Origin of the sequence: Mesorhizobium sp. WSM4312, assembly GCF_002294875.1 — a bacterium.
Lineage (GTDB): Bacteria > Pseudomonadota > Alphaproteobacteria > Rhizobiales > Rhizobiaceae > Mesorhizobium.
Map to the genome: position 1 here is coordinate 1 of NZ_NSFU01000015.1, position 113,741 is coordinate 113,741.

Below are 113,741 nucleotides of genomic sequence, written 5' to 3' on the forward strand. Positions count from 1 at the left end.
AGCAAGCCGCACTGTCGAAACCGTTTGCGACGCAATCGGGCAGACCCTCAATCGCGTCACACCGACAGAATGCTCAAACTATTTCGAAAACTCAGGATATGACCGACACTAATCCCATCCCGCTCTAGACCTTGCATCTTCGCCGCGATCGCCGGTCCGACACCGTGGAATTTCCTGACCGGCAAGGCTTCGAGAAAGCGGGCCCCAGGCGAGGCGTGATCCGATGCCATTTTGCATGGAATTTGTTGTAGGAGTTACCGGCGGACGCGGTCAGCCCGATCACTACAGGGATCTTCGCCCTGATTATTTCAGCGCCGGTCGTCGCCCGGCAATGCCGTGCCGGTTCTCAGTCACATCGAGATAGGCTTCATCGAGCGAGCGCGGCTTAATCCGATAGGTATGCTCGGCGAAAAATCCCCGAATCTGAGCCGAGACCGCTGCGGGCATTGCCGCTTTACGGTGACCGGAGGATCGCCGATCGGACGCCAAACACGCGCGCCTCGCAGCTCGGCAGCCACCACGGCGGAGGGGACGAGTTTCACCACAGCTCGCCAACGCTCGACCCACGCGGTTTGCCGAGGCGCCTCGTCCATGCGACATCATCGACCCGCTGAGCGGCTTATGCCGCTTGCTCTGCAAGCACCGACGGGCCGATATCACGTTTTCCATTGATGAGGTTGAGAAGGTGAGCTGCGGCGCGTGCGTCGCAGAGTGCCCGGTGATGATCTTTGAGGTTGATGTCGTACGCCTCGCAGAGGCTGCCGAGGCCGTAAGACTTGTGACCCGGGAACTGCCTTCGCATCGTCGCGCAGGTACAGAGTTTTGGGAACCGGAAGCGACGTTCGAGCCGCTCGTATTCGCTGGAGAGGAAGCCGTAGTCAAAATTCACATTGTGGGCGACAAAAATTCCCTCACCCATGAACTGCATGAACTCGTCAGCGACTTCCGCAAACGGGGGCGCGTTTCTTACCATGTCGTTCGTGATGCCCGTGAGCCGAGTGATCATAGCCGGGATCAACCGCTGCGGATTGATCAGCGAACTCCATTCGTCGACAATTTCATGATTGCGGATTTTTACCGCGCCAATCTCCGTGACGCGGTCGCCGTTCGACCAGCTTCCCGTGGTTTCGATGTCGACGACGACATACTCCTGCTCGGGATCGAACCGAAAATCGACACGCGCGATATCCGCCTTGATGCCTGCGCCGCCAAGCTGTCGCAGCCGCGTCAGCTGACTGCGGCGGACAGCATCCCCTTCTGCCTTCACCTCAAGGAACGCGACTTCGCCATTAAGCTCGGTCATGAGGTCCGGAAAACCGTCGCGCATGGCGCGAAAATCTTCGCACATGAGCCGCAACATGGTGCTTACGCCGCCTGGATGGGCGGCGAGCAGCGGCCGTATCGCGTCCATGTCGACATAGTCCCAAGCGAAGATCCCGTTCGGCGTCCCCCACTTTCCGGCAATGGTGCGCAGAACAAGTGTGAGCGCGGATTGTGATGCAACTGCTGCCAGTTTTTCGCCGATCTCTTTTGCGAACAGGCGCGCGAAGGTCTTGTCCTTCAGACAATGAGGCATCCAGTCGAAGCTCGAGTGCAGCTGGCCTGACTCGAAGAGCTCATCCCAAAACAGCAAACCGAAAAGGCAGTGCCAGAGGGTATTCTCCGCGTAGAAGACCTTGCAGCCCTGCCGGCGCATCACACCGGCGACGCCGGCCTCCGGGTTGCCCCGCCAGCTATCGTCGACTGTGATCGTGCGGCCGGCCCGCAGCAGCTCGGTGCAAAGCCCAGTCCTTCGGCCGTTGAACTTGCGGGCATAGAAATCATTCGCAAACACGAACTCGTCGTCACTGGCGGGATCATCGATCATCCGCCGCAGGAGCTCTTCCGACCCCTTCTTGTCGCCGGTCGAATAGAGCAGACGCGCGAGGCGCTCATTGCAGTCGAAGGAGCTACCGGCGCGATAGAGCTGTATCGCCAACTCCTTCTCGTCGCTCTTTTCGAAGTACTGGCCGGCTTTGTGCGCTGCCTTGCTTTTCAGGTCCGCGGCATAGTCAGTTGTGCATTGAGGACCGCCGAGGATTGCGGATATGGCGGCCCGGTAGGTGGGCTCGGATTTGACCTCAAGGCCATCAAGAAGGCGGCTGAAATGGAAGCTCGCATGGGCCTCATCGGCGTCCGTGAAGCGAGCGCTCAGATTTGCATTCTTGTTGGTGCGCAGGATGCCGAGGTCCCGCAAGGCAAAGTTCTTCAGATCCTGCTCGGTCTTGCCGAAATAAAGGTAGAGCAGGAATTCAATCGGTGCCGTGTCGCCAAGGGCGATAAAGTCATCTCCACCACAATATTGATAGGCTGTCTCGAAGGTGACGTTCGCAAGATAGTAGTCAACGAGCTTGCCCTTCGCCCAGGATGTGCGCAGCTCGGCCAGGCCCGCATTCTTTGCGCCTTGGATGAGCGCATCTTTGGGATGGCAAACGATGAAATGGGCGTAGTCGCTCTCTGCGAGCGAGCGCACATATCCAAGAGTGCGGAGTTCCGCAACAGCGCGTTTCGCGTTCGAAATCTCGGCATAGCGGAAAGCAGACTGACGAAAAATGACACCGCGCCGGTTTATCATCCGGATCAAAAGGCACTGGGCGTCTTTCGAGATGGTCGCAAAAGTCTCGATGAAGGCCCGGTGACGATGCGTCAACACAGCACCATAGGTCTCGCTGACGAAGCCGAGCATTTCTGTGAAATGGTCGTGATAATAATAAACCGGGAGAACAGGCAGCTTCATTTGCTCCACTCGTTCAGGTCACTCTGCGGCCCTGTGAAGCGCCGTTCCGCCACGTCGTTCCCCGTTGGCATCAAAAGGCCTGAGCGGTCTCTCTCGCGGGAGACAGTCGTGTTGATTCGAGAATTTCCATGTTCTATATTTGTTCCGACGCCAGGCAAAATGTCAACTGCATGGGTAGCGCCGGCTTAGGTTCCTGGGCTGGGATTGCGCACTGCGGTCCTCGTGAAGCTCGGACTCCAGCTCGTCGCCGATCGGGTTAATTTGACTGGCGCCGCCGAGAGGCACGCCGTCGAAGTCTTGCAGCCAGGTGTCAGTATAATCGAGCCAAAACGGAACTCCTCGCCGGGGGTCGTCGGCCCCGCGTCCCGCCTGCGGCGGCGCTATGCTGACGCTCCTTCGGCTACCCTCTTGACGCGGTCTCGTCATTGCAGTCGGTCCCGCGTCGCGCCTTCAGCGCCGCTATGCTGACGCTCCTACGGCTGCGTTTTTTCCTAAAGGGAGCCCGGCACTCCGCCATCTCCGCACAAACTCAATTGCATACGGCAAAGGCCAGGCAACAGAAGGGCGACAGCCTCACACGAGGGAAGAAATGGTCTTGGCCATCCCCCCACGCGAATGCCGTCTGCGCAGAGCGGGGCCGCTTGCTCGCAAGGCGGCGCCGACCTGTGTCTGCCGGGAAGCCTCCGAGCCAATGCGCTCGACTACCGCATTGATCTACTCGGTCTTGCCAGTGCGACCGCTGGATCTTTGCGCGTAGCCAATTGCTAAAGCTCCGGGGCGCTGGTCGCTGGTCGCCTTCGCGGATCAGGGCGAAGTACCAGTCAGGCCCCTTCAAAACAGTGGGTAGAGGCGCAACAAGTTGTCCATCCTCCATGAGCGGGCGAAAGAGCGTCGGCGAAAGCTCCGAGACCCCTGACCTGCTGGTGGACGATATCCGCAAATTCTTCGGGAAGCTGATTGCCGCCTAAAGCAATCTGACGACAAGTGCTAGCTGTTTTCCATCCGGAAAATCTAACAAAAAGGTAAAGCGTTTCGCCGTTCATGAAACGATGCTGCTTTCGCCATTTTCTTTTCCTCGTTTGCGATGATCCGCGAAAAGAGGACATTGTTCCTGTGCCCGGGTTACGAAAATGGCTTCCGTTCTCCCAGGCCACGTGCCTTTCGCAAATTGACGTCGAGACGCGCTTTCAACGTGCTCCAGCGCTTCTCCTCGTCGTCCGCGCGGCGCTGGACGGCCGCCTGATCGTTGTCGATTTCGGTGATTATTTCCGCGTGCTCGCGCTCCGCGTCGGCCAGCGCTAGCTCCGCCTTTTCCACTGCCGCCCTGCGCCGCTCCTTAGCCTTCGCCGCGGACGCCTCCTCCTTTTGGCGCTCGCTGTCACGCCGCTGCCGCTCCTTTTCGTATTCGGCTGCCGCACGGCGCTCGGCCTTCTCGTCCGCGGCCTTGGTCTTGCCAGTGCTGGGTTTTTTCGCGTGTGGCTTTCTGCTTTGCTCCGGCGCATCGTCGAGGGTGGCTGGCAGGTCAGCGTGCTCACTGAACGGCCCGTTCGTCCCCAGCGTCCGCCGCAAGACGACGCCCGGCTTCTTCATCGCCGCCGCGATGACTTTGGGATCGTCGGACACGGTCGCGAATCCCAGGTGGAATAGGTTGATGCCAGACCCCCAGGCTTCGAGCGCCGCCTTCATGGAGGGCGCCGCGATGGCGAGATCGTAGAAGCCCTGAGAGGTCTGAAAGACTTTGAGCTTGCGCGGCATGCAGCTTCGGTACCTCTTTCGTTCAAGCTGAAGCGCCGGTTAGTCCATTTCCTTTTCCGCCTTTGGCAGCCAGCGCCAGACTCCAAGCACGTTGACAACCAGGAGGATAACATTCTGGACAATCAGCGAGGCCTTGCTTTCCAGCCATCCGTCCGCTGACCAGGCAATGGCAGCGACGATGAATATCACAAACCCCGCGAAAGTGATGCGCGCGTTCCAATTCACGGCGACGAGCGCCGCAGCCAGGATCGTCGTCGCGGCTGCAAATGCTCTCAGCACCATCATCGGGTCCATCGCTATCCCTTCTGCCGAAAGACCGCCCGCTAGAGCGGACGGCCCATTCTTTCGTCGCGGCCTCAGGCCGCCTTCTGGTTCATGCTGTCCAGCGCCATCTTGTTCAGCTTCTGGTCCGTCGCCTTTTCCTCGTCGAGGTTCTGCTCGAGCACGGAAGCGCAATCGTTGCGGCCTAGCTTCTTCGCCCATGCAATCAGCGTGCCGTAACGTGTGACCTCATTGTGCTCGACGGCCTGTGCGGCGGCGGTGGGCGCTGCGTCAAGGATCTGGTTGTCGTCGACGTCGCCGGCGACCTCGCTTGCTTCCTTGCGAATGCCGTCGATCGCAGGACAATCGACGCCCTTGGCCTGGACGCCATTCATCTTAAAGATCTTCTCCAGGCGCACGACCTGGTTCTTTGTCTCGGCAAGGTGAGTTTCGAAACCGTTTTTCAGGGACGGCTCGGTTGCCTTCTCGATCATGTCCGGCAGTTTCTTCGCGATCTGCCGTTCTGCGTAGCAGATATCCTGCAGGGTGTGTACGAAGAGGTCGTTCAGCGTTTTGATGTCTTTAGTGAAAAAGCCCAAGATGTCCTCCGAGGTGTCTTTGACACCAAACTAGCAGGCAGGCGGTGAGTTCCTTCGTGAGGAATTTCCCGATGTAGCCGGCCACCCATCTGGCAATCCGCCGCCGCGAACGCTCAGGACGCCCTGCGCTCCAGCTTTGTGCCGGGCCATGCTTCCAGCAAGGCGTCCACTCCACCTGCTCGCCGAACCTGTTGAGGTAGGCGCCCATCATGGCATCATGAGTTTCCTCGGCGGAGCTGCAGAGAGCATCTGTCAGGAGGATGACCCGAAAGCCCCAGTCGATCGCACAAAGGATCGGTGCCAGACACAACTAGAACGGCCCAAGTCTCTCCCGACTATGCAGCGCGATTTGAGAGGTGCCGCCTGCTCGACAGATAGCGGAGCAGTGCTGGCAGCTTCATGGCATTCAAAACACTCTTTGCCGGCACGCCGCCCTTCCGGGCCGTCTCCACGCCCCAATGCATATGATCGAGTTCGCCGATTGAATGGGCGTCGGGATTGATGCTGAAGATGCAGCCATGGGCGAGGGCTTTCTCATGCCAGCGCCAATCGAGATCCAGCCGCCAGGGATGAGCGTTGATTTCAACAGCGACGCCGAATTTTGCGCAAGCCCTCAGTAATTTGTCGATGTCGATCTCGTAACCTGGTCGACGAGTGAGTTGCCGGCCCGTCATGTGGCCTAGAATGGTCGTGTAAGGGTTCTGAACCGCCCGTATGATACGATCGGTCTGGTCCTTCTTCGTCATCCTGAAGCGGCTGTGGACACTGGCGACAACGAAATCAAAGGTCGCAAGAATCTCATCGGGATAATCGAGAGAACCGTCCGCCAAGATATCGGCCTCAATGCCTTTGAGAATCCGAAATTCTTTCCCGTAGGACCTGTTCAACCGGTCCGCCTCACGGTGCTGCTCTTCGATCTCCTCGATGGACAGGCCGCCGGCGTAGTGCGCGGACCGCGAGTGGTCGGCCACCCCGAAATACTCGAAGCCACGTTCCCGCGTAGCGTTCGCCATGGCCGCCAAAGTCGCGGTGCCATCCGAGGCATCCGTGTGGCAGTGAACGATTCCGTGCAGATCAGCATCGCTGACAAGCTTCGGAAGCTTGTTCCTCTCTGCTTTCTCAATCTCATTGCGGCCCTCGCGCAGTTCCGGCTCGATGAATTGCAGGCGCAGCGACTCGTAGATGTCCGCTTCGGTTGCCGACGCGATCAGCTTCTTTCCACGATAGAGACCGTCCGGCCGCAGCTCCATTCCCAGCTCTTTTGCGCGTTCGTGCAGCAACCTGACATGCTCAGCCGAGCCCGTCGCATTGAGCAACTGTGCGCCAAAATGCCTTTTGTCGGTAATGACGAGGTTCAAGCCGCCGCTTGGCTTGTTCTCGGCTGGTTGCTTGGCTTCCGCGACAACCGCCAGATCGGAGACAAGTTCGCTGCCGCGGCGGAAATCGCCGGCGACCTGAAGCTTTACAAATTCAGGATGCCGCCGCCTGAGGATCTCCACGGCATGCTCAAGCAGGGCAGCTGCCTTGTGCAGATGCAGCTGCGTTTCGGCGGATCGTGCAATCGCAAGATTTTGCAGCACCTTTGTCTGCAGCGAGGCGCCGAGACCCTTTGTCTTGGCGATCAGGCCGTCCTTGGCCGCGGCCTCCAAGTCCTCAAGCGATGAAACGCCGAGCGACTGGTGAAGCTTGAGGATCTTGTCAGGACGCAGTCCTGGAATCGAGAACAGTTCGAGCACACCTTCAGGCACATCCTTGCGGAGCTTTTCGAGGCTTGGATGCGAACCGGTCTGGTGAAGCGTCGTAATAATATCGGCGATCGCATCGCCGATCCCTCGCAGCTCCGTCAGCCCGCCCTCCGCGATGATTCGCTCCAGGGGTTCCGACAACGCGCGGAGGCTGTCGGCCGCACGCAGATACGCCTTCGCCCGGTAAGGATTTCCACCCCGCAGGGAGGAACGCTGAGCATACTCCCGGAGCAAACGGGCTACGGACTGGGTATCGGGCCTTGCCATGACACGAAAACGATCTGGCTACGATCGCGTTCCAGCCGTGTGGCTAGCGGGCCGATGATTATCACACCCGAAGTCATTCATCCGCTCGGATACTTTCATGGCGCGCCTACGAAGGCCGCGTGGGGCGCGATCGCCGACGAAGGTAGCTACCGATGACGCGCGAAAACGCATGGCGGACCTTTCTCGGTTTTCTTGGTGAGTTTGATGCTCTGCCTGGCCTTGGCCGGACATTCCGCCGTCTCTACACAATCGAAATTCCATATGGCAGGGGCCATTGGCAACTGAGGGCGACAACCTCAAAGGAGGGAGAGATGGTCTTGGCCATCTCTCCCCCGCGATTGGCGCCTGCGACAGAGCGAGGCCGCCCGCTCGCAAGGCGGCGCTGACCAGTCATCCGCCGAATTGACCCGATCCGTCCCGCTCGACGCGCAGCCCAGCTCCGCTCGCCGGCATTCAACCCCCCTCTCTGCCGCGCGCTCACGCGCCCCCGGAAGGCATGCCGAGGGGCATGCCTTCGGCATTTTACGGGAAAGGACCAGAACCATGACCATCCATGCAAGGAGTGCGGAAACCACGATTGCCGGCGTAAGCGGCTCGGAGGTTTTCATTCCGCTGAACAGGTTGAAGAAGTCCCCGCGCAATGCGCGCAAGACCCCGCATAGCGAGGCGATCATCGAAGCCTATGCGGCAAGCATCGCCGCCAAAGGCATCCTACAAAACCTCGTGATTGAGCCCGAACTTGACGGCGAGGGGACGGAAACCGGCTTCTATTTCGTCACCATCGGCGAGGGCCGCAGGCTGGCGCAGCTTTTGCGCGTGAAGCGCAAGCAGATCAAGAAGACCGAACCGATCCGCTGCGTCATCGATATCAAGAACGACCCGCATGAGATCAGCCTGGACGAGAATATCACGCGTGAAGACATGCACCCCGCTGACCAGTTTGAGGCGTTCCGGCGTCTTAACGAGGAACGCGGATGGGGTGCGGAGGAAATCGCCGCCCGCTTTGGCGTCACCGCTCATGTCGTGCGGCAGCGTCTGCGGCTTGGTGCCGTCAGCCCCAGGCTGATGCAGGTCTATCGAGATGGCGATCTGACGCTCGACCAACTGATGGCGTTCGCCATCACCGACGATCACGCCCGGCAGGAGCAGGTGTTCGAAAACCTGACCTACAACCGCGAGCCCTACATCATCCGCCGCGAGCTGACGCGGACGCATGTGGCGGCTGGCGATCGCCGTGCCGCCTTCATCGGCGCGGAAGCCTATATCGACGCGGGCGGTATGATCGTCCGCGATCTGTTCACCGATGATCGCGGTGGCTTCTACGATGATGCAGCTTTGCTCGACAGAATGGTCGTCGAGAAGCTGCAAGGCATCGCCGAAACTGTCAGAGACGCCGAGGGCTGGAAATGGGCCGATGTCCACACCGACTATCCGCACGCGCACGGCCTGCGCCGTACCTACCCGCAGCCGGTTGATTTGTCGGAGGAAGACGAAGCGGCCTATCAGTCGGCACTTGGCACGTTCAACGAACTGACGGAAGAATGGAAGAGCGCCGATGAGCTTCCCGATGATGTCGATCAGCGTTTCGGCGAGCTTGAAACCGAGATGGAGCGCGTCGATGCACTGCGCCACGCCTACGACCCGGAGGTCGTCGAGCGCGGCGGTGTGTTCGTTGTGCTCTCCCATGACGGAACGGCGCGCATCGAACGCGGCTTCATTCGTGCCGAAGACGAATTGCCCGCACCGGAAGCAGGCGGCGAAGGCTACACCATCAATGGTGATGGCGAGATCATCGAGGCGGATGCCACTTCGGACCCCAATCATGGAAATGATGAAGACGCGGAGGAGGACGGCAAGCCGCTTTCCGATCTTCTCGTCCGCGACCTGACTGCCCACCGCACGCTCGGCCTTCGCCTTGCGCTCGGCGAGCAGCCGGACATTGCCCTCATCGCTGTAACGCATACGCTTGCCGCGCAGGCCTTCTATCAGGGCATGGAAGCCCATTGCCTGGAAATCCGGCCGACGAGCACGTATCTCGGCGGCCATGCCGATGGCATCGAAGACACCGCAGCGGCCAAGGCGCTGGCGGATCGTCATGCCGGCTGGGCAGCGGACATCCCGGCCAATGTGGCAGACCTGTGGGGCTTCATCGGCGCGCTTGATCCTGCCAGCGTCATGGCCCTGTTTGCGTACTGCGCCTCGCTCACCGTCAATGCCGTCAAGCAGCCCTGGGATCGCCGGCCGCGCGCCCACGAGACAGCGGATAGGCTGGCGGCAGCGCTTGGGCTCGACATGACGGCACATTGGACGCCGACGGTGCGCACCTATCTCGGGCGGATCACCAAGGCGAACATCCTCACGGCAGTCGAGGAGGGTGCGGGCAGTGAAGCGGCGGAAAGGCTTGCGGCGTTGAAGAAGCAGCCGATGGCCGAAGCTGGCGAGCAGTTGCTGGCCGGGACCGGCTGGCTGCCCGTGCTGCTGCGGACCGTGGAGCCCGCGACGGTTGCTGACCCGCTAGATATCGAAGCAGGGGACACTATCGCGGGCGAGGCTTCCGCAGCCGACCAAGTATCCTTGGACGATGCACATGCGGCTTATTCCGAGCGCGACGACGCGAGCGAGGCAGGTGAGGGCTTCGACGTCGCTGCCGAATGAATGACAGAATCCGGAGCCGCAAAAGCGGCTCTGGTCACCCGTTAGAATTCTCCGGCCACGCTGTTCAGCGTGGCCGGGGACCTCGAGCGCACAACATCGAGGACAAGGCAAGGCGGTGCAACGGGGCCGACTAGGTCTTGGCAGGACGTTTGCGCGGTTTCTTGACGGGCGACTTCGCGATCGCCGGCTTGGTCGCCGCAGTCACCGCGCGCGCAGCCCGTTTCAGCTTGGGGGTCCCGGCCGGTGTGGGCTCCGCCGGCTTGCGCCCGAGCCCGGCAGCCTTTGCCAGCGCCGAGCGGGCGGCAGCGTAGTTCGGCGCCACCATCGGATAATCGACGGGCAGGCTCCACTTCGCCCGGTATTCGTCAGGGCTGAGATTGTAGTGCGTGCTGATGTGTCGCTTGAGGGATTTGAATTTTTTCCCGTCCTCCAGGCAGATGATGTAGTCCGGCGTCACCGACTTCCTGATCGATACGGCAGGCTCCAGTTTCACCACGGGCTCGGCCGCAGGCGCACCGATCCCCTGCAATGCAGCATGAATGTCGCCGATCAGCTTTGGCAGTTCAGCAACCGGCAGCGGGTTGTTCGCCACGTACGCGGCGACGATATCAGCAGCGATCGCTACGAAATCAGCTTTGTCCTGCTGCTCGTTTGAAATGGTCATGGATATTTTTCCTCTGGTCATCGGATCGGCAAACGTGTTGGCGAAAAGTCTTTTTCAGCAAACAAGAAAACAAATCGTTAGTCTCCCAACACTGCTCGCCGCATTGTGAAATTTCAAGACACCAAGCTTAGCTTCCTTCGTGCTGATCGGCAGTGGAGAAATCTTGCCCATAGCCTTCAGGGAAGCGAGGGGACTTTCCCTCGCTTCCCCGCCATTGCCGTCTGTTGCAGAGCAGGGCCGCCGGCTCGCAAAGCGGCTGACTGATCAAACCGATCCAACCATCCAAATGAGTTGCATCCGCCTCGCTCGACCGCGCAGCCCGGCTCCGCGCGACCGCATTGGCCCCCATCACTCCCGCGCGCTCACGCGCCCCCGGAAGGCATGCCGGGGACATGCCTTAGGCTTTGACGAAAAAGGAGCGAGCAAAATGAACATCATCACGAACACCAGCGGCACCAACAACGGCCAGCAGCAGTCTGTTACCAGCGGCTTTCGCGTGGACATCTCGCGCGGCGAGCGCGTTGGACGCGTTTCGTCGGAATGGTTTTCGCGCCCCGACGATGAGCGGTATCTGTCGCTGACCGAGCTTTACGACGCCGTGCGCGCCCGTGCGGACCGCGCCACCGCCCGGACCGTCGAGAGCCGGGCAGTAAGGGTTGAGGCAAGCCGCGAAAATGCGGAAAGACTTTCGCTGATTGTTCCCGGACAGGACCAGCCGATCGCACCCACGCATTGGAGCTTCGGCCAGTTGTGCAGCCTTATCGGTGCACCCGCGACCTACATGCGCCGGCTACCGGCGCCGCTCGCTGGCATCAACCTGCAGCACGGCCTGCTTTCCCATCGAGCCGAGCTTGTGAAAACCTTGGAGGCGGAAGACGGACGTATCGAGCTTCGCGCCGTCACCGGCCCGGACTATGGCCGCATCTGGGACCATGAACTTGTCGCAGCGGTCATGAAGATCGCGGGAAACGGCACAGGCGACACCATGTGGAAGGTGCCGGGCGTGCTGGACTGGGCGACCATGACGCATAACCCCTTGGTCGACATCACCAAGGACAACACCACGCTTTACGCCAGCGACCGCGACGTGTTCCTGTTTCTGGTGGATGACACCCATCCCATCGAGGCGGGACGCCTGCCGAACGGAGAACCAGATTTATATTTCCGTGGCTTCTATTGCTGGAATAGCGAAGTGGGATCAAAGACGCTCGGCATAGCGTCATTCTATCTCCGCGCGGTCTGCATGAACCGCAACCTTTGGGGTGTCGAAGGTTTCGAAGAAATCAGCATCCGGCATTCGAAATTTGCTGCGCAGCGTTTTGCCCACGAGGCGGCGCCGGCCTTGACCAGTTTCGCGAACTCTTCGCCCAAGCCGTTCATCGCCGGCATCAAGGCCGCACGCGAGAAGATCGTCGCCCGTAGCGATGACGACCGCGAAACGTTTCTGCGCAAGCGTGGTTTCTCCAAGGTGGAAACGGGCAAGATCATCGAAGCAGTTTTGCAGGAGGAAGGCAGGCCACCGGAAAGCATCTTTGATTTCGTGCAAGGGATGACCGCGCACGCTCGCACCAAATCCCATCAGGACAGCCGGCTCGAGCTTGAAGGAAAGGCGAAGGCGTTGCTGGAAAAGGCGATCTGACCGTCCGACATTGCGCGGCCGAAATTCGGCCGCGCAGGCTTCATGCCGGAATTTTCAGCCCATCCGCCGTCTTGTTCGACGGCGGCGGCCGCACGTGGTTGGCGGCCGCCGCTCGCCGGGCTCCGCCCGGCTCGCGACGCGACTGCGGTCACATCAACCTCAGAGAAAACGTGCAATCCACTCGATCGTCAACAACGCCAAAGTCCAATACCCCGGTAAGAGCAGCTTTCCAGTCTTCCTGGGCAACTTTGTGATCACGGCGTCTGCCCGCCCGTCACGGCTGCGTTGTGACGGAAAAGGCAGCGCCCAACCTGTTCTGTTGGCGATGCCGACACAGCATCGCGTGATGCTTGCTGACCCTCCTTCGCGGGGTCCCCCCTGGTGGATCCAGCCGTGCTGACCCTCACGCCTTCGCCAGATTTCCTGCCAGTCGAACCTTCTGCGGTGCTCGTCGAACTCGGCACGCATCGTCCTAGCCCGCAAGGATCCCATGCCGTCCATGACAATCGGATCGCCACACAGCTTCTCCTCCTTCCTGGCAGCGAGGCAAACCGGTCGCTTGCAGCCCTGATCCCGCTGGATTCGCAAACGCTCGGGCGCGTCGAAGCGCTCGTCTGTTTCTGGCGTGGCTATGACAAGAGGCCGGTGCCGCCGGATACGCGAATGACAATCCCGCAGCGACACGAACGGCGCCAGCTACCGTGAAATCGCCACCGCCTTTTATGGCAAAGAGCGTGTCGCCTCCAATCCATGGAAAACCTCGTCACTGCGCGAAGCCGTGATGGGTCTCGTGAGGGCGGCCGCCATGATTGGCGGCGGCTTGCGCTCCAACGAAGGTCGCGACTATCTCGGCCTCAAGCTTGACGATCCGAGCTTCACCGCTCCGATCTTCGCCGACGAGGAAGGCGACGATCACAGCCTCATCTGGTCCCGCCCTAACCGCCGCATCGGCGAGTAAATTGGTAGACGCCTCGCTCGCTTGCGGGCGGGGCGTCTTCAGATCCCGCAAACTGAAACGTTTCCTCCAAAGCTAATCGGACCGGTTGGTCAGGCGAACGCCGGCACCCCCGCCGTTCTCTGGGATAAACTGGATACCCGCCAATTCGAATGCGCGGCGCAATGCCTCAACAGTAACTTTGTTTGCCCTTATCGGTCCGGTCAACGGCTCTAATCGTTTAATTGTAGCGAGTGAAACCTTCGACCGTTCTGCAAGCGTTTTCTGATCCCATTGAAGCAAAGCACGCGCAGCTCGCACTTGGCCACTTGTAATTGCCTCTATACCAAAAGTATCATTTGATGCCATGGGGCTTGATTTTTCGCTCGAGTTCATCTAAATCGTCACTGCTACCGCTGCGTGCGCCCGAGGAGGGATACCTCTAAAGCACACGACGCAGGGGCTAACGGTCGAGCAGGGTGGTGGAACACCCTTGCCCGACCTGACCAGCGCCAAGCTGTGTGGAGCTCGGATCATGGCTGATTCCGACAATACCACGACTTTGTCTTCCGTCATGCAGGGACGGGAGTTAGTCAGTTCGTTGACCGCCGTCGACACACAAGGTTTGGCGGACTGCCTGGTCGTTGGTCAGCCTCTAGCCGATCCTGCGCTCACCCTGTCCCTTGCTTGGTTGGATGCGCACACTGCGACGCTGGCGTCCTGCGTCCGCCAGCAGCGTGCAGAGGGCGGGCTCTGGGAAAGAGGGGTGTTTTCGACCGCAGGCGAAGTCGTCGAGTGCGCGGAGAGGACCGACGCCGAACGCGTCTATCTCGACACCCGGCAGGTGGAGCAGGACGATGCTGAAAAGGCGGACGCCTTGCTGGCTGAGATTGCGGCGACGGCTGCCCAATCATTGGCGGGTGTGATCGCCAAGCTTGCGGTCGTCGTTCGTGAAGCAAACGACAACAGCGACCTTTGCGAATTTCCGCTTCCGCACATCCGCTCGGCATTGGCCGACCTGCGACGGCTTACGAATGATGCGGCGGGCGACCCGCCGGCCGGCTGGCCCGGTGGTGAGCCGATCGGCTCGCTGTTCGAGCAGTCCGCATCATCTTTTGCCGCCTGGCGCGCTTTCGGTGCGTGGTGCCAGGGCGATGACGAAACCTACCGGGGCTGGACTCAGACATTCAAGACACTGCACGGCGCAAACCAATAGGCCTCTCGACAATCATCGCCTGATCACGCAGCCTCGCCGCGCTCCCCCGTCGGCTTCGTCAATGACGGAATCCAAGGATTTCGCTTAACTCCGCGACACCCTATCAAATCTTTGACTAGGGAAAGACGCGGATGAAACCGGATACATCGCAGTGGCGTGATCCACAGGCATACGCATTCGTCAAAGGCGCTGCCGCCGATGTGATCGCCTGGGAGTTCCTGCGGCGCAATCCGCAGTATCAGCAAGACTTCGCAGCCTCCCGGTCAGCCAAGGCTCTGCGCGCATTGCGCAAGCGCTGGGGTTTGCAGTTTCGCCGCCAGGCCTGACCAGTCCGCCGTCGAACAATCCGTCTACTGGGCGCCTCAAATTGACCCTGGCGTCATCAATCTGATCGAGGTTCCGCCGAGCCTGCACGCCGCGCAGAACATCCCTTCCGTCGTTGCGCTTGCCGAGGGCCAGCGCGACGAGATCGGCCTTCACATGCGTGCTGAGCACAGCGGCACGCATGTGGTGCTTCTCAGTGACCCGCGGCCAGGCAAGCCTTTGGCGGCCATCATCCCGCTCGACGATATGGCACCCGACCGGCTCCTGGCGATCGAGCGCTTCATTCGCTCGATCGCCAATCGCCATTTTCCCGACGCCCGATTGACCACGGCGCAGCGCCGCCGCCTTGGTCATATGCTGCGATGCCTGGACGGCCGGGAGGAGCACGCATCCCATTTTGAAGTCGCGGCCGCCTTGTTCGGTAGGCGGCTGGTCAGCGCGGCTGATTGGCACGACTCCGCCTTCCGCTACCAGACGCACCGCCTGATGCGCGACGGTCTGAAGATGGTCGAGCACGGCTATCGGCAACTGCTGCGCGCGCGGCGGCGGCTCTCCTGAAACCTGGTGGCTCACGGTGCAAAAAAGCGCCTGTCAATTGCGCACCTGATCACCGGCCCCTTGCTCCTCCATCCTGGCCATGGATCGCCGTTCAACCGCGACGGCCGGAAGGAGACGCCCCATGAACGCCAACACCGCGGCAATGCCGCCGCGCTACCTGCGCACCGCGGAGGCCGCGCATTTCCTCAGCCTCTCTGCGCGCACCCTGGAGAAGCACCGCACCTACGGGACCGGGCCTGCCTATCGCAAGCTTGGCGGCCGCGTCGTCTACGCCGTCGACGATCTTCAAGCCTGGGTGCAGCGCGGGGCAATGACCTCGACGTCCGATCCGCATGGCTCGGTGCTGCCCGCCAAGCCTCATGCAGCCCGGTTGATCCCCTATGCCGGGCGCGAAACCCGCTAAGCCGCCGCCAACCCGATGTCGGGACGAACACGCCAACCCTCCGAGCGCGGACAGCTCGACCTGTTCCACGCGCTGCCCGGTGATTTCGCACCACGCGATGCGCAGGACCTCATGGCCTATCCTTTCTTTTCCCTCGCCAAATCCAGACGCATCGCGCCGATCGACTTTCGCGCTGGCGATGTGACCATCAGGGTGGAGGCCGTGCCTGACCACGGGATGGCGACAATCTGGGATGCCGATATCCTGATCTGGGCCGCAAGCCAGATCGTCAACGCACGCGACGCCGGGCTGCGCACGTCGCGCCTGATGGCTGCGACGCCATACGAAATGCTGACCTTCATCGGCCGCGGCGTCTCGAAGCGAGACTACCAGCGCCTCAAGGCAGCGCTCGATCGCCTGCAATCGACGAGCGTCGTCACCTCGATCCGCCAACCCGCCGAAGGCAGGCGCCATCGCTTCTCGTGGATCAATGAGTGGCAGGAATGCACCGGCCGAAACGGCCGCCCGCTCGGCCTCGAGTTAATTTTGCCGGACTGGTTCTACCGCGCGGTTGTGGACTCAGCGCTTATTCTGACGATTGATCGTGCCTATTTCGGGCTGACGGGTGGCCTCGATCGCTGGCTCTACCGGCTGGTGCGCAAGCATGGCGGGCGCCAGCGTGCCGGCTGGCGTTTCGACATCCGGCATTTGCATCAGAAGTCCGGCAGCCTCTCCCCGCTCAAGCGCTTTGCCTTCGAGCTGCGCGACATCGTGCGCCGCCAACCGCTGCCCGGGTACCTTCTGTTCACGGAAGTCGAAGCCAGCGGCCGCGTTCTTTTGGCGTTCGAACCGGCGCCAGCCCTTGTTGACAGGCTCGTGCTATCGGGAACCCGAACCGTCGTGCCATCGGGAACCGCACTATCGGGCTATCGGGAACCGCCAGCGGCCCTAAGCCGTGGCACCGGCGAGGAAAATCGCGCTCCTAACTTGGAGTCTAACAGTCAATCTAACAGTCTTGCGCGGCACCCGGCGAACCAGCGCGAGGAACAGTCGCGGCTGGCTGCTGGCCGACCGACACGCGATGGCCAACGCGCCGGTCGCCGCACGGGCGATGACACATGACGTCGTTTCCACAAGCCATGCCGCGTAGCGCGCTCACGACCGTCGAGTTGATCTGGGTCGAGAAGCGGATTGAACATCGGATCCGCTTCGGGCGAACCGTCCATGAGACAATCATCGACAGGCGCCGCCGCGTTCTCGCATTTGCGCCGGACGTTGTTTTTGCCTTTGTGCGCTGGGCGGCCAACGACTTCGGCACCGTCATGTCGCGCATCGATATCGTGCGTGCCGTCCGACCCTCGCAAGCTTATCAGACGCTGCCTCACATCCGGCCTGGCGGTGAGATCCTGCTCACGATCACGGGCTGGAACAAGGTCGAGCGCGTCCTCCAGCTGATCGACGCGATTGAGGCGATCGGCATTCATCCCGCCGATGCCGCGCCCGACTATTGGCGCCAAACCCACAACCGCCTGGTCGCCGGCGGAACCCCGCGCGCCTATTCGCTCGAACAGCACCAGGGCTTCCTGTTGCGCAAGCGAGCCACATCATGAGCCGCCTTGCCTGCTCAATCACGGCGCTTGCCGCGGTCGCCGCGATCGTTACGCCGGCTGTCGTGAAGATGCCGCCGCTGTTGATGTGGAACGCATCGGCCAGCGCGCCCATCGGCCTCTACGCGGTGAGCCGAGGCACGCACGCTGCGGCCGGCGAGCTCGCAGTCGTTGAACCGCCCGAACCGATCGCCCGGTTCGCAGCGCAGCGCGGCTATCTTCCGATTGGCGTACCGATGTTGAAGACCATCGTGGCACTCCCCGGGCAAAAGGTCTGCCGTATCGGGCGCATTGTCACTGCCGACGGCGTCGCGTTGGGCGCAGCACTTGCGCGCGACCACAAGGGGCGTTCTCTGCCTGACTGGCAGGGCTGCCGCATCATCGCCGCCGACGAAATCTTCGTCATGAACCGGAAGGTCGGGGAAAGCCTCGACGGCCGTTATTTCGGGCCTTTCCCGGCGACCTCGATCTTCGGACGCGCGCTGCCGCTCTGGACCGACGAGAGGGGCGACGGACGCTACGTCTGGCTCGCTCCGGAGAACTGAAACCCAGCCAAACCAAAACAGGAAGGAGACATTTCCATGCCCGAGATCGGTGTTTTCGAGCAAACCCAATCTGGTTTCAGCGGTCGCATTCGAACGCTGCTTCTGGATGCCGAATTGGTGCTCGTCCCGACAAGGACATCCGAGGGCAATGCACCGGATTTTCGCATCCATATCGGCGACGACAGCGGCCCGGAAATCGGCGCGGCCTGGAGGGAGACCGGGCCGGCCGCGGGCGACTATTTGTCCTGCCGGTTGGAGGATCCGATGTTTGGCCGGCGTTTCCGCGCCAACCTTTTCCGTCCCAGCGCGGATGGGAGCTCCTGGTCGCTGCGCTGGAGCCGGCCGAAATCGCGTCACGATCGCTCACGATGACCTTGCGAGCGGCAAAGATGCGTGCCGCCGGACGGCGTTTCCTTGGTCGCATGCGGGTGAGGCCTGGAACTCTTTTGTTTGCTGCCGGCATGGCGATCTTCTGTCACGGATTGACGGGCGCCGACGCACAACCAGCACCGGTCTCACGCCAGTCCACGGACGATCCCTATGCAGCGCACATTGCCGAGGCGTCACATCGCTTCCGCATCCCGGAACGCTGGATACGGGCGATCATGCGCCTGGAAAGCGCTCGCGACCCGGTCGCCGTCTCGCGCAAAGGCGCGGTAGGGTTGATGCAGGTCATGCCCGCGACCTGGGCTGAGCTGCGCCTTCGCCATCATTTGGGCCACAATCCTTTTGATCCGCGCGACAACATTCTCGCCGGAACGGCCTATCTGCGCGAGCTGTATGATCGATACGGCTCGCCTGGTTTCCTGGCGGCCTACAATGCGGGGCCGGCCCGTTACGAAGCCTCTTTGAAGGGCCGTCTCCTACCGGCCGAGACCCGGTCCTACGTTGCAAGACTGCGCCCTTTCTGGGACGGCGGTGATGGTCCCGGCGCGCTGACCGCCGCTCAGCGCAACGCCGTTGCATGGACCGTCGCGCCGCTGTTCACAAACCGATCCGGCTCGACCGCCACCGCCGATCGCTCGTTGGGCGAGGGCGCATCGGCCGACATGCAAGCATCGTCTCGGGCGGGCGATCTTTTTTCAGCCGGTCCGCGGTCGCGCGAGCTGTTCAGCAGCCCCGATGTCTGGACGTCGGAGCCATGAAGGATTTGTTCTCAATTCGCGCCCTGGCGCCTTGTTGGGCGTTATGGCGTGCGCGATGGATAGGTCGCGAGGCAACGACCGAGGGATGGCGAGATAAAAGGGCGCACATTGTGCGCCGGCCGGTCGGCTGTCTTTGTTGGGTTTTTCGCCGCCTCCGGCACATTGCCGCGCTTCGGCGCAATGTGCCGGAGGCAGACAACATGTCGTATCTGCTGCGTTCATCGCACGTTGCGGGCCGGCGTCATGGCCGATGAGCGCGAATTCCTCATCCGTCCGGGCCGCGTTCGCTCGACGCGTTCCCAGTCCTCCCGGCCCTTCATCGCCCAGGCGCTTGCCGCAACGCAAAAGGCCGGCGGCAGCGTGTCGCGCTCCGGCCGGATCTGGCTCTCCAGTCATTCGCAGTTTGGCCGGGGCAGGGTGGCCAGCATTCAGGCCAATCGCTTCCTGACCAGCCGTTCCCGCGTCGCCGTCATCAAGACCCGCGTGGTTCGCCATTCGAAACGCGCCGCGCCGCTGGCGACCCACCTCACCTATCTGCAGCGCGCAGGTGTGACGCTCGACGGCGCCAAAGCCCGCATGTTTGGCCCCGAGGTCGAGGATGCTTCGGTCACGGATTTCGTCGAGCGCTGCAGGGATGACCGGCATCATTTCCGCTTCATCGTCTCGCCGCAGGACGCCGCCGAAATGGCGGATCTGAAATCCTTTACGCGCGACTTGATGGGCCGGATGGAAAAGGATCTCGGCACGTCGCTCGATTGGGTTGCGGTCGATCACTGGAACACCGACAACCCGCATCTCCACGTCATCTTGCGCGGCCGGGGCGATGATGGCCGGGACCTCGTGATCTCTCGCGATTACATCAGCCGCGGCATGCGCGATCGCGCCAGCGCCCTCATCACGCGGGAGCTCGGCCTCCGCTCCGATCTCGAAGTCCGCCGGGACGTCGAGCGGCAGGTCGATGCGGATGGCTGGACTGGACTCGACCGCCAGCTGATGCGCGATGCTGGTCCAGACGGCATCATCGACCTTGCGCCTCACGCCGATCGCCGGCCTGACGAATTCAGCACCTTCAAGGTCGGGCGCCTGCGCAGACTCGAGGGGCTCGGCCTTGCCGATGAGATCGGTCCTGGCCAATGGGTCGTCAGCGACAAAGCCGAGGCGACGCTGCGTGAGCTCGGCGAACGCGGCGATATCATCAAACGCCTGCATCGGGCGCTTTGCGGGCGCGACATCGAGCGCGCCAGTGCCAGCTATGTGCTGGCGGCGGAGACGCTTGACGAAACCATCCTGGGCCGCCTGGTCGAGCGCGGGCTGGATGACGAGCTCAAGGGCACGGCCTATGCGGTCATCGACGGCGTCGACGGCCGTTGCCATCATGTCCGACTTCCCGATCTCGACGCAGCGGGTGATGGCGCACCGGGCTCGATCGTCGAGCTGCGCAAGTTCGACGACGCCCAAGGACGCCGGCGCCTCGCGCTCGCCGTTCGCAGCGACCTCGACATCGAACGCCAGGTCGTCGCCGATGGCGCGACCTGGCTCGACAGGCAGGCGCTCGCGCGCAAGCCGGCACCGCTGTCCGATGGCGGATTCGGTGCTGAGGTGCGGCATGCGATGAATCGGCGTGCCAAACATCTGGTCGGCCTGGATCTGGCTGAGCGGCAGGCACGCGGCATCGTCTTTGCCAACGGCTTGATCGACACTTTGCGCCGAAGGGAGATCGACGCACTGGGCAGCAAGCTCGCGGCGACGTCCGGCCAGCCCTTCAACCGTGCCGGCAGTGGCGAATTCGTGTCCGGTATTTACCGCCAGCGCTTTGCGCTTGCCTCCGGCCGTTTTGCGATGATCGATGACGGGCTCGGCTTTCAACTGGTGCCGTGGACGCCGTCGTTGGAGCGGCATCTCGGCAACCATATCGCCGGCATCGCCCGCGGCGACGGCGGCATTGACTGGAGTTTCGGGCGCAAGCAAGGACTGGGGTTGTGATCTCATCGGCAAAGCTTCGGCCGGTGGCGATCGGCACGCATCCAGAGTTTCGTAGGGAACGTGAGATTGCCAACGCCTGCAATCGCATGACCTACGCCGGATCCCGTCTTTTGCGGGCTGCTCGAGCGCGGGTCCATGGCTGCCGATCGCCTGTCTTCCTTGCCGACAGCTCGACACCGCGCGATCGGGTCGGATGGGCCGTTGAATTCAAATGCACTTTGCCGGACCTCTTCGCAGCGAGGAGAAACGCATGTCGGGAACAAAAGTCCTCTGGGGCCAGATTGTCGTTGTCTTCCTGATCGTGCTGCTCACCACCTGGGGGGCGACGCAGTGGTCGGCGTGGCAGTTGGGGTACCAGACACAGCTGGGCCCGCCTTGGGTCGTCATCGCCGGCATGCCCATCTACTATCCGCCAGCCATCTTCTGGTGGTGGTATTTCTACGACGCCTATGCGCCCGGCATCTTCATGCGCGGCGGCCTCATCGCTGCCTCGGGCGGCTTCATCGCAATCGCCGTGGCGATCGGCATGTCCCTGTGGCGTGCCCGCGAAGCGACGAAGGTCGAGACCTACGGCTCCGCCCGCTGGGCCGAAAGGAGCGAGGTCAAGGCCGCCGGCCTGCTTGTTCCGGACGGTGTGGTGCTCGGGCGATATGGGCCGAATTATCTGCGCCATGACGGGCCAGAGCATGTGCTCTGCTTTGCGCCGACGCGTTCGGGCAAGGGTGTTGGCCTGGTCGTGCCGTCGCTGCTGACCTGGCCCGGCTCGGCGATCGTCCATGACATCAAGGGCGAGAACTGGCGCCTTACCGCCGGTTTCCGCGCTCGGCACGGCCGGGTACTGCTGTTTGATCCGACCAATGCCAGGTCGAACGCCTACAACCCCTTGCTGGAGGTCCGGCGGGGTGAATGGGAGGTGCGCGACGTTCAAAACATCGCCGATATTCTGGTCGATCCCGAAGGCTCGCTTGAACGACGCAACCACTGGGAAAAGACCAGTCACGCGCTTCTGGTCGGCGCGATCCTGCATGTGCTCTACGCCGGACCCGACAAGACACTGGCCGGCGTTGCGGCATTTCTGTCCGATCCCAAGCGACCGATCGAGGCGACACTGGCCGCCATGATGACGACGGCGCATCTGGGGGAGGGCGGTCCGCACCCGGTCATTGCAAGTGCTGCACGAGAGTTGCTGAACAAGTCCGACAACGAACGTTCAGGCGTGCTTTCGACCTCGATGTCCTTCCTCGGCCTCTACCGCGATCCGGTCGTCGCCGCGGTCACCCGCGCCTGTGACTGGCGCATCGCCGACATCGTCGCGGATGCCGCTCCGGCGACGCTCTACCTCGTCGTTCCGCCCTCCGACATCAGTCGCACCAAACCGCTGATCCGTCTCATTCTCAACCAGATCGGCCGGCGTCTGACCGAGGACTTGCACGAGAGAATGGATCGTCATCGGTTGCTGCTCATGCTGGACGAGTTCCCGGCGCTCGGACGGCTCGACTTCTTCGAGTCAGCGCTTGCTTTCATGGCCGGCTATGGCCTGAAAAGCTTTCTGATCGCGCAGTCTCTCAATCAGATCGAGAAGGCCTACGGACCGAACAACTCGATCCTCGACAACTGCCACGTGCGCGTCAGCTTCGCGACGAATGACGAGCGCACCGCCAAGCGCGTGTCGGATGCGCTGGGCACGGCAACCGAAATGAAGGCGATGAAGAACTATGCCGGTCACCGGCTTTCGCCATGGCTCGGTCATCTCATGGTTTCGCGCTCCGAGACGGCGCGGCCGTTGCTGACACCCGGCGAGATCATGCAACTGCCGGCTGGCGACGAAATCGTCATGCTGGCCGGTACGCCGCCGATCCGGGCGAAGAAGGCGCGCTACTTCGAAGACCCGCGGTTGAAGGACCGCGTCCTGCCACCGCCGGCGCTCACGGTGCGAAGCGAGGTCACGCCTGACGACTGGACAAGCCTTCCGTCGCCGCTGCCGTCGCAGAGTCCAGCAGCCCAGGCCGCTGGCGTGAAAGGCCAGGACGATGCGACCGACTCCGGCTGGCGGCGTCAGCCCGAGCTCGACAACGTTGTCGCGACTTCAGCGCCTGCGGCGCCCGCCAACGAATTCGAGATCGATACGGCTGACGAGGCCGATGATCTCGCCGCAAGCAGCAGCCGGATGGCCCGCGTCGCGCGGACTGTCGCGCGGCAAATCGCGCTCGATCCGGACGATGGCATGGAGCTATGACGGCCATGAAGGCGATGAAGAAGAAGGTGCAGATCTCCGTCTATCTCGACCCTGCGGTGATGGCGTTGCTTGTCGACTATGCCGTCAGGCGCGACCGGTCGCAGTCGCTGATCGCCGAAGCGGCGATCGCTTCCTTCCTCTCCCCCGATGCCGACGCACAGCGCGAGGCGGCGATGGCCAAGCGTCTCGATCAGATCGACCGCCGGATCATGCGGCTGGAGCGTGATGTCGGGATCTCAATTGAAACCCTGGCGGTGTTCATCCGCTTCTGGTTGGCGACGACACCTGCCTTGCCTGAACCGATGGCGCAGGCGGCACGCGCCAGGGCGAGCGAGCGCTACAACGCCTTCGTGTCCGCGCTTGGCAGGCGCTTGGCCAAGGGGCCGAACTTGCGCCAGGAAATCCCTGAAGACGTCGCTTCATCCGGTGATCCGGACTGACAGTCAGCCAAGGCAGCCGATGGACAGCGGCGCCGCCTGTTCGTGCGGCGCCACGCGATCCGATGGCTGGCAGCGATGCTGCCCGGGTACGATCCGCAATGCAGATCAGTTGGCTGAACCGCACAGCTGCGCCGTTGTCAGTCCTGTCGGCACGGCTTCGGCCGGGCCAAACCCGTATTTCGCCATGATGGTGGCGATCGCGCCGCTGGACATGACTTTGGCCAAGCCCTTGTCATAGAGGTCGCGCAGATCGCCATCGTCCTTCCTGAACGCGATGGCGATGTAACTGATTGAACTGTCGCCTGTGGTGAATGGATTGGCGCGCTCGAGGTCGGGGCTTTTGCTCCCGGCAAGCAGCCCGATGACGGTCGGCGACGAGAACACCGCCGCATCGATGCGCCCGGCGCGCAATGCGGCGATGTTGGTTTCAATGTCGGGAAACTGCAGGATCCGATCGTCCGGGACGCCTTGCGTGATTGCATTCTTGATGACATTGCTGCCCCGGCCGCCCCCCATGATAAGGTCGGATTTGGCCGCCAGGTCCGCATAACTGTGGATCGCTTTGGGGTTGCCGGCTAGCACGACCGCCGCGTCGTCCGACTTCAGGTCGGGACCGCCGAAGGCGACCTGCTTGCATCGCTCCGGCGTTATCGACAGGCCCGACGCCACGGCGTCGAAACGCCCGGCCATGAGGCCTGGAATCAAGGCTCCGAACTCGGTTACCTCGAAATCGATTTGCTTGACGCCGAGATCGGCGAATGCGGCTCTCAGCAGGTCTGGATGCCATCCGACCAGTTCGCCTGTTCCCTCCTTCTTGTAGCCCCATGGCGCGCGGTTATGAATGCCGATGACGATGCGCCCGTCCTTCAGGACGCGCTCTTTCGTGGTTTCTGCCGCGGCTGGCAGCAGGCTTCCAATGATCGCGGCGTAGGCTATGCAGGCCAGGCCAAGGGCGGCCGATCGGGCTCGGAAATTCATCGTGCAGTCCTCCCATGAGATTGATTGCGTGCGCCTCCCCGATCCGGTTCAGCCGCAGCCACTCAAAGTATGGTCGAGGCCACTATTTCGTCAATATAGATTGACAAAGTATGTACAAATTATTGCAATGCGCCTGCATGCGAGCCCCAGCGCCAGGCGCTCTCTGGCCAGGGCGCGCCCTGTCGTTCTAGGTTTCGGGAAACAGCTTGGGGAACAGCTCATCCAGCGTATCGGCCGGGAAGCGCAGCGACACCGGGCCTTTCGGCGTGTCCGATGCAAGCAGGCCAAGGCCCAGTATATCGGCAAACACGCGCCGCGCGGTACGTTCCGGCAGGCCGGTGATGCGCGAGGCTTCGCCGCGATCGAACTCGCCACGCAACAGCGCCTCCTCGAGCAGCCGGAACGCCTCCGGCTTGACGTCGTGGCGCTGCACAAAGCGCTGCAGCCGCCGTGCGAGCTGATTGAGATCGAACAGGCTGGACATGAAGCCGACCTGGTCGACGCACACGCGCAAGAACCACAAGATGAAATCGCCAAGCGCGCGTTCCGAGAGATTGCCGCGGCCGTCGCGATCGCCCTGGCGCGGCATGTCGGCGTGATCCATCATGCGCTTGTAGTCGCCCCGGCTGTTCAAGCCCCGGGCCAAGCCACGCGAAATCGACCACAGCCCATGCGCAGCGACACCGGCCTCATGGGCCATGGCATGGCTCATCAAGCGGCTGACGCGGCCGTTGCCATCGGGAAAGGGATGGATGTAGTTGAACCGGTGGTGGGCTGCCGGGATGGCCAGGATGCGCGCGGCTTTGCCCATGCGGGCGAAACGGTAGCGCGTCGCGAAATACTCCATGAACGCCTCGACGCGGTCACTCGATGGCGGCTGGTGTCGTCCGACCGCGACATCATGCTCCGACGCCGATCTCCACTTGCCGGGGGTCATGACGAATTCGCGGCCTGCATCCCGGATGCGCAACATCGCTTCATCGGCATCGCGGTAAAATTCGGCATGCAGCCAGCGCAAGAATTCGGGCGAGGCCGGCTCGGGTACACGTTCCTGCGCCGCCATCTGGTCAATCTCGACCTGCAGCCGCACATGGGCCGCGGCTTCGATCTGCAGATTGCGCCGCTCCTTGTCCTTGTCGAACTCACCGGCTAGGGCGCGTTCGATGTCGCGGGGGCGTGTGTTGTGGCCCTCGATGAGGTTGCTGTAGTAGGTGTTCATGATGCGCACGAGATCGGCGAGATTGGCTGCGGTGCGCGGATGCAGGCTTTTGCCCAGAACGGCCGATGCCGCCGCCAGCTCCGCCAGCGCATCCGATATCGGCTCGGATATGTCTTCCAGTCGTGTTGGTTCGATACGCTGGACGGTTTCTTCCATGGCTGGCCGATCTTGGTTTCAGTTAAATATGTAATTATAAAGATTTATTTTTGTTTTTCCAGCGTAATTGGCCGATCTGGTGGCCGATCATAGGCTCGGCATAGGCATTGGCCGATTGGAGGCCTGACCACGGCGCCACGATGATTATGATCGTCGTACTGGCCGATGCTAGAGCACCTCAATGCCCTGAAATCCATGAATAAAACCCGTGTCGCCGAGATTATTGGCCGGTCTGTTGGCCGATGTTTGCGAAACAGCCGGATCGAGCCGGCTCAGCCAGCCTCGGAGAGGCCAGGAACAAGGCTCTCGCTTGTTGTCGATGAGGATGAGCGACCTGGCGGAAGTCGATCTTGGGAGAGGGCAGATCATAGCCAGGCTGCGGGCTCCGGCTTTGATGTCCATGGATGCAACTGAGCCTGTTGCGCAGACTTGCGCGACGACAGTGCTGACAGGCCTCCATCCGCTAGGCGCATGCGCGATTTAAGCGCAGTCAATACCGGAATCCATTGAGGGCGGCTGTCATTCACTTCCGCCATTTCTCTCCATGGCCCGTGAATGCGGTGGAGATGGCTATGGCAATCGATGGCGATTTGGCGATCCGTGACGCATCGCAGCCCTTGGTCGGAACGGCAACCGCAATCGCGCATCACGGAGAACTTGTCCAGGGCGTCTTCCAAGGGGACGACGGGCATCTTCAACGCGGCCTGGTGACACTGCCGATTGCCGGGTTGAAATCGGAGGCGACCTTTGTCTTGGGCGTTGGCAAGGGGATCATTGTCCATCCCGATCACAAGGTCAAAGCGGCGGCGGCCGCGCGGCTGACGCTTGATCTTTTGAGTGTCAGCAGCGGCGGCGAGCTGACACTTCACAGCTCGATCCCGGTCGGGCACGGCTATGGCTCATCGACAGCCGACGTTGTCGCCTCGATCCGCGCTGTGGCTGCTGCTCTCAAGGCTCTGCTGCGGCCATCGAGCGTCGGCCGTCTCGCCGTGGCAGCCGAGCGTGCAAGCGATGCTATCGCCTATGATGATCACGCTGTCCTGTTTGCGCAGCGTGAAGGCGCCGTGATCGAGAACTTCGGCGGCTCCTTGCCGCCGTTGCTGCTGGTGGGGTTCAAGGCCAACGGCGGCGCCCCGGTCGACACGTTGCAGCTGTCGCCCGCGCGCTATGACAGTTTCGAAATTCAGCAATTCGGCGTGCTTCGGGCACTGGTGGCAAGGGCCGTTCGTTTCCAGGACCCCTATCTCCTGGGACGTGCCGCCTCGGCCAGTGCCCTGATCAGTCAACGGCATCTGCCGAAACAGGGTTTCAACGAGGTCGTCCAGATCGCCGAGGAAGCCGGAGCGTGCGGTGTGCAGGTCGCCCATAGCGGCTCTCTGTTCGGTGTCATTTTTGACCTCTCCGAAACCGACCTGAGACGAAAGGCAGGCTTGGTTGCGCAGAGGGCGGAGTCGGCTGGTTTCACGGATGTCGAGTTTCATCTGGTCAATGGGGAGGGGTGGCAATGGTAGCCGTCGATGCCGACTATTTCAGGGACCTGGAGACGCCCCGTCTGGCTCACCTGTCGCGAAATCTTGTCGCTGCCGCCTTTCCGCTGATGAAACTGATGCCGGCCCGTTACATTCTGGATCGCGCCGCTGCGGACGGCGAGTTGAAGGCAGGCGCGCATATTGTCGAGACGACGTCGGGCACGTTCGGAATGGCGGTGGCGCTGCTCGCCGCGGCGCGCGGCTATCGGCTTACGCTCGTCACCGCCTCGACGCTGATTGACGCCAGATACAAGGCGCGCCTCGAGCGCATCGGCGCCTCGGTCATCGCGTTGGACGATCCCCGTGGTGATGGCAACCAGCCCGGCAGGCTTGAGTGTCTTCATGACATCCTGGCCAGGGAGCCGGACGGCTTCTGGACGCGTCAATACGATAGTCCGGGAAATTGGCTCGCCTATGCGCGGCTGGCCGAGCTTCTGATCCGCGCGATGGGTCGGATTGACTGCCTTGTCGGTTGTATCGGCACAGGCGGCTCGCTTTGTGGCACTGCCTGGTTTTTGCGAACCATCTTTCCCCATCTCACTGTTTTCGCCGTCGATACCCACCACAGCATCCTGTTTGGTCAACCCGTTGGCAAACGCATGCTGCGCGGGCTGGGCAACAGCGTGTTGCCGAAGAATGTTCGCCACGAACTGGTCGACGAGATCCATTGGGTCGGTGCCTACCCAGCCTATATGGCGGCTCATCGTTTGCTGCGCGATCACGGCATCTTCATGGGGCCGACCAGTGGCGCCGCCGCGCTGGTGGCACAATGGGTTGCAACCAAACACCCGGATGCCCAGGTCGCCGCCATCATGCCGGACGAAGGTCACCGACATATCGAGACTGTCTACAATGACGACTGGCTCTCGAGCTTGCCTGGCTGGCCATGCGCGCAAGTCAGCGAACCGAACACACTTTCAATCATCGCGCCAAGGGCAGAAACACAATGGACGCGCTTTGTCTGGAACCGCCGCAGCCTGGCCGAGGTGCTGGAAACACAGGCAGCCGTGAAGGCCCAGACGAGCGACTAACTTGCCCGGCGTTCTAGGAGGCGAGCCGGGGCTCATTGGCATCCAGCCAGCGCCAGGCATCCTGGGTTGTCTGGAAAATCCGATCATTCCTGTCCGGCGTGACGGACCGGTCGAGATCCTTCAGTCCGCTGGCAGTCACAACCGCAACCACGCGGTCTGTCGGCGCGATGATGCGTTGGCGCCTCAATGTAGAGATCGCAATAAGCGGCGTGACCGATGCGAGCTCGGCAAAGATGCCTTCGTCGCGGGCAAGCTGCTCCTGCATTGCGACAAGCCCCTGGTTGCCAACGGGTACGGCATGGCCGCACGAGTCCCGAAGTGCCTTCAGTGCCTGGAAGGTGCTGCGCGGCGTGCCGATCGAAACGGCAAGGCTCTCGAAGGCCATCGGGCGCTCCGGCAGTGCATCGGCGCCGCTGGCAAGCGCCGCCGCCAGTGACCCGTGCACTTCCGCCGCAACGAGTCGCGGCAGACGGGCGATCGCGCCTTGCGCGAACAGCTCGCAAAATCCTGCCCAGACGCCGGACAAGGCATCGCCATAGCAGACCGGCAGCACGCACCAGTCCGGCGCGGTGCCTCCCGATTGCTCGACGATCTCGTAGGCAATCGTTTTATAGCCCTCTATGCCGAGTGGATGGCTTCCAACGACCGGTCCGTGATAGGGCGAGGCTATGAACCAGTCATAGCGGTCAGCCGCCTGCGCAAGCAGCGACCATCGGTCCATTTTGCTGACCAGCGGCACAACCGTCGCGCCGTATTTGCGGATTTGCGAGAGCATCGCGCCGGCTGATCCCGCGAACGTGGTGACGATGCATTTCAGTCCAGCTCGGGCAGCGTAAGCCGCCAGCGAAGCGCCGGCGTTTCCCGAAGAGGCGGTTGCGACAATTTTTGCGCCCCGCGCACGCGCAATGCTGACGGCCACTGTTGAGAAGCGGTCCTTGTGCGACCAGGTCGGGTTTCGTCCTTCGTCCTTGATCACAAGGTTTGGCACGCCGACAAAGGCGCCGATGCGCGGCGCCGCCAGCAACGGTGTTTGACCTTCGCCAAGCGTCACCGCCTCCTCGGCCGCGCAAGGCAGCATATGCGCGAAACGCCATAGCGAGCCTTGGGCGGTAGCTCCATCGAAGGGATGTGGCTGGTGGGCCGGATAGACCGGCCGAAGATTTGCCGGCGCGGTCTCACGACACTTTTCGCACCCCCGGGAGTCTATGGCGAGATCGCCGGGGTAGGAAACGCCACATCGGATGCAGACGAATTTCTGGACTCGGCTTTTGTCCACTTCGGGTCCGCTCCCGTCGTCCGGGGAATGCTCCGACACGTCGCCCAAGAGCTCGCGAAACGGCAGGCTCGCCATGGCAATTCCTTTTTCAGGGAACGATGAATTCGCCTGTCGTTTCAAACAGCCAGCAGCACGGCTGTCAATGCAGAATGTGCACTATAGTGTGTCGCACCAGAGTGTGCGCCGTAGCATCCGTTGCTTGATGAATCTTCGCGGCGTTTTTGGTCTGAACGTGCAGCGGCTGCGCAGGGAAAGAAAACTCTCGCAGGAGCAGTTGTCTTTCATTTCGGGGCGCACGCGGGCTTATATCAGCAGCGTCGAGGCTGGACGCCGCAACGCCACTCTGGATACGGTCGAAATCCTGGCAAAGGCCTTGGGCGTCGAACCGGCGGCGCTGATCTCGGCAGGCCCAGGACATCGGCGACCCGCTCGCGTGATGAAGCAGGTTGCTTCAAAGTCAGCCGAGTGACGCGATCGGATTCGATAGGTTATTGAACCGACTAAGATTTCTTTGTATTTGCGCCGGCTAATTGACTCCTTCAGTATACATTCGCAGCAAGTCCCATTGAAGATCGTGTCTCTACTCGCTTAAGTTGTTGCCGGGGTTGGGCCTGACTTTCGTCGAGGTCTGCCAATGGAAAACGATAGTATTGCTCAGCTCTTTGCGGCGATCTCAAGGATCGACACGGGGCGGTCGGCGGTTGCAATCCTGCAAGAGTTTCGCTCCGCAATGGCGCGCTACGGATTGCGTCATTTCCTCATTACCGGTTTGCCCGTGCCGCATGATACGGCCTGGCAGCGCGAGATTTTGGGCGATGGCTGGCCGCCCGAATGGTTTTTCCGCTACCTTGAGGAAGATCATTTTCTGCATGATCCCTGCGTAGCTCAGTGCCGGCATTCGCCGCAACCGTTCCTGTGGAGCGACCTTCCGGCAGGAAGGATGATTGCGCGCGCGAAACTGGTGATGGACGAGGCGGCGGAGTTTGGCATGCGAGATGGCATCTGTGTCCCCATCCACGTACCGCTGGCGGGTCCAGGCGTCGTCACGGCGGCGAGCGACCGGATCGACGTGCCACTGAGCGCAATGCCTCTTATCGAAACGCTCTGCGTCCACACATTCCGACGTCTCTCGGGGCTGGAGGCGAGCGGCCAAGGCAGTGATGCCAGGCCTTTGACAGGGCGCGAGCGCGAACTCCTGCAGTGGAGCGCACAAGGCAAATCGAACGAAGACATTGCCTGCATCCTCGGGGTAACCAGGAACACGGTCGAGAGTCACCAACGAAACATTCGCGGCAAGCTCGATGCGATCAATGTCTCGCATGCCATCGTCAAAGCTCTGCGACGGCAGGAAATCCAGATTTAGCAATACCTGAATACCGTCATACGTGCGCCAAGCGCGGTTTCCTACGACCTCCGCCTGGAGGCGTCATGGTCCGTATTCATCTGGTTACCTGGTCAAACAGGAAGCACTACAGGAAACTTCTGGAGCGCTATTTTCGCATAAGGTACGACATCTACGTCAGGCAGAGGCGGTGGCGCGCCGTCGCGCGCCCCATCAACATCGAGATCGACGCCTTCGATAACGAGCATGCGCTCTATCTTCTCGCGCTTGATACCAACGGCAAGATCGTCGGTGGTTCGCGCCTGGTCCCAACGCTGGAGCCGCATTTGATGAGCGAGGTATTTCCAGGTCTCGCCGGGGGAACGCCTCCGCGAGCCGCGGAAATATTCGAATGGACGCGTTTCTTCGTGATTCCTTCGCTTCGTACCCAAGGTGCCTCCTCCCCTGTCGCGGGCGTGGTCCTGTGCGGTCTTCTCGAAGCGGCTCTAAGACTTGGAATCCGACAGATTAGCGTTGTCTGCGAAGCGTTCTGGCCGAAACGTCTGCGCGCCCTTGGCTGGACCCTGACAGAGCTGGGCCAGGTTCTTGAACATCCCGACGGTGACATTGTCGCACTTCTGATCGATGTCACGCTTCAGGCCATCCAAGCGACGCGCCGTGCCTATTCTATCAGCGGCGCCATACTCGCGGATGAGGCTTGACCAGGCCGATACGCGATTGTTAGCGAAGGAGTTCGCGGACCGCCGATAGTGTGGCGTATTGTGTCGGGCCCACGAGCGCGGTAGTCAGCCCTATGGCGCGGCGAACCCGGTTTTTCCCCTTATGAGGCCCCTTGTCCTGATTTCCTCACAGGATCCGGATTTCTTTCTGGTCTTCGGACACATACTCTCGGTCGCGGGCTTCGACACCCAGCTAATGACCGAGGACAAGGAAGTCACCCGCCTCATCGAGGTGGCAAAGCCGCTCGCGGTGATCCTGGACTGCCATCCAGGGGAGCGTGCCATCGCAAAACAGTGCATCAGGTTGAAGTCGACCCCAGCAACAAACGCCATCCCGGTCGCGGGCTTGGTCGCGCCACGTTCCGGCAAGTTGCATCTGGACCTGATCAAGGCTGGCGTCGACGAGATATTTTCACGGCCGTTCGCGCCCGAGCAACTTCTGACCTGGCTGCATGGCAAGGCCGGCCTTGCACGGTTATCGCGTGAGACAGGGACCGGAGATCTGGTGCAGGGTGATTTTCGTCTGGAACGAGCGACCCACCGAACCTTCTTCAAGCAGAAGGAAATCACGATGCCGCCGATCGAGTTCAAGCTGTTGCGCAGCCTTTTGGCGAACCCCGGCAAGGTTATCGGCCGGGAAGAACTCGTGGCGACGGCGTGGCCGGAACATGCTGCCGCAACCGACGTGCGGGGCGTCGACGTGCATATCGCACGGTTGCGCAAAAGGCTTCGCGCGGCCGTCGGAAGCGATGTGATCAGAACCGTCCGGTCGGCGGGCTACGCGTTCGCGCCGGACTGGTAACCCGCCCGGCATTGCCCGCGACAAGCGACCAATCGCCGTTGCTCGACCAGTTGCCGCTCCGCCCGTCCGAAACGGCCTGCTCAATGTCTCAGGATCGTATCCAGGAACAGCCGGGCGCGCGGATGAACGGCTGTTGAGAAAAAGTCTTCGCAGGAAGCGTGCTCGACAAGGCGGCCTGCGTCCATGAAAACAACCTCGTCGGCGACTTCACGCGCGAAGGCCATCTCGTGGGTGACGCAGACCATGGTCATACCATCTCGCGCCAGAGCGGTCATGACGTCGAGCACCTCCTTGATCATTTCGGGGTCGAGAGCCGAGGTGGGTTCATCGAAAAGTATGATGCTGGGATTAAGGCAAAGAGCGCGCGCGATCGCCACCCGCTGTTGCTGACCGCCAGACAGCTGGCCGGGATAGGCGTTCGCCTTTTCAGGGATGCGCACCGCTTTCAGCTGATGCATAGCGATCTCCTCCGCCTCGCGCATCGATTTGCCAAGGACTCGCCGCAAAGCCAGAGTGCAGTTGGCGAGTACGCTCAGGTGGGGAAAGAGGTTGAAGCTCTGGAACACCATGCCTGTTTGCCGCCGCGCAACGGCGGTGTTGCGAGCGCTTTGTCCGAGCGTCACCCCTTCCAGCTGAATGGTTCCTTTCTGAAAGCGCTCAAGACCGTTGATGCACCGGATCAGGGTCGACTTGCCCGAGCCGGAGGGACCGCAAACGACAATGCGCGCGCCCGTGCGGATGGTCAGATCGATATCGTTCAAGACATGCAATGCGCCGAACCACTTGTTCAGTCCTTCGATCTGGACCAGGGGTTCTGCCTGAACGGCCGCAACGGGAGAGAGCATTAGCGGCGTCCAGTTGCAAGCAGGCGCTGCTCGACGCGCTTGACCCCATAAGAGACGACAAGCGCCAGCGCCAGGAACAGCAAACCGGCGACGGTCAGTGGCTCGGCGTATCGATAGGTTTCAGAAGCGATATCAAAGGCACGGCCCAGCATTTCCGGCACGGCCAGGACCGCCAGATAAGGCGTCGCCTTGAGAATCGATACCAGGTAGTTGCCGAGCGGCGCGGCGATGTTGCGCAGCATCTGCGGCGCGATGACGAAAACCACCGTATCGCGCCGGCTGAGCGATAATGCTCGCGCTGCTTCCTGCTGGCCCTTGGGGATAGCATCAATGCCAGCCTTGAAGACCTCGGCCAGGTACCCGCTGTAGTAGAGGCTGAGGGCCAGGACGCCGACTGTCATGGCACCAAGACGGATCCCATAGAAAGGCAGGACGAAGTATATGAAATAGAGCCAGGCCAGAACCGGCGTGGAGCGGATGAAGTCGATCAGGAAGCGCACCGCAAAGCCGGGCGCGCCACCGCTGCGACGGATTATTTCGAAGGTGAAGCCGACAGCCGAAGCGCCAACACAACTCAAAACGGTGGCAAACAGGGTGGCACCAATCGCGCCGACAATGATCGGGATCGTCGACAACGCAAAGCCCACGTCAAATCCCACGCGACGGTCCTTTTTCGACGTTGACACGAGCCTCGAGCCAGCGGCCGGCAAGCGTGATCGGATAGCAGACGACAAAGAACGCAAGCAGCAGCGCCGAATAGATCGCGACCGGATTGTTCTGGGTCTGCGCGATCTCCTTGGCGCGGAACGTCATGTCCGTCAGCGTTACCAGCGACACCAGCGCCGTCGCCTTGACGAGCTGTATGAGGGTGTTGACGAAGGTCGGGCTCATGGCAACCAGCGCCTGCGGCAGTTCGACCAGGAGCAGGATCTGCGCGCGCGAGAGGCCGAGCGCCATGCCAGCTTCTCGCTGGCCGGCAGGCAGGGACTGAAGGCCAGCGCGCACAGCCTGGCTGGCATAGCCGCCGGCGTTGAGACCGAGCACCAGCGCACTGACGGTCAGCGCTGATAAAGTGACCCCGACCACTGGCAGCACATAGTAAAAGACAAAGAGCAGGACGACGACGGCGGAACTGCGCCAGAACTCGATCACCGCGGTCACCAGAAAGCGCGTTAAACCGGTGGTTAGAAACTGCGCGATGCCGAAGACCAGCGCGAACGGAACCGCAAAGACCAGGCCATAGGCCGTAACCGTCGCCGTGGTGCGAACGCCTTGCAAAATGCCCAACCAGATCTCGAACGTGCTCACTAGGCGTCTCAACCCTCCACGGCATATGGTGATGGTAGCGCCGGCGATGCCGGCTTTCTTCGGGTGCACCTGACGAGGATGGCTGCACGCGCAGAGGCTGACGCTCCCGAACCTGGCCACATGGCAATCCTCCGTCTGGTGATGGGGACGATCCTGTATGACCAGGGCCATCGCCAGCCTCTCATAGGCGCGGAAACTGTCATCTGTCAATAAATATGAACTTATTATTGCATATGTTCACATTAGACGGAACCTTTTCCGACGCCCGAACCGGCCTGGTGGCCTTGGATCGATGGGGCCGCCGTTCGCCTCTCTTTGCACGCTGCGCCTCGACGCCTGCCGAAACCTGTTGAATCGGACTGATCCACAGCTCTTTTGATCATCCCGCGACCGGGGCTTTTTGACGTGTTCCCGGCTCGGACGGGAACAAGATGGTCATCTCGTACAACAACACCGAAGGACACACACGCAGTTCGCGCATGCTGCGCACCGCGCTCGGGCCGGCCATCGCCCGGTTCCTTGACGACGCCGCTATCGTGGAAGTGATGCTGAACCCAGATGGCCGCATCTGGGTGGACAGGCTTTCCCAAGGCCTCGCCGATACGGGGGAAACGCTGACGCCTGCCGATGGTGAGCGGATCGTGCGGCTCGTCGCGCATCATGTCGGCGCCGAAGTGCATCCCCGTTCCCCCCGGGTCTCGGCGGAGTTGCCGGAAACCGGCGAGCGTTTCGAAGGCTTGTTGCCGCCGGTCGTCGCAGCACCTGCCTTCGCGATCCGCAAACCCGCGGTCGCCGTGTTCACGCTCGATGACTATGTCGCGACATGCGTCATGACCCGCAGCCAGGCCGCAATCCTGCGCGCCGCCGTTGCTGGCCGCGCAAACATCCTCGTTGCAGGCGGCACCTCGACCGGCAAGACGACGCTGACCAACGCGCTGCTCGCCGAGGTGGCGAAGGGAACGGACCGGGTCGTCATCATCGAGGACACCCGCGAACTGCAATGCGCCGCTCCCAACCTTGTCGCAATGCGCACCAAGGATGGCGTCGCCACGCTCTCCGATCTGGTTCGCTCCTCGTTGCGCCTGCGGCCCGACCGCATCCCCATCGGCGAGGTGCGCGGCGCCGAGGCGCTCGACCTGCTCAAGGCCTGGGGCACCGGGCACCCCGGCGGTATCGGCACCTTGCATGCCGGTTCCGGGATCGGCGCGCTCCGCCGGCTGGAACAGCTTATCCAGGAAGCCGTCGTCACCGTCCCACGCGCGCTGATTGCCGACACGATCGACCTTGTCGCGGTCCTTGCCGGACGGGGTTCCGCACGGCGGCTGGCCGAACTCACGCGCGTCGAGGGGCTCGGTCCTGATGGCGACTACTGCACCGTTGAAGCCACCTTGAACAACACAGGAGAGAACTCATGATCCGCACACTTGCGCGCGCATCTCGCAACCTCGCGACCACGGCCGGGATCACCCTTGCCGTCAGCTTCATGATCGCGCCGGTAGCCCATGCGTCAGGCTCGTCGATGCCGTGGGAACAGCCGCTCGAGAAGATCCTGCAATCGATCGAAGGGCCGGTCTCCAAGATCATCGCCGTCATCATCATCATCGTCACGGGCCTGACGCTGGCGTTTGGCGACTCCTCTGGCGGCTTTAGGCGGCTGATCCAGATCGTCTTTGGCCTCTCGATCGCCTTTGCCGCATCGAGCTTCTTTCTGTCGTTCTTTTCTTTCGGTGGCGGGGCGTTGATCTGATGGCAACGGCTTTCGAACGACTCGATGCCGTGCCGGGCTGGACGGTCCCCGTTCACCGGGCGCTGACCGAGCACATCCTGCTTGGCGGCGCGCCACGCGCCATCGCGATCCTGAACGGCACGCTTGCCGGTGCGGTCGGCCTTGGGCTGAGGCTCTGGCTGGTCGGTCTCATCATCTGGGCGCTCGGCCATTTCACGGCGGTCTGGGCCGCCAGGCGCGATCCGCTGTTTTTCGAAGTCGGGCGCCGGCACCTGCGGCTGCCCGCACATCTTTCGGTTTGAGGGTCTCGGCATGATGAACCTTGCCGAATATCGTCGGACCGCCAGCGGCCTGGCCGATTATCTGCCTTGGGTCGCCCTTGTCGCGCCCGGTGTCGTGCTCAACAAGGACGGCAGCTTCCAGCGCACCGCGACGTTTCGTGGCCCCGATCTCGATTCCGCCGTTGCAGCCGAACTGGTTGCGGTGGCCTCGCGCATCAACAATGCCTTTCGTCGCCTCGGCTCGGGCTGGAGCATCTTCGTCGAGGCGCAGCGCCATGAAGCCGCGACGTATCCCGAGACCCAGTTTCCCGACGCCGCCTCCGGCCTGCTCGACGCCGAGCGCAAAGCCGATTTCGAAGAAGCGGGGGTTCATTTCGTCTCGAGCTACTTTCTAACCTTGCTTTTCCTGCCGCCGCCTGAAGACGCGGCGCGTGCCGAAGGATGGCTTTACGAAGGTCGCGAGCAATCAAGCGTGGATCCTCGCGCGATCCTGCGCGCCTTTGTCGACCGGACAGAGCGCGTGGTGTCCCTGCTCGACGGATTCATGCCTGAATGCCAGTGGCTCGATGACGGACAAACGCTGACCTATCTGCATTCGACGGTCTCGACCAAACGCCACCGGTTGCGGGTTCCCGAGACGCCGATCTACCTCGATGCGCTCGTGGCCGATGAGGTGCTGACGGGCGGTCTCGAGCCACGCCTTGGCCACCAGCATCTTCGCGTGCTGACCATCGTCGGCTTCCCGACCGCGACAACGCCCGGCCTGCTTGACGATCTCAATCGGCTCGCCTTCCCGTACCGCTGGGCGACGCGGGCGATCCTGCTCGACAAGACCGATGCCGCCAGGCTCCTGACCAGGATCCGGCGCCAGTGGTTTGCCAAGCGCAAGAGCATTGCCTCGATCCTCAAGGAGGTGATGACCAACGAGACGTCCGTGCTCGTCGACACCGACGCCGCCAACAAGGCGGCGGACGCCGACGAGGCGCTGCAGGAACTCGGCGCCGACATGTCGGGCATGGCCTATGTCACCGCGACCGTCGCTGTATGGGATGCCGACCCGCGCGTGGCTGACGAGAAATTGCGGCTTGTCGAGAAAGTCATCCAGGGTCGCGACTTCACGACAATCATCGAGACTGTCAACGCCGTCGAGGCCTGGCTCGGCTCCTTGCCCGGGCACGCCTATGCCAACGTCCGCCAGCCTCCCGTCTCAACGCTCAATCTTGCTCACATGGTCCCACTCTCTGCCGTGTGGGCGGGGCCGGAACGGGACGAGCATCTGGTCAGTCCTCCCTTGCTTTACGGCAAGACAGAAGGCTCGACCCCATTCCGGTTGGTCCTGCATGTCGGCGATGTCGGCCATACCCTGGTCGTTGGCCCTACAGGCGCCGGCAAGTCGGTGCTGCTCGCGCTGATGGCCCTGCAGTTCCGCCGCTACGACAAGGCCCAGGTTTTCGCCTTCGACTTCGGGGGTTCGATCCGCGCCGCCGCGCTCGCTATGCGCGGTGACTGGCACGATCTGGGTGGCGGGCTTGCCGAGAGCGTGGAGGCATCCGTTTCGCTGCAGCCGCTGGCCCGCATTCACGACACATATGAGCGCGCCTGGGCCGCCGACTGGATCGTCGCGATGCTCACACGCCAGGGCCTCCAGATTAATCCAGATGCCAAGGAGCATATCTGGGCCGCGCTGACATCGCTTGCGTCGGCGCCGGTCGAGGAACGCACCCTCACTGGCGTTAGCGTGCTGTTGCAGGCCAATGAGCTGAAGCAGGCGCTGCGCCCCTATTGTGTTGGCGGCCCTTACGGCCGGCTGCTTGACGCCGAGACCGAACATCTCGGACACGCATCCGTGCAGGCGTTCGAAATCGAGGGCCTCATCGGCACGCAAGCCGCACCAGCCGTGCTCTCCTACCTGTTCCATCGCATAGGCGACCGGCTCGACGGCCGTCCGACGCTGCTCATCATCGACGAAGGCTGGCTTGCCCTCGACGATGCGGGGTTCGCCGGTCAATTGCGCGAATGGCTGAAGACGTTGCGCAAGAAGAACGCCAGCGTCGTCTTCGCCACCCAGTCGCTGTCCGACATCGACAGTTCGAACATCGCGCCGACGATCATCGAAAGTTGTCCGACCAGGCTGTTGCTGCCGAACGAGCGCGCGATCGAGCCGCAGATCACGGATATCTATCGCCGCTTCGGTCTCAACGATCGCCAGATAGAAATCCTGGCGCGCGCGACGCCCAAGCGCGACTATTACTGCCAGTCGCGGCGCGGCAATCGGCTGTTCGAACTGGGCCTCTCCGAAATCGGCCTCGCGCTTTGCGCTGCATCCTCCAAGGCGGATCAGGCCCTGATCGCCAGCATCGTGGCCGAACATGGTCGCGACGACTTCCTGCCGGCCTGGCTGCGCGCCCGAGACGTTGGCTGGGCCGCTGACCTCATTGCCGGGCTTTCTAACCTGAACCTACAAACGCAAAAGGAGTCTCAGTCATGAATACTTATCGTTTGCGCGCGCGCTCTCTTGCCCTTGGCGCCATGCTCTGCGCGCCGCTCGCGATCGCACCGGTGCTGCTGACAACGCCAGCCCAGGCGTTCATCGTTTTCGATCCTTCCAACTACGCCCAGAACGTTCTGACGGCCGCGCGGTCGCTTCAGCAGGTGACGAACCAGATCACCTCGCTGCAGAACCAGGCGCAGATGCTGATCAACCAGGGCCGCAATCTCGCGAGCTTGCCCTTCTCTTCACTGCAGGCGCTGCAGCAATCGGTACAACGCACGCAACAGCTGCTCAACCAGGCGCAGAACATCGCCTTCAATGTCGAGCAGGTCGACAGGATGTTCCAGGAGAAATACGGGAAGGTTTCCCTGTCCGCGCCGGAGCAGCAGCTTGTCGCGGACGCGCGCTCGCGATGGCAAAATACAGTCGGTGGTCTTCAGGACGCCATGCGTGTGCAGGCGGGAGCCGTCGCAAACATCGACACCAACCGCGTGCAGATGTCGTCGCTGGTCGGAGCCAGCCAATCGGCGACGGGCGCGCTGCAGGCGACGCAAGCCGGCAATCAGCTTCTGGCGCTGCAGGCCCAGCAGCTCGCTGACCTGACGGCTGTTGTCGCCGCCAACGGCCGCGCCGCGGCGTTGAGCGAAGCGGAACGCTCCGCGGCCGCCGAACAGGGACGCGAGCAGCGTCGTCGCTTTTTGCGCGCCGGATCCGGCTACCAGGCCGGCAATGGCGCGATGTTCAACCGCTGAGGTTGCGCGACGTGGATGGCAAGATACTCCTTCGCCTGGGCGCCGTCGTCTTCGTCGCGGCGGCGATCGCGGCTGCCCCGCTCGAAATGACCCGCGACAGGCAAACGCCGGACGGTTCTGGTTCGCCGGCCCCGGTCACGCTGGCGCCAAGTGCGCTGCGTGAAGGCCTTCGCCACTGCCAGAGCCTTGGCGAGGCCGCGCTCCTTGACAAGGATTGTTCGCGCCTGTGGGCCGCGCAACGTGATCGCTTCCTCGGCTTCAGATCACCGTCGGCGGGCCAGGCATTGGGCGCCCCAGGTTCGAGTGGCCAAGGGAAACGATAGACATGGGCAACACCGGCGTCATTGACCAGTTCCTCGCTACGTTCACGCGCTATATCGACAGCGGCTTCGGCCTGCTCGGCGGCGAAGTCGCCTTCGTCGCTACCACGCTCATCGTCATCGACGTGACGCTTGCCGCGCTTTTCTGGAGCTGGGGCGCCGATGACGACATTCTGGCCCGGCTCATCAAGAAGACGCTTTTCGTCGGTGTCTTCGCCTATCTGATTTCCAACTGGAACAGCCTGGCGCGCGTCGTTTTTGAAAGTTTCTCAGGTCTTGGCCTGAAAGCCAGCGGCACCTCCTTCACGGTCGAGGACCTGCTGCGGCCCGGCAAGGTGGCGCAAACCGGCCTCGATGCCGGGCGGCCGTTGCTCGAAGCCATCTCGGGCCTGATGGGCTATGTCTCCTTCTTCGAGAATTTCATCCAGATCGCCTGCCTGCTCTTCGCCTGGGCGCTGGTGCTGCTCGCCTTCTTCATCCTGTCCGTGCAGCTTTTCGTCACGCTGATCGAATTCAAGCTGTCGACGCTGGCTGGCTTCGTCCTCATCCCGTTTGGTCTCTTCGGCAAGACGGCCTTCATGGCCGAGCGGGTGCTTGGCAACGTCATCTCGTCCGGTATCAAGGTGCTGGTGCTGGCCGTCGTCATCGGTATCGGCTCGACGCTGTTTGGGGAATTTACCCAAGGCTTTGGCGGCGAGAGCCCGACCATCGATCAAGCCATGGCGATTGTTCTGGCGGCGCTGTCGTTGCTTGGCCTCGGCATATTCGGCCCCGGGATCGCGAACGGCATTGTCTCAGGCGGACCGCAGCTCGGCGCCGGCGCGGCCGTCGCCACCGGTCTTGCAGCGGGTGGCATGACGCTTGCCGGGTTCGGCGCAGCCGGTCTGGCGGCGCGGGGCGGGGCGTCAGCGTTGTCGGGAGCGGCGTCGGCAGCGCGCGGCGCGACCGCGCTCGCCGGTGGCGGCTCGGCGGCTTTCATGCTCGCGGCGGCCGGACAGGCCGGCGCCGCCGGCCTCGCCTCCGGCGCGGGCGGCATCGCAAGCGCCGGCGCCTCCGCTGCCGTTTCACCACTCAAGCGCGCCGCGGCACGCGCCGGCCAGTCATTCAAGGCGAGCTTCACCGCCGGCGCCAGTTCGGCGGCCGGGATCACTGGTGGATCTTCAACCATGGGTACGGTTGGCAATGCCGCTTCGCCGCCTACGGTTCCTTCTTCCTGGGTCGGCAATCCATCCGGCACCCAGCCCGAATGGGCCAAACGCCTGCAGCGATCCCAGCGTCTGTCACACGGCGCCCAGACTGCCGCCCATGCCGTGCGGGGCGGCGACAGCCACGGCGGCGGCGCTTCGATTTCTCTTTCTGAAGGCGAATAACCAATGAATGTCTTTCGGCGCCCAGCCGTTCACTACGGCAAGATCCCTCGACCGGAAACGCCTTATCAGAAGGCAGCGCAAATCTGGGATGAGCGCATCGGTTCCGCGCGCGTTCAGGCAAGGAACTGGCGTGCCATGGCTTTCGGGTCGCTGATCCTGTCGACCGGCCTCGCCGCCGCCCTTGTCTGGCTGTCGGCGCGTGGCACTGTCGTGCCCTGGGTGGTGCAGGTCGATGCGCTGGGACAGGCGCAGGCGACCGCGCCCGCGATCGCCGGCTACAAGCCGACCGATCCTCAGATTGCGTGGCATCTCGCCCGTTTCGTCGAACAGGTGCGCTCCATCCCTTCTGATGCGATCATCGTGCGCCAGGACTGGCTGCGTGCCTACGAATGGACCACCGACCAGGGTGCCGCCGCGCTCAACGACTACGCTCGCGCCAACGATCCGTTCTCCAAGGTCGGCAAGCAGCAGGTTTCGGTAGAGGTGTCGTCGGTCATCCGCGCCTCGCCGGATTCGTTTCGTGTCGCCTGGATCGAGCGGCACTACGACCATGGGCAGCTCTCGGGAACGGAGCGCTGGACCGGAATCCTGACAATCGTCATGCAGCCGCCGAGCGACGCGGAACGGCTTCGCGCCAATCCGCTCGGAATCTACGTCAACGCCATCAACTGGTCGCGGGAGATGAGCCAATGAGCCTCAGATTGCGTGTTGTCGCTGTCCCTTCACTCAGAGGATACCTGCTGTCGACCGCGCTGGTGTCGGCAGCAGCATTCCTCGCAGGGTGCGCCGCGACGCCAACAAAGCCGCCGAACATCCGCTACGATCCCTATGTGCCGCCCTTGGCCGCTCTGCCGAAGATCGCACGCGAAGAACGACCAAGGCCGCTGCTCATGCCCCCGGCCTGGGCTCCCGCGCGTGGCGGTGGCGCCGGCAACACACCGACCGCGCGGGTGGAGAACGCCAATGCCGTAGCGCGTGTAGAGCCGCGCCGGAAGGGCTACTACAACGCCATCCAGATCTATCCCTGGAGCGAGGGCGCGCTCTATCAGGTCTATGCCTCACCCGGTCAGATAACCGACATAGCTCTCGAGCCCGGCGAGAGCCTTGCAGGCGAGGGTCCGATCGCGGCAGGGGATACGGCGCGCTGGATCATCGGTGACACCGAAAGCGGATCGGGCATTACCCGGCGCGTGCATGTCCTGGTGAAACCCTCGCGGGCCGACATCAAGACCAATCTCGTCATCGCCACGGATCGGCGCAGCTATATGCTCGAACTGCGCGCGGGGGCCAAGACCTACATGCCCGCCGTCGCATGGTCCTACCCGGCGCCGCGGGCCGGTTCGCGACAAGCCATCCCGACGACGCCGGTGATACCCGACATGGCCGCGCGCAATTACCGCTACGGCCTGACAGGCGATGCGCCACCCTGGAAGCCCGTCAGCGTCTTTGACGATGGCCGCAAGGTTTATGTCGCGTTTCCGCGTGGAATCGTGCAAGGCGAGATGCCGCCGATCTTCGTCATCGGCCCGGACGGCGAAGCCGAGATCGCCAACAGCCGCGTCTACCAGAACATCCTGATCGTCGACCGCCTCTTCGGCGCGGCCGAACTGCGTCTTGGCAGCGGCAAGCGGCAGCAGACGGTAAGGATTGTCCGACTCGACGGACGAGCACAGGGCCGGCTGCGGCAAATGCCGAGCGTCGGCCGCGTTGGAACGGCCGGCGCAAAAACAGGCGGAGGGGAGCAGCCATGACCGATAGCGATGTTGCCGCCGAACCGATGCGGCTTCGCGCCGACCCGCCGCGCGTGACCCGCCTGTCGCGCAAGGTGCTCGCCAGTATAGGCTTGGCCACCTCGCTCAGCATTGGCGTTGCGCTGGTGTACGCTCTGCGGGACGGCGACACGAGCAAACAAGGCGACGAGCTGATTTCGACGTCAAATCGTCAGCCCGCCGATGGGTTGGCAAGCTTGCCGCGCGACTATTCCGGCCCGATCCTCGGGCCGCCGCTGCCTGGCGATCTCGGCAGGCCGATCCTCGATGCGCAAAACAAGGGACAGTCACCGATGATCGCGACCCCCGCGGTGGACGAGGCAGAGCAGCGCCGGGTGGCAGAAGAGGAGGCGGCCAGAACGTCGCATGTCTTCTTTCAGGAAGGACAAGGAAGCGCAACGATCGCCGATACATCTGGATCGCTTGCCATGCCAAACCTCGGCGAGCTCGCCGGGCAGGCCGGCCAGCCGAATGCGCAGGACCGCCAATCCGCTTTCCTCAACACCGCGGCGGATCGCCAGACCGTGGCTCCCGATCGCGTCATGCCCCCGGCGTCACCTTATGTGCTCCAGGCCGGCGCTGTAATCCCGGCTGCGCTCGTCACAGGCATCCGCTCGGATCTGCCCGGCCAAATCAGCGCCCAGGTAACGGAGAATGTCTATGACAGCCCGACCGGCCGGGCGCTGCTCATTCCACAGGGAACACGCATTGTAGGCCAGTACGACAACGGGGTTGGGTTCGGGCAACGCCGCGTGCTGCTTGTCTGGAACCGGCTGATTTTTCCCGATGGACACTCCATCGTTCTGGAACGGCAGCCCGGCACGGATCCGCAGGGCTATGCCGGTCTAGAGGATGGTGTCGACTACCATTGGGGAGAGCTGTTCAAGGCAGCGACGCTGTCGACGCTCCTGAGCGTCGGCGCGCAGGCGGGCTCGTCCGGCCAGGAAAGCGAAATTGCGCGCGCGCTGCGAGACGGCGCCTCCGACAGCGTCAGTCGGGTCGGCCAGCAGATCGTCCAGCGCCAGCTCGACATCGCGCCAACGCTTGCGATCAGACCGGGATTCCCGGTTCGCGTCCTCGTCACCCGCGACCTTGTGCTTGAACCTTACGGAGGCTGAAGAATGGCCAAGTTGAAACTGGCTGCGATCACCGACGACAGGCCGGTCAAGATCACGGTGGAGTTGCCGGCTCCGCTGCATCGCGACCTGGTGAGATATGCAGAGATTCTCGGGCGCGAGGTGGGGCAACCCTCTGCTGATCCTTTGCGTCTGATCGCGCCGATGCTTGAGCGGTTCATCGCGACCGATCGCGGCTTTGCGAAAGCCAAGAAAGAGAAGCCCTGATCCAGGGACGCCGCCAAAGCGCACGTCAAGGGTCTACTCGATAGGCAGCGGTTGCGCGTGCTTCACTTGCCCCAAGGCAAAGCTCGATTCTATCGAAGCGACCCCTTCGAGCCGGGTGAGGGTGCGCTTCAGAAAGGCCTCATAGGCCTGCAGGTCCTTTACGACAATGCGCAACAGATAGTCACGCTGTCCTGTCATCAGGTAGCACTCGACGATTTCCGGCCAGCGTTGGACGGCCTTCGCGAAACGGTCGAGTTCCTCTTCGCGCTGCCGCTCGAGCTTGATCGAGGCGAATACGCTGATGGGCAATCCGACTTTCAACTGATCGACGATCGCGACATAGCTTGTAATGACACCGGCCGCTTCCAGATTGCGGACCCTGCGGGCACAGGGGGACGGTGACAATCCCACCGCCTCGCTCAGTTGCTCGCTTGTCGCATGCGCGTTGGATTGCAAGACTGTCAGGATCTTGCGGTCAATATCATCGAGAGCCATGCTTGACATTTTTGGTCTCCAGAGCCGGCAAGGTTCGCTGTATAGCCAATTGTGTGGCATTTTACAGCGCAAATTGGCCAAAATCGCTTTTGGTGGTGGTCTATGGTCGGGTCCGTCAAATGAGGGCGGCGAAGATGGACACACAACAGCTCAAATTGCTGGCGGCGCTGGAGAAAAAGGTGCTGTGGCTCTCCACCTGGATGATCCACAACGCCAATCACATCCGGCCCAACGAAGACGGGCTGAAGGTCGGCGGCCACCAGTCATCGTCCGCTTCGCTGGCGACGATTATGACGGTTCTCTACTTCGCGGTTCTTCGGCCGCAGGACAGGGTTGCGGTCAAGCCGCACGCCAGTCCGGTGTTTCACGCCATCCAGTATCTTTTCGGCAATCAGAGCCGCGAAAAGCTGGAGAATTTTCGCGGCTACAAAGGGGCCCAATCCTATCCCTCGCGGACAAAGGATGCCGACGACGTCGACTTCTCGACCGGTTCCGTTGGCCTGGGCGTTGCCCAGACGCTGTTTGCGTCGATTGTGCAGGATTATCTTCACGCCAAGGGATTGGGCGCGCAACTGCCGGTTGGAAAGATGGTCGCCCTGATCGGCGACGCCGAGATGGACGAGGGCAATATCTTCGAGGCGCTTCTGGAGGGGTGGAAGCATGGCCTTCGCAACACATGGTGGATCGTGGACTACAACCGGCAAAGCCTCGACGCGGTCGTGCGCGAAGGCCTGTGGGAACGGTTCGAGTCGCTGTTCAGGAACTTCGGCTGGGACGTGGTCCTGGTCAAATACGGCCACTTGCTGGAAGCGGCTTTCTCAGAGGCGGGCGGCGCGACGCTCAAACAATGGCTGGATCATTGTCCTAACCAGCTCTATTCCGCGCTGACGTATCAAGGCGGCGCGGCGTGGCGAAAACGCCTGCTTGACGATATCGGCGACCAGGGTGCGGTATCCAAGCTCATAGAGAGCCGCAGCGACGAAGAGTTGGCTCGGCTGATGACCAATCTAGGTGGTCACGACTTGCCGACACTGGTCGAGGCCTTCGCCAACGCGCGCACGCATGATCGACCGGTTTGCTTCATCGCCTACACCGTCAAGGGCTTTGGTTTGCCGCTGGCCGGCCACAAGGACAATCATGCCGGGCTGATGACCAAGGCCCAGATTGACGAGTTGCGCGCTGCACACGGCGTCAGGGCGGGCAGGGAGTGGGAACCTTACGAAGGTCTTTCGCAAGTGTCGGATATCTCTGATTTTGTCCGCAACGCCCCCTTCAATGCCAAAGGCAGAAGACGCTACACATCGGTCCATATCGATGTGCCTGCCGTCCTAAATGTGCCTCTGCAACCGCAAATGTCGACCCAGCAGGGTTTCGGCTTGCTGATGCATGAGATCAGCAAGCGGGAGGACGAATTCGCGAGGCGCATCGTTACGACGTCGCCGGACGTCACCGTCTCGACCAATCTTGGCGCCTGGGTAAACCGCCGTGGGCTGTTTGCGCGCAACGAGATGGCCGATCTCTTTCGCAAGGAACGAATTCCATCGACTTTCAACTGGGATTTCTCACCCAAGGGACAACACATCGAACTCGGCATTGCCGAAATGAATCTCTTCATCCTGCTTTCGGCGCTCGGCCTTTCACACTCGGTCTTCGGCGAACGTCTGTTGCCGGTTGGAACGCTCTATGACCCATTCATCGAGCGCGGGCTCGATGCGTTGAACTACGCCTGCTACCAGGACGCTCGCTTCATCGTGGCCGCGACACCCTCAGGCGTGACGCTGGCGCCGGAAGGCGGCGCCCACCAGTCGATAGCAACGCCGCTCATCGGTATGGCGCAGGATGGTCTGGCCACTTTCGAGCCCGCCTTCGTCGACGAGCTGGCGACGATCATGCGGTTCTCGTTTGACTATGTTCAGCGCTCGGGAGATGCCGAGCCCGATGAAACCACCTGGCTACGGGACGCCGTTGGCGGCTCTGTCTATTGCAGGCTGTCTACGCGCTCGATCGAACAGCCGAGCCGCGAGATCGGGCCGGAGCTTTCCCGGCATATCGTCAACGGCGGCTACTGGATGCGCGAGCCTGGTCCGAACTCGGAAGTCGTGGTGATTTACACCGGGGCCGTTGCTCCCGAAGCCATTGAGGCAGTTGGCTTGATGGGCGAGGACAGGCGAGATGTCGGGCTGCTTGCTGTCACCTCGGCCGACCGGCTCAACGCCGGCTGGACCGCGGCCCTACTTGCGCGAGAACGTGGCGTTATTCACGCAAGAAGCCATGTCGAGAGACTCTTGGACCAGGTGCCTACGAACTGCACGCTGATCACAGTCGTTGACGGTCATCCGGTGACACTTGCTTGGATGGGATCTGTCGCGGGTCACCGCGTTCGACCGCTTGGCGTTGAGCATTTCGGGCAGACCGGCACTATCGCCCATCTTTATCGGCACTATGGCATCGATGCTCAGGGAATAGCGCGCGCGGCAGAGGCGATCTCCGGTGGCAGGCCAATCAGGCATGTGCGCGTCGACTGCTTTCCGCCCGCGTGATCGATTTCATCGTGACCCAACACATCCATGATCTGTCTGGTGGCGGAACACGGATTTACCTTCAAGGTCCAATGAATAGCCGATATTTGCGCAAGCTCAAAGCAGCGGACCCCCAAGTGGCCTACGGAAGGTTCTGTCGCGCCGCCAAGCGCCGTCGCTTCTCGTTGACATCTTCCAGCACGTTGGCGGCCTCGAGAGCCTGCTGCGCGCGAGCCCATTCAACCTGCAGCATCTCAGGGCCGGCTTCCGTGACGAGGAGCGGAACACAATTGCCCACGATTTTCTGGAGCTTTGAGCAGGTTCAGAAAAGCTGCGGTCGTCGGCAGCATTCTTCTGAAGCTTCTCGAAAACAAGCTGCTTGCCTTCGCGCACACTGCTATCCGATGTTCGGTCACGGCCCAAGATTGCGACCGGCTTATGTGGACGATGTGGCAGAGGCGACCGTAGGAGCGTTGCAGAGTCGGAAACGCGTGCGATCAATGCGGCGGTCCTGGCGTCTACTTCTATAAGGAACTTCTCAGAACCGTTGCACACCCAGCCGGCCTTACACCCATTCTCGTTCCAGTGCCATTTGCTGCTTGGCACGTATTGGTATCGACGGCGCAAATGCTTGCGAGTTCATCCGTCACACCGAATCAAGTGGAACTGATTCAGATCGACAACATGTCATCGCAACAGATACCCGGCTTTGAAGAACTTGGTATTTCGCCAAGGCGAAGGCTCTTCGGCGCTACTCTGCGCCGCCACGATTGAGTGTCTCGAGATCGCGGTGGCGCTGGCCGATCAGTGCACCTCACCTGAGCCGTCGTCAGCGACACCTACGCGACGCTCGGGTAACCATTTCCCAAGCCATCCAACCGGTGAACAGAAGGATGAGCACCACGATCAACGACAGCAGCAGTCCAGTGGGCACCACCGCCGCCAGGTTCGGTTTAGGCTGCACGCACTTTGGATCATGCAACCGGTTTGCATGGCGTGTGCCATGCTGTGGAGACGTCGCATGACCAGCAATCCGCGTAGCACGGTAAGCATTGCAGCCATCCGATCCACCCAATGCTGATTTCATTTCCGATAGCCTTCTTCGTAGCGACTCTCGTTTGCGACTTGAACGGCCAACCCTGCGTGGATCGCCGGTACACGCTGGCTTCTTGGGGCAGGCGAGTCCTGAACGGAGCTCCGGTGGTGTGAACTTCTCCCTCGCGCGCCCAGTCCGGAATTCCATGATTGTCTATGACGATCCACCGGATGGGATCAGGCGTGCCCGCACGCAACGCGGCTAGTCGATCGCGAGATATGTAGACGCCGCTGAACAACTCCCCCCTTCAGGCCGTGAAGATTGAGTTGCAAATTCTGGGCCGGCACTAGCGCGTTGCATCGACGGTGCTAGATCCGTCCACAGGCTTGAGACCGCGGCGCCATGTTTGAAGCAGAGCCTCACCTATCGGCATCGAAAGAGATCACCGCTAAAGGCCATGTGCAGCAGCCGGATACCCAGCCGACGCCAAAATAGGAATTGCTTTTCGACGGCGAAGGCTTCCTCAGAGCAATTCGACGACGCCTGCCCGTTCCTTACCTTCGAACATCGCCGCTCCACTGGCGATTATGCCCGCCCAGCGTGCCCACGCAATGAAGGCTTCCCGAGCCGCTTTGGCCTCACAGCGGCCATCATATGCGGCGCAGCAGGCCTCGCAAGCGCATGCATGCAACTTGCTCCGCTTTTCAAAAGGCCACTCTTCGAGGAACTCGATCGCGTCCATCGCATCACGGATCGACCTCTTGCCGAAAGATGTGTCGTCGACCAGCAGCGGCGGTTCAAAAATGTCTGCCATACGTTCCTCCACTTAATTTTGCCATCGCGGCAGCGGCGAGAAAGCCAACACCCAGAATGGGTCGGGTTCGCTCGCGGCGCCATCCGCAAGATATTGGATGCTCGATTTCCAGCTTCAAGGAACCAGCAATGACGGTCGCCGTTTAGGTTAAACTTCGATCTTTTGTCGCAGATGCGCGCGCTTTCGATCGAGGAAGCAGCTGGAAGGCATGGGTTGAAATTCACCGGCGGGCGGCATGAACGTCCGTAACCATGCCGGCATTATGACGGCAACTCAGCGGTGTCCTCAGAGGCGGCTTAACGCATTGATCGGGCGAGGCAATGGCGCACCCGTTGTCGAAAAAAAAGCGGTCCTGCGCGCCTGACGACGGGCAGGACCGCAAGACCACCGCGCAGGTTGCCTTCGCAATCGAGCCCGAATGACCGACGCGGGAGAGGAATGCCGGTGAAGCTTGCCTCAGTCCACGTCGGCCACCGCGGCTTCTTGAGGGGTTGCCGCCCTCGAAATCTACAACACCCCGAATGGCAGGCAACTCGTTGGTAAAAAACGTACAATGGAACCCTACCGGACCCATCGGACATCGGTTCGAGCTCTAAACCTGCCTGAAGTGCATTGGGCAGCGCTCCGAAGTCACGTTCGAGGATTTGGGGGACTTCGATCCCGACGACCAGATTATTCGCCAGGTCATCGGACGTTAAGCGGCACGCGACGTCTGGGCTGAACATGCCGACCGCAAAAAGTTTTTGTCGGGAAATCCACCAGATTTCGCACTTATCCTGCATGGCAACTGGAGCCAGGCCTGCCAAGCAGGCGGAACCGGTGGACCTTGAAGCATGTTAAACTGAAAGGCTTTTGCATCTATCCGGTGGAGACCGCATTGATGAGCATCCTGCAAACCACCAAAAAGGCGATCGAGTCCATCACCGGTTTCGCGACACCGAGCAAAGACGAAGTCGCCGCCTTCGTGAGGCAGCGAAAATCGAACGAGTTCCGGTTTGTTGACGACGGGCTGGTGCCCAATCATCCGTCCTGGCCGCTTGTTATTTATCGCGGTGCGGTGAAGCTGCCGGAGAGGCTTGATCCGGCCGCCGTCATGGAGGTGATTTTCAAAACAAACGGTTGGGACCATAGCTGGCGAAATGGCATCTATGACTACGTCCACTACCATTCGCAAATACACGAGGTCCTAGGGGTTGCGCGCGGGACGGCCAAGGTCCGGTTTGGCGGTAAGAAGGGGCGGACGCTGACGGTGACGGCCGGCGACGTGGCGATTCTCCCGGCAGGGACCGGGCACCAATGTCTCGCTTCATCCGATGATTTTTTGGTGGTAGGCGCATATCCCCGGTTCGGCGCTTACGACGAATGTACCACCAAGGATCAGCACGATGATGCGGTCGCGACCATCCCAACCGTTGGCCGTCCTCGTAAAGACCCCCTATACGGAAGCAAGGGTTCCCTGATGACGAGTTGGAAGCGCTAAGGTCTCGGACCAGGGAAAACATGTCTTGAATGGCTGTGAACGACCGCAACGGGCAAGCACGGGTCCGCGAGTATGAGTGTTTCGCGCGATGATGTTCGCGCTTGATGTACTCGGCCCAGATTATTCGTTCAATGTCGAGGACGATGCAAAGTCCGAAATGGTCGGGGCGTGCAACTTCGTTTGGCGTCGACTTTTTCGAGATATGCGCAGCAAGCAGCCCAGAGCCTTTCCTCATTGATGAATATTCGGCCGCGTCCATGACAGCTGCGCGCTTTCCAGAATTGATTTCTTTTGGCGCGGGCATCGACGCTCTCCTCCGGTCAGGGCGGCTGCCGGCTTGTAGAGAGGTTACCGTCATGCTTTGCTGCATGAGCAAGGTTTCAAGCTTCTTCGCTGGGAGTACCTATGGCGGCTGCGAAGTATTATGTTTTCAAAGAAGGGGACCGCTGGAAGATCCGTTACGACGGGAAGGAATACCCATACCATTCCAACGGCGATGCCGTGTTGGCCGCCATCAAGGCTGCGAAAGCCGCCGCCTCACACGGTTACGAAGCCGAGGTCCTGACCCAGGGCATCGACCTGAAATGGCGGACGGAGTGGGCGAGTTAGCAGTTTCAGGCTTAGACGTCGCTGCTGAAAAATCCCTAACGCCGAAAAGGTCAAAACGCCAGGGATCCAGATCCACTCGGCTAAATGGTGCTGCTCTTTCATCGGTGACGAAGCTGCGCGCGGGCGCGTGGATAGATAACCTTTCCAGTGGTAGCGGTGGAAAAGCCAATCGGGTATGTGCAGAGTTTTGGGTCGGACCTTTTCAAACCTATGGGTCAACGAAGCCGGAAATCTCGAGGAGGAACGATCCCATTGCGTGACTAAGGAATACGATCCGCACGGCATCTAAGGTCAAACGTATCACGGTAGAACAGCAAATTTAAGCAGCAGCATTTGCTGGCAACCCTCGTAGCCGTCACGCGAGTAAGAGCCAAATCGCTTTGCGGAACCTTTTCAAGCGCAATGCTTTACGCGTCCAATGGCACGCATCGCAGCATCGTTCGTCAACATCACACTGTGCCTTCTGCCGGGCGCAGTGATGCTCGCCTGTCTGGCTGCCTGCTCTTCATCCAACGCTGCAGGACAGCAGGCGCAGACCTCGAAGTCCGCCGCGAATTCAGCAATCATGGTGATCGACAATTGGATCGCCGGCGCCGTGCCTTCCCACTATGCGGAAGCCACGTTGCGGTCTTTGGCGCAGACGCTAGCTGATCTCGATCGCCAACTGCAAAGGACGGACGTTTCGGACTCCTCCAAGCAATTGGCCCGGCAGCTTACGGCCGCTGCCGGGCGGGCCGAAGACGCCATCAAGAGCGGCAACCAAGGGCAAGTGGAGCAAGCCCGTCAGGATTTTCGGAATGCCGTTGCTAAGTTGGTGGTGGCAAATCCGGCAGATCAAGCGACAAATCCATGAAAAAAATGCTGGAAATCTCACTCGGCGTCGTCACCAGCGTTGGCGGCTTCCTTGAGGTCGGATCGTTGGCAACAGCAGCCCAGGCCGGTGCATTGTTCCAATTTCAGCTGATCTGGGCCATTCTCCTCGGCACTATCTGCATTATTTTCCTTGTGGAGATGGCCGGCCGTTTCGCAGCCGTCAGCAAGCACACGATAGCGGACGGCATTCGCGAGCGCTTCGGCTTCAATGCGTTCCTTTGGCCTTTGGTCAGCACGTTTCTGGTCAATTTCCTGGTGCTGTCTGCTGAGATCGGCGGGGTCTGCATTGCTGCCGAACTCGCCACCGGGATAGGATTCCAATTGTGGGCCCTGCCGGTAGCCTTCGTTGCGTGGCTCTTGCTGTGGAAAGGCACTTTCGGCCTGATTGAGAAAGGCGTTTCGCTTTTGGGCCTTGTGACGCTCTGCTTCGTGGCAGCGGCGGTTATCCTCAAGCCTGACTGGACGCGGGTCGCCGTCAGTTCGGTGCCCTCCTTGCCGCATCACGACACGGCCACTTACTGGTTCATGGCGGTAAGCATTCTTGGTGCTTCGATCTCACCATATCTCTTTATGTTTTATTCCGCCGGAGCGATCGAGGATAAGTGGGACAAGACCTATCTCGGCACCAATCGCGCCATAGCCGGGCTCGGCATGAGTTTCGGCGGGACCATTTCCGTGGGCGTGCTTATCGTCGCTGCGTTGGTGCTTGGAGCGAACGGCATCACCCAGGTGGACGATTACCATCAATTGCCGTTGATGCTGACTCCGGTGTTCGGTTTCTGGGGCTTTGTGCTGTTCGTGGCCTCGCTCGGCATCGCCTGCTTCGGCGCCACCGCCGAAATCGCCCTTCAGCAGGCATACCTCGTCGCGCAGGGGTTTGGGTGGAATTGGGGTGAGGACCGGAAGCCTCGTGAGGATCCAGGCTTCACCATGGTCTATAGCGTGACGATCTTAGCGGCCGCTATTCCGATCGCACTCGGCCTTGATCCGCTCAAGCTCACCATCTTTTCAATGGCCCTGACGGCCGCCAGTTTGCCGCTGACGGTCGTGCCATTTCTCTTCTTGCTCAATGACAAGTCTTACATGGGCCAGCATCGCAACGGCGTTATCTCCAACGCGGCAGTGCTGTTTGTTGTTGCGCTTGGCTTCATCCTCGCGGTTGTCACCATCCCGCTTCAGATATTGGGAGGCAGTTGATGCATCTTATACGAGATGTTTTGGACAAGCAGATTGTCGATGGAAATCAGGTCAAGATCGGCAAGGTGGACGGGATGGTAGCCCAGCTGAGACAAGGCAAGCCCCCAAGGGTCATTGCCGTCGAAATCGGCTCGATTGCGCTGGCGCGCCGCTTGGGACTGCTTCCCGGACGCTGGATGGCCATTCTGGCCGCCAAGCTGGGCGGCAAACGGCACGCCAAGCCTCATCGGGTAGCATGGAGCAAGGCTCGCGACATCGGCCTCCATATCGAGTTCGATATTGATGTGCGCAAGACTGCCATCTTTGACTGGCAGGTCTGGCTTCGCGACCACATCATCGGCAAGATTCCGGGAGCTTGACGATGCATACCGTAAATCTCGACCAACTGGCTGGCCGGCGCGTACTTTCAAGGGAGGGTCATTGTATCGGTCATCTGGAAGAGATCGTCGCCGAGGAACATGGCGACGAATTGATCGTCACCGAATACCATGTCGGTATTTTCGCGGCGTTCGAGCGCCTGTCAGCCTCGTCAATCGGCACGGCCATCCTCGACCTCGTTCGGATGCGGCACCGCAAGGGCATTTATCGAATTCCTTGGGACAAACTCGACATTTCCGACCCGACACGGCCGACCGTTTGCTGCTCACAGCAGGAGCTCGCAGCGATTCAATCCAGCGCTTCAGTCAAACGCTGAGGCCACAGTCTGGGGCCAGGCGCTGTCGAGATGATGTCATCGCCCCGATACCATAGGGCTCTGAGGCTGCGAAGAGGAGTCGCGTCACATGGCTACGAAGGTAACCCTGCAGATAGCCACGGAACGGGCGTACGGAGTGGGCGAGCTAGCACTCGGGCGACCGCGTTCGAAACAGTTCTTTAACCATCTCATTGCGGTAAACACTTTATGGCGAACCGATCAGGTTGCAGAAGGTTGTGGGCGGGTCAGCAACAAAGAGGACAAGCCCGGCCATGCACCGTCTACCTATCGCGACCGCTCTTCTGATCTCCTTCGCGATGGCCTACGGAGCATGCCTCTGGGCATCTTCTGCTCACCGGTTGGACCTTTTTCAGGCTCAAGCGTCAGCGTTGGAGATACCCGGGTTCGAATAGCTGAAAACGCGGAACTGGTTGTCTATGGGCGCGTTCCTCTGCGGGCCTGAAACCGGAGAGTGACCATGGACGACGACCTGCGCCTGAAACTCCAGGAACTGAGCGCCAGCATGCAGACCAGGGCGGAAGAACTTGCGTTGCCCGGTGGAAACACTGACATTTCCGCGCTGATGTCCGGTATCGCCGTCACATTGGAGGCGCTTCTGGTTATCGCCGAAGAAACCCGGACCCCGCGTTCTGGGCCGACTGTAGAGCCGGGTATTGTCAAAGGCTCGGAATAGTCGGGCCGGCTGGGCGACCAATGGTCAACAAAACCCGTATCGCCAGTAAAAGGGACGTGGCACGCGACACAGATGCGGCGGTTCTTGCGTGGCGATCGTATGGCAACCGCATGGGTTCTGGGGTGGCGTAGATCTTGGCTTGGTTATCCTGGCCGTCGCTCCGCTGGTCGCGATGTCATATGTTCGGCCGACGGATTGGAACGTTCGCGCTGACCGGGGGGCTTGTCGGGATCCACAATACAACGACCTTTCCCCCGATACCCATTTTGGCGCTGACCTAGTTTAGAGCTGCGGCGAGAGCGCCGGTACCAGTACAACGACAATGACAGCGACAATCCCGAACACCATTTGTCAGCCCCCGGCGATGTCTTGCCGCACGATCTATGTCATCCAAGCTGTGAAGCATGAGCTTGGTTAACTGTGTCGCGGGCACAGCAACCAACCCTTGCGTCGCTCGTTGACCTTTGCTGGTTGATCCCAGCACGCTTCCTGAAACTGCCCGCTGCTCTCCACGGAACAGCGGGCTTTTTTAGTCGAGTTTCAACGTCCCGCTAAGCCACGTGGAATGGAACACTGTTCAGATTTCTTACCGCGTACTTTCCCGCTCCGGCAGCGCTGCCCAAACTGGCCCGCAGCCGGGGTTCCGCCACACAGTACGTTCTGGATCAGCGGCTTCGCAGAACGATTACTGGCAACTATGGGGAAGTCGGCGATTTGGCCGCGTGCTGCGCGGCCACCAGCCACCTCGGTCAGGTGATCTCGTAGTAGAAATCGCAGATCAGATCAGCGACTTTCACGGCCTCGAAGTCCGACATGTGCGCCGCGTTCTCAACAGCGACCGTCTCCAAATCGTCTTGATCGATAGCCAGAAGGTCAAGCAATTTTGCAAATTTGATTTTGAGTTCGGGGTCGCCGTCGAATTCGTCGATCGTGACATTCAGAACGTTTACGTTCGCTTCGATCACTCTCGTTTGAATGCTTTCCGAGGAGGCTGCTAGCGCGCGGATCGCGGCGAAGAAGTGTTCACGAGCATTAGTATATTTGTCGTCCATTTGGTACCTCTATCGGCAAAAAACTGCACCCTGGACGCGGGGGGCGAGCTGCGCACCTACGCCTTTCATCGAGCAGATGTCAACAACCTCGGCGGCTTCCTTAAGCGCGCGCAGCGTCATCCACGGCAGGTTGAGGCGGCATACAAACGGACAGCGGGCCCTTTTTCGCGTATAAGCGGAACCCGATATTCAACGGCTTGTTCCTGTGACGGCAGCATTCCGCTGCTGGCCAAGAACCCGCATCCTTGGCCGAGCCCGCTTCTCCCGCCATTGAGGCGGGCCCACTTCGGACTACTCCGTGTGAATTGCCGGCTATCGAAAGGTGGCGGGCTTCGGTCTCTACCACTTGTATGACTAAAGGCCGCCGGCTCTTCAGCAGCTGCCGCTGACCAAATGCCGTCGGTGACGCGCTTGATGATGGTGGCCATGATTGCCACCTCGTCGCCACCTTGATGCTGCCCCGTACAATGCCCTGATTCAAGAGCGGGAAATTGCGGCGGCAAGGTAGCTATATCTAGTTCGATCCTAAGTCGGGGGCCTGGCATCTTGACGCGACTATGCGTCGGGATGCTCGCTGCCTACTTCCGCCTCGCCGTTCCAATGATGCGAGCTCCATCGGGGGTCGAGCATTTTTGCCTTAGCGGGGGCTCACGGCCCCTCAGGGGAAGGCTTCATGCATCACCCGGCGGAAATCGCACCTTTCGACTTTCTGCCCGCAAGTCGCAAAGGCATAAAAGTGGTCGGCGTGGTACAGCGGCCAGCTCCTATGCGCACTTGTGACGCCGGCCCAGCAAAGACAGAAAAACAGGATTAGCGGAGGCGAGATGCGGGCGGCCTGAATTGACCCCCGCCTCTCGGCATAATCGGAATTCTGGCCCCTTCTATAACTATTTGTAAGGCTTGCGTCGTGTGAACGCATGAGGATCGATCAGGACGAGTGAAATCTATTGGCAAGCCCAGAATGGAGGTTGCTGTGATGGGCGATTCTGATGGTGATGTAATGACCGAGCGGTCATTCGAGGGGAGCGCTTATAGCAATTACCGATCGAGCCATAAGACCCCAGGCTACGGCGCCGATTACGCCAAAACCTTCCGTTCGGGCTACTATGCTGCCTTGTGGTCGCGGATCGAACGCCCGCTGGTCGAAAGCATTCTCAGGCCTCTTGGCGGGCCGGGCCGCAGCTGCCTCGACTTCGCGTGCGGCACGGGCCGCGTTACAACTGTTGCAGGACCGTTGTTTGGTGAGGTCGTTGGCGTCGACGTCTCTCAATCCATGCTTGCTTGCGCGCGGGTTCCGGGCAACGTCAAGCTGGTGAAAGCCGATCTGACGGTGGCCCCCCTTTCCAGAAGATTCGACGTGGTTACGGCTTTTCGATTCTTCCTGAACGCCGAAGACACTCTTAAGCGGGATGCACTGTCGGCCATTCATGAGCATTTGAACGACGGCGGGTTGCTGGTGTCGAACATCCACATGAACGCAGCCTCGCCAATGGGGCTGGTCTGCCGCTTTCTGAACCGAATTCGGGGGCGCGTCGTGCGCAGTACGTTGAGCATCCACGCATTTCGCCAGATGCTCGTTGCCAACGGGTTTGTTGTCGAACGGGTCATCGGCTATGGGTTTTTGCCGCGGCCGGGGTGGCTGCTACCAAGGCTTTGCGAAATGTTGGTCGGGCCTGTTGAGGCGATATGCAGGAGAGCCGGTGTGCCAGCACGCTTTGCTCAGAATTTCTTGGTGGTCGCCAGAAAGCGATAGTCGCAGATCGGCTTCCCTCGGGGCGAGGCGTTGTCTACAGCCGATCGAAATCGGCAAGTCCGAGACGCATAAGATCCTTCGCTTGGGTTGAAGCCCAAAGGCGGCCGCTGCGGCGAGCATGCACCCTTATTTGTGGAAAATCTTCTGGCTGGTTTTGGCAAATCGGAAGCCAGTTCGCCAACGAAATGGCACAGCAATATTGGGGGTGAGGCAACGCAAACAGGAGAGTATCATGAAGTCATTCGTGACAACTTTCGCCAGGGTTCTGGCTAGCAGCGCATTCATCCCAGTCCTTCGAACCTCGTCAACGCGCCGAACCCCAGCTATCCGAGTCTGAGCGGACCAAGTCTGACCGGCAAGGTGGCCCGGATGTCCGACACTCAGGTGGCGCGAATGAAGAAGCGTTGCGTCGACGTTCTGAGCAACGCGGGCGCTTATGACCGGGACCTGCACCAGCTCTGCCCGCTGATCGCGCGACGTTAACGTGCAGTTCGGTCGGGTGTCGCTCGGTAATGTCCCGTCAACCGAGCTGCCATCAAAAAGAGCCCGTCACTGCTTCCTCAGTGGCGGGCCTTCTAATGTGGTCCAGAATGTCGATGATGTCTTTACGCAGCCATCGGCTACGTGAGCCCACCGAAGTGCGGTCAGCAAGCTGCTCAATGACCGGCAAGAAGCGAGTGCCGAGGTAAGGCCTGGGCCTCGGCGCCACCCGCATGGTCCCTGCCGCCTTGGCTCGCTCGTGACCGCCTATTGAGGCGAATGAAGGAAGTAATTCTTCCGGTTCTTGTCCGCGCTATTTCCCCATGCTCAACGCAACCAACAGTGCCGGCACGAAGAAGAGTCCAATTGCCATCACTACGACAGCGAAAAGGCCCAGTCTCTCCGTTCGTCTGACGAGGTCCTCAATATTGTCGTCCTCCGCAGAAAGGAGGAGGTCAAGCGCTGACGAGGTATCAGGAGCAGGGGTATTGTTGTCATTTGCGGCGGCTTGATTTGCACCGTCATGGACTGTTGGCCGTTCGACAAAGGTCACGGCCTGCCTCGCTTCTAGGTATCTCACAACGTCACCTCCAAGTCGCATGGACAACAAAGCGGTCCGCCCACGGGCGGCGCCAAAGGGTGCGGTCGTAACGTGCTTGATAGGCCTCGGTTGCGGGGCAGGGACTTCAGTCGGGTAGCCCCCGGACCTTAGCCCTGCAGGGGCACGCAAATGCGTGGACCGTTTGCGCGACCGTTATTAATCGAAATTGGAGGGGAACATCAGGGCCGACGGCTCCAGCCGCGGCTGATCCCGGCAGCGGCTGCCAATGGCGGCCAGCTATTTAGAGCGAGCGGAGGCGACTGAAGCGAACAAAACTCCAGTCATCGGGGGAGTAAGAGCCAAAGATGACCTATTGCACAATGAAATTGCCAACACTCTAATTCGCAGCCAGCCTACCACAGCGACTTTTTCCCGCCTTTTTACCCCTCACGACCTATATGGTTGCGTTCGGTGCGGCTCTGTTCTTCTTCTGGGATGGATTTGTGGATACCGCCTTGACAGCCAAAGCGCGAAATACTTGCCCCGCGAGGCTTCCCAGTTTTCGTGGCCCTCGGTGGCTAAAGTGGGCCGCATAAGAGGAATGCGTGGTGAGTAACAAGTTGAGGACCCGCTAGCCCGCGAGGGGGCAACGCGGGTCCTATCAGCACAGGAAGGGACGTAGCTGTGCCGATCCACTATGTCAGCCAAGAACCAGTCCGGCATTAGCAAAGTGAGCGCCACCGCAAAGTTTGGCGCAGCAACCATCGCGCTTGGCTAACAGTTCTATAAACCTGATGTTCCGGGCAACACTGACCGCCCCTTTCCAGTTCCGCGCAGCTGGAAGGGCCAAGACAGATGCTTTTGCTGTGGGTCTTTAGTCCGATTCATTATGCGACTGAAGTCTGAGCACGGGAACCATGCCGCTAGCGGTAAGTTCGGAACAGCGGCGGGCGGAAGGTCCCGCTGTCGTCAGATTACAAGAGGAGAAAATGATGAGAATGCACCTCACCAGCGCCGCGGCGGCGCTCGTCCTGTTTGCTGGCGTTGGCGCAGTGGCCGCCGAAGATGTTGTCATCACACCTGAGCAGGATACCGTAGTGCGCGAATACGTGAAGAAGCAGCCGCTGGCTTCCGTCAAGCTTCCGGGCGTGGAACTCAACGTCGGCACGCCTGTGCCGGATACGGTCGAGCTCCACGAGGTTCCGAAAGTCAAATACCGCTACGTCGTGATCGACAACCGGACGGTTCTTGTGGATCCGAGCACCCGAAAAATTGTGAGGGTCTATGACTAACCTGGATTGCCCTCGCTCCACCGCCATCGATGGCGGTGGAGCGTTGTAGGCTTAACTTCAAGCAAGAGTACGCGAAGCTCGGATAACAGGGGACTTCCGCCATGGAGGAACCCACCGGCCGGATCCACTAGGAATCTTCGCCCTTCATCGCTGCCGTGCAACAACTTGAGCGGACAAGCTAGCGGACTGCGACACCCGCCCCGGTAATATGTCCGCCATGACAATGAGGTGGCACCACCACCCGTACCGGAGAGCACTGTGCAAATTGGAGAGATTATCGCTAATGTGTTCGCCACCGTTTTGCTGCTAGGTCTTCTGGCAATCATGTTCTTCGTCTCCGGAAAACAACTCTTACCCGAACGGACGGCGCGAATGGTGATCGTCTTGCCCGTGGATGCGATAAAGACAGCTGCGTTCAAGAACACGCACTTAAATTTGCCATCCAGTTTTAATGTAGGGGTTGTCCAGCCGCGACCAGATGGTCGGCGACAATGATTGGCAGAAGTGAAAGCAGAAAGATGAAGCTCGAACGCCTGGCGGCGTCGGTACCAAAGCACGAGTTCGAATTTCTGATGAAGCTTGGGCAAATGACGCGAGCGGAAATGTTGGCTCTGATCGAAAAGCATGACGGACAACGTGCCGCAGTTTATGCCGATCTCGCCAAGAAGACCGCGCGGCGATGAAGGTGAAGCGGATGCCACCCGCTCATCCCGCATAGGCCTTGTTCGGGGCATGCGGATTTCGGTGCGAGCGGAGGCGGGACGAGCCCGACGGGCCATTCGAACACAGACACGTTGAAAACGGCTTTTCTTCTGGTCGCGCTTCGGGACGCCGCACGGACCTCGCCTTCCGCGTCAGGGCAGTTCTATCTCACGCACGCGACGATCAGGGCGGTTCTTCCCATTGGCGCCGGCCGCAGGTCTGCTCACAAGCGATACGATTGCTGGGACGATATTTTGCGCATTGCGAAGGCGATTATCGCTGCCAATCACTGGAGGATTGCGACTGTCAGGCTCGAACGTCTGCTGCACGACGCCCAAAGCATCCCTCACTTGGTCCGTCTAGACGGGGGCCCACACCAAACGTCCCCCCACGAACGCAGCGCTGTGTAGATGATCAACTGGATCGGCCGAAGTGACCGGAACTGCGAAGCTTTGCCAATAGCATCGCTGCCGCCCCTCGGAAATCAACACGCGCATGCTCGCTGAGAGGAGATGATTCCCAGGCAGCCAGCTCCGCTACCAACACAGCGGTCTCGCCGTTTACCGACGCGCACCTCAGATCTCCGGTCTTCTCCATCAAAACTATTGCGGTGCCAGCGTCGTCATACCCGATAGCGGCCATCCGTTGGACGTGATTGTCACCATAGATACGAACGTCGAACAAGACAGTTCCCGATGTTTTCGCCGCGGCATCAGCGACGCGATCGCCGAATGGCCGATGCATGCCGTCGCCGTCGCCGAGCGACTGCTCGAATAGCACCATTTCAACATGTTCCGCGACCATGCCGGCCAAGGTGCCCGCACCAGTTCGATTGGCAATGGGTTCGGCGGGGATATCCACACAGCATCTACGCCTAAATTACGGAATTTTAATCAATACCTCAAATGAGCGACGCACGGCCGCGTCGAAGATCAAGCCGTGCGCTAGCGCCTGATTGTTCCGGCGACGAATCGGTCGAACCACCACCCATTGGTTGCGCGGAAAGATCACCACAACACCGGCAGCTTCCGGCGCCTGTCGGATGCGAGTAAGGGGATCTTGTCTTCGCTTAGTTTGGACCTAGCGCCAAGCCTGACGCAGGCCAGTTCAATAGCGCGTGCGCTGATCTGGTTTTGTTGGGCCGTTGGGCAGGCAGGGAGCCGCGACCGGAACCTTTGCTACAACCGAACTTGCCGCAAGATAGCAGACGTGGGATCGATTTTCTCAACGACTGGATCGCGGAACACCTCCCGGAGACCTTCATCGAAGACCCGGCAGCCATCATGGATCTTGCTGATCAGTTGTTGCTCGCGGCGGAAAAACAGGGGGTTATCTCGACGGGATATCTTCGAAGAGGTAGGCAGCCTCTTCCAAGGTCATTCTCGAAGCGATGCAAAACCGATCCGGAGGGCGGTTCTACAGCCGCCGCTGGGGCTAATAAGGCAGTTCCAAGAACGACCAAGGACACCTACGCCACACAAAGGACAGCAGGGAACGTCCCGAGCCGGATTTCTGGCGGGACACGTGGCTGGACGTTTGACGTCAAGCGCGCGCTGACGTCAGGCTACGCCGGTGAACTCCGATATGAACTCCGAATCGATGAGGAACTGGCGGGCAAAACAGATGCCGAACCTAAACCCACGATCGAGCTAAAGCTTCATAAGCGCTGACTCAAGGCTGGCCAACAGCTTCCGTGAGACGACCAAGGCGTCATCTCAGCCGGCGTTTTTCTAATCTTCGTGGGCTTCCTCTGGATGCGAAAATGGCGGCCGGTTGGGCATGCTCGTGGTCCTGGCGCAACGCGTTGAAGCGAGCGGGGTCCACACGACCGTCGCTCATTTGATGCTGATGTGGCCTGATCGATAAGTATCTTCGGAACCCGAACTGCCCAAGCGTGTTTAGGTAGCTGCAGAATGACGTGACGCGACATCGCCATGCCCGGGTGGGCGATCGAAATCTCTTCATCTGCGAGGCGGGCCCAGAGGATGCTCCTGTGGACGGATATTGTTGCTCGTCCTTCCAGTTTCGGCGGCTAATGCCGGCGCTGGCAGATCGCTGGCACACTATCGCCTTCGACTGAGGCTCGAAACGCATTTCGACGAAGCCCTGCCGCTCGTTCGCGATTTCCTTTCGCGCACGCTGAACCGATTGCGGACATGAACAACACTTCGATATAGGGAGACCTTCATGGCCACGAAGCCGACCATTGCGCGCATCTGGCGCGGCCGCACCCGTCGTGACGTCGCAGGCATCTACGAACCCTACATACGGACAGAAGGCATTCCGCCACTTCAAAAAGTGGCGCTCGGCGTGCAACTTTTCCGCGAGGATCAGGACGACGAGACTTGGTTCACTACCATCTCCTATTGGCCGAACATGGAGGCGATGGCCGCTTTCACTAAAGGTAAGCCGGACAAAGTACATCATCTTGATCGTGATGCCGAACTGCTGATCGAATTGCCCGAGCGCATCGAAGTCCACCACATCCTGATCGATGAGCAGAACTTACGCTGATCAGCAGCGGCATGCGCAATCTCGTCTGTTCAGCATCATGTCGTTGATCTGGAGCCTCACTTAGGCAGCGATCAAGTTCGGGCTAGATGCGGATATGCCGCCGATCATGCTGGCTGGGCTGTGCTATGTCCTAACCCGATTCGATCCTTGTCGTCGTCCTCCGGGACCTGCGATCTGCCTTGGCCGAAGCCGATCCGGCCGCACATCGTTTCGGCGCATCGACGAATGCCGGCACCTAGGGCCTCCTGTTTCTTGGGAATGCAGGACCGTGCCTTCCGGCCCGTCGGGCTTGCGACCTCTCGCTGATCCCGGTTCTGCTTTTCGCGTTATCCGTCCTCGTGGGCGAGGAACGGCAAACTTGGCGTCATGGCCTTGTGCTTGGGCTGGGGCTGCATCAGCCTCGTGGACCTGTTCTCGTCTCGTCTGGCCTTGCAGGATCGGGATCCGGTATGGGGCTTGCCGCTATCGTCGCCGGCACCGCTGCTGTTGTCTGGGAAGCACGCTTGCCGAGTATAGGCGGCCCCAAGTCTGAACGCTTGGTCATAAAGCGCCGACCCGGTTCATCGACAAGCGCCTTTTTCCCCCTAGGCGAGACGTGGCTCTGAACCAGACGCACCTTGTCCAGATCAACAGTAACCATTGTGCCCAGCGCGACCGTGACCTTCCTGACCAGGCACCTGCAGGCCGACGCCTATGATGGCTATGGTGAGCCCTATGCCGCGGCCTTCAACTCTGCCGCGATGCAGAGGCCTGAGGCTGCCGGAGTGCAGCGCGGTGCTGAAGCAGGCCGTGAAACGATCGCACTCGCGAATTGACGCCGCCCGGCGGTTGGCGAAGTTTGCTCATAGGGCCGTACTTGTTGAACCGATGCTGATCCAGATGTGCGAGCAGCGCATCGATCTGCCGCTCGGCCAGCGCCTCGAAGGCTGTGCATATATCGATCCCGCACGCCTTCAGGATTTCGCGAGCGCGCTTCGCAGTTTCGTTCCGGTCATGCATCAGGGCAGTCTCCGATTATGGCGGCAGTTGCCTTGTTAACCAGCATAATCGACTTGCCGTATGGCTTGCTAGACCGGAGAGCCAATCCGGGCCGCCTTGGCCGGATGGCCACCTATTATCTCACACAACCGGTTTTGATTCTAAGAGAATTCGTGTGCAGTTGTAGAACGATTTTCGTTTGGGGATATACAACTAAGTGGTCCATCCCTCGTGGGTGTAGCGGCTCCAATCGCAGAAGCCCATCGCTTACGGAATAGCCGCGACGTTCTGTTCTAGGTGACCGACGAAGGAACAATTTTAGCGAGCGATTATTTCATAGGTCAGTTAGCCGAGGGAGGCTATCTTGACCCGACGACTGATGGACGAAGAGCGCTTTGAGCGCGCTGATCGTGAGGCTAAGCCATTAGTCGAAGCAGAGACGAAGGCGCGAAAGGCAAAGACGGCACGGTTGCGGGAGCTTCGTCTTTCGGCACAGCCTACGGAGAAGTCAGCTCCGGTTAAAAGGCGCCGGCCGCCCGCCAAAAAGCCGTCGCCGAAGATTATCGAAGTCGACTAAGGCCAAAGCTGCTGTACTGCCTCGAGAACGACGTAGATGGCTGTTGCCAACAAGGATCAGCAGCGCGTCACCTACACATGTGGCTCCCCTGATACGGCGCGGCCCGGCGCGAAGGTGTGGCGCCCACGGCCGGGCCTGACCGGCGGGGGCACGGACTCGATACAGGGCACCGGATCGCGCTTTATATCAGCGCTCACTGAAGCTTCCGCCGTGCAAATGAATGACTGCGCTCAGTTTGCTGCCACCGGTCATTTTATCCGGGTGGCGGGTCTCCTTTTTCTGGAACCCTTTCATCGTTTGCTAATTGAAGTCGCGGCGGCCCGGTGCGTGCCGCTGGCCAACGTTGGCATGACCTTAGTTGGTCGGCCCGCGTCCGCTGCAAATGGGCGCGGGCCAATATGTGAACGTACGGAGGGTGCGGATGAGCCAGCGCGGTGTAGATTTTTTGTACAAATGGATTTCGGCGAACGTGCCCGAAACGATTGGTGCCGATATCATCTCGGTGGCTGAGCTTACCCAGCAGCTGTTCGCCGACGCCAAGGCAGTCGGACTCAGCAGTACCGAGATCGAGGAAGACACAGGTAGCGTGTACGAGGCGATCCTTGATGCCGTAGTGCACCACGATGCCGGCGTGGCGAACTGACTGGCCTTGCTCTATGCCGATAAAATGGGAAAAGGCTGGACGGTTCTAACTCTCATCGACGGAAAGATGAAGCTGACAATGTTCTGCCACGTCTCCAGTTGCAACCATAGCAAAATGCTGGACCTGCAACTGCTCAAGACAAGGCTTGGTACGGACGCTCCCGCTATGGCGGATGACTTGAGCCCGAAATTACACTGCGAGCGATGCGGCTCGGAAAAGGTCGGGCTAATCTACGCGCCAGACCCAAAACTAGATGTCGACGGAACCTCTATGCGGGAGGCAAGGCGGGCGGCCGACCGGCGGCTCTGCAGTGCATGGCGCTGGCCACAGCCGATCGCCAGGACGCGCGCGATACTCCGGCGGCTGCCAGCGAACCGCCGCTCAAGCAACTTCGCATGGCTGTCGCAACGACCCTTGCCGTTTCCGAGTTCGGTATTCGAATCTCGGTCTCCTTGAACCCTGCATCTCGCAGAGCAGCGATCACGTCATTTGGGGCGCGCGGAGTGAAGATATCCGCCGGCATGTTCATCCGGTCCATATGCACCTTCGGGAGGAAGCCCAACACGATGCGCCCGCCTGTACCAAAACGCGCGCAAGCTCCGCTGATCCAGCTTCAAGGCTTTGCCAGAAGTATACCGTGTGGACGCTTAGGGCCTCAAATGTCGAGTCCCGCAAGGGCAGGTCTTCTACTGTCCCGAAGTGGAACTCGGCTCGTCCGGCGCTCACAGCCTCGGCAAACTGACGACAGGGGGTTTTTACGACGTCCTGAGAGCGATCAACACCGCAGACCAATGATGTGCCACGGAGACGTCGAGGCAGTGCTGCGCCGCCCCCGAATCCGACTTCCAGGACTCGATCTTCCGGCACCAACTGGAGTTGATCGAGAGCGTAGCTGTTCAGCCGGGCGTTGCCGCGATTCATTCCTGCCCGAACTAGCCAGCCGCCGATCCCCGACGGCCAAGAGAGCTGCTTAGCTATGAACGTTGGCGCCAATCCGGTCCACCCCATGCCGATCTTAGAACGGTTCGCTAGGGACGAGCAACAGTCGACGAACTGCCTAACCATTCCTAGGGACCTAGAGCCGCATCAAGCTCCAGACTGTGTCCCGCCTAATGTTTGATGCCGTACCCGAGCGACGTAGCCGCTTCTTTGTTAAAGAGTGAGGCCTCTTCTTCGGTATTGAAAGGGTAGGCAGTAGCTGCACCGTCTGGCTTGAGCATGACGGCTAGGAACGGGAAACCCTTCGCAGGCGGGGGATACACGATGAATGCCGGTTTTTTGCCCATCTGGCACCCTTAGCACGAACCACAGCGGTTAAGCCAATTGGGCGGCAGGCTGGACGCTAATACCCACCAATGCCGTGGCCTGCCCCAAAAGCGGCCAGCTACGCAATGGGTAAGCCTGGCATCATCTGCCGCGTGAAACACTTGCGCGGCGAGGAGAATTTGCGGCATGCTTCCCTCCAGGACTTTCGGGAGGAAAATCATGCCAATCCGGCGAAAGGCGACTGATGCCGGTATATTCGACGCAACCGAAGTGGCGCTCCTCGGCAGGGTTTTCGATAAGCTGAAACTTGAGCAAGGGTCACCGGACACCCTCGATACGATCGCATCGCGAATTATCGCAAATTATATGGCCGGCATCAAAGACGAGGCTGAACTCGTCTCGCTTTCGCGATGGCCGCTCCGTCGCTAGGATTGGCCCGGCCAGCCTTCAGGTTGACACAGGATGACTAGCCGGGCCGCGCCGGTTGTCCATTACGCGGTAGTTGTGAGCTTTGTGAAAGTGGAATGCAGTGTGGCAACGTCCGCTACTGCCGTTCGGCCGATCTGATGATGGTCTGTGGCGGGGGCGTCGATCCTCTGAAGCTGAAGTTCTACTGCAACCGCTGCAAGCCCGATATCAAGATCACGCTGCTCGAGGTGCATCCCGAGCACCTTCCCAAGAAGCTGATGATCCACAAGCCGATGAAAATCGGCGGCAGGGCACCTGGTACACGGAACGTTTTCGTGGATAGCGACCGCCTCACAGTCCGATCAGCTGATCAACCCGGGGCGGGCCGTCAGGGCCGGCAAGATGGCGGCGGCGCCTGAGGGCAGTTCAAGGACCGGCGCGCAGCTGCTGTAGAGGTCGCCTAAACCCTCGAGGGCGTCGGGGCGCACTTGCCTCGAAAATCAGCGCGCACGGAACATTAGGCCTAAAAGTTGGTCCCGGCGGCTGGCGGTGCCCCTCCATCGCCTGCCTAAGATCGGGACTCGGATCGACCGCGCCTCTGGGCGCCCACAACGGTGTCCTGCCGACGCCGTCAGGTAGACTTAGCCAAGGTTTATGTATGGAAGGGCCTTGAGGGCGGCTCTGCCAGGGTGATCTGATTTCCATCAGGATCTGCGATTTGCGCGATCCTCCCGTAGTCACCTTTCGATTCACCTGTGAGCGTCACGCCGATTTCTTCGAGCGATTTGCGGGTTCTTTCCATCTCTGGGACGACAATGGTCAGTCTGCCTGACCCAGCATTCTCCTTGTCATGGAAGATTTGAATGTTCGCGCCCGCAACATTACGCCATTGAATCAGTCCATCCATGGGACGATCATCAGGCCTCCGCTCAAAAAGCTGGCTATAAAACTTCTCCGCACCATTCATGCTGGTTGTCGCGAGCGCCGCGTAAATTGCTTGGATTTGCATGCGCATGCCTCCATTTCAAATCTGCTCCTCTAAATGAGAAAGAGCGCAGTTCCGTTCCAAAATTCGTGTCAATCGGGAGTAGCAGTGTTCCCTAGGGTTGAGGACAAGAGGAGCGTCGATGCCGTCGAGACGAATTCGCTGCCCGTGAACTTCGATTGTGATCTCTGAAATCGAGTGGCCAAATATCTTGGCGATGTCCACTACGCTCGATCCCCACGCCCGCTCAGTGATGAACGTTCCACGATCGCTGATAGACGCCGAAATGTGCGTCCCTGCGTTTTGCCAGAACGAGCGGCAATCACGGTGCTCGAAAAGCTACGCGTCCGTTTTGGACCGGACAAGCCCGCCATTGGAGTGGGATCTGAAGCCGCTCGGCTAGAATGCGATGCATGCCAGTAAAAGGAGGTCGGGCAACGACAAAGGTACGCGGATGATGGGAGGAAGGGCTGGCAGCCGGCGGGGTGGGAATCGATATATTTCAGCAATTTCTGGTCGAGATGTTAACGCGTCGAGCATCGTTGCGGTCTTGGCCTACATGGCGACCGGATCAATCTGGAAGGCCTTGTCTCGACCATCCAGGATGGCGCGCGTCAGTACGATGTCGCGATCAGCCTGATCTATAAGTGCGCCGCATGGGAAGTGCCAGGCCTATGGAGCCCTAGCTGGTCGATATAGGCTGCGCGGAGTCAATCGGCGCCGTCCGCTCGCTTACCTCTTCGATCTTATCGAGAACAGCTTCGGGCGCCACGTCGCGCTTGAGCTCCTTCAGTTCGCCGTCTGCTTCGGTGTTTACGTTCAGGCGCTTGGCAATCTCTTCCACCAGCTTGATGAGTTTGGTCGTCTCATGTTCATTCAGCAGGCTCATCTGCAGATCGAGATCTGACCTGGCATCGTCCTCTGCCGCCATGCGATTCTGGTTGATCAGCACGAAGGTTGAGAGAAAGATTGCCTCGACCGAGGCAAACATTGCGAGGATGACCAGCGATGGATCAAACGGCTTGATAAGGGCTGTGACGCCGAGGTTGAGTGCAATCCACGCCCCAAAGAACACAAAGTGGATGTAGACGAACATCATGCTGCCGGCAAAGCTGCTGATAGCTGCGGCCGCGCGTTGCTCCAGGGATGCAGCCGTGGCGTCCCGTTTTCGCCGTTCGACCAGTGCTTCTATATTTCGGGCCAGGGCAGGGGCGAGGCCCTCCGGCGCCGGGGTGGTCGGCCGGACGGAGCCGTTGCTCTGCGAGGTGGCCATGGGATCCATCGTGTCTCTCCTCTTTAAGGCGCCTAACTCCCTGTTCGACAATTCGGTCCATTGGCCGATGTCGGCAGGCGGGAGATGAGGCGTCCAAGCGAATTTGCGCACAGCGTGCTTAGGCCGGCGGCTTCTCGTTCCTTCCGAACTTTAGCCGTCGCTAATAGTAGGTGATTTGCGGTACTTGCTTTCCCGCTCCGGCCGCGACCTGCGCGGCCGAGGGATGTGTGGCAAGAGTGGTCGGCGGACGGCCAGCCGCAAACGCGCGCTGGCGGGACTCCTTTCCCATTATTTGGTGCTGGGGGCAGACGGTTTCATCATCACGCGCAACTGCATCTTATCAATAGTTGCGACGATGGCAGCCGCCAGCGCTTCCGCCTCATGGATCAACTCCGGCCCATAGAGGCCGTTCACCGCTTCCTGGCTCGGTAGGACGCCAGGCGGACAATGCTCCTCTATCGTCGCTCTTATCAACCGTAACGCGTCGCGGGCCTCGGGATCGTTTTTCATGCTCGTCGAACACGCTGGTGGGATAAAGGTTCCTGAACTATTTTAGCTAAAGCTGATAGAATCGCGTGTTTTGCGAGTCCTGGGTATGCGTCTGAAATTCATCAAGCCGATGGAGCCTGAACTGGTCGATACCCCGCCGCAAAGCGCGGACTGGATCCACGAGATCAAATACGACGGGCACCGGACCCAGGTCATCAAGGATGATGATGGGATCCGGCTGATCACGAAGAATGGCTACGACTGGACGGGCCGCTATATCCAGCTTGCTGGCGAGGCAGAGGCGATCGAAGCGAAAGACTTCATCATCGACGGCGAGACGATCACCATCAATGAGGCGGGCCTGTCCGACTTCCACGCACTGCAATCAGCCGTCACCAGCCGCAAGCCATCCAGCGACCTGTATCTGGCGGCGTTCGATCTTCTACACCTCAACGGGCACGATTTGCGCGACATGCCGGTGGAAGACCGCCGTGACATCCTCCAGGCGCTGATCCCGACCGGTGGCCGCATCCAGTTCAGCGAAGCAATGCCGGGAACGGGCGATGCCGTCTATCATCTTGTCGACCAAGCCGGCTTGGAAGGCATGGTGTCAAAGCGCAAGGGCAGCAGCTATCGCAGTGGTCCGACGATGAACTGGCGCAAGATCAAGTGCTATACCGAAAAGGAAATGGACATCATCGGCGTGCAACGGGAGGCCGGTAAGCCTGCGATGGTGCTGATGGCCGACAACGGCCGATATGCCGGCGGCGCGTTCGTGGCATTCAAAGCAGATAAGCGGCAACGGCTTTGGGATCGGGTGCAAGGCAAGATTGGCGGCCCGACACCGATAGGTCTGAAAAAGGCCAAGGCTGAGTGGCTGAAGCCTGGGCTGGTCGGACGCGTTCGGTTCCTCAAGGGCGAGGAAAAGCTACGCCACGCCACGCTGAAGATTTCTGGGATCAGTGATAGCGTTCGCCGGCTCAACTAACTTGCAATCAGCTCTTACACGATAGACCCGGATGAGGAATATAATCCTGAGGTTGCGGCGATATGCTTTCTGGTGGCAGCGGAAGCGCTGCACCTAAGCATTATCAAGCCGTTTATCTCGCCGCACTGCGACCACTACCGAGCAACGCGTGTCCTGTATGAGGTGCTGTTGAAGACCGTCCGGGCAGTGACTGGCAAGGAAGTCGAGTTCATCAGGTGGAACACGACTGGACCCGTGGAGCTCCGACTTGATGGGGACGCGGCCCGGCGCGAAGGTGGCCACCCACGCACAGTCCTAATTCTCCGCATGACTGAACACGACAGCGCCGTTTTCCTTGCGAACCTCGACTGAAACGACACCATCGTCACCCTTTCGGGCCGGGAACATGGAGATCGCGTGATCCTTCGCCATCTTCTCAGCGTCGAAGGTCTCCTTGTCGACAATGCCCTGTCTTCCGTACCAAATGACAGTGTAGGCCATTTTTTTGCTCACCATACGTCCGGCTAGAACATATACCAGTCCAGCCTATTTCGCAGCCATGTAGGAGCCACTATGACGCGCGAAGCGCTTCGCCAGTGTAGGAGGGCGGACACAGGAACGCGCGCTGGCCGGTTTCCGCGATCGATAAATGCCCGGCGCCAAGTAAATGCATGTCTGCTAATATGAGCCATCTCGCACACATTCACGCGTGACGAATATAGGAGATGCAAACATGGAGATGATTTCATCACGATGTTGTAGCCGATCACTGCTCCTTCTACTCGGTCTAACAGGCGCAGCAGTCTTTGGAGGTTGGACATCCACGCAAGCGGCTCAGAAGAACACATCGTGCGCGTGAAATCCCACCCACTACCCCGTTCCGCGGCACAGTCATCCCAATGCCTAGGCTGTCACGGTCGCTAGGGCAAAAATGGCAGCTGGCTTAAGCAGCGGGCCGGTTGTGTCGGCCTTTTCCCCGAACCCGAACCGACGGTGCCACTTACGCCAAACGGTGTGCACTACGTGTGGACTTGGGACGAAGATGGCATCATCGACGTTTAAGTCAGCGACCCAGGCGGCATCACGTTCGCTAACCGGCTGACGCTCCGAAGAAGAAGTGAACACGTAGGGTCGGGCCGGCACCTATGAAAATACGCCGAGCGCCATGCGATACTATTCCTGTAAGTCGGAAGATGCCAAAACTGTCATCAGGCTGCTTGCCGATCTGGCCGAAAATAATCTGCCGCGAGAACCGCCGTTGGGAATGCTCCGGCGACCCTGAGGCTGGGCCTTTGGACCAGCATCAACTAACCGTAGCTCTGGTAAATTTCGGTCGAAATTGGCGTTATCTTCTGACGTCCGGGAACATAATGATTGTCGCGCCATCTTCGGGGTCGAGCGGCTCGTGCCATGCCTGTGCATGCCATAGAACCTGGCGCAGGTTGCGCTGGTCGACCGACTGCCCGCAGTAGGGACAGGAGTAGAAGTGATCTACCTCTCGTGCCGTTTTCCTGCCGTGTCGCTTGCCGGGAATAAGCGGGCCAAGGTCTGAAAGCTTGGTCATAGTGCGTCAACCAGTTTCATCGATCAGCGCCTTTTTCCTCTTGGGCGGGACGTGGCTGTGAACCAGCCGCACCTTGTCCAGATCAACAGTGACCATTGTACCAAGCGTGACCGTGACCGTGTCACCGTCGATCCGCGTGACGTCGCCGGTTAGCTCGATCTGCTGACCCTTCACCACCTTAGTGGCCGGATCGACAATCGAATGGGGAAAATTGTAGCTCGGGATCGAGACGCTTAGGCGGTCTTCGGTGACGCGCTTAAGCACCGTCGCCATTATTGCCACCTCGTCGCCGACCTTGATGCTGAATGCAAGGATTCTGGTGCGGCATCCAACGGCGTCAAGGATTAGCGGAAGCTAATTAATCTCTGCCGACCGCGAACTTGAAAACATCTCGCCGTCCCTGGTCCACCACGCGGAACCAATGAGCCTGCACAGTTCTGACGACGAACGGTCCGGTCATAACTTTGCTGACAGCCTCCAAAGCTGTCGCGCCGTGGGCAATGTGCCGAGCTACAACTTCGTCACCCTGCATTTCATCGATATGGTACTTTGTCGTCATGGGCTCCTCGCCGGTGCCGAGCCCTAAACGTCATTGATCAGCGCAAGTTCCTCGCGGCTCAATTGCCCCCGCAAGCGCGGCCCTTTTTAAGAAACCCTCAGCGCAGATCGGCGGCGAGCTTCTGGCCTTTAGGTACCGTCGCAAGTGTCACTGTCCTTTCGCTATCGCATATGACGCAGCGTCGGCGATATCGCGTAAAATCCGAAGTGGTCCCCCAACGCCCCAGTGGTTTGCGCGGCGTGCGCGTGAGAACCGAGGCGCTGTCGCAAACGGCACCGGGATGGCTTAACGTTATGCAGCACCCTCACAGTTTGAATATTGAATTATGCGCCCTTGGTGGCGCGGCGCTTTGAAAGCGCCCGCCACAAGCCCGCCTCTTCCTGTGTCGCGTCATCAAAAACTTGGAAGGTTTCCGCAGCCAGGTATTCTCGTTGCTCGCAGTCTTTTTTGGCCAGGCGACGTTCTTCGCACAGCCGGTCAAACACGCGCTGGAGCATGTCCAGATCAGCGGGGCAATAGACACCACTGCAACGCGCTAACGACATGGCCGGCGCCCTAAAGCGAGCCTTATTAGCATTATCTCATACAACCGGTTTTGTTGCGACGGGTTTCGTTCGGACAATCCGATTTCCAGGGACCACGCTTACCCCTCTTGCCGGCGTTGGGGCCAGGAGTTATTACCGCGCATGCTCATCCTGCCGAAACGCAAAACTCCGCCGAACTAGTCGGCCTGATCCTTCTTGTGCAATTCAACTTGCATCCAAGGCTCCCACCGTCCAGATCGTAGACGTTGCCACTGTCCGTTCGCGGACTGACCGTCTTGAGCGATACGCCCCCTGAACCGTTGCGTTTCGCTCACTGATTCCCAGTTACCTTCGTTGAGGGTCATACGCGCATCGAGGATGTGCCCATTGCTGTCATAGCTGCGGGTTGCGAACTCCCCAGGGCGTCCTGATGGCGAAATAATTTCCAGTCCGGTCATTTCGCCGTCCTTAAGTACGGCGTGAACATCGTGGAGGAGGAACCGGTTGCCGGGCATCCAACGATACACATCTTCGGCGTGCGATAAGGTGCCGTCGTCATCGCTTCCCAACATCTTGATGGTCGTGTTCCAACCTCCAACGAGGACATCCAGAGTCGCGAGATTTGAGATGTCAGCACCGTCTTCCTGCCTGCCGTCTGGGTCATGCCGTAGGACCCTGGCCAAATTGGAAAGCATCTTTTCCCAAATTGCTTGTGCATCGTCGGGACCCGCGCCTCGCTCAACGAAGTCCAATCGTGTTTTCCGACCATCTGGAACGATCGTCACGTCGATTTGAGCTTCGCCCGCGAAGTGCTTGGGCACCATTAGGCTGAAGGCCAGCCGCCGCGGTCGTTCGACCACGGAGTAATTTCCGTTGTGTGCGATCACTTTTCCTGACGAATACTCAGTTATCGAGTAGGACCCTCCAGGTACAGGACTCGTCAGCGCGGTAATATCGTTGCTAGGCGACTTGAAGAACCATCGCTCCATCATGTTGGGGACGACCCACGCATCAAAGACTGCCTCAGGCGTCGCATCCAGATGTACGGAAACTCTAGCTCGTACATCAGAGGCGACCATCGCATACATCTCCTCTACAACCTGCTTCTTCGATTGAGTGGTTCACAGCGACTAATTTTCGTGAGGCATCCATCCAATCCGTGGTGTACTCAGGTTTGCTGACCGTCGATCTCATGACAAATCTCCATGCTTTCCGCCAAGCGTACAGAAATTCGTATTGGGTACGACACGCGCCGCACTAGATTCAAACGGAAACACTACCCGAAAATGGGTGGTACTGACACATTCGCGAGGCCAGCTAAGCCTACGCAAATGCGGCCGTCCCTTGTGCTTGTGCTTGAAGACGGAGTTCGGTCAGGTTGGGACCTGGAGGTCTCGCTGGCGGAAGCCCGATCTCTCGCCGCGGCAGCAAGGTCATGCGCCGAAGCCGTCGATTTCCTAGATAGTTGCCGGCCGGATGTCGCAGTTCTAGACATTCTCCTTAGCGATCGCCAGTGCATTGATGTCGCAAAGAAACTTCACGCAGATGACGTTACTTCGCTTTACATTCGGCTTAGCACCGACAGAGATCGACGGCGCTTTCCGATCGGGTACGTTCCTAGTCAAGCCTGCGGGAGCGCTCGAAATCGTCGCGGCGGTCACGAAATGGGCCGCCGGAGACCAACGAAGGAACAATTTTAGCGAGCGATAATTTCATAGGTCAGTTAGCCAAGGGAGGCTCTCTTGACCGAACGACGGATCGACAAAGAGCGCATCGAGCGCGCTGATCGAGAGGCTAAGTTATTAATCGAGGCGGGGACGAAATCACGAAATGCAAAGACGGAGCGCTTGCGGGGCGCTACCTCTTTTAGGGCAAAAACCGACGGAGAGGCCGGCTCCGGTTAAAAGGCGGCCGCCGGCGAAAAAGCGGTCCCGGAAAAATATCGAAGTCGACTAAGGCCGGATCCCCCCTAGGAACTTTGGTTGCAACTCATGCCGGGCCTGCCCGACAGCGGTGGCCCAACTCGGACCGATAACGCAGGAGACCTGGCAGTCCAATCGAGGGAGATTGAACTGCCGGCCTCCTTACCGACGGCATGGATGCCGCCAGGTGGGTCAAAAATGCACAGACCTATAGTTAGCCGGCATCATTCGAATGGTGGGCGTCGATTATACTTTTCGCTGACCTGCGGCGCCAGATTCTCTTATCGGTGCGCGGCAGCCAACATCTGCGGAGCCGGCTAGCGATGGAGTGCCTTCGATGGAAAAGACAATGCCGGCATCCTCAAGCGCTTGGCGCATGGCGGTGATGTTGTGGGGACGCGGTTTCCTAAAGCCGTTCTCAAAGTCCCTGATCGTCATTTCGCTGAGATTGGCCTTGGCCGCCAGTCGCACTCGCGACCAGTTCAGTAGGGCTCGTGCTGCTTTCGATTGATCTGCTGACAGAAGATTTCTGTTCATAAGGACCTGAACATTCAATAGGGCTAAAATGTTCCCGCGACTTGGCGTGAAGTGGCCATCCAGAGAGCGCTTCTTTAGGGCAGCGCGAGGCGCGGGCGATTGCAATTCCTTATCTCGGAACTTGCTGTTCGGGGCATATCCGTTGATGCAGGATGAGGAACAGCAACTCATTTCCCTTCTGGATCTCGACGCTGTGCGCGATGCCTTCAAGAAGTCTGTCCACGAAACGATGTCTCGCCTGCCGAATGGGGCAACCATGCCCAATGCTTCATTCAGCAACTTACGGTTCACAACCCTTGGGAGGTGGCGGTTAGCCAGGTCACCGAATCGCCGGACGACGAGCCAGCCATAGGCCCGCAAAATCCCACTTGATCGAACGATTTCGATAGCCTTATAAAAAGCGACGTTACCCTTGCTTTCGGGAGGCTTGCGATGGATAACGTGGTCCCGCTCCGCAATGTGTCGGCCCGTGTCGAAGTGGCGGAAGTCTCTGGCGAATGGCTCGTTCGCGTCACCGAAAACGACCAAGAACTTACCCGATCATTTGACGTGGAAGAATATGCGCTGTCCTTTGCGGAAGGTCAGCGTATCCGGCTAGGGCTAGATGAGGTCATGCGGCTTTAGGGCGCTCTACGTCTGTGTGGAAACCAGGCATCAACGCAGCCTTGTTGCCTCAAGTCATCCACCGTTGGGCCGCCAGATTTTATGTTCCATGCAGAGTAAACCGCGGAATTGATCTATCCTGCGGGTGTGATGGCGCCACCCCGGCGCCATGCTGGTGCCGGTTTTTCAGGTAGCGCGCAAAGATCGACAGCTTCTTTTCATAACCTATGCGCACCATGGCTTTGCAGCTGTCGCATCTGAAGCTTCCGATTGTGCGGAGCCAGGAACCAGGCCTTGCCATAGGGGATGAGCAGGCCGGACAGTGGAACTCCATCGTCACGTCGCTCAATTCATCGCACAACGGCATTCCGAAGTTCTCCCAACCCATGTGTTTCCGAACTCACCGCCGGCGGGATGGTTCCTGACGACGGACTTCAGTCGCAGGCTGATCGGACCGAAGGCCCATTCTTACTCGCGCGGCCCTGAAGTCGAAGCTCTCGAGGGAACTTAATTCAGGAAAGACGCTTACTAGCCGATGGGCACACAGGGCGTTGAAATCTTCGCCAAACCGGTCTCACCGGACCATCTATCCGATGATCCGTTGGTGGCGCCCCATATATCAAACGGGATTTTGAAGGCGGCTGAGAACTCCAAGGCGGCCACCAAGTCAGGACCGGCTGAGGCGACTGAAGCGAACAAGAACCCTCTAGTACGCAAGATCCTGACAGCCTGCCGCAGTGACTATTTCCCCGTCCTTTTACTCCTTGCGGGCTATACGCTGGTTGCCTTCGGTGCGGCTCTCATCCTGCTTGTATGGTTGATCGCGCATCGTGCCTAGCAACCGCAAGCCGCAAAATAGAGATGCCACAAATCCACGCTTCAAGAGGGACTTTCCGGCCCGCATTTGTCCACCGCGATAATAGCACCACGCCGCCGACGGCCCTGTCATTTGCCCATTGTCAACCTATAATGCTTGCTCTTGATGCCCAAGAGACCCTGAACCCGCCCAGCTGCTTCGCCTAAGGCTCTTAGCGCATTGAAGAATGTCGCTCCCCCGGTAAAGGGCGCGAGCAACAATAGAACCAACCCCGAAAGTAGTTTGAAAAGCGCGGACAGAGGCGCACGGATCCATTTCGACCCGCGTCGACGATCGGATTTGTCGGATAAGGAAACAAGGGCGTGGTCGCGCGCTCGTTTTATCTGATACCATGGCGACAACCTCGCGCGAACAATCTGCTCACAAACGACTGCCTCGGGCGCCCACCCCGTTTTGGCGCCAACTCTCCATGCGTCACGTAGAAAACGCGTATCTTCTCCTCCGGTTAAATTATAGCGCTCATCGAATCGGAGGTTTTCCTTTCGAACAAAAGGCAGGCTGGCAAGCCAGTTGTTCGTTGACAGGACAATCTGTGCCTCTTGGCCGCTGGCTTTCCTAGCGGCGCATGTTTGCTCCACCTGCTGAACGCGCGACGACAGACCCTTCCAAACGACCCGATTCCAGAAGGTCAATGGGAGCGGGTCGGGAAATGCCCTGATCGGTCCTCCGACAATGTCGTATTGGCCGCGATGTTGTTCCGCCAAGAGTTCGAGAATCCAGCGGGGCGTGACGAGCTCGTCATCATCAACGAACGCAAGGCCCTCGAAATCCGAATCGGTAGCAAAGTCGAGAGCGGCGTTGCGCGCATAAACAATGCCCAGGCGGGGTTCGACGAGGTGGTGAATCTCGATGTGGGCACAGGTTGACGCAAATCGCTCCACTGCTTGCCGCAAGACTTCGCCATTGCCATTCTCGACAAGGATTATTGCTAACTCAAGGTCCGCCTCGATCTCGAGGCGACCAATCGAGTCGAGTAATTCCGAAACCATCCTCGGTCGATCTCTTGAGGCGATGCCGATATAAACGCGGGTCATGGCCTTAGCACGCGGTTCGCGGATCATCGCCTTGCCATCAACGATATCTGCGAGTCGGGACCCGGCTCATAATGAAAATGACCTCTGGCGACAGTTCCATAATTCAACAGCTTGACGGTGAAGTTTTCTGCGAGTTCCTCGACAAGCATGCCGCCCAACTGAAGCGTCCAATTGGCGCCCGGACATCGGTGGTGATCCAGTCCAAGCGGGGCATAGGACGCACTTGAGAATTTTCGGTCGACGAAACGGTCAGGCTTGAAGACATCCGGGTCGACGAACCGGGTCGCGTCCCTGTGCGCTTCCCATATGCAGATTCTGACCCGACTGCGCCTGGGAACAAGGAAGCCTTCAAAAACGATCGACGTCGTGGCAGTTCGAAGGATAAACTCGCTTTGCTGCATACGAAGAGTTTCGGAAACGGCTGATTTCGCCATCATCTCGCGTCGCGCAGCGTCGGGTTCGACCGCTATCGAATTCAGGTAATTTTCCTCGCCAGCCAGTTCGAGAAGTATCCAACGCCACAATCCGTGAAAATCATAACGAGCAAATTCGGTCATGTGTATTAAGTTGCCGACGACCGTGTCATCGAGCATCTGGGATCGTACCATGCATTCCAGCAGGCTCGAAGGCGGCCCTTCCGCCTCCTTCAGGTCATTCGCCAATGTAAGCACCAACTCTCTGATACGCGCGTACTTCGCGTGCTCGGTGGGCGTAATGACAATATGCATGCCATTTGGGGCGTAATCATTGAACGCGTCTGTTAGTTCACGAGCGATGCTGGATCCGTCTTTGGCGCCCAGGACGATCTGCAACATCACCGCCGTCGACGCCTGCTTAAGAATTTGGGCTGCTGCAGCCGACTGCACTCGGCCTTCGCCGGTGGTCAGTTGGGTCAGGCGGCCGTGAAGGATAGCCCGAAGCTCTGCGCTGCGACCTTCAAGGGAAACGGCTCGAAAAGCAGCTAAAAACATGCGCCGATAATCAACGTGTGTCTCTCCTTCCATTGCTCTTAAGAAGCCCTCAGGAAAGATCGGGGTCATATCGATAGTTGCGGCGCGCAGCTTGGCCTTGTTCTCCGTCAGAAACCTCAAGCCTAGTTCATGCCCGACAATGCAGGTCGTGAGCTTTCCACCCGACCAAGTGGTGAAGATGTTGCCATATTGGCGGTGCAGTTCCAAAAGATGAAACTGGTCACGTGGCGACCCGGTGCTCTCTGAAATGATGCTTCCAGGAGCCAGTCGGCTGGATGTGAACATTCCCTGCAGTCGGGCTTGGCCTAGCTTGCTGGCGATTTTGAAGCGGTCTACTAGATGTCTCTTCGCAGCGCCCATTAATGTCATCCCCTGGATTATCGGTGCGCGTTCCCTCAATCGAGACCGACCTTTGGTGTCATCCACTCCATTTGCAGCGCATTAGCTCTGACTCATTTTAGCATAGCTCGCGGCCTTGCTCGCTTCCTACCAATGGCTACAATCCCGACTGGCTCGCAATGGACCTTTGGCGCGCAGAAGCGCGATCAGGCCTGAAATCTCTCCCCACAGATTTTGCGCCCTTTTTGCAACTTCCGGTTTTGAGGGTTTTGAAAATGAACCTACGATATCGGCTAAGGATCAAGCTGACCGCTCTCTTTCCAATTGCTAAACGAACGGCGACAGGGTTAGTTCAGACCGATGAGCGAAAAAACGCAGCGGGTGCGCCATGGCTGTGACGCGCCACCATTGTCGCACCATCGCACTTAATCGGGCATTGTGCGCTTTCCTATGCGAATACTGGCACCGTCTTTTGTGAAGTTGCTTTCGACGCCGACCGCCAAAGAGCGCAAACGCATACTTGCCTCCATGTCCGGCGGGCCGTTCACGTCGAAAACGACACGGCCCGACCGTTTTTTGGACCTGGATGCTGCCATCTTATTGGCCGCTCGGCGCCTGCCGATGGACAAGGAAATCACCGTTCACGATATGGCGGCGTCTGACGGTATTACGTCGCTGGACCTGTTCAACAGGTTAAGCCGTGAGCGGCCTGTTAGGTTAACGGCAAGCGACTATTACAATGAGATCAGCGCGGCCCCCAGAGGAATTTTTTGGGTCTTCTATGACAGCGACCACGTCCTCCTTCAGGTCGCGCTTGGTGCGATCGCACTGACCAACAAGCCAGCAAATGAGTTTTTGGCCTGGTTGTTGTCGCCGAGCCTTGCGAGGGCGACGTCCGTGTCACTTTTCCATCCCGAGGTCATCGCAAAGACTAAAACTGACGGCCGCTTCATGGCAACCAGGGATGATTTCTTTTCACCCTCGCCAGGGCGGTATGATGTCGTGCGCGTGATGAACGCCCTTGGTGCGAGGAACTTTCCTCGTCTTCAAATCGAACGCGCGCTCAGGGCCGTGACAAAGACCGTCGCCGATGGCGGTTTGCTGGTTTTGGGTCGAAGTGCTGATGAACTCGATGGCAGTCCGCAGGCCACGATCTTCCAGCGGCTCCGACATGAATTCATCGCTGTGACGGATATGGCGGGCGGCTACGAACTAAGGGATTTCGTGTTAAAGCTCAGGGCTGACATGTAATTGGACAGGCTGCGTTCGCCTTGGCGGTTTGTGACCGTGATTCGTATTGAAACCATGTGCATTTCGATGAATGCCAAGCTCTCAGATCGCTCGCTACTCCAGGAGGGGCAATTTTCTGACCATGAACTCTTCAAAACCGTTTGCTGCGACCTCATTTGCAATCGAGCTGGAGGTACGCCGGGATCACGCGGATGGCGGCGTTACTTGCAAACTGGAAGCTTCTTCAAGGCCTCCTTCGCTTCCGCCTCGGTTTTATACGTGGCCTTGGTTAGGGCTATGACCAAGGTTCCGTCAGGCTTCTTCGGGACCACCTCGCACTGCTTCGAAACGGCATCCTTGGCCAGCCAATATTGAGCCGTGTCTCCAAATGCCGAACCTGAAAACTGAATGACCAGCGCTGCCGCAGTTGCGATTTGGCGTAACATTTCTATGCTCCTTATCGCATTAGAACGTTCGGATTTGAGCTTCTGTTCCCTGGACTTATCGCGCGTTCACGCACGCCACGTGGACGCCGCCTGCGCCGTGTGCTTTCGCTCGACCAACCCTTAGCGACGCGCAGACGCCGGAAAGAGGTCGCGAGATAAACAAATTGCGGTCCTTGCTCTGTCGATCGACGAAATGGCAGCCATGTTGCGACCGAGGCAACTCGGTGGTCCCGAACCGGTCTGTCGCGCTGTCTTAACGATCCTGCTCAAACCAAGTTGTCGTGCTGCCACCGGGATGAGTTACCCTGATCCATTCGCCCATGTCAGGCTCATCGCCGAACGGGATTGTCACTGGCCCCCATACCTTGGCAGCCTCAACAACGTTTTCAGCCAGTATTACGGCACGTTTCACCGCTTTGCCGTCGCATATCAACTCAACGGTGAACCTCTGCATCATGCCTCCCGGCGCGATCCTTTTCCTAACCAGTTCGAAGCGAAGACTCACGGCTGGTCCCCCGGCAGGCGATCGCGAGCCGCCCCTGACGAGTTTCCGAGGTGGAACGTCGCCGCGCTACGCAAGTTGTAAGCGAGCACATTCACCCTGGAGGACATCCTATGCCCAAGCGTCGAGAGCAAGAGACAAAGCTGACACCCGCCGAGGCGACGGACCGAATCTGGAAACTCGCCGAGGAAATCGACGTTTGTATGTTTGTCACGTGGGACGGCCAATACAATCGTGCGCGTCCGCTCTCCGCACGCGCCTCCCGAGAAGAAAACGCGATCCATTTCCTCGTCAACGACGACAGCGAGAAGAACAAGCAGCTTGCGACCTACCCAAAAGTGACATTGGCCTGGAGTGACAGCAGCCACTACAAATACGTCACCATCTCCGGCTCCGCGGTGGTGACCAATGACAGAAAGAAAATTACCGATCTCTGGGAGAAAACCGACGCGGCTTGGTGGGACAACGCTGACGATCCCGAAATCCGACTGATAACTGTCAAACCTGACGAAGGCGAGTTGTGGGATAGCCCCGGCTTGGTCGTTGCTACGACGAAAATGGTATTCGCCGCTGTCACGGGCTCGAAGCCAGACGTTGGCGACAACGTCAAAGTCGATCTCTGATTGTTCAGCCTATCCTCGGCCATTGCCGGCACCAGAGCACCAACCCGGCGACAAAAGCACAAGCATATCGGAGGCCCTCCAGCGCCTTGACTTTGGCGTTCTCCCGTTCGGCGATTTGGTGGTCCATTCAGGAGGCGCCGCCAGCCGGGCACACTCCAACCTTGTAGCGGCGATGAAGTGCGCTGTCATTGATTGGAGGTGTTCACTCGTGAGATCACCAGCGCGTGGCAAGACCAGGTCGCGAGCTCGAACGAAGCCATCTCCCCCGGGGCCTTGAAGCGGCCAAGGAGGCCGCGGCGGCGGCAGAGCACCGGGCCAAGCGTCGAACAGGACCGACGGCGGAGGCTGCGTCAACGGAACTTCCCCTTTGGAATGTCATTATCAGGCTGACGCGCAAAGGATTTGAATATGGTACTGGTGGAAATACTGCTCCCTTTGAGCGACAATTCCGGGACACCTTTCCCAACGACGCTCTACCGTGAAGTCCAAGAACGACTCGCCGAGAAATTTGGCGGTGCGACCGCTTACATGCGTTCGCCGGCCAATGGCTTGTGGCGCGAAGGCCGCGGCAGCAGTCACCAAGATGAGGTCGTATTGTTCGAGGTCATGGCCGAGACTCTGGAAGCCACATATTGGCAAACAGTGAAGGGGAAGCTCGCCGAGGAATTCCGCCAGAACGATATTGTCGTGAGGGCGACCAACATAACGCGCCTATAGAACCTTCGACGGTGCGCTTGTTTGATGGATGGGGAGTATTGGTAAACAAGATCAAATAGTTATCGGAGTTCGTGTGCACATATTGCACACGAAAATTCTGCTTCTCTTGCATTTTCGCTCTTGCGATGCGGCAGCCGACAGATCTCCCGAGGCGGATTTCTCCGCCCGCGCTTGTTGGAACGTTGGGCGACCGCTTTGCGCCCGAGCCCGTTCGACTTCGGCAATGCCGATCTTTGGGCCGAATAGTTCGGGCCACTCTGGCTTCAGCCCCCACTTCTCGCGATATTCATCGGGGGCCAGGCGGTAGTGGCGGCAAGATGATGCTTCAGGGGCAACCTGCGCGTGCGTCCAGATCGCCCCCACACGTTCGCCAGCGAACTTTCCATGCCGAGGCGGCCAATATCTCTTCTCGAACGCTCTTCAAGGGTCATAGACTTGGTCAAAGAGTGATTTGCGAGGCTTCGGTTAACGTTGGCCGTTCTAAAGGCCCTTTCAAGTCATAAAGGCACCAGGAAAATGGGTGAACTCTATGTGATGCGCACCTCCGGTGCCGTGGTTGTCGAAAGAGAGCGCGCCGGTCGAACTGTTGTAGATGATATGGTCGCTACCATCATGCGTGCCCATGCCGGCGAAGAGAGCGCCATTTGGCGGAGCGCCCGTGTGAAGCCCCAAAGCGTGGTCGAGATGAAACTTTTGTTGGGAGACGCTGAAGTCCACAGGGCGGTCGGCACTCCGGGCCGCAAGAGCGCCTGTATCGAATGCGAAGGCATCGCTGCCGGCATCGGCCAGTGAGGCGAGACCTCTGCCCCTGCCGACACCGGCCGACTCTGTCGCCCAGTGGCTGGCATTGGCGACATGATGGACGCCGTCGGTTCCGTGGATCAAATCGGCACCGTCAGAATCATGATGTCTACCATCGCTGGAATTGGCGACAACTGGAGTGCTCGGTGTACTAGCGGTGCCAGGGCTGCCGTGGGTACCGGAGGTATTGGTAGGAGTACTAGGAGTACTAGGAGTACTAGGAGTACTAGAGGTACTAGGAGTACTAGGAGTACTAGAGGTACTGGAGGTCCCAGAGATGCTCGGGGGAGGGGTTGCGGGGGCGCTTGCGGCGCTGCTGAGATTATGTTGCTGAAACAAGGCCTGCAGCGCCGGCGAGTCGCCAAGCGCGGTGTCACCCTGTTGCGAGCCCCACGCATAGGCATAGTCGAAGGCGGGCGATGGCGCCACCTTGGCCCAGTGGTCCAGCATGGTCTGCTCCTGGGCGACGCTGGGAAGGACATATTGCCCGCCCGTATCGGTGGTGTAGTTGCCGCCGCCGAACGTCTGATAAACCGGAACGATCTGGCTGAGCGGAACGCCCGAGGCGACCGCCGCGGCCACGGTCCTGTCGATCATGTTGTAGTCGACCGTGCTTGTGCCGGTGCGCACCGGGTAGGGATCCACGCCGTAATAGTCGATATGGGTGTTGGCGGGATTGAAGGTGTTTGAAAAATCGGGATCAGCCGAAGACCCCATGTTCATCATGGTGATGAAGGTCTTGGCGCCGGGCAGGTGGGTGTGGATCCAGTCGGATTCCGCCTTCAGATTGTCGGCTGTGGCATAGGTTCCCCATTTGCCCGTGGGATCGGGCTCGTCGACGAGGAAGAAGCCGAACACCTTCGGATTGCCGATGAAGGGCGTGACTTTGTCAATGAAAGACGAGGTTGCGCCATTGGCTTCATCGAGCCAGACCAGACCTTTCGTGCCAGCCGGCAAGGCGTTGAGTTCGTCCACGGATGAAACGTCGACAAGATTGAACCCGGCGGTTGCGACCTCCGAGGCCGATCCGCCTGATGCATAATGGAGAGTGGCCATCCAATTTCCTTCGTCTGATTCGATAGCCCCAGTGCCTGCCTAGCTGAAAACGTATATTAGCGTACAATCAAATACAGGTACTCTTTGACAGAATGATTGATCGTAGACGGGAACCGCCACAAGATTGGTGCTGTGTGCGAGAGCGAAGGATCGCTGACGCGTTAAGGCGATACACGAGGTGATTGCCTCTCCCAAGCGGCTCGCCGAACCGAATAGAAATGGAAATTAGCTGATTAGTCAGTCACACGAAAAACACGCAAAGGCGGAGCGTGCTTGCAGATTGAGCCGGCGGTAATAGCCTGGGCGGCAAACCTGACATATCGGCTCTCGCGTTCGTTTTGGGTTTCGCATGGCCGCTGACACAGCTCAGGTTTTTCGGGATTAACCTGTTGTCCTGAACGGAAAACGACGAATGCGTCCGAGTACCTTGACGTACTATAGCGACGACTCGTTGAGATGCATTAGAGTTTGCCCAGACCGTACTGGATCGATCCCGTCTGCCCTCTGCGAGTGCGCAACGTCCATTTGGCTCAAATAGTTGAATCGTCACTTCCCCACCTAGCTGCGGGGCACGTGAAGCGCCACACGATCTCGTCCTTCCGACCTAGCGCGGAAGAGTGCCAAATCGGCGGCATTGACGAAATCGTTTGGGGTCTCGTTCTCGTTGGGCACTGTTGTCGCGACGCCGACGCTGATGGTTACCCGATCCGGGCCGTGCGGGATGTTCAGGTTCCGAACGCCCTGGACGAGCCCCTCCAACGGCCACAGCAGCACTAGTTGGGCCCGCCCGCAGCCGCCAATTCGCCGGCGGCTTCACTGATCCCGTGCGCAGCCGCGCGTTCGAGCCAAAGGCGACCTGCCACCGGGTCGCGCTCCCCGGCGAGGCCTTTCAAGAGATAGCGTCCGAGCATGAATTGGGCTTGGCCATGCCCGCGTCCGGCAGCGGCGGCGTACCATTTCTGCGCTGCTGCCTGATCGACCGGCAGACCGTGGCCGCCTCCGTACAGCGCGCCAATCGCAAACATCGCCCCGGCGTGACCGTCGTCGGCGGCCTGCTCAAATAACTGCATTGCAGCCTCGGGCTCGGGCATGCCGCCGCGCCCGTTGAGTAGCATCTCGGCGAGCGCCACGCGTGCGTCGAGCACGCCGGCGTCGGCCGCCCGCGCAAACCACACGCGGGCCTGAGTTGGGTCGGCGGCGACGCCGCGTCCATCCTGGAGGAGGCGGGCATACATATATTGCGCCTCGGCGACGCCTTCGGCCGCGCGCCGCAGCCAGTCTGCCGCTTGCCCCTCGTCCTGGCGAACGCCGACGCCGTTGGCGAAGCAGAGCCCGAGGTTGAATGCCGCGATGAGGTCGCCCGATGATGCGGCCGCCTCGAACCATCCGGCAACGCTTGCACCGTCGTCCGGCTCGCCGGCTCCTCCCAGGATGAGATTGGCGAGGTCTGTCTGTGCCTGCTGATTGCCGCCATTTGCGGAAGAGCGCAGCCAGCGTGCTCCTTCCTCGACATCCTCAGCCACACCATTTCCCGTCAAATAGAGCGAGGCCAAAGCGCGGGCGGCGTCTTGGTGGCCCGCTTCGGCCGCCCGCCGATACCAATTCGCGGCTTCTGCAAAATCCGGCCGCTGCGTCTTCGCATAGCGATCGCCCAGCATATAGGCTGCCTCGACATTGCCGGCCAAGGCAGCACGCCGCATCCACGCCTCCGCGGCAGCGACATCTTGGCCGACGAGTGCACCGTCAATGAGTGCCAATCCCAACCGGAACTGGGCGGAGGGCAGGCCCTTCTCTGCAGCAGCCTGATACAGTTGAGCTGCTGCTACGATGTCACGTGCTACGCCGAGCCCGTGCTCGGTAAGGACCGCAAGAAGATAGGTCGCGGTCGGCAGGCCGGCGTCGGCTGCACGCCTTACCTCCTCCGCAATCCGAACTCTGTTTTCGCGTTTGCCGCGGCGAGCCAGCGACAGGGCAAAGCCTAGGCACCCTTCGGCGCAGCCGGCAGAAGCCGACTTCTCGTACCACCGGTGTGCGGCATCGGGATCGCGCATCGATGGGGGGCCGCTGGTAAGGATATAACCGAGGATCGCCTGTCCCGTGGCCGAGCCTGCCTCGGCTGCCTTGGTGGCAAAGTCGAAAGCGGCCGCGAAGTCTGGTTTTCCCAGGGAATCAGGTTTGAACAAGTGCTCCGAGGGCCCCTTGCCGTCGGCTTCCGTCGTCACCAGCCCGGTGACGTAGAGCGCGGCAAGGAGCGCCTGCGCATCCGCGCTCCCGTGGTTGGCCGCCCGCAGCAGCCATCGCGCGCCTTCCATACGGCTCGGTGGCACACCGGCGCCTTCCAGATAGCAACGCGCGACCCGGTACTCGGCGTCGACCATTCCGGCGCGCGCCGCCTTCGCCATAAACGGAAAGGCTTCAGCGGCCTTGCCGCTGTCGGCAAGCTGGATCGCCCGACGCAACACTGCCGCCGGGAAGGCCAGACCAGTCAGCCGATCCAAGATTGTCATCGATCCGAGCCTCTGATTCCTCCAGTACTCTATGGCTCCCGCATCGCCTCCTGGCCGATCGGGAGCATCACGCTGAGAATGTACTTGAGTATCGTGCGCCGACCGACCTTTACGTCGGCGGTCACCGGCATGCCGGGGCTCACGGCGAAACCGGCGGGAACGCCGTGGAGGGCCACCTGGTCGATGGAGATCCGCGTGCGATAGAATGGCTCGGCGTCGGAAGGCAGCATGGCCAAGGAACTGTTCGGATCGCGCGCTTGCTCCTGTGCCGAGAAGGAATCCGGGCTGAGTGCCCGCACAGTTCCATGGGCGAGGCCGTATTGCGAATAGGGGAAGGTGTCGAACTTGATTACCACCGGGTCGCCGACATGCACAAAACCGCTGCTCCTGCCGACGATGTTTGTCTCGATCTCGAGCGGCGCGTCGGCCGGCACCAGCGTGATAAAGCGCTCTCCTGACTGCATGACCGAGCCGACGGAGACTTTTGCCACCGATTGAACGATGGCGTCTGATTGGCTCTTCAACTCGACCAACTGGTTTCGAAGCTTTGCCTTGTTGAGAAGTTCGCGGGCGTCCGAGATGCGCGAGCTCGCCTCCGACAGGCTCTGCGAGACTTCGGCGCGCCAGCCCTGAATGTAGCCGTCGCGCTCGGCGGCCACCGCGGCCTGTTGGCGCTTGGCTGCTTCCGCGGTCTGATCGGCATTGCCCAGTGCTCGGGACATTTCCGCCCGGTTGTCCTCGGCCAGGAGCGTGTTGAGGCGGCTTCCTACCTGCCTTGCCTCGAGCTGCTTACGCATCTGCTCGATCGAGTCGGCAACCGTGAGCCGCTGGCGGTAGCCGTCGGCATCCGATTGCGATCGCGAAATCACCGAGCTAAGTTCGTCACGCTGGCGTTCGAAATTCTCCACCTTGGCCTCGTAGACCGCCTTGCGTTGCTCGAATATCGACACCTGTAGGGTCCAACTCGGGTCGAGGCCGTTGTAGGTGAACGTCTGGCCGCTGGCCTCGGCCTTCAACCGCGCCACCTCGGCTTCAAGCGTCGAGACCTGCATCGCCAGTGCCGTTTGGTCGGCTGAGGTAAAGGTCGCATCGAGGCGGGCAAGCAACTGGCCAGCTTTGACGCGCTGTCCTTCCCGCACCTCGATCGAGCGGACAATCGCTGTTTCCAGCGGCTGCACGACTATGTTGGGAGATTGCGAGACCACCAGCCCTCTGGTCGTCACGACCTGATCGACCGGTATCAGCCCCGCCAGGGCGATCAGCGCGATGACCAGGCTAGAGACGATCCAGACAATGCCTCGCGCCGCCCGCGGAATAGGCGCATTGGCGACAGCCGTCGACGGCCATTGGAACTCGAGTATGGCCGGCGTCGTCGGATCCTTCGTTTCCATCCGGTGCCACCGAGGGGGAGGGGCGGTGAGAGAGGTGCTGCTCATCGGTTACCGGACCTGATGCGAATATGAGGCGCGCGACATGGTCAAACCAACCGCGGCGGGACAGCGACCGGGCGGCCGTGGCGGCCGTCGAGGTGCCGGTTCTGCTGCGACCACAGCTGGCGATAGAGCGCGCATCGTTCGAGCAGGGTCGCATGCGGCGCAACGTCCAGGACCTTGCCCTGATCCATGACCAGGATGTTGTCGCACTCGGTCAGCGAGGCGAGCCGGTGCGAAACGATGATCATCGTGCGCCCGCTGGCAATGCGCATGAGGTTGGCGCTGACAACCGCCTCGCTCTCCGGGTCGAGTGCGCTGGTCGCTTCGTCCAGGATGAGAATGGTCGGATCGTGGATGAGCGCGCGCGCGATCGCCAGCCGCTGCTTTTGACCGCCTGACAGATTGGGCGAACCTTCCTCGATGTAGGTGTCGTAGCCATTCGGCATCCGCTCGATGAATTCCTGGGCGCCGGCGAGGTGCGCGGCGCGCATGGCATCGGAAAGCGTCAGGCCTGGGCGCCCGGCGATGATGTTGTCTCGGATCGATCCGCGGAACAGAAAGTTGTCCTGGAGGACCACGCCAAGCCCCTGGCGAAGATGGCGCAGGTTGATCTCCTTGAGGTCGACGCCATCAAGCTTGAGGAACCCACTGTAGTCGCGGTTGATCCCTTGCAGGAGGCGCGCGATTGTCGATTTTCCCGACCCGCTGCGCCCAACAATGCCAAACATGCTGCCGGCGGGAATATGGAAGCTGACCCGGTCGAGCGCCGGTGTCTTGGTGGCGATATAGCTAAAGGTCAGGTCGCTGAACGCGACCTCGCCGACCAGCCTGGGTCTCAGGCCGGTGGAATTCGAACTGCTCTCCAGCGACCGGTTGAGGACCGACGCCGCCTCGCCGATCGCCGCACCGACCTCCTCGTAGTCTTCAACCAGTCGCGCCAGGCCAACCAGCGGCTGCGCCACGCGCTGGGCGATCATCATGAAGGCGAACAGGCCGCCGACCATGTAGCCGGTGCGGTCGTTCATCGCGAGATAAGCGCCGATCAGCATGGTGCCGAGCACCATCACGCGTTCGATCGGCGTGACAAGGGTCTGCGGCCAGCTTGCCAGCTGTCCGAAGGCGAGACGCGCCTTTCCCGCTTCCGCCACCCGCTCGTCCCAGAGCGCCTTGCGCTGCGGCTCGAGACCGAGCGCCTTCACCGTCTTTATGCCGACGACAGTCTCGCCGAGCGCCGCCGACTTCCAGGTCTCGGCGTCGACCACCCGCTGGTATCTGCGGCGCAATGGCCTGAGGAAGGCGAGGATGATCAGCATGATCACCACCGCGCAGGCCAGCACGATCCAGGCCAGGGCGGCGTTGATGTAGAACATGACCGGCACCAGCACACACAGTGTGATCATATCCAAGAACGTGCTGAGGAGTTTTCCGGTCAGGAACTCGCGAATGCGATAGACCTGGGCGAGATGATACATCGTCTCGCCGGCCGGATGCCGCTCGAAATAGTCAAGCGGCAGGCGTAACAGCCGGCTGAAGACATGCAGCTGCAGCTTGGTGTCCAGACGGGCGCCGACGACATTGATGATCAGCCGCCGCGCATGGCCAAGCAGTGTCTCGTAGGCGAAAACCACGGCGATCACCGCGGACAAGAGCACCAGCGTCGAGATGCTGTTGAACTGCAGCACCTTGTTGACCACCGTCATGACGATGAGCGGCGGCAGGATGGTAAGGACGCTCAGCGTGAACGAGGCGATGGTGATATCGCGCAAGGCATGGCTTTCGAGACGCACCAGTTCGGCGAGCCAGCGAAGGGTGAAGGGGGCGTCCGCCGCGACATAGGATCGTGTGGCGCGCAGCAGCAGTGCCTCGCCCGTCCAAACCTGCGACAGCCGCAACTCGTCAATGGCGACGGCTTCACCATCTTCGGGTGCATCCGCACTTTTCAGGAAGACGATGTTTCGCTCGGCGCTCGCCCCGGTGAGAAGAGCCGCGCCGCTATCGTTGAACAAAAGGACGACCGGGCCGGAGTCCTGGAAGCGCAAAAGGTGGGACCAGCGGATGCGCACGGCGCGTGACCACATGCCGGCGTCCTGCGCCCACTGCGACAGATCGGCGGCGGCCGGAACCGCGCTCGCGGCCCTGAATTCGTTCGGGTCGAGCTCGACACCGTGATAGCGGGCGGCTCGCAGCATCGCCTTGAGGCGCGGCCCGATCTTGTCGAATTCGGCCGGACCACCAGGGATCCGCGCCATAGTACTTTCGCCGCCCGCCGCGTCGCCTTGCGCAGAACCGGCTTGGATCGGGACCGCCTGGATTTCGGCGTTCACGGGGAGGTTCACCATGGCTTTGTCTTCCGGCACGCGAGCGAACTCGACAATTCCCGGGCCGAAGCGCCCCTGCCGAGGGTTTCGATCATGCCGCCACTGTACTCCGAATTGATTCGCCGTGCGACTCTCATGCCAATCCCTGTCCGGGATGTTGGACGCGCGGACCCGCTTTCCAGCAGCCCGCGCGCCCGTTTTAACCCTGGACCAGTATGGTCCAGGTCCATTCGCCGCTCACTCGTGCGGCTTCAAAAGATCCTTCAGGGACGTCTTGACGGCGTGGTCGGTGCTGGCGTAGCCGGCGCCAGGCTTGGTCTGATCCGAGGTGAGATCCGTGCTCGCTCCGGAAGGCTTGTTCTGGTTGTTGCCAGATCCGCTGATTGTCTTGAGGACGTTCAGCAGGTCTGTCGTCACCGAAGTCGCCGCAAGGCTGACCAGTTGGCCGAACGACGCATTCTTGCCGGGATCACTGTTACCGTCAGCCGAGCCGGATTGCAGGAACTGTGTGGTGTCCTTGAGCCCGAGCGTGTTGGACGTGACCGCGGCTTGCCCCCCGTTTCCTTTGCCCTGACCACCGGCAGAGTTGCCCTGTCCCTGATGTCCGCTGTTGTCGGCATTGTTATGGTTCCCGGAATTGCCCGGTGCGGGCTGTTCTCCGTTGCCGTGGCCGTTGTTGCCATGACTACCGGTTCCACCACCATCCGAACCGGTTCCTCCAGTCGGGCCTGTCGGACCTTGCGAGCCAGTTGCACCGGTTGCTCCGGTCGCACCCGTGGCTCCGGTGTCGCCAGTGGCACCCGTTGCACCAGTCGCTCCGGTATCACCAGTTGCACCGGTGGCTCCGGTCGCTCCGGTATCGCCAGTGGCACCCGTGGCTCCGGTTGCGCCGGTGTCGCCAGTGGCACCCGTGGCTCCGGTTGCGCCGGTGTCGCCAGTTGCTCCGGTCGCACCCGTGGCTCCGGTGTCGCCAGTGGCACCCGTTGCACCAGTTGCTCCGGTATCACCAGTTGCACCGGTGGCTCCGGTCGCTCCGGTATCGCCAGTGGCACCCGTGGCTCCGGTGTCGCCAGTGGCACCCGTTGCACCAGTTGCTCCGGTATCACCAGTTGCACCGGTGGCTCCGGTCGCTCCGGTATCGCCAGTGGCACCCGTGGCTCCGGTTGCGCCGGTGTCGCCAGTTGCTCCGGTGGCTCCGGTCGCTCCGGTATCGCCAGTGGCACCCGTGGCTCCGGTTGCGCCGGTGTCGCCAGTTGCTCCGGTCGCACCAGTCGCTCCGGTATCACCAGTTGCACCCGTGGCTCCGGTTGCCCCGGTCGAACCGGTCGCACCAGTCGAGCCTGTCGCACCGGTCGAACCGGTCGCACCTGTCGAGCCTGTCGCACCGGTCGAGCCTGTCGCACCTGTCGAGCCTGCCGCACCGGTCGAGCCTGTCGCACCGGTCGAGCCTGTGGCACCGGTCGAGCCAGTCGCACCGGTCGAGCCAGTCGCACCGGTCGAACCCGTGGCACCTGTCGAGCCAGTCGCACCGGTCGAACCCGTGGCACCTGTCGAGCCTGTCGCACCGGTCGAGCCAGTCGCACCGGTCGAACCGGTGGCACCGGTCGAGCCAGTCGCACCGGTCGAGCCCGTGGCACCGGTCGAGCCAGTCGCACCGGTCGAACCCGTGGCACCTGTCGAGCCAGTCGCACCGGTCGAACCCGTGGCACCTGTCGAGCCAGTCGCACCGGTCGAACCCGTGGCACCTGTCGAGCCTGTCGCACCGGTCGAGCCTGTGGCACCGGTCGAGCCGGTTGCGCCCGTCGAGCCAGTCGCACCGGTCGAACCGGTGGCCCCTGTCGAGCCTGTCGCACCCGTCGAGCCAGTCGCACCGGTCGAACCGGTGGCACCTGTCGAGCCCGTGGCACCAGTCGAACCTGTTGCGCCGGTCGAGCCAGTCGTTCCGGTATCCCCAGTTGCACCCGTGGCTCCGGTTGCTCCGGTGTCCCCAGTTGTCCCGGTCGCTCCAGTAGCACCAGTCGCGCCGGTAGAGCCGGTTGCTCCGGTCGAGCCCGTGGCGCCGGTTGCTCCGGTAGAGCCGGTTGCCCCAGTCGACCCAGTCGCGCCAGTGTCGCCCGTTGCTCCAGTCGAACCAGTTGCTCCGGTTGCGCCAGTCGCTCCGGTCGCGCCCGTGGCGCCGGTCGAACCAGTTGCACCGGTATCGCCGGTCGAGCCGGTTGCTCCGGTAGAGCCTGTTGCGCCGGTTGCTCCGGTATCACCCGTTGCGCCCGTCGAACCTGTTGCGCCGGTTGCTCCCGTCGAGCCCGTTGCCCCGGTCGAACCTGTGGCACCGGTCGAGCCAGTGGCGCCGGTCGATCCTGTCGCTCCGGTCGGGCCAGTGGCGCCGGTCGAACCAGTTGCACCGGTATCGCCGGTGGCGCCGGTCGAGCCTGTTGCGCCGGTCGAACCAGTTGCTCCGGTAGAGCCCGTGGCGCCAGTCGACCCGGTCGCACCAGTGGCGCCGGTTGCACCGGTATCGCCCGTCGCGCCGGTCGAGCCTGTTGCGCCCGTCGAACCAGTTGCTCCAGTCGAACCAGGTGCTCCAGTTGCTCCAGTGGAACCGGCGGCGCCGGTATCACCTGTCGCTCCGGTTGCGCCAGTCGCTCCCGTCGAGCCGCTTGCGCCAGTAGAACCTGTGGCTCCAGTCGAGCCGCTTGCGCCAGTAGAGCCCGTCGCCCCAGTCGCACCTGTGGCACCTGTCGCACCAGTCGGTCCCGTCGAACCGCTCGCACCCGTAGAGCCCGTGGCGCCGGTCGAGCCAGTTGCACCCGTCGAGCCACTTGCGCCAGTAGAACCTGTGGCGCCGGTCGAGCCAGTTGCACCCGTCGAGCCACTTGCGCCAGTAGAACCTGTGGCTCCAGTCGAGCCGCTTGCGCCAGTAGAGCCCGTGGCTCCTGTCGCGCCCGTGGCGCCGGTCGGGCCCGCGGGCCCTGTCGCTCCCGGGGTGCCAGCACTAGCGAGGGTTAACAGGCCACCATTAAAGTGATCGCCATCGTTGCCCGCGGCGCCCACGTTGTTGATGGGCTGGGTATCGAATTGATAACCCGGTTGGGCGCCGGGCGTGATGAGGTCTGTGTCGGCGACATAAGTAAGTGTACCGTATAGGCGGAAGCCCGAGTCATAGATGAGATAGGTATCTCCAACCACAGGAACTGTTACTGTTACCGAGAATTTTGGAGCCGCAGCATTGGCTGCAGATGGTAACTGAAAGCTACCTACAACCGTATCATCGGTTGTAACTCCCGTACCATTTGTATCAATCAAATAGTACGTGTTGATATTGTTGCTCGATCCACTATCTACAGTACCGGTAAGTGACAGATCGCCTGAGACAAGTATCCCTGCGTAATTCGACACCCCGTCCGGGGTCAACGGCGGCAGGGGCGTGGACGCGCCGACGCGAACGGACAGTTTCCAGGCGCCGCCCAGGGCGGCTGCGCCAACTAGCGACCTGGATGCACGGACGTCCGCGCCGACCGCCTGTTCCAAAGCCGCTACGAAGGTTTCGCCAGCATTCCCTGATGCCGTCTCGCAGCTCCACAGCCGCAGCTCGCCGTCCGCAGCAAGCGCCCTGCCGATTGAAGCGAAGTCCTCAGCCGCTTCCTCCAGCGTCCCTACCGACCATTCTCCCGCGGAGAAGCTGACCCGGCCGGGCGCGCCATGCGCCAAGACGTGCACCGCGTCGAGCCCGTCGTGCCGCGAGAGCGCGGCGGCAATCTGCCGTGCCGCCGGTCGGCGGCCGTCCAGCACTATTGCCTGGACTTCGGCCCTCAGATTGGCGAGAACCGTGTTGAGATCGGAGACTGAAGGATCGACAAAGAGAATTTCAGAGGCACGGGCCATGACTGGCTCCTGTTGGCTTTGAACTCAATCCTAGGGAAAACCGCCCGACGCTAGGCCGGCGTGCGGTCGCGACAACGACAAGGAGATTGGACGGTCATCTTCCGGATAGACCGACGGCGCCGTCGGGTCGTTGGACAGAAGGGCTCTCTACGCGGAGAAAGCTGCAGGCCTGGAAATTCCCGCCATCGTCAAACGTACCAATCGCAAATGAGCCGGCTGCGGCCGGAACCTTGACGGTGACAGCGACAGCGAGGCTTCGCTTGACGGCCTTGGGCAGGATGACCTGACCGACGATGGCGCTCTTAGCCGTGTCCAGGATGAAATAAGGCACATTTTCGGTCGTGTCGCCGATGGGCAAGGCGCCTCTAACGGTAACTTCCATGACTGCAAACCCTGTTATATAGCTCATGATACTCTCCGTGGTCAGCGGACGAATGCGCCGCTGCGTTTTTCTGTCGTCACTCTCAATTTTCAATCGCCGCCGATCGGCTGCGCCAGCAAGGTCGGCGCGATCGAGCGGGCGGATAGTCTCTGTCGGGTTGGCGGCGTCGTGGCATCGAACGGCGCCGCATCGTGGGGCGGATCAGCGAAGCGTGGACGACCCCGCCGTGAGCCGCCCGCAACTGCCATGAAGGGATTGCCGCCGATGTCCAAAGCATCGGTTGCAGCGTCTGGCCGATCGTTTCCAGCGCTTGTCTGCAAATGGATCTGCGCCGTCCGAAACGGGGTGCTGTACCACGGCACCGCCGGTCGGCAGGCGATGTCATCCCACCCACTACGCAATCCCTCCAGGCTACGCCGAAGGCTCGGCGTCGGCTCGTCAGGAAACTCCGGGATTGGAAAGCCGTCGTCCTTCAAATGAATGACGTTGAACGACAAGTGATCTGCGACAATCGAGGTCGCCACCGCCGGGTCCGCGCCGAGTTCGCGTACGCGGCCGATGGCGAAGCCGGTCTGGTTTAGGCCGGGTTCAGGCTGAATGCCGGTTGCGTCCAGCGCGGCGGGGTCTGCCTCGCATTGGTGCTCACCGAACTCCGGGCGATCGGCCGGCTGAAGGTTTTGCGGCCAGCCGAACCGAGGCTGTGCACTTCTCCCGTGCGCACGTGGCAAGACTCGACCCAACACCCACTCCCGTCAACGATAGCGCCGATGCCTCGGCGACAATTCTCAAGGGAATGGGAAGCCGTCCGCCCCCACAAGGGGGACATGGTCGCGACATATAACTAGCGTGCCCGGTGGACGCGCCTTCCAATCCGCGAAACGTCCTTGATAACCCAGACCCTTCTAACTCTCCCCAAGAAAGAATTTCGCAGACATTCCGGCATTCGGCCGTCCAAACTGCGAGGGCCCCTCAACACCGCGTTTTAGTAGATTCGAAAATTAGCAAATTGTAAACTATAAATTAAGCAACTACTAAATTAGCTGGAACGAGGTAGTGCCGCTTTGGCAATTGCAGGAAAGATGGCTTGGAGAATCGCTATGACAATCAGATGTTTAATAGGACTACTTGCAATCCTGCCTGCTTTAGATAGCAATTGAAGGTCTCCATCTTCCATGCAAATTATCGACGATGGCGCAGCCAGACGGGTTGGCAATGTCTCAGCGGATGCTGGTGCCTCGGCCTTGACGGCAGCCTGCAAATGGCGGCGAAATACAGAACCTACCGGTCAGACCGGACGGAGCGGTGAATGCCGGCGGTTGCAGTTCAAGCAGCCTCCTTTCACGGTCGCCATTGCCGCCCGCTGGCATGACGGCTGGCTGCTAACCACTGTGGATAAGGTTAAGCGCGGTTTCCTGAGGACGACCTATAGGATCCGTGAGAAGGAATGATCGGATCTTTGAAATGGAAGCTGTTGCGCAGCCGGACTGGCAAGTGGACAGCGACAGCGGGGGGAAGGCATGAGCGGTCGAGGCTCGGCGAATCCGCATCGAAACGGATCCGGCAAGGCGCGGCGACACGCGAACCGTCCCTATCGCCGACAGTCACATTGAAGGCCGATGGATCGCGAATGACAAACGGCAAGCGGCTCTGCCTCAATATGATCGTCAAGAACGAGATGGCGAACCTTCAACGCTGTCTCGGTGCGGTTGTCGACCACATCGACTGCTGGGTCATCGGCGATACCGGCTCGACCGACGGGACCCAGGATTTCATCAAATCGTTCTTCGCTGCCCGCAGCCTGCCCGGCGAGCTGCACGAATTCCCATTCCACAATTTCGAGCAGGCGCGCAACGCAGCGCTCGATCACGCCTATGCCTCGCCACTCGCCTACGATTATCTGCTGTTTGACGACGCCGACATGGAGCTGATGGTCGAGGACGCGGGCTTCCGATCGCGGCTCGACAGTGCGGGCTATCGGCTGCTGCAGCGGTCGGATTCCGGCTTGGCCTATTGGAACACGCGCCTGGTCAGGCGCGACGCCGGCGCGCGCTATTACGGTGTGACCCACGAATATCTCGATGTGCCTGGGGGCGTGCAGGAGCTGCGCGGTGCCTGGTACAAGGACCACGCCAGCGGATCGAACCGCGTCGACAAATTCGAACGTGATGCGAAGCTTCTGCTGGAAGCCCTCGAAAAGGATCCGGAAAATCAGCGCTATTGGTTCTACCTGGCGCAATCCTATCGCGATGCCGGCCGGACCGCGGAGGCCGCGGTGGCCTACGCCAAACGCGCCGCCATGGGCGGCTGGGACGAGGAGGCGTGGAACGCCCGCCTTCAGGGGGCTCGCTGCCTGCGCAAACTCGGCGACGAGCCCGGCTTCATTGAGCAGGCCCTTGCCGCCTTCAATCAACGGCCGCAACGAGCCGAGCCGCTCTATGACCTGGCCCGGTTCTACCGCGACAAAGGGATGAACCACGCCAGCGCCCTGTTTTCTGAAGCGGGGCTGGCGATCAAGCGGCCGGAACAGGACATCCTGTTTATCGAGGACTACATCTACACGACAGGCATGGTGGAAGAGTTTGCGATAGCGGCAAACTACGCGCGCGACCCCGTGCGCAAGGACCGTGGTTTCGCGGCATGCAACTGGCTGGCGCTGAACCGGACAATCGACGATGGCCCGAGGGAGTTGGCGTGGTCCAACCTGTTCTTCTATGTGCAGCCCGCCAAGACAATGATGCCGTCCTTTAGCGCGCGTCCGGTCGGCTTTACGGCGCCCGATGGCTATCGGTCGTCAAACCAGTCGGTGGCTCGATTGGGCGACCTGATCGTGCTTTTGCAGCGAACGGTGAATTACACGCTGGCCGAAGACAACCTGCAATACGACACGCCGGGTGGAGTGCCGGTTCACACGCGCAATTTCCTTCTCCGATTGAGTGATGAGCTCTCTATTCAGTCCGCAAGCGAGGTTTTGCCGCCGGCCGATATGCCGGAACCCGCCAACGACCGTGTTCTCGGATTTGAGGACATGCGCCTGTTCGCTTGGCGCGACGCGCTATGGGGCGTCTCGTGCGTGCGCGAATTGACGGAGGAGGGCTGGTGCGAGCAGATCGTCGCGCGCATTGATGAGGACGCTTCCTGCCGGCTCACCGACTGGCGCGTACTCCGCCCGGCGGGGCCGCGGCTGCACCAGAAGAACTGGATGCCGCAAGTCAAGCCAGGCACGGTGGGGGGAGGGGCAGAGGCGTTGCAATTCATCTACCTTTGCGATCCCACCCGGACCGTGGACGAGCGGGGCTCGACTCTCAGCGAGACTCCTCCCGCAATTGCAGCGAAGAGTTTCAGGGGTGGAACACAGCTGATCGCATTTGCCGGCGGGTGGCTTGCATTGATTCATGAAGTCCAGTGGCGGGTCGCCGAGAAGCGGCGTTACTACCTGCATCGGTTCGTCTGGTTCGATGAAGCCAACACCTTGCGAAAAGTAAGCCGGCCGTTCTTCTTCGACAAAAAGGGCGTCGAATTTGCTGCCGGTCTGGCGTGGCACCCTGACGAAAGGCGTTTGGTGATTTCCTACAGCGTCACCGACAGCGAGTCCTGGATCGCGACCGTCGACGAGGCGGAGGTTAGGTCGATGTTAGAAGACGTGGATAGCCTGCCATCAGGTGCGGCCGGCACGGCGTCCAGGGTGACGCTGGTCTCGGGGCATGGCGCTGCGCCAACCAAAGCAGGGATCAAGCCTGACTGTGCTGACAACGGAGCCATGGACGATGCAAGCCAGGCGCCGTCGGAAGGCAAGGACCTCGGCCCTGGCGGCATGAAGTCGGCAGACGACATCTTCCATGAGCTCGCGCCGTTCCTGCGCGACGTCGATTCTCCGCCGGAACGGCGGGAACGATCGCGCCAGTTCGACGCGCGGATTTCCCGCTTCCTTGGCAGCGACGGTACCGCGCTTCCGCAGATCAACTGCTTCTACCAGGTGATGTCCGACAAGGCCGAGCATCGTACTTTGATCGCGGCCACGACGTCGATGCGGGCAGCGGGCCATCCGGTGCGGGTGTGGAGCTACGCACCAGAGAAGCTCGAATTCCTCGTCCCGCACGGGGTCGAACTCCGCAATGCCGACGACGTCATGCCGCGAGCCTTGTTCGAGCGGATCGTCGCCGGCTCCGAGATCAGGTATTTCAGCGATATCTTCCGCTACGCCCTGCTCTACGAGCATGGCGGGCTCTGGATGGATTCCGACGTCATCCTGCTGCGACCGTTCCCCTTTCGCGGGGATCATTTCTTCAACCTGCAATGGCGCGGATCGCACAAAGGTCACTTCATCTGCGGCAATGTTATCTATGCCCGGCCTTACAGCAGTCATCTGAGGGCGCTGTACGAATTGTCGATCGAACGTTTTCACGAAGCACGCGGCAGGGAATTCGGAGACATCGGCCCCAAGCTTTTGTCCGACTACATTGCCTCCGACGCGGGAGCCGCGCTGCAGGAATGGGTGTTCAGCCCGATGTTCTTCAACACGATCGACTGGAATGAAATCGACCGCTTCGAAAAGCCGATAGCGGAACTGGCCGACTATCTGAACGATGAGCGGGTGTTCGGCGTCCATCTGTGGACGGCGCGCAATGAGGCCCGGCTGGGCGGCGAAGGGGCGCCGCTGATCTCGTCCCTGATGGATCCGCTCGCCGGATTTTCCTCGCTAACGAAGCTTGCCGACCAATTTCCGACCGACAAGAATCGACACACAGGCAACCGGCACAGCTATGCTCGCGTCTATGATCAGTTGCTGTCGAGCCGCCGGCTTGCGGTGCAGCGTATTATGGAGATCGTACAGCACCGCGGCGCGGCGATCGACGATCGGGCCACACCAGCATCGGTGGGCCTTTGGCAAAAGTACTTTCCGTTTAGCCAAGTGATCGGCGTCGACCTCAACGATCTTTCCCATCTGAACAATGATAGGTTCAGGTCGTTTGTCGGCGATCAGTCCAGGGCGGAGGACCTGCGCAAAATCGCCGCGAAACTCGAGCCTGCGTCACTTGACGTGGTGATCGACGACGGCAGCCACGCGTCCTTTGGGGAACAGCTTACGCTTCGCGAATTCTTTTCCTTGCTTAAACCGAGTGGCTGGTACTTCATCGAAGACCTCGACTGGCAGCCGCCCGGTGAAGACGCGAGCAAGATCACGCTGACCAAGACCCTGCTGCGTGAGATCAAGGAGCAGGGCAGCGCGCGTTCGGTCGATCCGCTGGGGGTGAGCGCGCTTGCCGGTCAGTTCGCCGAAATCCTGTTCTTCGACAGCCACTACGAGTTGAATCGCGCCAAGCTGATGGGTGGTCTCGTAGCCATACGCAAGTGCGCGGGAACTGGGGATACTCGGTAACAATCTGAGCGAGAACCGTCGGTTCAATGTTTGAGAATTCGAACGAAATTCAGCTGTTGTCGGTCCCGAGCGACCCGAGGCGATATCTCGTCCTGATACGTGCCGGATCGAAGCGTCGCCCTTCCTTTTTTTCCGAGACTCCGCAAGGGGAGCGCCAGTACGACCTCGCGATAAATTACTACGCCACACCACACCCGGACGATATTCTTCGAAATCGGGCCGAAATTGTTTTTGCGGGCGGCCGATCAAAAATGCACGGAGCTAAACGGTTCTTCGAGGCTACAGACCTTCATAACGTCTATGAGGGGGCTTTATTTCTTGATGACGATATAGAACTTCTTTTCAATCCAGATGCCTTTTTTGCAATTTGCGAAGAATATTCGCTTGATCTTGCTCAACCCGCCTTGACCCCGGATTGCATCGACGCGATGGGGCTGACACGCCAGCATCCCGGCCTCAAGCTGCGGACCACCAATTGGGTCGAGGTCATGGCCCCGTTCTTCCGGCGCGCGTTCCTGCAGGAGATGCTCCATTCCTTTGACCTATCGATCTCAGGATGGGGACTGGATCTATATTGGGGTCATCACCTCGCGGACCGCTGGACAGCGGGCATCGTCGATGAATTTCTGATGCGGCATACCCAAGTAAGCAATCACGAGACGGGTGCATTTTACTCGTATCTTCGCTCGATCGGTGTTGATCCTTATGAAGAGATGAAGTCAATTCTTACCATGATCGATACCAATCCATACATCGCCAGGCCGATACGTTTCATCTACCGAACATACTCCTTTCGCGCATAGATCCTATGGAAGGTTTCTGGTGAAAGTCGCCGTCTACACCATAGCGTTGAATGAGGCCGCAAACGTGGAGCGCTGGGCCAACTCGGCTGTCGACGCCGATTATCGCATTGTCGCTGACACCGGCAGTACCGATGAGACGGTGGCGCGGCTGACCGCTGCCGGCGTTACCGTGCACCGGATAGCGGTCCGCCCGTGGCGTTTCGACGATGCCCGCAACGCAGCCATGGCGCTAATCCCGGCCGACGTCGATGTCTGCTGTACAATGGACATGGATCGATTTCTCGAGCCCGGCTGGCGGCCGAAGCTTGAGGCGGCCTGGACGCCCGAGACGACAGCCCTTTATTGCCAGACGGTCTACAGATCGAGTGTCGATGACCCTACGCCGCTGCGAAGCTGGCCGGCGAAGAATTTTCACCATCGCTGGGGATATCGTTTCAAGCGGCCAGTGCATGAGGCCTTGTTTTTCACCGGCGATCGAGAGGTCACCACGAACAGCAACGACATTGTCATGTTCGAAGTGCAGGACCTCACCAAGCCAACAAGGAGCAGCTACCTGCCACTGATGGAGGTTGCGCACAAGGAAGATCCCGACGACGCGCAGATCTGCTTCTGGCTCGGGCGGGACTTGATGTGGGCCAACCAACAAGAGCGGGCCGTTCAACTGCTTGAGCGCTACCTTGAATTGCCGACAAGCAAGTGGGCGGAAGAACGATCCGAGGCGATGCGTTATATCGCGCGCATGCGGCCAGAGCAGAAATTGTCCTGGCTGGACAAGGCCAGGATGGAAGCACCGCACCGGCGCGAGATCTGGCTTGACCTGGCTGAAGAGTTTCATGGCAAGGCCGACTGGTTGAATCTCTTCTGGGCCAGCACCAATGGGATCGAGAAGACCTACCGCACAGGTAGTTACCTTGACGACGCGAACTGCTGGGGGTTTCGGCTGTACGACCTTGGCGCCATCGCGGCCTGGCGCCTCAATGTCATGGACCGTGCCGTGGAATGGGGACAAAGGGCGCTGAACTTGGACCCGGAGAACAACAGGTTGAAAAATAACCTGCAACACTTCTGTCAGTTGAAGAATAGTGCGCAAGGCGATGCAACTGTGCATCAGTTTTGATGTGGGGTTCGAAAACCCGTTAGTAAGTATGGCGGGAGACCGGGACTACGTAGGGGTATGGCGCAATGATGCAGTTGACGAAAGATAATTACTTTACGCGCAGGCGCGTAGTCGTTATGAGGCATCGAGGCAACTTAGCAAATAAAATGATCCAGTATATGGGTGCTCTAACAATATCTAACCGGATTGCGAATTGTAGCATTGTTAACGTTTCGATTCCGGAGTGGGATCTGGAAATTCCCGACGATACGCAGAATGAACACTTTTTTGATAATATTGATCTATGGACCTGGGACGCTTTCCGGCCTCACATTAATGAGATTTGCGTTCTTGCGAACCGGAGCGAGTCGGTCCGCATAATGATGGCCGACCATCTGCAGAGGATGGAGTTCCTTGAGCCGCCTCACGTCTATCAACCGCTTTTCCCTTACAGCCCCCCCTCGCGGAAAATCGGCGAAAGTGACTTGCTGATTAATGTTCGTACCGCTGAAATTCTTCAGGGTGTACCCCACTATCCACTCCTTCCAATAGAGTTTTATGAGGATGTGATCGCTTCGACAGGGCTAAACCCGGTGTTTGCCGGACAGCTCGCCGATTCAGAGTACGTACGACAGCTTAAATCTCGCTTCCCGAAAGCTATATTTTACGACAGCCAAGGGCCTAGGGCGGACTTCGATTTGATTCGTTCCGCAAAGAACATTGTCGTTGCGGTCAGTACGTTCTCCTGGTTAGCGGCGTGGCTTTCCCGAGCGCAGACGATCTTTCTTCCACTCAGTGGTTTCTACAATCCAGCGCACCATCGCGAGATCGATCTGCTGCCGGTTGACGACATTCGCTATAGATACTTTCTATTTCCGTTGAACTATGGATTGCCTGAGGAACAGAGCCTGGAATATCACCAACGGATATCAGGCAGATGGAAAGAAATATCGCGCAATCAGGTCGCGCTGCTGAAGACCGCCGCTCCTTTCCTGCGTGTGCCGAGGGAGAATTACGACAACGGCTTGCCGACGAGGGCGGCGCAGGGGTCTGCCATCACCTTCGACTCCGTCTGGTACGCGCACCGATACATCGACGCCGCAATGGAGATAAGCGAAGGGTGGTTCGAGGATCCGCTGCACCACTATCTCGAAGTTGGTAGACTGCGGGGCTACCAGCCGGTCCGCGAGCTTGAGGCGCAACCGCGCATAGACCTGTCGCTGCCGAATCTCGCGCTTAACAAGCGAGCCACTCAAAGTTCCGTGAGTCAATGGTCCAATGGCCGCACCGTGGAGGAAGACGCGGGGAATGCCGCAAACGGAAATCCAGCGAAAGTGCTGGGATTTCACACTAACAATACCGAAAATCCGTGGTGGATGGTTGACCTTGAACAGCTAGCTCAAGTGTTAGCTATTAGGATATTCAATCGTGACAATATTCCAGAGTGGATGCAGCGACGAGCCTCGCCACTGATTGTGGAGGGATCAACAGATGGAGAGCGATGGACGTTGCTCTTCCGCACCGAGCCCGGGCAGGTCTTTGGCGGGTGCAGCAGCGGCCGCCCATTGCTGTGGAGCGCCGAGGAACCGGTCCTGATCCGCTTCGTGCGGATTTCGATTCCACGAAGGGAGTATCTGCACTTATCGGAAGTCGAAGTCTATGGCCACTTCCAGTGCTAAACTCGATTCCGAGAAGGACCAATTTGAAGTAGGAAGAGGGCCGAATGAACTGCTAGGTATCGGAGGATGGCGTGCCGACAGAACAACCAGGATCGCCGATGCGTGTGTTCACGACGCACGGAACCGTTCTGAATGTTGATCCGACGACAGGTGAGTTGCGGCACGGCTCCCCCGCAATCAGCCCGCCGAATGCGAGACTCGTGTTTGATGGACCGCGCGCCCAAATCATGCACGTCGTATTGACGACGCTTCACCCGATAGCCTGCTCAACCAACCATTCCTGGTCTATTGTAGGGCCGTTGGGAGCGGGAACTACCGCAACTTCAACCGTTCTTGAAGTGGTGCGTCTTGACGGAGGTCAGATTGCACTCAAGGCGCTAGGCGCCTTTCTCAGTGCAGAATCTGATGGGCGGATCACTCTTTCGCGCACGGAATGCGGCGCGTGGGAGAGGTTCACGCTTCGCGAACCTGACGTGGCAAAGCAGCTAAAGATCGCCGCGGTTACGATGGTATACAACGAGAGAGTGTTCCTGCCAATCTGGCGACGGCACTACGGGCGGGCCGTCGGTGAAGAAAACCTATTCGTTCTAGACCACGGCTCGGACGATGGGAGTACAAATAACTTAGGACGTGCAAATACCGTTCGTGTCCCTCGAGACAAATTTGATGAGTACCAAAGATCGGCATTTGTAAGCAGATTTCAAGCGAGTTTGCTCTGCTACTACGACGCGGTGATATTCTCGGACGTTGATGAGATATTGATTCCGGATCCAGCGCTGTTTGCCGGACTCGTCGATTTCGTGGGGCGGCAGTGTGACCAGTTTGTCACTGCCCTTGGAGTCGAGGTGCAGCATCTGCAGAACGTGGAGCCGAATATCAACCTAAGTCGCCCGATATTGTCTCAAAGGCGGTACGTTCGATTTGCTGCAGATTATTGTAAACCTCTAATCTCTAGGATTCCACTGACGTGGGATCCGGGATTTCATAGTTGCCAGTACCCTCAACTGGTAAACAGAAGCCTGTTCCTCTTTCATCTTAAAGCTATGGATCGAAACCTGGCGCTCGAAAATTTGCGAAAAACTCAGTCTATTCAATGGGCGGAAAGTTCGTTGGGGACGGGCCATGGTACGCAATTTAGACTTAGCGAAGATGAGTTTATAAGAAAAATGTTTCCATATTCTCTTGAAGAAGTTAATGCGTCTCTCATAGGAGACTTCGATTTTTCCGATGATTTATCCCGATTAAGAATAGATCGTGCCAACACGTCTCAAAGTTTCAAAGGTGGTTTTGCGATTGTTCCGGACAGATTCCTCAACATGATCGACGCTTCAGTTCCAGCATCTGTGCCTGCAAGACCCGAAGTGAGAACCGCCGACAGCTGGAGGTCGTGGACTAGTCGGTCGGGGCGCGATCTAGATCTTGGCAAACACCTCGTGGTAGCGGATATCGGAGCGGCCGGTGGCCTTCAGCAGTCATGGTCAAAAGTTGAGGATCGCATTGTTGCGGTGATGTTCGAACCAAACCCGGCAAGGGCAGTTGAACTTAGGAAAAGCTCGAACAGGTTTGCGGAGGTCGTGGTAATTCAGAGTGCTCTCGGCGAAGCCTCTGGTATATCGACTTTGTATTTGACCAAAAGTAGTGGTTGCTCGTCGACGCGTTTGCCTAACCGAACGTTCCTCGATCGATATTCGGTGAGACCGGCGTTTGATATAAGGTCGAATATTGATGTCGAGGTGAAACCCTATTTAGAATTATTTCTAGCCGGCGAAGTCCCGCCGCCTGATGTTATCAAAATAGACACGCAAGGAACGGAATTTGAAATTATCAAAGGATTTGGGGATCTGCTCAGCGGATGCTTGGGCTTGCAGTTGGAAGCACACCTATATCCGATTTACGAGAAGCAGAGACTTTTTCATGATCTTGTAATGTTGCTCGACGGATTCGGATTAGTTCTGCGAAGAATTTCGCCCGTCGACCACTTCGATGGCGACGTCGTAGAATTAGATGCGTGGTTTACTGTCCGGCAGGAACGCATTGCGCAATTGGATGTTGCGAGCAAATGGAAGCTCTCGGTAATCTGTTCCGAGTGGGGACTCACCGAGCAGGTGCGGCAGTTCCCACCTTCAACAGAATGGTAGGGCTTCCAGTGCGGTAGGCGCTGCGACAGCTGGCGAACTTAAGAGTCCCGTCACAACATAATTCGCATTGCGAGCGGGATTCGGCAAAAGTGAGAGTTGGTCGGCTCGGAGCTCGATGGGCGCGGGCAAGGATGGGGCGGTCTGGAGGCAGTCTCGCAGGTCTCCGCCAATGGCTTGGCGCGATCGTGCGCGAGCGCTATCCGAAAGCCCGCGAGCTGACGATCGCGATGGCGGCGGCTCAAATGGAACGGGTGTCCGGGTATAGAAGGTCGAGCAGCAAAAGCTCGGCGACGGGCCTAGTGCTCCACGTCCATCACTATCCGCCCGGCACGTCGATAGCGCGACTTATCAAAAAGGCTCACGTCCGGAGCCGGGATGAAGACACGCGGCTACGCGTTCCATCCTGAATGGGACTGCACCATCCGTCTGCTATCAGCTGCCCATCGGCGCGCCGTTCCGAGGTGATCCTTGGGAGTAGCTCAGCTCTGCCCAGGGCGTGACACCTCGTGCTTTCGGCTTGCCTAGTCAAACAGTGTGGAACCCTGAGGTCGAAGTGCGCGTTCCCACTCACGGACACGCTCTGTGATTTTCACATGATGCTCCTCATTATGATGGATCGGACATCAGGAATCGAAATGCGGCGACGGGATTTCGTTACCCTGTTTGCGGGCTCAGCAGCCGGAAGCCTAGCCCCTGCGACGCTGACTCAGTCAGGTGGTTGGGGCACGAGCGGCGCGGCCACCACATCGCCTTATCCTACCGCCACCTCCCTTCTCTCCGCCCCCATCGAACTCGCAGGCAACTGGGGCCACATGCTGCCGCGCGCAGCTGAGCAAGTCGTAGAGCGCATGCGGCACGCCTGCCTGGATGGCGTCCGCCTGGTCTCCGATCGCCAGCCGACCCGGCTTCGCGTCGACGAGCATACGTCAGGCCCACCGTCCGTCTGGCTGCATCCGGACGGCAGCACCATGGCGTGGATCATTGTGGATATTGGCGAGCGCGACTGGTCGAAGCTTGCCTACCAGTTCGGGCATGAGCTCGGCCACGTCACGGCCAACAGCTGGCAGGCCGAGGCCAAGCCGTCACCACCCTGCCAGTGGCTCGAGGAAGCGATGGTCGAAGCCTTCTCGCTGCGCGGGCTGGGCCGCCTGGCGATGGACTGGAAGCAGAACCCGCCCTTCGCCGGCGACAACGCCTTCGGCGATGCCATTGCCGGGTATCGCCAGAACATCATCCGAGGCTATACCACGCTGGCCGACAGCCAAGCGCTCACGGGCAACGCCGAGGCGTGGTTTGCGGACAATCGCAGCGAAATCGAAACACCGGGCCTCAATCCTTTCGCCCAGGCGATGTCGGTGACCATCCTCGCCGAATACGACCGCGCACCAGACTGCGTCGAGGCACTGGGCTCACTCAATCGCTGGCCCGGTCGTACCGGTATCCCGATTGCCGAGTATCTGCAGCGCTGGGAGGCGAGCTGTGTTGAGTTGCAGGCTTCGCCGAGATTGCCAGTCCGCCTGCGCGAGCTGTTGCGCATAGTCTGATCAGCAGCAAACCCGCCACCCGTCATCTCCGGAGACCGCACGGGAACCAGCAGGAGGCAAAGGCTTCGTGATGAAAAGCTCGTGCGAACGCGCGTCCGTAGCCCGCATCGCTCGACGGCAAAGGGGCGGGCTTCGGTTAAGCCTGCCGCCAAAACCGAGCTTCCCTCCTAGGCTTTTTGCTTTGCGGCCCTGTACTCAGCCTCCCAAGGCAACGCGTCGAAGTCTGGCTTGTAGCCGCCGGATCTGTAGGCGTCCTGGCTGATGTAACTAGCCTTGGCCCGCTCGACGATGCAGGCAAATGGTGGAATTCCTGGGCACCGGTAAAGGCCAACTGCTTCCATGACGGTCCTCCATGCGGCCCGATGCCTATAGATTGGGATGTGAATAGGAGCCGGGAATAACCGACGGGCTGTTTGTGAGCACGGCCCGCCGGCTGGTCGACGTATGCGCCAATGCAAATATGCGCGAAGCATGCATATGAAGGAGGGGGGCCATTAATGACCGACAAGCCTGACGACCTACTGGTCAATGTCTTCGACAAGGCGCACTGGCGCACCGTGGTGTTGACCACCAAAACAAACACAAGGCACTCGACATGGCGTTGCCGTCCCATTTCGGGACAGGGGCGCTGGCAGCGATCTTGCATTGGACCAGGCACCGGGTCATCCCGGGCCTGATCACGCTCCTGATTAGGCAGCAGGCTCGCCGGGCTAAAGGTGGCTGGGGTCTTGCCCGGCGAGTTGTTGCCACGTCATCCAATCGTTGAACTGGGCAATTCCGTTGCAGGCTGCCCGGAATGGCGCCCGACGGACGGCCCGCTTTTCAGGTCCGCCGCGCATCACACACAGGGATCGTCGGCCCCATCATCGGCGATTGTGTACGCGAATACTCGCCCACCATTTTCGTCAGTCACGCGGATCCAATCTGTCTCCCATTTTTGGGAGATTGACCTGCGTGAATTCATGATCAATGCAGCCGCGTCTGGACTACATGCTTCGATTGCCTTCGATCTAACAATTCGATCGAGGCACATCTCTGCGACGTCGTAAATTGGCATAGTTCACCCCCAACAACCCAAGCTTTCCCCAAAGAGTATCGCTCAGTATAGAAAAGGCCGCAAGCGGGGGCGCTGGACCTGCAAACGCGCGAAATCTTGCTTACGCCAACCATCGCGGCTATCCGGCATTCCCCAGTGGGTCCATACGCTAACCATCACTATGGCCGCGAAGAACCGAGGAAGCATCGGCGTCCAAGCCTGCGCGCCCGCGCCTGCAGAAACCGCACTGAGTCAACTTATGGGTTTGCCGTAATCGGAAGTGCCAGCGACGGAGCGGGCCGATCCATGTTTCCGGCCAGGAGAGTGACCGGATCAATGGCTTGCGTTTAAGCGCAGCGACCCCAGCCACAGGAGGCCGGCGATTAGCACAATCCACAAGAACGTATCGAGGTGGCCGTCCGCGGGATATGATTGCTGGTTAAAAAGGGTCGCCGTCAACGGGGCATTTGACCGGTATGACTGCCATATCGCCGAGCACGCCGACGTGGCGAATGCCTTGCCTGCCCGGCCAAGATTGATATCCAAAGCTTGTGATTGGCTTTGGACACCTGACGAAATTTTACTGGCTCCTACCCTTGATTAAGCGGATACTGCTGGTTGGGTCGGTGGGAAACGCCGGAGGGCTTCATGACCACGCATAAGGTCGGCTACCTGATCGGCAGCCTCGCCAATGCCTCGATCAATCGCAAGCTTGCAAAAGCACTCGTTCAGCTCGCCCCGCCAGAGCTTGAGATGTCGGAGATTTCCTTCAAGGATTTGCCGCTCTATAGCTACGACTACGATGCCGACTTTCCACCTGTCGCGCGCACTTTCAAAGACTCCATCGCCGCTGTGGAGGCAGTGCTTTTCATAACACCCGAGTATAACCGCTCGATCCCAGGCGGGCTGAAGAACGCGATCGACTGGGCAAGCCGCCCTTATGGAAAGAATTCCTTCGCTCGCAAGCCCTCGGCCGTCATTGGGACCTCGCCCGGCACTATCGGAACCGCCGTGGCCCAGCAGAACCTGCGGAGCGTGCTGAGCTTTTGCAATTCGCCGCAAATGAATGCCCCGGAAGCCTATATACAGTTCACGCCGGGCCTGATCACGGATAGCGGCGAAGTGACGGTTGAATCCACCGAGCAGTTTTTGCGCAACTACATGGCGGAGTTCCATATGTTCATTGCACGGGTACTTCAGGTGCTTCCTAAAGACGCCTGACGTCGCCAGAATGGTACCAGTTCCTCTGCCTTCGGAGGACCGGGATTGATGGTCGGTCTTGGTCCGCTCGTGCTGAAGTACATCCTTGCCGCCGGCGGAAGGTACATGGGCGCCGCAGCTTCCCATATCGAGGCGGGGCAGCTGGAGGTCGTGGAAGGCGCGCCCGGGAATTCAACTATCCGGCCTATGCCGTCTATCCGGAAGCAAGCGAGGCGCGAGCCGACGCGCGGGATGCGCTACGCGGGTTGAAGCAGTTGTGAAATGATCGTCCCCAGGCGCCGGGCCACGGTCGGTGTGACTGGAAGGATGGAATGCTAACCGGACGGGATCGTTAGTCACTTACACTTCGATTAAGGCATGGGCCACGCCAAAGATGCCGGCCATGAGAACGGCGAAGAATGCCCAGCCCTTCAACGCGGCTCGAGCATCTTCAGGTTTAGCCTTCTTTCTGGTTGTCTGACCCTCTCGAGAGCCCTCGCCAACGATCTAGCGTAGGCAGCGCTCCTGTCGACAGGAATGGAATTTCGCCAGTCGCGCGGGAGCAACTTTTGCAACGTCTCCGGCACTCGCCACGACAACCGGAACGGAAAAGCGTGCATGAGCTTATGAATAAATGAACACGCGCGGCGTCAACTTTCTGCCTAGGTGGAATGGAGAGAGGGAAAGCCTCTGGCGAATTGTTGTCTATGCGATCGAGAATTCGGGAGCGCCAAAGTGATATGTCAGCGCGCCGTTCGCTTTTTACACCTGTGGATGGAGAGAAACGGTCTGCTTGATGGCCGGCGCGTGGACAATGCCGTCATAACGGAACTCGCGAAACGGCTCGTAATTGAAGCAGAGGCAGAAGGCATTACCGACAAAGACATAATTGAAAATTGGGATGATCTTCATAGCAGCCTTATCGATATCATGCGGCGACGTCATCCACCCCCGAGATCAACACAATAGGTGGCGCAATGCGATCGACAATGACCCGTGTGTCAACGTTCAATGTGAATGGTGTAAACGGTCGGCTGTCTGTGCTGCTGAAATGGCTGTCCCAAACCCCTGCCGAAATCGTTTGTTTGCAGGAATTAAAGACATCGGACGAGAAATTCCCGGTCAACGCAATCGAGGACGCCGGTTTCGGCGCGATCTGGCACGGTCAGAAATCATACAACGGTGTTGCCATCCTGGCTCGCGGACGAGTGCCCCTGGAACGGCGACGCGGTCTGCCGGGCGACCCGGACGACACGCACAGCCGCTATCTCGAGGCCGAGGTCGATGGTCTGATCGTCGGCTGTCTTTATCTGCCAAACGGCAATCCGGCGCCGGGACCAAAATTCGAGTACAAGCTTAGATGGTTCGACCGTCTGATTGCCCACGGACACCTGCTGCTCCAGGAAAACGTGGCGACGGTTCTGTGTGGCGACTACAATGTCGTCCCAACCCCAATAGACGCGGTGGTGCCGCAGCGCTGGGTTGGAGACGCGGTGTATTTCCCCGAGAGTCGCAAGGCATATGCTGACATGTTGGCCAGCGGATGGGTCGACGCCGTACGCACAATGCATCCGGAAAAAGGCATCTACACCTACTGGAATTTCTCCTACCAGGGCGGTTACGATCGCAGCTCCGGCTTGCGCATGGATCATCTTCTGGTGAGTCCGGCGCTTTCCAGCCGGATTCACGCAGCTGGCGTCGATGTTGAATTGCGCGGATGGGAGAAACCAAGCGACCATGCTCCCGCCTGGGTCGACCTCAAGGGTCGCTAGCCGCTTAGGCGCTCGGGTAGATCGATCGGATCGAAGAGAAGGACAGGGCGGCTTTCGCCGCCCCGCGGTTTACATCAGAGATCGCGCCCGCGTCCGACCCGGCGGAGGTCTTCCTCAGGGTAGACGTCGGCCTCTGGATCGAAACCGGTCCAGCCGCTGGCTTCGTACTCAGAGCGTCTGTCAGCGATGTCGACGGAGTTGTATTGCTTGAGGATCTGTTCGGCATTCGGGGCGAGGTTATCCTCGACCCTGGCCGTGACCATCGTTCCACCGCGACGGACACCCTCCGCATAAACATGGGCATCGTTTTCCGGGACACCTGCCTTCGTCATAGCCCCGATAATGCCGCCAGCTGCCCCACCGACCACGGCGCCACCGACCGCGCCGACAGCGGTGGCCGCCAGCCATCCTGCGGCAACGACAGGGCCAAGGCCCGGAATGGCCATCAACCCGAGGCCAGTCGCCAGGCCGCCGGCGCCGCCAATAACGGCGCCCAGGCCAGCTCCGGCGGCCGCATCCTCACCGGCCTCGGTTTCGTCGGCTTTGTACCACCCGGTCGCGTTGTTGGCCACGATGCTGATCTCATCGCGAGGCACGCCCGTTGCAACAAGTTCGCCCATGGCATCGTTGGCATCGTCATAGTTGTCGAACAATCCTGTTATGGTTTGCATCTCATTGTCCTTTGTTTCTGATTACTGAGTGCCGGCAACGACGTTGCCCTGATAGTCGAGAGCGACTGGGGTGGACTTGCCGTCCTTGCTCGCCGTTCCCCGCCAGATGCCCTTGTCGTCCTTCTTCAGAGCAGAGACGTCGGCATAACCGGCCTTCTCGATCGCGCTCTTTGCCTGGCCTTCCGTGAAGCTGTTAGCGCCGGGAACAGGAGCTGCGGGATTGTTGGCGCCGCTGCTTGTGACCGCAGGCGTGGTGCTCTCGCCGGCAGGGGCCCTGGT

General features: G+C 60.1%; 108 protein-coding genes and 8 pseudogenes (1 of these 116 running past the window's edge). 67 read left to right on the forward strand and 49 right to left on the reverse strand.

What is annotated here, in order from left to right; translation table 11 throughout:
- Positions 1–125: 125 nt before the first annotated feature.
- The 7 genes and pseudogenes from CK228_RS24200 to CK228_RS24235 form a co-directional block, all read right to left on the reverse strand.
- A pseudogene (locus CK228_RS24200) lies at positions 126–438 on the reverse strand (DNA polymerase IV); the annotation flags it as partial.
- 181 nt (positions 439–619) lie between these two features.
- Positions 620–2,776 (reverse strand): exonuclease domain-containing protein, encoded by a 2,157-nt coding sequence (locus CK228_RS24205; protein ID WP_095789648.1) that lies wholly within the window; start codon positions 2,774–2,776, stop codon positions 620–622.
- Positions 2,777–3,898: 1,122 nt separating this feature from the next.
- The gene (locus tag CK228_RS24215; protein WP_095789498.1) at positions 3,899–4,531 is read right to left on the reverse strand and encodes a cell envelope biogenesis protein TolA; all 633 of its coding nucleotides are present in this window, start codon (positions 4,529–4,531) and stop codon (positions 3,899–3,901) included.
- 39 nt (positions 4,532–4,570) lie between these two features.
- Positions 4,571–4,825, reverse strand: coding sequence for a hypothetical protein (locus CK228_RS24220; protein WP_095789499.1), 255 nt, complete (start codon positions 4,823–4,825; stop codon positions 4,571–4,573).
- 62 nt (positions 4,826–4,887) lie between these two features.
- Positions 4,888–5,391 (reverse strand): DUF892 family protein, encoded by a 504-nt coding sequence (locus CK228_RS24225; protein ID WP_095789500.1) that lies wholly within the window; start codon positions 5,389–5,391, stop codon positions 4,888–4,890.
- Between the two features lie 169 nt (positions 5,392–5,560).
- Positions 5,561–5,695 (reverse strand): annotated as a pseudogene (locus CK228_RS35880) (cysteine hydrolase); the annotation flags it as partial.
- 31 nt (positions 5,696–5,726) lie between these two features.
- Positions 5,727–7,403: a DNA polymerase/3'-5' exonuclease PolX gene (locus CK228_RS24235; protein WP_095789501.1), complete on the reverse strand. Its 1,677-nt coding sequence runs from the start codon at positions 7,401–7,403 to the stop codon at positions 5,727–5,729.
- A 543-nt stretch (positions 7,404–7,946) separates the two neighbouring features.
- Between CK228_RS24235 and CK228_RS24240 the strand changes: the two genes are divergently transcribed.
- The gene (locus CK228_RS24240) at positions 7,947–10,058 is read left to right on the forward strand and encodes a ParB/RepB/Spo0J family partition protein (protein ID WP_095789502.1); all 2,112 of its coding nucleotides are present in this window, start codon (positions 7,947–7,949) and stop codon (positions 10,056–10,058) included.
- Positions 10,059–10,188: 130 nt separating this feature from the next.
- Here CK228_RS24240 and CK228_RS24245 read toward each other — a convergent pair whose 3' ends face one another.
- A complete protein-coding gene (locus CK228_RS24245) occupies positions 10,189–10,722 on the reverse strand; it encodes a MucR family transcriptional regulator (RefSeq protein WP_095789503.1) in 534 nt (177 codons plus the stop codon).
- Between the two features lie 427 nt (positions 10,723–11,149).
- Here CK228_RS24245 and CK228_RS24250 point away from each other — a divergent pair, with 427 nt between their 5' ends.
- From CK228_RS24250 to CK228_RS35370, 4 genes and pseudogenes are all read left to right on the forward strand, one after another.
- On the forward strand, positions 11,150–12,361 hold the full coding sequence (locus CK228_RS24250; RefSeq protein ID WP_095789504.1) for a DUF932 domain-containing protein: 1,212 nt from the start codon (positions 11,150–11,152) through the stop codon (positions 12,359–12,361).
- A 393-nt stretch (positions 12,362–12,754) separates the two neighbouring features.
- Positions 12,755–13,066, forward strand: coding sequence for a hypothetical protein (locus CK228_RS34895; protein WP_143750525.1), 312 nt, complete (start codon positions 12,755–12,757; stop codon positions 13,064–13,066).
- Between the two features lies 1 nt (position 13,067).
- Positions 13,068–13,127, forward strand: a pseudogene (locus CK228_RS35885) (hypothetical protein); the annotation flags it as partial.
- 57 nt (positions 13,128–13,184) lie between these two features.
- Positions 13,185–13,319: pseudogene (locus CK228_RS35370) on the forward strand (DUF736 family protein); the annotation flags it as partial.
- Between the two features lie 72 nt (positions 13,320–13,391).
- Here CK228_RS35370 and CK228_RS24265 read toward each other — a convergent pair.
- Positions 13,392–13,691 (reverse strand): transcriptional regulator, encoded by a 300-nt coding sequence (locus CK228_RS24265; RefSeq protein WP_348629236.1) that lies wholly within the window; start codon positions 13,689–13,691, stop codon positions 13,392–13,394.
- Between the two features lie 139 nt (positions 13,692–13,830).
- Here CK228_RS24265 and CK228_RS24270 point away from each other — a divergent pair, with 139 nt between their 5' ends.
- From CK228_RS24270 to CK228_RS24325, 12 genes are all read left to right on the forward strand, one after another.
- Positions 13,831–14,511, forward strand: coding sequence for a hypothetical protein (locus CK228_RS24270; RefSeq protein WP_245437844.1), 681 nt, complete (start codon positions 13,831–13,833; stop codon positions 14,509–14,511).
- Positions 14,512–14,642: 131 nt separating this feature from the next.
- Positions 14,643–14,837 (forward strand): DUF6499 domain-containing protein, encoded by a 195-nt coding sequence (locus CK228_RS24275; RefSeq protein ID WP_095774577.1) that lies wholly within the window; start codon positions 14,643–14,645, stop codon positions 14,835–14,837.
- Between the two features lie 154 nt (positions 14,838–14,991).
- Complete coding sequence (locus CK228_RS24280; protein ID WP_245438103.1) at positions 14,992–15,393, forward strand: DUF2285 domain-containing protein; 402 nt, start codon at positions 14,992–14,994, stop codon at positions 15,391–15,393.
- A 121-nt stretch (positions 15,394–15,514) separates the two neighbouring features.
- The gene (locus CK228_RS24285; RefSeq protein ID WP_095774576.1) at positions 15,515–15,796 is read left to right on the forward strand and encodes a helix-turn-helix domain-containing protein; all 282 of its coding nucleotides are present in this window, start codon (positions 15,515–15,517) and stop codon (positions 15,794–15,796) included.
- A gap of 15 nt (positions 15,797–15,811) precedes the next feature.
- Entirely contained in the window at positions 15,812–16,897 is a 1,086-nt protein-coding gene (locus CK228_RS24290) for a replication initiator protein A (RefSeq protein ID WP_095774575.1), read from the forward strand.
- Positions 16,894–17,385 (forward strand): DUF2840 domain-containing protein, encoded by a 492-nt coding sequence (locus CK228_RS24295; RefSeq protein WP_095774574.1) that lies wholly within the window; start codon positions 16,894–16,896, stop codon positions 17,383–17,385. The genes CK228_RS24290 and CK228_RS24295 overlap by 4 nt, the downstream gene beginning before the upstream one ends.
- Positions 17,382–17,927, forward strand: a complete 546-nt coding sequence (locus CK228_RS24300) for a S26 family signal peptidase (protein ID WP_095789510.1) — start codon at positions 17,382–17,384, stop codon at positions 17,925–17,927. The genes CK228_RS24295 and CK228_RS24300 overlap by 4 nt, the downstream gene beginning before the upstream one ends.
- Positions 17,928–17,963: 36 nt before the next feature.
- Positions 17,964–18,299: a DUF736 domain-containing protein gene (locus CK228_RS24305; protein ID WP_095774572.1), complete on the forward strand. Its 336-nt coding sequence runs from the start codon at positions 17,964–17,966 to the stop codon at positions 18,297–18,299.
- Between the two features lie 50 nt (positions 18,300–18,349).
- Positions 18,350–19,072: a lytic transglycosylase domain-containing protein gene (locus tag CK228_RS24310; protein ID WP_245318246.1), complete on the forward strand. Its 723-nt coding sequence runs from the start codon at positions 18,350–18,352 to the stop codon at positions 19,070–19,072.
- Between the two features lie 243 nt (positions 19,073–19,315).
- Complete coding sequence (locus tag CK228_RS24315; RefSeq protein ID WP_095789511.1) at positions 19,316–21,055, forward strand: VirD2 family relaxase/mobilization nuclease; 1,740 nt, start codon at positions 19,316–19,318, stop codon at positions 21,053–21,055.
- Between the two features lie 250 nt (positions 21,056–21,305).
- On the forward strand, positions 21,306–23,291 hold the full coding sequence (locus CK228_RS24320) for a conjugal transfer protein TraG (protein ID WP_095789649.1): 1,986 nt from the start codon (positions 21,306–21,308) through the stop codon (positions 23,289–23,291).
- A 5-nt stretch (positions 23,292–23,296) separates the two neighbouring features.
- On the forward strand, positions 23,297–23,731 hold the full coding sequence (locus CK228_RS24325; protein ID WP_095789650.1) for a CopG family transcriptional regulator: 435 nt from the start codon (positions 23,297–23,299) through the stop codon (positions 23,729–23,731).
- Between the two features lie 105 nt (positions 23,732–23,836).
- On the opposite strand, the gene ehuB is transcribed toward CK228_RS24325, so the two are convergent.
- Positions 23,837–24,709, reverse strand: a complete 873-nt coding sequence (gene ehuB, locus CK228_RS24330) for an ectoine/hydroxyectoine ABC transporter substrate-binding protein EhuB (RefSeq protein ID WP_095789512.1) — start codon at positions 24,707–24,709, stop codon at positions 23,837–23,839.
- 187 nt (positions 24,710–24,896) lie between these two features.
- Entirely contained in the window at positions 24,897–26,084 is a 1,188-nt protein-coding gene (locus CK228_RS24335; protein WP_095789513.1) for a Fic family protein, read from the reverse strand.
- Positions 26,085–26,656: 572 nt separating this feature from the next.
- Between CK228_RS24335 and CK228_RS24345 the strand changes: the two genes are divergently transcribed.
- Both CK228_RS24345 and CK228_RS24350 read left to right on the forward strand, forming a co-directional pair.
- Positions 26,657–27,595, forward strand: a complete 939-nt coding sequence (locus CK228_RS24345) for a kinase (RefSeq protein WP_245438104.1) — start codon at positions 26,657–26,659, stop codon at positions 27,593–27,595.
- On the forward strand, positions 27,589–28,644 hold the full coding sequence (locus CK228_RS24350; RefSeq protein ID WP_095789516.1) for a PLP-dependent cysteine synthase family protein: 1,056 nt from the start codon (positions 27,589–27,591) through the stop codon (positions 28,642–28,644). The genes CK228_RS24345 and CK228_RS24350 overlap by 7 nt, the downstream gene beginning before the upstream one ends.
- A gap of 13 nt (positions 28,645–28,657) precedes the next feature.
- Here CK228_RS24350 and CK228_RS24355 read toward each other — a convergent pair whose 3' ends face one another.
- A complete protein-coding gene (locus CK228_RS24355; RefSeq protein WP_245318244.1) occupies positions 28,658–29,920 on the reverse strand; it encodes a threonine synthase in 1,263 nt (420 codons plus the stop codon).
- A 73-nt stretch (positions 29,921–29,993) separates the two neighbouring features.
- Here CK228_RS24355 and CK228_RS24365 point away from each other — a divergent pair, with 73 nt between their 5' ends.
- From CK228_RS24365 to CK228_RS24380, 4 genes are all read left to right on the forward strand, one after another.
- Complete coding sequence (locus tag CK228_RS24365; RefSeq protein ID WP_348628974.1) at positions 29,994–30,389, forward strand: helix-turn-helix transcriptional regulator; 396 nt, start codon at positions 29,994–29,996, stop codon at positions 30,387–30,389.
- Positions 30,390–30,554: 165 nt separating this feature from the next.
- A complete protein-coding gene (locus tag CK228_RS24370; protein ID WP_095789518.1) occupies positions 30,555–31,283 on the forward strand; it encodes a LuxR family transcriptional regulator in 729 nt (242 codons plus the stop codon).
- Between the two features lie 65 nt (positions 31,284–31,348).
- The gene (locus tag CK228_RS24375; RefSeq protein WP_095789519.1) at positions 31,349–31,963 is read left to right on the forward strand and encodes an acyl-homoserine-lactone synthase; all 615 of its coding nucleotides are present in this window, start codon (positions 31,349–31,351) and stop codon (positions 31,961–31,963) included.
- 214 nt (positions 31,964–32,177) lie between these two features.
- Positions 32,178–32,783, forward strand: a complete 606-nt coding sequence (locus tag CK228_RS24380; protein WP_245437842.1) for a response regulator transcription factor — start codon at positions 32,178–32,180, stop codon at positions 32,781–32,783.
- 80 nt (positions 32,784–32,863) lie between these two features.
- On the opposite strand, the gene CK228_RS24385 is transcribed toward CK228_RS24380, so the two are convergent.
- Genes CK228_RS24385 through CK228_RS24395 form a run of 3 tightly spaced genes read right to left on the reverse strand, consistent with a single transcriptional unit; the run spans position 32,864 to position 35,107 of the window.
- Positions 32,864–33,628 carry an amino acid ABC transporter ATP-binding protein gene (locus tag CK228_RS24385; protein WP_095789521.1) on the reverse strand — a complete coding sequence of 255 codons (765 nt, stop codon included), beginning with the start codon at positions 33,626–33,628 and terminating at the stop codon, positions 32,864–32,866.
- Positions 33,628–34,287, reverse strand: a complete 660-nt coding sequence (gene ehuD, locus CK228_RS24390; RefSeq protein WP_095789522.1) for an ectoine/hydroxyectoine ABC transporter permease subunit EhuD — start codon at positions 34,285–34,287, stop codon at positions 33,628–33,630. Before ehuD ends, CK228_RS24385 begins: the two co-directional genes overlap by 1 nt.
- Positions 34,277–35,107, reverse strand: a complete 831-nt coding sequence (locus CK228_RS24395; RefSeq protein ID WP_245437841.1) for an amino acid ABC transporter permease — start codon at positions 35,105–35,107, stop codon at positions 34,277–34,279. The genes ehuD and CK228_RS24395 overlap by 11 nt, the downstream gene beginning before the upstream one ends.
- 260 nt (positions 35,108–35,367) lie before the next feature.
- Here CK228_RS24395 and trbB point away from each other — a divergent pair, with 260 nt between their 5' ends.
- The 11 genes from trbB to CK228_RS24450 are packed head-to-tail and all read left to right on the forward strand — an operon-like array spanning position 35,368 to position 44,988.
- Complete coding sequence (gene trbB / locus CK228_RS24400) at positions 35,368–36,351, forward strand: P-type conjugative transfer ATPase TrbB (RefSeq protein ID WP_095789524.1); 984 nt, start codon at positions 35,368–35,370, stop codon at positions 36,349–36,351.
- Positions 36,348–36,683: a TrbC/VirB2 family protein gene (locus CK228_RS24405; RefSeq protein WP_095789525.1), complete on the forward strand. Its 336-nt coding sequence runs from the start codon at positions 36,348–36,350 to the stop codon at positions 36,681–36,683. Before trbB ends, CK228_RS24405 begins: the two co-directional genes overlap by 4 nt.
- The gene (locus CK228_RS24410; RefSeq protein WP_095789526.1) at positions 36,683–36,964 is read left to right on the forward strand and encodes a VirB3 family type IV secretion system protein; all 282 of its coding nucleotides are present in this window, start codon (positions 36,683–36,685) and stop codon (positions 36,962–36,964) included. The genes CK228_RS24405 and CK228_RS24410 overlap by 1 nt, the downstream gene beginning before the upstream one ends.
- Positions 36,965–36,974: 10 nt before the next feature.
- Positions 36,975–39,431 (forward strand): conjugal transfer protein TrbE, encoded by a 2,457-nt coding sequence (gene trbE, locus CK228_RS24415; RefSeq protein ID WP_095789527.1) that lies wholly within the window; start codon positions 36,975–36,977, stop codon positions 39,429–39,431.
- Positions 39,428–40,186, forward strand: coding sequence for a P-type conjugative transfer protein TrbJ (gene trbJ, locus CK228_RS24420; protein ID WP_095774552.1), 759 nt, complete (start codon positions 39,428–39,430; stop codon positions 40,184–40,186). The genes trbE and trbJ overlap by 4 nt, the downstream gene beginning before the upstream one ends.
- Positions 40,187–40,197: 11 nt before the next feature.
- Entirely contained in the window at positions 40,198–40,509 is a 312-nt protein-coding gene (gene trbK-alt, locus CK228_RS24425) for a putative entry exclusion protein TrbK-alt (RefSeq protein WP_095774686.1), read from the forward strand.
- Between the two features lie 2 nt (positions 40,510–40,511).
- Positions 40,512–41,876: a P-type conjugative transfer protein TrbL gene (gene trbL / locus CK228_RS24430; RefSeq protein ID WP_095789528.1), complete on the forward strand. Its 1,365-nt coding sequence runs from the start codon at positions 40,512–40,514 to the stop codon at positions 41,874–41,876.
- A 3-nt stretch (positions 41,877–41,879) separates the two neighbouring features.
- Positions 41,880–42,569 (forward strand): conjugal transfer protein TrbF, encoded by a 690-nt coding sequence (trbF, locus tag CK228_RS24435; protein ID WP_095789529.1) that lies wholly within the window; start codon positions 41,880–41,882, stop codon positions 42,567–42,569.
- Positions 42,566–43,627 carry a P-type conjugative transfer protein TrbG gene (gene trbG / locus CK228_RS24440; protein WP_095774549.1) on the forward strand — a complete coding sequence of 354 codons (1,062 nt, stop codon included), beginning with the start codon at positions 42,566–42,568 and terminating at the stop codon, positions 43,625–43,627. Before trbF ends, trbG begins: the two co-directional genes overlap by 4 nt.
- Positions 43,624–44,763 carry a TrbI/VirB10 family protein gene (locus CK228_RS24445; RefSeq protein WP_095789530.1) on the forward strand — a complete coding sequence of 380 codons (1,140 nt, stop codon included), beginning with the start codon at positions 43,624–43,626 and terminating at the stop codon, positions 44,761–44,763. The genes trbG and CK228_RS24445 overlap by 4 nt, the downstream gene beginning before the upstream one ends.
- Before the next feature lie 3 nt (positions 44,764–44,766).
- Positions 44,767–44,988: a DUF2274 domain-containing protein gene (locus tag CK228_RS24450; protein WP_095774547.1), complete on the forward strand. Its 222-nt coding sequence runs from the start codon at positions 44,767–44,769 to the stop codon at positions 44,986–44,988.
- Positions 44,989–45,021: 33 nt separating this feature from the next.
- Here the strand turns inward: CK228_RS24450 and CK228_RS24455 are convergent, their stop codons facing one another.
- Positions 45,022–45,492 carry an Lrp/AsnC family transcriptional regulator gene (locus tag CK228_RS24455; protein WP_095774546.1) on the reverse strand — a complete coding sequence of 157 codons (471 nt, stop codon included), beginning with the start codon at positions 45,490–45,492 and terminating at the stop codon, positions 45,022–45,024.
- A gap of 125 nt (positions 45,493–45,617) precedes the next feature.
- Here CK228_RS24455 and CK228_RS24460 point away from each other — a divergent pair, with 125 nt between their 5' ends.
- Together CK228_RS24460 and CK228_RS36460 are read left to right on the forward strand one after the other, a co-directional pair.
- Positions 45,618–48,023, forward strand: coding sequence for a transketolase (locus CK228_RS24460; RefSeq protein ID WP_095789651.1), 2,406 nt, complete (start codon positions 45,618–45,620; stop codon positions 48,021–48,023).
- Between the two features lie 1,053 nt (positions 48,024–49,076).
- A complete protein-coding gene (locus tag CK228_RS36460; protein ID WP_348628973.1) occupies positions 49,077–49,211 on the forward strand; it encodes a hypothetical protein in 135 nt (44 codons plus the stop codon).
- Here the strand turns inward: CK228_RS36460 and CK228_RS24480 are convergent.
- Positions 49,184–49,364: pseudogene (locus CK228_RS24480) on the reverse strand (LysR family transcriptional regulator); the annotation flags it as partial. The gene CK228_RS36460 and the pseudogene CK228_RS24480 overlap by 28 nt on opposite strands.
- A gap of 197 nt (positions 49,365–49,561) precedes the next feature.
- The gene (locus CK228_RS24485) at positions 49,562–49,852 is read right to left on the reverse strand and encodes a DUF982 domain-containing protein (protein WP_095774545.1); all 291 of its coding nucleotides are present in this window, start codon (positions 49,850–49,852) and stop codon (positions 49,562–49,564) included.
- An 880-nt stretch (positions 49,853–50,732) separates the two neighbouring features.
- Between CK228_RS24485 and CK228_RS24490 the strand changes: the two genes are divergently transcribed.
- The 7 genes from CK228_RS24490 (at position 50,733) to CK228_RS24525 (ending at position 55,399) form a co-directional block, all read left to right on the forward strand.
- On the forward strand, positions 50,733–51,332 hold the full coding sequence (locus tag CK228_RS24490; RefSeq protein ID WP_095789531.1) for a cupin domain-containing protein: 600 nt from the start codon (positions 50,733–50,735) through the stop codon (positions 51,330–51,332).
- A gap of 405 nt (positions 51,333–51,737) precedes the next feature.
- The gene (locus tag CK228_RS24495) at positions 51,738–51,941 is read left to right on the forward strand and encodes a hypothetical protein (protein ID WP_095789532.1); all 204 of its coding nucleotides are present in this window, start codon (positions 51,738–51,740) and stop codon (positions 51,939–51,941) included.
- A 418-nt stretch (positions 51,942–52,359) separates the two neighbouring features.
- The gene (locus CK228_RS24500; RefSeq protein ID WP_095774542.1) at positions 52,360–52,794 is read left to right on the forward strand and encodes a hypothetical protein; all 435 of its coding nucleotides are present in this window, start codon (positions 52,360–52,362) and stop codon (positions 52,792–52,794) included.
- Positions 52,791–54,011: a divalent metal cation transporter gene (locus CK228_RS24505; protein WP_095789533.1), complete on the forward strand. Its 1,221-nt coding sequence runs from the start codon at positions 52,791–52,793 to the stop codon at positions 54,009–54,011. Before CK228_RS24500 ends, CK228_RS24505 begins: the two co-directional genes overlap by 4 nt.
- On the forward strand, positions 54,011–54,370 hold the full coding sequence (locus tag CK228_RS24510) for a hypothetical protein (RefSeq protein WP_095774540.1): 360 nt from the start codon (positions 54,011–54,013) through the stop codon (positions 54,368–54,370). Before CK228_RS24505 ends, CK228_RS24510 begins: the two co-directional genes overlap by 1 nt.
- A gap of 2 nt (positions 54,371–54,372) precedes the next feature.
- Positions 54,373–54,705, forward strand: coding sequence for a hypothetical protein (locus CK228_RS24515; RefSeq protein WP_095789534.1), 333 nt, complete (start codon positions 54,373–54,375; stop codon positions 54,703–54,705).
- A gap of 478 nt (positions 54,706–55,183) precedes the next feature.
- Positions 55,184–55,399, forward strand: coding sequence for a hypothetical protein (locus CK228_RS24525; protein WP_095789535.1), 216 nt, complete (start codon positions 55,184–55,186; stop codon positions 55,397–55,399).
- Between the two features lie 749 nt (positions 55,400–56,148).
- On the opposite strand, the gene CK228_RS24530 is transcribed toward CK228_RS24525, so the two are convergent.
- A complete protein-coding gene (locus CK228_RS24530) occupies positions 56,149–56,451 on the reverse strand; it encodes a hypothetical protein (protein WP_095774535.1) in 303 nt (100 codons plus the stop codon).
- A gap of 976 nt (positions 56,452–57,427) precedes the next feature.
- Here CK228_RS24530 and CK228_RS24535 point away from each other — a divergent pair.
- Positions 57,428–58,204: a class I SAM-dependent methyltransferase gene (locus CK228_RS24535; RefSeq protein ID WP_095789653.1), complete on the forward strand. Its 777-nt coding sequence runs from the start codon at positions 57,428–57,430 to the stop codon at positions 58,202–58,204.
- A gap of 793 nt (positions 58,205–58,997) precedes the next feature.
- Here the strand turns inward: CK228_RS24535 and CK228_RS35375 are convergent.
- Positions 58,998–59,237, reverse strand: a complete 240-nt coding sequence (locus tag CK228_RS35375; RefSeq protein WP_142878009.1) for a hypothetical protein — start codon at positions 59,235–59,237, stop codon at positions 58,998–59,000.
- A 980-nt stretch (positions 59,238–60,217) separates the two neighbouring features.
- Between CK228_RS35375 and CK228_RS24550 the strand changes: the two genes are divergently transcribed.
- Together CK228_RS24550 and CK228_RS35380 are read left to right on the forward strand one after the other, a co-directional pair.
- On the forward strand, positions 60,218–60,517 hold the full coding sequence (locus CK228_RS24550; RefSeq protein WP_095789537.1) for a DUF1236 domain-containing protein: 300 nt from the start codon (positions 60,218–60,220) through the stop codon (positions 60,515–60,517).
- 518 nt (positions 60,518–61,035) lie between these two features.
- Positions 61,036–61,200, forward strand: coding sequence for a hypothetical protein (locus CK228_RS35380; protein WP_179296032.1), 165 nt, complete (start codon positions 61,036–61,038; stop codon positions 61,198–61,200).
- Positions 61,201–61,633: 433 nt separating this feature from the next.
- Here the strand turns inward: CK228_RS35380 and CK228_RS24565 are convergent, their stop codons facing one another.
- Positions 61,634–62,080, reverse strand: a complete 447-nt coding sequence (locus CK228_RS24565) for a hypothetical protein (RefSeq protein WP_245318228.1) — start codon at positions 62,078–62,080, stop codon at positions 61,634–61,636.
- A gap of 314 nt (positions 62,081–62,394) precedes the next feature.
- Here CK228_RS24565 and CK228_RS35890 point away from each other — a divergent pair, with 314 nt between their 5' ends.
- The 3 genes and pseudogenes from CK228_RS35890 to CK228_RS24580 all read left to right on the forward strand — a co-directional run bounded on the left by CK228_RS35890 (position 62,395) and on the right by CK228_RS24580 (position 63,733).
- Complete coding sequence (locus tag CK228_RS35890) at positions 62,395–62,889, forward strand: hypothetical protein (protein WP_245438105.1); 495 nt, start codon at positions 62,395–62,397, stop codon at positions 62,887–62,889.
- A gap of 248 nt (positions 62,890–63,137) precedes the next feature.
- Positions 63,138–63,296 (forward strand): annotated as a pseudogene (locus CK228_RS35895) (alpha/beta hydrolase); the annotation flags it as partial.
- A gap of 110 nt (positions 63,297–63,406) precedes the next feature.
- Positions 63,407–63,733: a hypothetical protein gene (locus CK228_RS24580; protein WP_095789540.1), complete on the forward strand. Its 327-nt coding sequence runs from the start codon at positions 63,407–63,409 to the stop codon at positions 63,731–63,733.
- A 726-nt stretch (positions 63,734–64,459) separates the two neighbouring features.
- On the opposite strand, the gene CK228_RS34900 is transcribed toward CK228_RS24580, so the two are convergent.
- A complete protein-coding gene (locus tag CK228_RS34900; protein WP_142878010.1) occupies positions 64,460–64,732 on the reverse strand; it encodes a hypothetical protein in 273 nt (90 codons plus the stop codon).
- A 977-nt stretch (positions 64,733–65,709) separates the two neighbouring features.
- Here CK228_RS34900 and CK228_RS24595 point away from each other — a divergent pair.
- The 3 genes from CK228_RS24595 to CK228_RS24615 all read left to right on the forward strand — a co-directional run bounded on the left by CK228_RS24595 (position 65,710) and on the right by CK228_RS24615 (position 68,024).
- Entirely contained in the window at positions 65,710–65,931 is a 222-nt protein-coding gene (locus CK228_RS24595; RefSeq protein WP_095789654.1) for a DUF768 domain-containing protein, read from the forward strand.
- A 1,485-nt stretch (positions 65,932–67,416) separates the two neighbouring features.
- Complete coding sequence (locus CK228_RS24610; protein WP_095789655.1) at positions 67,417–67,626, forward strand: hypothetical protein; 210 nt, start codon at positions 67,417–67,419, stop codon at positions 67,624–67,626.
- A 95-nt stretch (positions 67,627–67,721) separates the two neighbouring features.
- Positions 67,722–68,024, forward strand: coding sequence for a hypothetical protein (locus CK228_RS24615; RefSeq protein ID WP_245437838.1), 303 nt, complete (start codon positions 67,722–67,724; stop codon positions 68,022–68,024).
- A gap of 233 nt (positions 68,025–68,257) precedes the next feature.
- Here the strand turns inward: CK228_RS24615 and CK228_RS24620 are convergent, their stop codons facing one another.
- From CK228_RS24620 to CK228_RS24630, 3 genes are all read right to left on the reverse strand, one after another.
- On the reverse strand, positions 68,258–68,614 hold the full coding sequence (locus CK228_RS24620; protein WP_095789656.1) for a lactoylglutathione lyase: 357 nt from the start codon (positions 68,612–68,614) through the stop codon (positions 68,258–68,260).
- Positions 68,615–69,272: 658 nt separating this feature from the next.
- Positions 69,273–69,863 carry a DUF1003 domain-containing protein gene (locus CK228_RS24625; RefSeq protein WP_210202258.1) on the reverse strand — a complete coding sequence of 197 codons (591 nt, stop codon included), beginning with the start codon at positions 69,861–69,863 and terminating at the stop codon, positions 69,273–69,275.
- Positions 69,864–70,151: 288 nt separating this feature from the next.
- Positions 70,152–70,373 (reverse strand): hypothetical protein, encoded by a 222-nt coding sequence (locus CK228_RS24630; protein ID WP_095774526.1) that lies wholly within the window; start codon positions 70,371–70,373, stop codon positions 70,152–70,154.
- An 85-nt stretch (positions 70,374–70,458) separates the two neighbouring features.
- Here CK228_RS24630 and CK228_RS24635 point away from each other — a divergent pair, with 85 nt between their 5' ends.
- Together CK228_RS24635 and CK228_RS35900 are read left to right on the forward strand one after the other, a co-directional pair.
- Positions 70,459–71,340, forward strand: a complete 882-nt coding sequence (locus tag CK228_RS24635) for an ATP-dependent DNA ligase (RefSeq protein WP_095789544.1) — start codon at positions 70,459–70,461, stop codon at positions 71,338–71,340.
- 21 nt (positions 71,341–71,361) lie between these two features.
- Positions 71,362–71,577, forward strand: a pseudogene (locus CK228_RS35900) (hypothetical protein); the annotation flags it as partial.
- 57 nt (positions 71,578–71,634) lie between these two features.
- Here CK228_RS35900 and CK228_RS34905 read toward each other — a convergent pair.
- The 7 genes from CK228_RS34905 to CK228_RS36465 form a co-directional block, all read right to left on the reverse strand.
- Positions 71,635–71,820 carry a hypothetical protein gene (locus CK228_RS34905; protein ID WP_142878453.1) on the reverse strand — a complete coding sequence of 62 codons (186 nt, stop codon included), beginning with the start codon at positions 71,818–71,820 and terminating at the stop codon, positions 71,635–71,637.
- Positions 71,821–72,664: 844 nt separating this feature from the next.
- Positions 72,665–72,883 carry a hypothetical protein gene (locus tag CK228_RS24645; protein ID WP_095789545.1) on the reverse strand — a complete coding sequence of 73 codons (219 nt, stop codon included), beginning with the start codon at positions 72,881–72,883 and terminating at the stop codon, positions 72,665–72,667.
- A gap of 6 nt (positions 72,884–72,889) precedes the next feature.
- Positions 72,890–73,156, reverse strand: a complete 267-nt coding sequence (locus CK228_RS24650; RefSeq protein WP_095789546.1) for a hypothetical protein — start codon at positions 73,154–73,156, stop codon at positions 72,890–72,892.
- Between the two features lie 85 nt (positions 73,157–73,241).
- Entirely contained in the window at positions 73,242–73,442 is a 201-nt protein-coding gene (locus tag CK228_RS24655; RefSeq protein ID WP_095789547.1) for a hypothetical protein, read from the reverse strand.
- 323 nt (positions 73,443–73,765) lie between these two features.
- On the reverse strand, positions 73,766–73,939 hold the full coding sequence (locus CK228_RS35385) for an RNA-binding protein (protein ID WP_179296034.1): 174 nt from the start codon (positions 73,937–73,939) through the stop codon (positions 73,766–73,768).
- 224 nt (positions 73,940–74,163) lie between these two features.
- Complete coding sequence (locus tag CK228_RS24665; protein WP_179296035.1) at positions 74,164–75,045, reverse strand: SRPBCC domain-containing protein; 882 nt, start codon at positions 75,043–75,045, stop codon at positions 74,164–74,166.
- Positions 75,046–76,134: 1,089 nt separating this feature from the next.
- The gene (locus tag CK228_RS36465) at positions 76,135–76,683 is read right to left on the reverse strand and encodes a helix-turn-helix transcriptional regulator (RefSeq protein ID WP_348629238.1); all 549 of its coding nucleotides are present in this window, start codon (positions 76,681–76,683) and stop codon (positions 76,135–76,137) included.
- Between the two features lie 174 nt (positions 76,684–76,857).
- On the opposite strand from CK228_RS36465, the gene CK228_RS24680 reads away from it, so the two are divergent.
- Positions 76,858–77,049: a hypothetical protein gene (locus CK228_RS24680; protein WP_095789551.1), complete on the forward strand. Its 192-nt coding sequence runs from the start codon at positions 76,858–76,860 to the stop codon at positions 77,047–77,049.
- Positions 77,050–77,563: 514 nt separating this feature from the next.
- Entirely contained in the window at positions 77,564–77,866 is a 303-nt protein-coding gene (locus CK228_RS24690; RefSeq protein WP_095789552.1) for a hypothetical protein, read from the forward strand.
- 107 nt (positions 77,867–77,973) lie between these two features.
- On the opposite strand, the gene CK228_RS24695 is transcribed toward CK228_RS24690, so the two are convergent.
- Positions 77,974–78,966 (reverse strand): glycosyltransferase family A protein, encoded by a 993-nt coding sequence (locus tag CK228_RS24695; protein WP_095789553.1) that lies wholly within the window; start codon positions 78,964–78,966, stop codon positions 77,974–77,976.
- Positions 78,963–80,270, reverse strand: coding sequence for a cytochrome P450 (locus CK228_RS24700; protein WP_179296036.1), 1,308 nt, complete (start codon positions 80,268–80,270; stop codon positions 78,963–78,965). Before CK228_RS24700 ends, CK228_RS24695 begins: the two co-directional genes overlap by 4 nt.
- A 453-nt stretch (positions 80,271–80,723) precedes the next feature.
- On the opposite strand from CK228_RS24700, the gene CK228_RS24705 reads away from it, so the two are divergent.
- Positions 80,724–81,500, forward strand: a complete 777-nt coding sequence (locus CK228_RS24705; protein ID WP_142887730.1) for a hypothetical protein — start codon at positions 80,724–80,726, stop codon at positions 81,498–81,500.
- Positions 81,501–81,700: 200 nt separating this feature from the next.
- Here CK228_RS24705 and CK228_RS24710 read toward each other — a convergent pair whose 3' ends face one another.
- Positions 81,701–81,925, reverse strand: a complete 225-nt coding sequence (locus CK228_RS24710; protein WP_095789556.1) for a hypothetical protein — start codon at positions 81,923–81,925, stop codon at positions 81,701–81,703.
- 253 nt (positions 81,926–82,178) lie between these two features.
- On the reverse strand, positions 82,179–82,379 hold the full coding sequence (locus CK228_RS24715) for a hypothetical protein (protein ID WP_095774675.1): 201 nt from the start codon (positions 82,377–82,379) through the stop codon (positions 82,179–82,181).
- Between the two features lie 161 nt (positions 82,380–82,540).
- On the opposite strand from CK228_RS24715, the gene CK228_RS24720 reads away from it, so the two are divergent.
- Complete coding sequence (locus CK228_RS24720) at positions 82,541–83,050, forward strand: pyridoxamine 5'-phosphate oxidase family protein (protein ID WP_095789557.1); 510 nt, start codon at positions 82,541–82,543, stop codon at positions 83,048–83,050.
- A gap of 408 nt (positions 83,051–83,458) precedes the next feature.
- Positions 83,459–83,767, forward strand: a complete 309-nt coding sequence (locus CK228_RS24725) for a hypothetical protein (protein ID WP_095774488.1) — start codon at positions 83,459–83,461, stop codon at positions 83,765–83,767.
- A 492-nt stretch (positions 83,768–84,259) separates the two neighbouring features.
- Here CK228_RS24725 and CK228_RS24735 read toward each other — a convergent pair whose 3' ends face one another.
- The 9 genes and pseudogenes from CK228_RS24735 to CK228_RS24770 all read right to left on the reverse strand — a co-directional run bounded on the left by CK228_RS24735 (position 84,260) and on the right by CK228_RS24770 (position 96,874).
- Positions 84,260–85,624: a DNA-binding protein gene (locus tag CK228_RS24735; protein ID WP_095789558.1), complete on the reverse strand. Its 1,365-nt coding sequence runs from the start codon at positions 85,622–85,624 to the stop codon at positions 84,260–84,262.
- A 558-nt stretch (positions 85,625–86,182) separates the two neighbouring features.
- A complete protein-coding gene (locus CK228_RS36355; RefSeq protein WP_280951044.1) occupies positions 86,183–86,398 on the reverse strand; it encodes a diguanylate cyclase in 216 nt (71 codons plus the stop codon).
- A complete protein-coding gene (locus tag CK228_RS24745; RefSeq protein WP_095789559.1) occupies positions 86,398–88,131 on the reverse strand; it encodes an SEL1-like repeat protein in 1,734 nt (577 codons plus the stop codon). The genes CK228_RS36355 and CK228_RS24745 overlap by 1 nt, the downstream gene beginning before the upstream one ends.
- 29 nt (positions 88,132–88,160) lie before the next feature.
- Complete coding sequence (locus tag CK228_RS24750; RefSeq protein ID WP_179296037.1) at positions 88,161–89,522, reverse strand: HlyD family type I secretion periplasmic adaptor subunit; 1,362 nt, start codon at positions 89,520–89,522, stop codon at positions 88,161–88,163.
- 86 nt (positions 89,523–89,608) lie between these two features.
- On the reverse strand, positions 89,609–91,903 hold the full coding sequence (locus tag CK228_RS24755) for a peptidase domain-containing ABC transporter (protein WP_179296038.1): 2,295 nt from the start codon (positions 91,901–91,903) through the stop codon (positions 89,609–89,611).
- A gap of 216 nt (positions 91,904–92,119) precedes the next feature.
- On the reverse strand, positions 92,120–92,299 hold the full coding sequence (locus tag CK228_RS35910) for a hypothetical protein (protein ID WP_245437896.1): 180 nt from the start codon (positions 92,297–92,299) through the stop codon (positions 92,120–92,122).
- Between the two features lie 2,967 nt (positions 92,300–95,266).
- Positions 95,267–95,764: pseudogene (locus CK228_RS35915) on the reverse strand (DUF4347 domain-containing protein); the annotation flags it as partial.
- Positions 95,765–95,858: 94 nt separating this feature from the next.
- The gene (locus CK228_RS24765) at positions 95,859–96,173 is read right to left on the reverse strand and encodes a hypothetical protein (RefSeq protein ID WP_143750390.1); all 315 of its coding nucleotides are present in this window, start codon (positions 96,171–96,173) and stop codon (positions 95,859–95,861) included.
- A 62-nt stretch (positions 96,174–96,235) separates the two neighbouring features.
- Positions 96,236–96,874 carry a hypothetical protein gene (locus CK228_RS24770; protein ID WP_095789562.1) on the reverse strand — a complete coding sequence of 213 codons (639 nt, stop codon included), beginning with the start codon at positions 96,872–96,874 and terminating at the stop codon, positions 96,236–96,238.
- An 899-nt stretch (positions 96,875–97,773) separates the two neighbouring features.
- Here CK228_RS24770 and CK228_RS24775 point away from each other — a divergent pair.
- The 6 genes from CK228_RS24775 to CK228_RS24800 all read left to right on the forward strand — a co-directional run bounded on the left by CK228_RS24775 (position 97,774) and on the right by CK228_RS24800 (position 108,783).
- A complete protein-coding gene (locus CK228_RS24775; protein WP_095789563.1) occupies positions 97,774–101,523 on the forward strand; it encodes a glycosyltransferase in 3,750 nt (1,249 codons plus the stop codon).
- A gap of 26 nt (positions 101,524–101,549) precedes the next feature.
- Positions 101,550–102,326 carry a hypothetical protein gene (locus CK228_RS24780; RefSeq protein WP_095776103.1) on the forward strand — a complete coding sequence of 259 codons (777 nt, stop codon included), beginning with the start codon at positions 101,550–101,552 and terminating at the stop codon, positions 102,324–102,326.
- A 19-nt stretch (positions 102,327–102,345) separates the two neighbouring features.
- Positions 102,346–103,443: a glycosyltransferase gene (locus tag CK228_RS24785; protein ID WP_179296039.1), complete on the forward strand. Its 1,098-nt coding sequence runs from the start codon at positions 102,346–102,348 to the stop codon at positions 103,441–103,443.
- Between the two features lie 146 nt (positions 103,444–103,589).
- Entirely contained in the window at positions 103,590–105,101 is a 1,512-nt protein-coding gene (locus CK228_RS24790) for a discoidin domain-containing protein (protein ID WP_179296040.1), read from the forward strand.
- 71 nt (positions 105,102–105,172) lie between these two features.
- Entirely contained in the window at positions 105,173–107,239 is a 2,067-nt protein-coding gene (locus tag CK228_RS24795) for an FkbM family methyltransferase (protein WP_142887678.1), read from the forward strand.
- Positions 107,240–107,832: 593 nt separating this feature from the next.
- Positions 107,833–108,783, forward strand: coding sequence for a hypothetical protein (locus tag CK228_RS24800; protein ID WP_245437892.1), 951 nt, complete (start codon positions 107,833–107,835; stop codon positions 108,781–108,783).
- 167 nt (positions 108,784–108,950) lie between these two features.
- Here CK228_RS24800 and CK228_RS35390 read toward each other — a convergent pair whose 3' ends face one another.
- A complete protein-coding gene (locus CK228_RS35390) occupies positions 108,951–109,124 on the reverse strand; it encodes a hypothetical protein (protein ID WP_179296041.1) in 174 nt (57 codons plus the stop codon).
- Positions 109,125–110,467: 1,343 nt separating this feature from the next.
- On the opposite strand from CK228_RS35390, the gene CK228_RS24805 reads away from it, so the two are divergent.
- Positions 110,468–111,040 (forward strand): NADPH-dependent FMN reductase, encoded by a 573-nt coding sequence (locus CK228_RS24805; protein WP_095776108.1) that lies wholly within the window; start codon positions 110,468–110,470, stop codon positions 111,038–111,040.
- A gap of 741 nt (positions 111,041–111,781) precedes the next feature.
- Here CK228_RS24805 and CK228_RS35920 read toward each other — a convergent pair.
- Complete coding sequence (locus CK228_RS35920) at positions 111,782–111,931, reverse strand: hypothetical protein (protein ID WP_185973342.1); 150 nt, start codon at positions 111,929–111,931, stop codon at positions 111,782–111,784.
- A gap of 77 nt (positions 111,932–112,008) precedes the next feature.
- On the opposite strand from CK228_RS35920, the gene xth reads away from it, so the two are divergent.
- Entirely contained in the window at positions 112,009–112,791 is a 783-nt protein-coding gene (xth, locus tag CK228_RS24820; protein WP_095789569.1) for an exodeoxyribonuclease III, read from the forward strand.
- A 74-nt stretch (positions 112,792–112,865) separates the two neighbouring features.
- Here xth and CK228_RS24825 read toward each other — a convergent pair whose 3' ends face one another.
- Positions 112,866–113,462 carry a hypothetical protein gene (locus CK228_RS24825; RefSeq protein ID WP_095789570.1) on the reverse strand — a complete coding sequence of 199 codons (597 nt, stop codon included), beginning with the start codon at positions 113,460–113,462 and terminating at the stop codon, positions 112,866–112,868.
- A 21-nt stretch (positions 113,463–113,483) separates the two neighbouring features.
- Positions 113,484–113,741 carry the 3' end of a DUF4142 domain-containing protein gene (locus CK228_RS24830; RefSeq protein ID WP_095789571.1) on the reverse strand. Its footprint extends 486 nt past the window's final position, so the window shows 258 of its 744 coding nt (coding positions 487–744); the start codon falls outside the window, past its right edge — the gene reads right to left on this strand; it ends in the stop codon at positions 113,484–113,486.

Coding starts and splice junctions, on each gene's coding strand:
- trbE (WP_095789527.1), top strand. CDS start 36,975: ATGATGAACCTTGCCGAATATCGTCGGACCGCCAGCGGCCTGGCCGAT.
- CK228_RS24615 (WP_245437838.1), top strand. CDS start 67,722: ATGCAGTGTGGCAACGTCCGCTACTGCCGTTCGGCCGATCTGATGATG.
- CK228_RS24530 (WP_095774535.1), bottom strand. CDS start 56,451: ATGGACGACAAATATACTAATGCTCGTGAACACTTCTTCGCCGCGATC.
- CK228_RS24655 (WP_095789547.1), bottom strand. CDS start 73,442: ATGACGACAAAGTACCATATCGATGAAATGCAGGGTGACGAAGTTGTA.
- CK228_RS24290 (WP_095774575.1), top strand. CDS start 15,812: ATGTCGGGACGAACACGCCAACCCTCCGAGCGCGGACAGCTCGACCTG.
- xth (WP_095789569.1), top strand. CDS start 112,009: ATGACCCGTGTGTCAACGTTCAATGTGAATGGTGTAAACGGTCGGCTG.
- CK228_RS24515 (WP_095789534.1), top strand. CDS start 54,373: ATGCATACCGTAAATCTCGACCAACTGGCTGGCCGGCGCGTACTTTCA.
- CK228_RS24240 (WP_095789502.1), top strand. CDS start 7,947: ATGACCATCCATGCAAGGAGTGCGGAAACCACGATTGCCGGCGTAAGC.
- CK228_RS24650 (WP_095789546.1), bottom strand. CDS start 73,156: ATGGCGACGGTGCTTAAGCGCGTCACCGAAGACCGCCTAAGCGTCTCG.
- CK228_RS24365 (WP_348628974.1), top strand. CDS start 29,994: ATGGCAATTCCTTTTTCAGGGAACGATGAATTCGCCTGTCGTTTCAAA.
- CK228_RS36460 (WP_348628973.1), top strand. CDS start 49,077: ATGCTGATTTCATTTCCGATAGCCTTCTTCGTAGCGACTCTCGTTTGC.
- CK228_RS24700 (WP_179296036.1), bottom strand. CDS start 80,270: ATGGGCGCTGCGAAGAGACATCTAGTAGACCGCTTCAAAATCGCCAGC.
- trbJ (WP_095774552.1), top strand. CDS start 39,428: ATGAATACTTATCGTTTGCGCGCGCGCTCTCTTGCCCTTGGCGCCATG.
- CK228_RS24825 (WP_095789570.1), bottom strand. CDS start 113,462: ATGCAAACCATAACAGGATTGTTCGACAACTATGACGATGCCAACGAT.
- CK228_RS24620 (WP_095789656.1), bottom strand. CDS start 68,614: ATGCAAATCCAAGCAATTTACGCGGCGCTCGCGACAACCAGCATGAAT.
- CK228_RS24220 (WP_095789499.1), bottom strand. CDS start 4,825: ATGGACCCGATGATGGTGCTGAGAGCATTTGCAGCCGCGACGACGATC.
- CK228_RS24725 (WP_095774488.1), top strand. CDS start 83,459: ATGGTACTGGTGGAAATACTGCTCCCTTTGAGCGACAATTCCGGGACA.
- CK228_RS34905 (WP_142878453.1), bottom strand. CDS start 71,820: ATGGCCTACACTGTCATTTGGTACGGAAGACAGGGCATTGTCGACAAG.
- CK228_RS24350 (WP_095789516.1), top strand. CDS start 27,589: ATGGTAGCCGTCGATGCCGACTATTTCAGGGACCTGGAGACGCCCCGT.
- CK228_RS24295 (WP_095774574.1), top strand. CDS start 16,894: ATGACGTCGTTTCCACAAGCCATGCCGCGTAGCGCGCTCACGACCGTC.
- CK228_RS24335 (WP_095789513.1), bottom strand. CDS start 26,084: ATGGAAGAAACCGTCCAGCGTATCGAACCAACACGACTGGAAGACATA.
- CK228_RS24280 (WP_245438103.1), top strand. CDS start 14,992: ATGCGTGCTGAGCACAGCGGCACGCATGTGGTGCTTCTCAGTGACCCG.
- CK228_RS35385 (WP_179296034.1), bottom strand. CDS start 73,939: ATGCTCCAGCGCGTGTTTGACCGGCTGTGCGAAGAACGTCGCCTGGCC.
- CK228_RS24695 (WP_095789553.1), bottom strand. CDS start 78,966: ATGATCCGCGAACCGCGTGCTAAGGCCATGACCCGCGTTTATATCGGC.
- CK228_RS24445 (WP_095789530.1), top strand. CDS start 43,624: ATGACCGATAGCGATGTTGCCGCCGAACCGATGCGGCTTCGCGCCGAC.
- CK228_RS24780 (WP_095776103.1), top strand. CDS start 101,550: ATGTTTGAGAATTCGAACGAAATTCAGCTGTTGTCGGTCCCGAGCGAC.
- trbB (WP_095789524.1), top strand. CDS start 35,368: ATGGTCATCTCGTACAACAACACCGAAGGACACACACGCAGTTCGCGC.
- CK228_RS24205 (WP_095789648.1), bottom strand. CDS start 2,776: ATGAAGCTGCCTGTTCTCCCGGTTTATTATTATCACGACCATTTCACA.
- CK228_RS24720 (WP_095789557.1), top strand. CDS start 82,541: ATGCCCAAGCGTCGAGAGCAAGAGACAAAGCTGACACCCGCCGAGGCG.
- CK228_RS24250 (WP_095789504.1), top strand. CDS start 11,150: ATGAACATCATCACGAACACCAGCGGCACCAACAACGGCCAGCAGCAG.
- CK228_RS24525 (WP_095789535.1), top strand. CDS start 55,184: ATGGACGACGACCTGCGCCTGAAACTCCAGGAACTGAGCGCCAGCATG.
- CK228_RS24275 (WP_095774577.1), top strand. CDS start 14,643: ATGAAACCGGATACATCGCAGTGGCGTGATCCACAGGCATACGCATTC.
- CK228_RS24690 (WP_095789552.1), top strand. CDS start 77,564: ATGGGCACACAGGGCGTTGAAATCTTCGCCAAACCGGTCTCACCGGAC.
- CK228_RS24645 (WP_095789545.1), bottom strand. CDS start 72,883: ATGACCAAGCTTTCAGACCTTGGCCCGCTTATTCCCGGCAAGCGACAC.
- CK228_RS34900 (WP_142878010.1), bottom strand. CDS start 64,732: ATGCATGACCGGAACGAAACTGCGAAGCGCGCTCGCGAAATCCTGAAG.
- CK228_RS24285 (WP_095774576.1), top strand. CDS start 15,515: ATGAACGCCAACACCGCGGCAATGCCGCCGCGCTACCTGCGCACCGCG.
- trbF (WP_095789529.1), top strand. CDS start 41,880: ATGAATGTCTTTCGGCGCCCAGCCGTTCACTACGGCAAGATCCCTCGA.
- CK228_RS24345 (WP_245438104.1), top strand. CDS start 26,657: ATGGCAATCGATGGCGATTTGGCGATCCGTGACGCATCGCAGCCCTTG.
- CK228_RS35920 (WP_185973342.1), bottom strand. CDS start 111,931: ATGAAGATCATCCCAATTTTCAATTATGTCTTTGTCGGTAATGCCTTC.
- CK228_RS24625 (WP_210202258.1), bottom strand. CDS start 69,863: ATGGCCACCTCGCAGAGCAACGGCTCCGTCCGGCCGACCACCCCGGCG.
- CK228_RS24495 (WP_095789532.1), top strand. CDS start 51,738: ATGGCGGCTGCGAAGTATTATGTTTTCAAAGAAGGGGACCGCTGGAAG.
- trbL (WP_095789528.1), top strand. CDS start 40,512: ATGGGCAACACCGGCGTCATTGACCAGTTCCTCGCTACGTTCACGCGC.
- CK228_RS24215 (WP_095789498.1), bottom strand. CDS start 4,531: ATGCCGCGCAAGCTCAAAGTCTTTCAGACCTCTCAGGGCTTCTACGAT.
- CK228_RS24460 (WP_095789651.1), top strand. CDS start 45,618: ATGGACACACAACAGCTCAAATTGCTGGCGGCGCTGGAGAAAAAGGTG.
- CK228_RS24455 (WP_095774546.1), bottom strand. CDS start 45,492: ATGTCAAGCATGGCTCTCGATGATATTGACCGCAAGATCCTGACAGTC.
- CK228_RS24635 (WP_095789544.1), top strand. CDS start 70,459: ATGCGTCTGAAATTCATCAAGCCGATGGAGCCTGAACTGGTCGATACC.
- CK228_RS24630 (WP_095774526.1), bottom strand. CDS start 70,373: ATGAAAAACGATCCCGAGGCCCGCGACGCGTTACGGTTGATAAGAGCG.
- CK228_RS24800 (WP_245437892.1), top strand. CDS start 107,833: ATGATGCTCCTCATTATGATGGATCGGACATCAGGAATCGAAATGCGG.
- CK228_RS24320 (WP_095789649.1), top strand. CDS start 21,306: ATGTCGGGAACAAAAGTCCTCTGGGGCCAGATTGTCGTTGTCTTCCTG.
- CK228_RS24325 (WP_095789650.1), top strand. CDS start 23,297: ATGAAGGCGATGAAGAAGAAGGTGCAGATCTCCGTCTATCTCGACCCT.
- CK228_RS24665 (WP_179296035.1), bottom strand. CDS start 75,045: ATGGTCGCCTCTGATGTACGAGCTAGAGTTTCCGTACATCTGGATGCG.
- CK228_RS24765 (WP_143750390.1), bottom strand. CDS start 96,173: ATGAGCTATATAACAGGGTTTGCAGTCATGGAAGTTACCGTTAGAGGC.
- CK228_RS24505 (WP_095789533.1), top strand. CDS start 52,791: ATGAAAAAAATGCTGGAAATCTCACTCGGCGTCGTCACCAGCGTTGGC.
- trbG (WP_095774549.1), top strand. CDS start 42,566: ATGAGCCTCAGATTGCGTGTTGTCGCTGTCCCTTCACTCAGAGGATAC.
- CK228_RS24300 (WP_095789510.1), top strand. CDS start 17,382: ATGAGCCGCCTTGCCTGCTCAATCACGGCGCTTGCCGCGGTCGCCGCG.
- CK228_RS24550 (WP_095789537.1), top strand. CDS start 60,218: ATGAGAATGCACCTCACCAGCGCCGCGGCGGCGCTCGTCCTGTTTGCT.
- CK228_RS36465 (WP_348629238.1), bottom strand. CDS start 76,683: ATGGTTGCCCCATTCGGCAGGCGAGACATCGTTTCGTGGACAGACTTC.
- CK228_RS24580 (WP_095789540.1), top strand. CDS start 63,407: ATGGCCACGAAGCCGACCATTGCGCGCATCTGGCGCGGCCGCACCCGT.
- CK228_RS24610 (WP_095789655.1), top strand. CDS start 67,417: ATGCCAATCCGGCGAAAGGCGACTGATGCCGGTATATTCGACGCAACC.
- CK228_RS24395 (WP_245437841.1), bottom strand. CDS start 35,107: ATGGCCCTGGTCATACAGGATCGTCCCCATCACCAGACGGAGGATTGC.
- CK228_RS24385 (WP_095789521.1), bottom strand. CDS start 33,628: ATGCTCTCTCCCGTTGCGGCCGTTCAGGCAGAACCCCTGGTCCAGATC.
- CK228_RS24490 (WP_095789531.1), top strand. CDS start 50,733: ATGAGCATCCTGCAAACCACCAAAAAGGCGATCGAGTCCATCACCGGT.
- CK228_RS24375 (WP_095789519.1), top strand. CDS start 31,349: ATGGTCCGTATTCATCTGGTTACCTGGTCAAACAGGAAGCACTACAGG.
- CK228_RS35390 (WP_179296041.1), bottom strand. CDS start 109,124: ATGGAAGCAGTTGGCCTTTACCGGTGCCCAGGAATTCCACCATTTGCC.
- CK228_RS24235 (WP_095789501.1), bottom strand. CDS start 7,403: ATGGCAAGGCCCGATACCCAGTCCGTAGCCCGTTTGCTCCGGGAGTAT.
- CK228_RS24450 (WP_095774547.1), top strand. CDS start 44,767: ATGGCCAAGTTGAAACTGGCTGCGATCACCGACGACAGGCCGGTCAAG.
- CK228_RS24755 (WP_179296038.1), bottom strand. CDS start 91,903: ATGGTGAACCTCCCCGTGAACGCCGAAATCCAGGCGGTCCCGATCCAA.
- CK228_RS24370 (WP_095789518.1), top strand. CDS start 30,555: ATGGAAAACGATAGTATTGCTCAGCTCTTTGCGGCGATCTCAAGGATC.
- CK228_RS24710 (WP_095789556.1), bottom strand. CDS start 81,925: ATGTTACGCCAAATCGCAACTGCGGCAGCGCTGGTCATTCAGTTTTCA.
- CK228_RS24790 (WP_179296040.1), top strand. CDS start 103,590: ATGATCCAGTATATGGGTGCTCTAACAATATCTAACCGGATTGCGAAT.
- CK228_RS24380 (WP_245437842.1), top strand. CDS start 32,178: ATGACCGAGGACAAGGAAGTCACCCGCCTCATCGAGGTGGCAAAGCCG.
- CK228_RS24270 (WP_245437844.1), top strand. CDS start 13,831: ATGGCTGATTCCGACAATACCACGACTTTGTCTTCCGTCATGCAGGGA.
- CK228_RS24265 (WP_348629236.1), bottom strand. CDS start 13,691: ATGAACTCGAGCGAAAAATCAAGCCCCATGGCATCAAATGATACTTTT.
- CK228_RS24405 (WP_095789525.1), top strand. CDS start 36,348: ATGATCCGCACACTTGCGCGCGCATCTCGCAACCTCGCGACCACGGCC.
- CK228_RS24775 (WP_095789563.1), top strand. CDS start 97,774: ATGACAAACGGCAAGCGGCTCTGCCTCAATATGATCGTCAAGAACGAG.
- CK228_RS24745 (WP_095789559.1), bottom strand. CDS start 88,131: ATGACAATCTTGGATCGGCTGACTGGTCTGGCCTTCCCGGCGGCAGTG.
- ehuB (WP_095789512.1), bottom strand. CDS start 24,709: ATGAATTTCCGAGCCCGATCGGCCGCCCTTGGCCTGGCCTGCATAGCC.
- CK228_RS24310 (WP_245318246.1), top strand. CDS start 18,350: ATGCGGGTGAGGCCTGGAACTCTTTTGTTTGCTGCCGGCATGGCGATC.
- CK228_RS24485 (WP_095774545.1), bottom strand. CDS start 49,852: ATGGCAGACATTTTTGAACCGCCGCTGCTGGTCGACGACACATCTTTC.
- CK228_RS24410 (WP_095789526.1), top strand. CDS start 36,683: ATGGCAACGGCTTTCGAACGACTCGATGCCGTGCCGGGCTGGACGGTC.
- CK228_RS24315 (WP_095789511.1), top strand. CDS start 19,316: ATGGCCGATGAGCGCGAATTCCTCATCCGTCCGGGCCGCGTTCGCTCG.
- CK228_RS24510 (WP_095774540.1), top strand. CDS start 54,011: ATGCATCTTATACGAGATGTTTTGGACAAGCAGATTGTCGATGGAAAT.
- CK228_RS35380 (WP_179296032.1), top strand. CDS start 61,036: ATGAAGCTCGAACGCCTGGCGGCGTCGGTACCAAAGCACGAGTTCGAA.
- CK228_RS24805 (WP_095776108.1), top strand. CDS start 110,468: ATGACCACGCATAAGGTCGGCTACCTGATCGGCAGCCTCGCCAATGCC.
- CK228_RS24245 (WP_095789503.1), bottom strand. CDS start 10,722: ATGACCATTTCAAACGAGCAGCAGGACAAAGCTGATTTCGTAGCGATC.
- CK228_RS24715 (WP_095774675.1), bottom strand. CDS start 82,379: ATGCAGAGGTTCACCGTTGAGTTGATATGCGACGGCAAAGCGGTGAAA.
- CK228_RS24680 (WP_095789551.1), top strand. CDS start 76,858: ATGGATAACGTGGTCCCGCTCCGCAATGTGTCGGCCCGTGTCGAAGTG.
- CK228_RS24305 (WP_095774572.1), top strand. CDS start 17,964: ATGCCCGAGATCGGTGTTTTCGAGCAAACCCAATCTGGTTTCAGCGGT.
- CK228_RS24535 (WP_095789653.1), top strand. CDS start 57,428: ATGGGCGATTCTGATGGTGATGTAATGACCGAGCGGTCATTCGAGGGG.
- CK228_RS24735 (WP_095789558.1), bottom strand. CDS start 85,624: ATGGCCACTCTCCATTATGCATCAGGCGGATCGGCCTCGGAGGTCGCA.
- CK228_RS24595 (WP_095789654.1), top strand. CDS start 65,710: ATGAGCCAGCGCGGTGTAGATTTTTTGTACAAATGGATTTCGGCGAAC.
- CK228_RS24500 (WP_095774542.1), top strand. CDS start 52,360: ATGGCACGCATCGCAGCATCGTTCGTCAACATCACACTGTGCCTTCTG.
- CK228_RS24750 (WP_179296037.1), bottom strand. CDS start 89,522: ATGGAAACGAAGGATCCGACGACGCCGGCCATACTCGAGTTCCAATGG.